This window comes from Pseudarthrobacter sp. PS3-L1 (assembly GCF_030063285.1).
Lineage (GTDB): Bacteria > Actinomycetota > Actinomycetes > Actinomycetales > Micrococcaceae > Arthrobacter.
This window is the reverse complement of the sequence record NZ_JASISU010000004.1, coordinates 461,374-576,716: the sequence shown is the minus strand read 5'-3', so window position 1 is coordinate 576,716 and position 115,343 is coordinate 461,374. Positions and strand designations below refer to the sequence as shown.

Here is a 115,343-nt window from a genome sequence, read left to right as displayed (position 1 = left end):
TACTGTGCGTTCCATGGGACTCCGGGATGGCAGCTGATGAAGGTCCCACCGTCACCGGGAGAAAGGCCGGTCGGCGGGATCTGGAAGGGTCTTCGGCGTGGATCCACAGCCCGTAATCTCCCCATCAGGTGACCAGCTGACGATGACCAGAGAGGGATCCGGGAGTGATCTCACAGAGAGACTAGCATCACCGCAGAAGCGGCTAAGGTTGAAGCCATGGCTCATCAGCATGACAGCACCACCGAAGACACCTTGAATTCTATGACACCCCTCGACATTGCCGACTGGCGACTCCGGACTTTCAACCTCTACGAGACAGTCCGGCACGTGGCAGCCGAGAATCCTGCCGAGGCCCACTCACTCTGGCGGCATGAACGCGACAGGATGTTCGCCACCCATCCCGCGTCAGCCCTTTCCGCGGAGGACAAGATGAGCTTCGCTGGACTCAAAACAGCTGACTATGACCCCATCTACCGTTTCCACGTCCCGCTGACCCTTGAGGGAGCCGGGCGGACCATGAGCATGGAGACCGGTACCGACGGGACAGTTGACTTCCTCCGGCTCGGCACCTTTGACCTTCCCGAGCTCGGACAGCTGGCCGTCTGGAAGATCCAGGGGTACGGGGGCGGTATCTTTGTCCCCTTCCGGGATGCCACAGCTGGACAAACAGGTGGCTCCTACGGAGCTGGCCGCTACCTGATCGACACCATAAAGGGCGCATTCCACGGCACCCGCGGGAGCAATGCCGAGATCACCTACGTTCTGGACTTCAACTTTGCGTATAACCCATCGTGCGCCTACAACGAGGCCTGGGCATGCCCTCTGCCGGGACCGTCTAACCGCATGGCAGTTGAGATCCCCGTCGGCGAATTGTACTGACCAGCGCCTTTAACCCCTTCGCCCAGTTTCCTCCGGGAGGGCCTGTCTGCAATTTCACAGCCCAAAAATTTCGAACAGTGCGTCCTGATGTGAAAAAGTGATGGGATGGACTCTACGGCGGCTACCAGCGCGCCGCCGCCCTCACCGGAGCTGCGGCGCGAACCAAGCACCCGCCACTACCGAGGGCCCCTGCGAAAACCAGCCGTCCGCCAACTACTCCGGTTCACGGGCGTGGGCATTGTCTGTACCGCTGCGTCGCTGGCCCTGTACGCGCTTCTTCGTCCCGTCCTCGGAGCCCAGCCAGCCAACGCCGTAGCCCTGATTGCCACATCCTTGCTCAATACCGCCCTGAACCGGCGGCTGACGTTCAAAATCAGCGGACAGCAGCGAATTTTCAGGGATCACCTCAAAGGCTTGCTGGTCATCCTCATGGCACTGATCATCACTGGTGGAAGCCTGGGTATCCTGCACTGGGTTCATCCGGCAGCTACCGTGGCAGAGGAACTCTGGACCACCACGCTCTCTGGATTTGTCGCCACAGCCCTTCGGTTCACGCTGCTGCGACACTGGATCTTCCGCCGGGCCCGCAACCGCTGAGTTTCTGCCGACGAAGCACAGGGGAGCCTCGGTTGGAATCGTGAGCGGTGCCCCCGTCGGATGTCATCCCGGACGTACTGCAGTGCCCGTTCCACGCACGCGGGCGACGGCGGCACCCACAGCCTGTGCCGCCGTCGTCAGTTCTGCGCTGCTGATCGCAGCCGTAAAACTGAACCGTACGGCTGTTTGGGCTACTGCGGGGTCAAGTCCAAGGGCAAGAAGGACTGCTGATGGTTCGTCAGATCCGGCCGCGCATGCTGAACCCGAGGAACATATAACGCCGGTGCGTTCGAGTTCAAGCAGGACAGCTTCCCCGCTGGTCCCTGGGAAACAGAACGATGCCAGAGTCGGTAGCCGCTGGGAGGGGTGGCCTGTCAGCACAGCATTTGGAACCGCCGCCGTAACGGCACGAATAAAAGCGTCCCGGAGCGCCGCAACCTCCGTAGCCTGTTGTGGCGCCTCCCCGCGCGTGCGGGACAGCGCCGCTGCAAGGCCAACAGCACCGGCCACGTTCTCCGTTCCGGAGCGCCTGCCCCGCTCCTGTCCCCCGCCGTGAACCGTTGGCTCCATGGCTAGTCGGCCAGAAGCGACCAGCACGCCTGACCCTTTGGGCGCGCCCAATTTGTGCCCGGAAAAAGTAAGGGCGTCCACCCCCAGATCCTTGAGGTTCAGGGGAAGGTATGCGGCGGCCTGCACTGCGTCCGTGTGGAACGGAATGTGGTTCTTGCGGGCCACTGCAGACAGCTCGCGGATGGGCTGGATGGTTCCCACCTCGTTGTTGGCGTACATGACACTGACCAGGGCCGTCTCCGGCCGTATCGCTGCGGCGAGAGCTGCCGGGGTGACCATTCCATCAGGGTCCACCCCCAGGACATCCACGACGAACCCATGCCGATGCGCCAGGTAGCGGGCGGATTCCAGGACTGCCGGGTGCTCGAGTGCACTGATTAGTATCCGGTGGTGGGTGGGGTTGGCGGCCTGGCGGGCTAGGGCAATCCCCTTGACCGCCAGGTTCGCCGCTTCCGTTCCGCCGGACGTGAAAGTGATGTCGCCCGCACGGCACCCGAAGACTTTGGCTACCGATGCCCTGGCGGCAGCAAGTGCCTGCGCAGCTGTCTCGCCCAGCTGGTGGTGGCTGGACGGGTTTCCGAACTCACCCGTCAGATACGGCCACATTGCCTCAAGCACGTCCCGCCGCACCGGCGTGGTGGCGGCCGCATCAAGGTAGATCACTGCTGCGCTTCCCCCGGGGTCAGTTCAATGTCCAGCCCCAGATCCAGGGCTGCAACCGAATGGGTCAGGGCGCCAATGGAAATGATGTCAACGCCCGTCCCGGCGACATCCGCTACCGTGTCCAGGTTCACGTTGCCACTGGCTTCCACCAGTGCACGGCCAGCGACCTGCCGGACTCCTGCAGCCAGCGCGGCAACACTGAAGTTGTCCAACATGATGGTGTCCACCCCAGCGGCCAGGACCGGCTCGATCTGGTCAGCCCTGTCCACCTCGACTTCAAAGTGCACCGTGTGGCCCAGCTGGGCTTTTGCGGCTGCCAGGAGTGCTGTGAGCCGTGTGGGATCTCCCGCCGTCATCACGGCAAGGTGGTTGTCTTTTGCCATCACAGCATCGGAGAGCCCGGACCTGTGATTGGTTCCACCGCCGCACCTGACGGCGTGGCGCTCCAGGATGCGCAAGCCCGGGGTGGTCTTGCGGGTATCGGTGATCCTGGCCCTGGTCCCTGCCGCCAAGCGCACGTATTCTGCCGTCTGCGTGGCAATTGCAGACATCCGCTGGGTGAGGTTCAGGGCTACCCGTTCGGCCAGCAGGACAGCACGTGCGTTGCCTGTCACACGCGCCAGCGGCGTACCGGGGTCGAACCTGCCGCCGTCAGGGACCAACAGGACCACGACGGCGGACGGATCAGCGAACTGCATCGCGTCCCGGAAGACGGAGCCGCCGCTGAAAACACCCGCCGCCCGTGCGCATAGCACCGCGGTGGCTGTGGCGCCGGAAGGAATTAGCAGTTGCGAGGTGATGTCGCCACCAGGCGCATCCTCGGCAAAAGCGCGGCTCAGAATGTCGTGGACCTGCGCCGCGGGGAGGGTGAACATGCTCATCTCAGGAGGCTCGCTTTCCGTCTTTTGCTCCCATAGTGAGAAGCCTGGGCCGTTCGGTCGTCTACTTGCTCAACTTGCTCAACCTGCTCAACCTGCTCAACCTGCTCAACCTGCTCAACCTGCTCAACCTGCTCAACCTGCTCAACCTGCTCAACACGATGGTGTGCCCCGAGGGAAGCTGAACGGCCCAGTGCCGCATCGACCAACAACGCTGCAGCATGGCGCAGATTATTGTCCTCGTGGACTTCGGGATCCGTGGAACTGGCGACAGTGTCGGCGCTGCGTTGACTCGACCAGGTTGCCAATGTTGCTGCGGCCCGCATAAGTCCCGTGCGGGAGCGAACAATGCCAGCGTTTGTCGTCATGAGCCGCTGCAGCCCCAGCCGCGTGAAATCTTCGGTACTCACTGCATCATCGGCAGCAGTTTTTTTCGAAACGCTGTGGTGGCCACGCAGGGTCACCGGCGAGCGCCGCGAGGCAGGGTTTCCCGCCATCCAGTCACTCACCACACTGCTGCGGCCCCCGTCTGCCGCAGCAAGAAAGTCCGCCACCGCACGGCGTCCAAAAACCAGTCCTTCAAGCAGGGAATTACTGGCCAGCCGATTTGCTCCCTGGACACCCGTGCACGCGACCTCGCCTGCGGCGTACAGGCCAGGAACGCTCGTGCGGCCGGACAGGTCGGTGGCCACACCTCCCATCCAGTAGTGGGCGGCAGGAGCGACAGGCAGGGGTTCCACGGTCCAGTCGAATCCATGGTCGCGGGTCATTCGGCTGAGTGTGGGGAACCTCCTGCCCAGAAAACCGGGGCCACGCCGTCGTTCCACCACTGTGGCGTCAAGGTAGACAGCACCGGCGGGATCGCCGGTAGCCGCCAGGTGTGCTGCGATACTCCGGGCCACCACATCCCGCGGAGCCAGTTCTGCATCGGGGTGGTAGGCAGGCATGAAGCGTGATCCCTTGGCATCCAGCAGATACGCACCTTCACCTCGTACGGCTTCGGATATCAGGAGCGGTACACCGTCCGTCCCAGGGGTTGTGCCCGCAGGTAACGCCAGGCACGTCGGGTGGAACTGGAAAAATTCCAGGTCCGCCAGGTCTGCCCCAGCCCGACCTGCCAGCCCTATTCCGTCCGCCGTCGCGCCAGCGGGGTTGGTGGTGCGCGCAAAGAGCCCACCGGCACCCCCGGTTGCCAGCAGAACGGCGTCGGCACTCAGGTCCGCAAACGCTCCATCCAACAGGTACCTCACCCCGGTCACCCGCCCGTTCTCCTGGAGGAGGGCCGTTGCGTAACTGGAGGTGAGGAGCGTGATCCGGCCCTGTGCCACAGCATCCTGCAGTGACTGCCAGAGGGAATGCACAATTCCTGCGCCGGTAGCATCTCCCCCGGCGTGCAAGATGCGTGGCGCAGAGTGGGCAGCTTCGAGCCCCAGCGCTGGGCCGCCGTCGGCGTCCGTGTCGAAGTGGAGCCCGAAGCGCCGGAGTCCGGAGATATCAAGGCGCGCCTCAGTGCAGAGGATCCGGACAGCTTCTTCATTGCAGTGCCCCGCCCCTGCGGCAAGGGTGTCAGCAATATGCGCGGCAATCGTATCCCCGGCTGCGGGTCGATCCAGGACAGCAGCGATACCACCCTGTGCGTAGAACGTATTGCTGTCGGCCCGTTCCCCCTTGCTCAGGACAGTGACAGTGACCCCGGCCTCTGCGGCCAGGAGCGCAGCGTAGAGTCCGGCAACACCGGTCCCCACAACGGCCAGCCGGGATGCGCTGTCTGGCGACAGCGACGGAATCACCGGGGGCCTGGCTTTGCGGCGAGCATACGCTCCAGGGCGATTTTGGCACTGTCCTGGACTGCCGGGTCCACGCTAATCCGGTTCATGATCCGTCCGGCCACCAGTTCTTCCAGGACCCAGGCAAGGTAGCCGGGGTGGATTCGGTACATGGTCGAGCAGGGACAGATCACGGGATCCAGGCAGAAGATGGTGTGCTGGGGGAATTCAGCAGCCAGCCTGTTGACCATGTTGATCTCAGTGCCGATGGCAAAGGTGGTGGGCTCCGAGGCTGCCTCGATTGCCTTTCGGATGAAGTCCGTGGACCCTGCGGAATCTGCCGCATCCACCACCTCCATGGGGCACTCGGGGTGGACAATGACCTCCACTCCGGGGAAATCGACGCGGGCCTGCTCTATCTGCGCAACGCTGAAGCGCTTGTGGACGGAGCAGAAGCCATGCCAGAGGATCACTCGGGAGTCGAGCAGCACCTGCTCGCTGTTACCTCCACGATCCTGGCGGGGATTCCACATGGGCATCTGCTCCAGCGGGACCCCCATGGCCTTTGCCGTATTCCGGCCCAGGTGCTGGTCTGGGAAGAACAGCACCCGCTGTCCGCGCTCAAAAGCCCATTCAAGGACAGTGGTGGCGTTCGAGGACGTGCACACGATCCCACCGTGCCTGCCGCAGAAGGCCTTGAGTGCGGCGGAGGAATTCATGTACGTCACGGGAATCACCGGAGCCAGGCCCTGGGCATTGGTCTTTGTTCCGAAGGTCTCTTCGAGCTGCTCCCAGCACTCCTCCACTGAGTCGATGTCCGCCATGTCCGCCATGGAACAGCCAGCAGCAAGGTTTGGGAGGATAACTGCCTGATCCGCGGTAGAAAGAATGTCGGCTGTTTCGGCCATGAAGTGGACGCCGCAGAAGATGATTGCCTCGGCATCCGGCCTGGTCAGGGCCGCATTCGCCAGTTGGAACGAGTCCCCCACGAAGTCGGCATGCGCAATGACCTCGTCGCGCTGATAGAAGTGGCCGAGGATCACGGCACGGTCCCCCAGCGTCGCTTTGGCAGCCCGGACACGGTCGGCCAGTTCGTCGTCGTCAGCGTCGGTGTATTCCTTCGGTAGCTGGCCCTGTCGAGGGGTCGACGGCGGCGCGACGTCGTCGCTGGATGCCCCAGGTCCGTACGCCGGAATTCCTGCGGCCGCTTCGGCGAGGTCGAAGTCCCACGGACCCTTTGCAAGGGCAGAACCGCACGTGGATATCGCAGCGGATCTGGCGGTGAGTGCCTGGTCCCGGGTGATCAGCTGGATGGCGGTATTAACGCTGCTCATGGGGTACTCCTGTTGTCGGGGTCGAGGCCTGGGAGGCCAGTGAAGCGATAGAGGCGCGGCGGGCGATGCTTACCGCCCTGGAGGTATTTGTCGGTTTCAACGATTTCCGGACTGGCCTTGAGCTCGCGCCGGAAATTTGCCGGGTCGAGTTCGCGGTCCAGGACAGCCTCGTAGACTTCCCGCACCTGCGCCAGGGTGAAGTATTCGCCCAGAAGGTGGTAGGCAACTGATCCGTAGGCAACTTTGTTACGCAGCCTGCCCAGGGCGTAGTCAATAATGTGCTGGTGGTCAAAGGCAAGATCCCCCAGGCGGTCAGCCCGGAACCACTTCACGTTTTCCGATTCGGCAGCCATCGCAGCTTCCGTGGGTTGGACCAGGGCCCAATAAACGATGGAGACCACCCGCTGGCCGGGTGAACGGTGCAGGCCGCCAAAAGCGTAGAGCTGTTCCAGGTATTCCGGGGCCAATCCGGTAGTTTCCGCAAGGTTCCGCGATGCTGCGTCCTGAAGGGATTCGACGGCGCTGGGTGGGCCTCCGGGGAGCGCCCAGAGGCCCAAAAATGGTTCACGGATCCGGCGAACCAGCGGAATCCACAGCGTAGGCCGGCCCGATGATTCGCTGGGCCGCAGGGCAAATATCACAGTGGAAATGGCCAGCGGCGGCGGGGCGGCCTGCCGTTCAGAAATGTTTGCCGAACTGGCGTACATGGCGCGTCTACCCTTCCGCTCGATGAGTGTCCCTGTGCTGCTTCTCGGGTGCAGTCCTAGTTAGAGTCACTGTGACTATAACTGATTCTACGCTTTCCCTGTGACACAGCACAATATGGCACCACGCCGTGACGCAGGCGCTGAACCCGAAAAGACCACCAAGGTCCAGCGCCCGGTCAGTTCGCGACTAGGGGATGGTGCTCTTTGCAGCATCCTTCTGGAGGTCTCGGGCGTCATAGTCGGTAAGGAAGCCCTGGCGCTCCAGGGACCGCGCACTGTCCTTGACGGCCGTCACGTACTTTCCGTGACTTCGGTACAGGCTCTTCAGCGCATCCTGCGTGAACGGCTTTTCGTAGCCTGCGATAAAGCAAAAGGAGGCGCCAGTGGCAGACCCGTACCAGGTGCTTGTTGGCACATCGAGGAACGGCGAACGAATCCCACCCTGCACATTGCCGAACTTATCAAGGACCGGAGCACCATTGCGCACCAGGATCGGCTCGGCGTGCGGAGGCGCAACGCCAGCCCTGACCCATTGATCCAGGTTTCGGAGCGCAGCATCAAAGAAGATGGAACTGGGGAACCGGCTCCGTGGTCCCTCATTGCAGGATGCCGGCGGCACAGCCCGACCAGCAGCCACAATATCGGCGGACGACGCTGAATACGCCAGCTCATCCGGCGTTGCATGCCCGGCGCCAGCCATTTCGTAGTGGCGGTACTGGTCACCTGGGGCGTCGCTGTCAGCGCGGCGGGATCCAATGCCGCGTAGATAGTCCGACTGGGACATCATCCGCATGATCGGCACGCCCACGTTCGTGAACTGGCGGCGGGCATCGTCGGCAGGCGGAGCCGGTTCGCACTGGTTCATCGGATATGCACCCGCAAAGGCACCACCTGCCACGGCAACAATGTAGGCATCGTAGATCGGCTTGCCATCCGTCTCGACCACCCGCGGGTGGACACCGTTGATGTAGTTGACCAGGAAACCACCCGTCTGGGAATAGCCAAAGCCGTACGCGTACTCAACGCGGGTATCTGCCGAGCCGTAGCGCAGCGGGTTGGTGGTGTCACTGCTCTTCAGCCAGGCGCCAACCTGCGAGTAGATATCCCAGATGAGGCCGTTCTCAGAAGTCCGTGAGGAATCGGCGTCCACGGTGGCGCAGTTGGCGCGGTCACGCAGTGGGAGTGGATTCGCGAAGGACAGCGACGCGTACCGTTTTGCGTCGAAGTTCTTCAAAGCGTCGACGGCGACCGGTTTGGCAGTAACTCCTACCCACGCGTCGCCGTTGGCCACAATCTGCTTCTGGGCCAAGGCCCAGCCGATGTTGAGGTCAAACAGGTTGCTCGGATTAAGCATCTCCACCACAACATTGCCGCTGAACTTCTGGCCTTTGGCGGGCTTACGGACCAACACGCGGGTGGTGTATGGCGCATCTGCGGTGCGGATCTGGGCGGGACCGGGTGCCGGCCACGAATACACGTTGGAGGTGCCACTGACCAGATACTCCTCCTCCACGAAGCCAAGCTTGCCGAGGTCCTGCGGAACCTCCTGGTGGTTGGCGGCCCCGAAAGGATAGGACTGGGCCGTGACAGCAAGTGGACCCTCAACCCTCGGAAGGGGGGTCACTCCGTCGGGTTCGGACGGCTGGAACGGCGTTGCCGGTGACATTGCCAAAGCCGGGGATGCACCGAGGCTGAGACCGGCAAGCGCCATGGAAAGTATCAGCAGTATCGATGTTCGGGAACGGGTGCTCATCAAGGCTCCTTCTCGACTCCGGGCAGCACTGTCCGGATCACTTCACCGCGCACCAGCGTCTTTGCTGTGCGCTCGTACCACTCCGTCAACGGCCAGGTAGTCAACCGGGGAGTTGGGGATTCAAGCACTCCACATGCTAGGAACGGGGTCCACCAGGGTCAACGTTGCTGCACAAACGTGCAACCTGCACTCCCGCTGCATTCACCAGGGTGAGCGGGAGGGCACTCTGCGCCCGCGGCCTAGTCACGGGACCCAGCAGGCACTCACACCTGCGCCGCAGATTCGAGCAGGTCCAGCGTCCGGTTTTGAAAGTGGGTATCGAGCACAATCACTGAGGAAGCACGCTGGACAGTGCGGGTCGCGATCATGGCGTCAATGACACGCTGCAGGTCAGGGTTGGACCGGGCAGCCACGCGGACCAAGACATCCGAGTTCCCTGAGACCGTGTGCACCTCTATGAGTTCCGGAATTCCAGCGAGCGCTTCTGCTACTGCGTTGTGCCCAACATCCTGGTTGATCGTCAGGGAGCAGAACGCCATGACCGGATAACCAAAACGTGCCGGATCAGGCTGCGGCACCCACGCGGCAATCACACCAGATTCGATCATTTTGTCCAAGCGCGCCTGGACGGTGGCCCGGGCAATCCCAAGGCTGCGGGAAGCTTCCAGGACGGAGGCTCGCGGAGTGTCGGTGAAGAATCTGACAATTCGGGCATCCAAGGCGTCAATTTTCACGGCGTCGTTGCCCTCTTCCTGATTTGGTTCGGACAGATCGTTGCAATTCGTCCGTTTCCATTGCCCATACTGTACGGCAGCCTGCCACCGCCAGGGCCCTGCCGTGACAGGCATCGGACCGCAACAGGGTAGATTCGGATGGTCCTCTTTGGACCCGGCACCACAGAAGAAGGATCTACCGCATGACACCGCTGTCCAGCGTCCAGCGCTCTCCCCTGGGTCATTCAATGAAACCCCGCCAGTTGACCATGATGGGTCTCGGTAGTGCCATTGGCGCAGGGCTCTTCCTCGGTTCCGGTGCTGGCATCCAGGCTGCTGGCCCGGCCGTCTTGATCTCCTACCTGGTCGCTGGCACCCTGATCATTCTGGTCATGTGGGCCCTCGGCGAAATGGCAGCAGCCAACCCCACAAGCGGAGCCTTTTCCGTCTATGCCGAACGTGCCATGGGCCCAACAGCGGGGGCAACCATCGGCTGGCTCTGGTGGCTGCAGTTGGTCGTTGTCATCGCAGCTGAGGCCCTTGGCGCAGCTGGCCTGATCGCCAGCCTGTGGCCTGCCCTTCCAGTCTGGGCATTGTCGCTGGTCTTCATGATTATTTTCACGGCCATCAACCTGACCGGCGTCCGCAATTTCGGGGAATTCGAATTTTGGTTCGCCATCCTCAAGATTGTGGCCATTGTGGGATTCCTGCTGGTGGGCGCCGCTCTCCTGCTGGGACTGCTGCCCGACGTCGAATCTCCCGGCTTTGCCAACCTCACCACGGACTTCGCTCCCTCGGGCATGGCAGGAATCGCCACAGCGCTGTTTGTTGTCATTTTCGCCTTCGGTGGAACAGAAATCGTGGCAGTTGCCGCTGCGGAAACGGAGTCTCCTGAACGAAGCGTCGGGAGGGCAATCCGCACTGTCGTCTGGCGCATCCTGCTCTTCTACATCGGCTCGGTGTTTGTGATCGCGGCAGTCCTTCCGGCAACGTCCGACGCTCTGGCCTCACCATTTGCGGGCGTCCTCGATGCCGCACGCATTCCCGGAGCCAGTACGGCGATCACCATCGTGGCCGCCGTTGCCCTGCTCTCGGCCCTGAACGCAAACCTGTACGGAGCCTCACGCATGGCATTTTCCCTCGCCCAGCGCGGCGAGGCGCCACGCATCCTCAGCCGGGTTTCCCGGGCAGGGGTGCCACGGATCGCCGTGGGAATCTCCGTCGCCTTTGGTTTTGTTGCTACGGTCCTGGAGTTGTTGTTTCCCGAGCGGATCCTGCCAGCGCTTTTCCAGTTGGTGGGTTCCACCTGCCTGGTTGTGTGGGGTTCGGCGCTTGTCTCCCAACTGATCCTCCGCCGCCGGGCAGATCGGGATGGAACTGAACTTCCACTGCGGATGCACGCTTTTCCCTTTCTCACCCTCGCCGGACTGGCTATTTTGGCAGCGATCTTCGCCGTTGGATTCAGTGCGGAGGCAAGTAGGATCCAGCTCATCAGCACCCTGGTTCTTATCGCTGCCATTGCGCTGTTCTGTTGGCTAGGCGCCAGGGCTGCAGCCCGAGGCAGGTCAGGAGAAGCTCCCACTGAGCAGCCTGGATAACGACTTTCTTCCGGAGTTTGCAAACTGCACAGTCATTCCAGGGCCTGGAGGCAGTTACCGCGCAGTTTGTGGCCTCGGCGAGGATGCGTTTGCCCTTGCCCCAGAGCGTGACTAGGGTCACAGCCATGACTGTCACCCCTACGCGCTCAACGGCGGCGCCCCCACCCCGATCAGCACCTGGGCCTGGCTCACTTGCGCAGTGCCCTCCTGTGGAGCCATTGCCGGCTGAGGAGCTGCTGGGACTGTATGCCCTCATGACAGAGGTTCGCCACCTTGACCGGGCCGCTGTTGCCTGGCAGCGGCAAGGGATTATTCCCGGCTATGCGCCTCTTTTGGGGCAGGAGGCAGCGCAGGTTGGCAGCGGATTTGCCATGGATCGAACACTCGATTTTGCGTTCCCAACGTACCGGGAAATGGGAGTTGCCAGAGCCCTCGATGTGGACATGACCGGCTACATGGCAACACATAAGGCCAGCTGGCACGGAGGACTCTACAATCCGGTGACATCCCGCCTGGCCCCCATCCAGGCAGTGGTGGCAGGCTCGGTCCTGCACGCTGTGGGGTGGGCCCACGGCCAGACCCTTGCCGGCGAATCCGGCGCCGCCCTCAGCTACTTCGGCGATGGCGCCTCATCCCAGGGCGATGTCCACGAGGCCATGAACTTTGCGGCGATCCTTCGGGCCCCTGTGGTGTTTTTTGTCCAGAACAATGGTTGGGCCATTTCCGTACCAACGGAAAAACAGGTAGCGGGCGGTTCCGTCGCAGCGCGAGGAGCGGGTTATGGAATACCAGGGGTAACCATCGACGGCAATGACATTGAAGCGGTAGTCCACACAACCCGCTGGGCATTGGAGCGCGCAAGAAGTGGCCAGGGACCGGTGCTCATTGAAGCTTTGACATATCGGCGGGGGCCACACTCCACGGCCGACGATCCCGGACGGTACCGAACCCTCGACGAGGAACGCGAAAGTGCCGGACCAGATCCGATGGAGCGCCTGCGTGACCGAATCCTGGGAGCCGGAATAGCCGATATGGAGGCTCTGGCCGGCATGGAACGGGAGGCAGCAGCGGCTGTAGATCAGGTCCGCATCAAGTTGACGGGGCTAGGTACACAGCCCGGCGCTGAAATGTTCAACTTCGTTTTCCAGGAATCAACGGATTCCCTCAATCAGCAGGCAGAGCAGTGGCGTAAGGAATCAGATCATGACTGAAACAACATATGCCCAGTCAGCGACAGGCGCAGAAGTCCACACCACGCATATCCAGGAGCCTCGCGTCCTGTCCATGCAGCAGGCCTTGAACACTGCGCTGGATGAAATCCTGGCGAGCAACACCAAAGCGCTGGTTTTCGGTGAGGACGTTGGCCACCTCGGTGGCGTATTCCGTGTCACGGACGGGCTTCAGGCGAAACACGGAAGCTCAAGGGTCTTCGATACACCCCTTGCAGAATCGGGAATCCTGGGCCTGGCAGCGGGCCTGGCCATGGCTGGCTTCACTCCCCTGCCTGAGGTCCAGTTCGATGGCTTCGCCTATCCGGCGATCAACCAGATTGTCTGTCAGATAGCCCGGCTGAACTATCGCAGCCGCGGCACCATGCCGATGCCGATCACACTGCGCGTTCCCAGCTTTGGCGGTATCAGGGCACCTGAACACCATGGCGAAAGCCTTGAGGCACTTTTTGCCCATGTCCCTGGGCTCAAGGTGGTTTCCCCAGCCGATCCACATCAGGCCTACCACCTGCTGCGGTACGCTGCGGCGAGTCCCGATCCGGTAATCTTCATGGAGCCCAAGGCCCGTTACTGGCAGAAGGCCCCTGTCGAAGCTGCGCCCGGTGATGATCTGGCGGGAGCGCGGATTGCCCGGCACGGCAGGCACCTCACGCTGGTTGCCTGGGGTGCCATGGTGGCGCGATGCCTGCAGGTAGCTGAACTTGCCGCGGAAGATGGAATCGACGTCGAGGTACTGGACCTTCGGTGGCTCTCGCCGATCGACGGCGTCACGCTGGCTGAATCCGTTGGACGGACGCGGCGCGCTGTTGTCGTCCATGAAGCACCTTTGACGTCTGGCCTGGGGGCTGAGGTGGCTCAACTGATCACCGCTTCCTGCTTTGATACGCTGCGGTCCCCCGTGGAACGAGTCACCGGATTCGATGTTCCCTACCCGTCAGGCGATCTCGAGGACGAATATGTCCCCAACGTGGACCGCATTCTCTATGGCATTCAACGTGTATTGGAGTACAAGCGTGGCTGAACTGACTTTTCCGCTGCCAGATCTGGGCGAGGGCCTGATCGAGGCGACAGTGCTTGAATGGCTCGTGGCCCCCGGGGACCAGGTGGAACGCAATCAACCGCTGGTTGAGGTGGAAACCAGCAAGTCCGCCGTCGAACTTCCCAGCCCCCAGGCTGGCAAGGTGCTCCGCATCCACGGCGAGCCCGGTCAGAGCATCAGCGTGGGACAGCCCCTGATTGTCTTTGACGTACCCGACGATTCCGCCGGTATTGTGGGAACTGTTCCGAAAGATGAGGCACCGAAGCGCCGGGTCCGCCTGAGCGCCGTACTTGACGAGGACTGAGGGCCATGAGCGGCAGACATAGCGGAGAAGCACCTACCCACACCGTGGAAGGAACGGACCCCCGGCTGTTTGTCCAGGTCCATGAACCACAGGATGCTGCCATTGGGAACCGCCCCGTTCTCCTGATCCACGGATTTTCCTCGTCATCTGCCCTGAACTGGGAAGCCACGGGCTGGGTTGCCGCTCTGCTGGGTGCTGGCCGCCGGGTCATCACGGTGGACCTTCCCGGACACGGCCGCAGCGCAGCCCCAGATGACTGCGACTCGTATTCCCCAAGCAGAATCCGCGCCGACCTCCTCCAGATTGTCACCGACGCCGGAGCACGTCCCCTGATGAGCGGCGATTCAAGCAGTGGCCTCGACGTGATCGGGTATTCGCTGGGGTCCCGGCTCGCATGGGAGTTTGGCGCAACCCAACCGGAGCTCGTCCATCGGCTTGTTCTGGGCGGTCCCAACAGCGCCGATCCGCTGGCAGATTTTGACCTTTCAGCGGCCCAGCAGCACCTCGCTGACGGGACTCCCATCCAGGATGTGTCCACCGCAGGGCTGTTGCGGATGGCGCAGCTCCTGCCGAGCAACAATATTTTCGCCCTGCTGTCCCTGGTCGAGGCCATCAAGTCCGAGCCCTTCGATGCCGCGGAGGCTGTCCCGCACATGCCCATGCTCCTGGTGGCAGGCGATCAGGACGAGCGCGCAGTTACGCTGCCAGTATTGGCCTCGATAGCCACGGCTGCCGGCACGGCAGTGAAGGAACTGCTGATTCCGGGCAGGAACCACACAAACGTATTGACCAACAGGGCTTTCAAACAGGCAGCTATCGAGTTTCTTGCGCCCTGACCTGCTCCGACGTTGGGAGTACGCTGGAGGAGTGCATCGTCAGGCATTTCTTTCATGAGTTTCCTGTTCAAGGATCGTACCGACGCCGGGGAGCGACTATCCGAACTCCTACCGCACTACCGGGCCCGGCCCAGAACTGTGGTGGTCGGTCTGTCGCGCGGCGGGGTTCCTGTGGCGGCGGCCCTGTCCCGGTCACTGGAACTCCCGTTGGACGCACTGCCGGTCCGGAAGCTGGGAATCCCAGGATTCGACCAGACAGCATTTGGTGCTGTGGCGTGGATCGGCGGAAAGTGCGTTCGGCTGCTGAACAAGCCCCTGCACGCACGAGTCCAGGCCCACGGGGTTACGCGGACGAGCCTGGCGGCCATCGAGGTCCAGGAGAGATCCGAAGTGGCCAGGCGGGCAGCGCTGTACGGTGCGGCTCAGCGTAGCGTCACCGATGCAACAGTCCTCCTCGTGGACGACGGAATGGCCACCGGAGCAACCATGCGTGCCGCCGTGGAGGCAGTCCGCGCCAGCGGTGCCGGAAGCGTTGTGGTGCTGGCGCCGGTCGCTTCTGCCGTGGCCGCCGCCGCGTTGGACCGGGTCAGCGACGCCGTGCTGTACCTGCACCTGCCCGGAAAATTCCACGCGGTGGGGTCTTTTTATACAGAGTTTGAGAAGGTGACGGACGACGACGTCGTCTGTCACCTTCTCGCCCAGCAACCCACGGGTCCGGTATCACGCGGGTAAGGCCACGGGACACTGGCAGTTGCGCGGCCGTCCCTGCATGATGTGCAGGCTCAGGATTCGACTCCCAACGGCCGGCCACGGGTTTCCTTGGCAAGGATGACCCCGATCGAGGAAATGACGCACAACACCATGATGTAGATGCCTACGGAACCGGACCATTTTGTGGCCTGGAGCAGTGCCTCGGCAATGGTCGCCGCAAAGGCGCCACCGAGGATAGCCCCCAGGGCGTAGCCGATCGAAATGCCGGAGTACCGGACCTGGGCCGGGAACATCTCGGCATACATCGCGGACATGGGGCCGTAGGAGAGACCGAGGCCGATGGTAAGGACAAACAGCGCAAGTCCGTACAACCAGATGTTGGCAGTATCGATGAGTGCAAACATGGGAATCATCCAGACAAAGATGATGCCGTAGCCCATCAGGAATGTCCTAACCCGCCCAATCCGGTCCGACACCCACCCGCCCAGCATGGTAAAGATAAGCCAACCAAACGAGGCAAGGGTGGTGGCAAGAAGAATCTGCGGTGTGGGCATCAGCAGGGTTTTGGTTGCATAGGAGATGAAGAACGCGATCAGCAGGTACCCGGCAGCGTTATTGCCGATGAAGATCATTGCGGAGAGGACAACTTCCTTGGTGTTGTTGCGAAACAGTTCGCCCAAGGGAGCCTTGCTCTCCGTTTTGCGCAGCGCCAACTCCTTGAAAACGGGGCTTTCATCAACTTTGCGCCGGATCAGGAATCCGACCACAATCAGCACCACCGAGAGCAGGAACGGGATACGCCAACCCCAAGCTGCGAAGTCTTCCTTGGCCATGGACGTATTCAGGAAGAACAGGAGTCCGGTAGCAAGGATCATGCCAACCGGTACGCCGATCTGCGGGTAGGCACCGAAGAGGCCACGTTTGTTCAGGGGAGCGTGCTCAACGGCCATCAGTGCGGCCCCACCCCATTCGCCACCTGCGGAGAAGCCCTGGATCACGCGGAGCGTGATCAGCAGGATGGGGGCCCAGATTCCGATGCTGCTGTAGGTGGGCAGGACACCAATCAGTGCCGTGGCCGCTCCCATCATCACCAGGGTGAAGACCAGCATAGACTTTCGGCCAAGCCGGTCGCCGAGGTGTCCCGCCACAATGGCGCCGAGTGGGCGGAACAGGAAACTGATGCCAATAAGGGCGAAGGAGAGGATCTGTGCCACGCCCGGCGCGGACTCCTGCAGTGGTGTCAGGAACAGCGGCGATAGCAGCGTGGCTGTCAGCTGGGCAAAAATGAAAAAGTCGTACCACTCGATAGTGGTACCCACCAGGGTTCCTGCCAAAACCTTGCGCTCTTCCCTTCGGGTGCTTGGCCCCGCTTCTGAATCCACGCTCGATACAGTCATCTAAACTCCATTGTTCAGGGCAGCAGGTGCAGCCTCGGGGACACTTTCTGAATTACTGACAGAACGGTCAGTTGGCTAACCCTACAACAGAACTGTGATTCATGACACGGATATGGGAAGTTCCTTGACCCGACTCCGCTCGTGGCGGCCCGCCGCAAACTAGCGCCGACCGACCCTAGGATGGATCAATGATCCCGATGCCAGGCCCCCACAGCGACCATGCCGACGATCTGGCCTCCGCCGGGGCGAAGGGTGGAAACGTGCGCCGGGACGGTCCAGCCCCCTCCCCTGCCCAGACCCTCTCCCGCGGAATACGCGCCCTCGAGATCCTGGCCGAAGCGGCAGTCCCGCTCAGCATCGGCGAACTGACCGCTGCCCTGGGAGTCCACCGATCAGTGGCATACCGGATCCTGCGGACCCTGGAGGACCATTCACTGGTGGTTCGCGACGATGCCGGCCGGGTCCTGCCAGGATCTGGGCTGGCTGTTCTGGCCCGTGGTGTCTCGCGGACCTTGCAGTCGGCGGCCCTGCCTGAGCTCTCGCTCCTCGCTAATTCGCTGACCATGACCGCTTTTGTGGCAATCTGGGACCATCAGGACTGTGTCACTTTGGTTGCAGTGGAACCCCGGCAGTCAGGAGCCGCCCTGGCTCAGGCACCTGGCACCAGGCACCCGCTCACTCGGGGCGCGCCCGGGATCGCGATCCAATCCGCTTTCACGGAAACCCAATGGAACGTGATGGCCACTGGTCTTCCATACCGCCCGGAGGCACGTGCAGCACGAGAACAAGGGTATGCAGCCAGCCACGACGAAGTAATAGCGGGTGTTTCCTCACTGGCCTCGCCCATCAGGATTCCGTCGGGAAAGCCAGCCGCGCTGGCAGTGGTCTACATACGCGCTGCGCACGACCCTGCTGGCATCGGCCAGGACCTCGCAGCCAGTGCCGCCAGGATCGAGGAGCAGCTCCGCTGAGGAACCAGCACGTATCCGCATGCCGAGCAAGCCGTCGACATGGGATGTGCTGACCACCCAGGTCTATACGGTCTTGTCCCGGTCCTTGAGGACAAGAGCCGTCGCACATCCGAGGAGGAACAGGCCTGTGGCAGCGCCCACCGGAACAAGGAATGCTGCAGTGGAATCCAGCTGCTGCGCCAACTGGCCGGCGACAGCCGCGCCCAGCGCCGTACCTGCAACGATGCCGCTGGCCAGCGCCGTCATGACAGTGCCGAGGCTTCCAGGAGGTGCGAGCTTCCCGCCGATGGCGAATACCGTCACCATGACCGGCCCCACGGGCAGCCCCAGGATGAACAGGGTCAGGACCATGGAGCCGGCTCCAGTGGGCAGCAGGAGCAGGAGCGACAGCCCTGCCATCACGGCCGCACAGAGCGGCCAGCGCAGACGCACAGCCACTGACGCTGGCCAGTAGGCCACGGACAAAGCGGCCGCTGCTGAACTGAGGCCCATGACGGAATAGAGAAGTCCTGCGATGTCGGAGGTTGCAAAGCCAGCGGCGAAGGAACTCAGAGCAGTCTGCGTACCACCGAAAAATGTCCCCATGAACACCATGGCAAGAACAGGCAATACCACTGTGGCTGCGGGCCGACGTCGCGGAGTGACGGTAGAGTCCGCCGCCGCGCCATGTCCGGCTGATGGGTTGCCTGAGGCCTCGTTGGGTGGAATTTCAACCTTGCGCCGCTTGGGTACAGCCCGCTCGGTAGGATGCACTGCGAACAGTGGGACCAGCGTAATGGTCAGTGCTGCCGCAATGGCGAGTGGCAACCACGGTGCCACAAGGCTCGCCAGGATTCCCACTAGAGCGGGTCCCATCACGAATGTCAGCTCATCAGCGGTGCTTTCATATGACAGGGCTGTATCCAGGTCGCGCGCGGATCCGTGAGGTCCGGGCCGGGCCGAGGTGAGCGCCATCCACCGCACTCTCGCGAGTGGGCCGACCTGCGGACATGTCGCCCCGGCAACAAGCGCCGCTAACAGGACGGGGAGCGCACTGGTGTAGGAACTTTCCGGTGACAGACCGTAAGCGACCAGAATCAGCACCACAACAGCGACGGTGTTGAGGATGGCTGCGGTCAGCAGGACAGGGCGTTGACCTTTGCGATCCGCCAAGGCGCCCAACAGTGGCGCCCCAAGCGCAGAACCGATACCCACTGCACCTGCGGCTGCACCACCGAGCGCATAGGAGGAGGTTACGGAGGTGGCGAGGGTCAGGGTCCCGACTGTGAGCATGGCCAGCGGCAGCCTGGCAAAGAGACCCAGGGGGATAAATCCAGTGCCGGCCAGCACACCCAACTGAGCGAAGCGACCCGTGCCAGGAGAAGACCTTTGCACAGGCTGGACAGCATCGGTGTCCTGCGGGCTTTCCACGATCTGAGGATCCACTGGAACGCTGGGGTCGGACTCGCGACTGCCGGAGTCGGGCGTGGGATTAAGTGAGGTTGAGAATGTCAACTTTCGGGCTCGTTCTATGCGAGCGCGTCGTCCCTGCCTCCCGATGCGCGAAACCCGGTTACCGTCCCATTATACGTGGTCAGCGACCCCGTGATCCAACCTCCGGACCACGCGTAAATCAGCACTGCAGGGCTTGCCTAGGAGACAAGATTCTCCGAGATTTCGAGAGTGGAACCGTGCCTGCCCTTAATGACCTGCAGCTGGGTACCAATCCGTTGTTTCATTTCTGCGACGTGGCTGACCAGCCCCACCACCCGTCCGCCGTCGCGCAGGTTCTCCAGTGCATCCATGACCTGTTCCAGCGCCTGCTCATCAAGGCTGCCGAATCCCTCGTCAACAAACAGGGTCTCAATTTCCACTCCGCCTGCCTCCTGCTGGACAACATCCGCAAGGCCAAGCGCGAGTGACAGTGCCGCCATGAACGACTCGCCGCCAGAGAGGGTTGAGGTATCGCGCTGGTGGCCAGTCCACTGGTCCACAACCTGCAGCCCCAACCCAGACTTTGCTCCTCGCGCCGCCTTGGCATCTGTGTGTTGCAGCAGATAACGTCCATCGCTCATGGCCACCAGCCGCTCAGAGGCTGCCGTGGCGACCTGCTCCAGGCGAGCAGCAAGAACGTAGCTGTTCAGGCTCATACGAAACGAATTCTCGCCCCTCCCGGCGGCTGCTTCCGCTACTCCGGTGAGCATCTCCGCGTGACGCCTCGGAGCTCCTGCGCTATCGAGAGCCAGCGCCATGTCACGGGCCACGGACTGCAGGACCTCACATCTGCGCACCGCAAGTCCCGCGCCGAGGCTGGCCGCAGAATTTTCCCTAGCAGCCTCAGCGGCCTGGAACCGGGCAAGCTCTATGTCGTGCACAGAGACGTGCAGGCCTTGTTCCTGTTCCGCTACGGCCAGCTGGATGTCGGCACTCTCCCACAGTTCAGCCAGTCGTGCCTGTTCATCGTGGCCTCGCCGGAGGATGTCCTGAAGATCAGCTGGCTCAGGATCGGCAAGCAAAGCCACCCTGGCATCATCCGCATGGGTAAAGCCGCTATCGGGCAAGGCCTGGGTGAGGCGCTCCAGGGCGTGAACGGATTGCGCGGTTGCCTTTTCGGCTTGCATGGTTGCTGTGTGGGCGGCCTCGAGGCTGGTCAGCGAGGAGTTGATGGCACGTATCCTGTGCTCGAGACTGGCATGCCCTGCACGCAGTGGTGCCAACGACTCAACAAGCGCCTGCTGCTGGGTCGTGACCGACATCAGGGACGTCTGAGCCGTCAGGTAATCATCACCATGCGCGGCTAGTGTTGCCTCCGCAGCCTCAAGCTCTTCGCTGAGGCGCTCCTGGTGGTTATCCAGCAGGCCGAGCTCCTGGGCTGCTGCCTGGGCCCCATCAGCTGCTACTTTGGCAGCGGCGGCAGCGGATTCCGCTTCTGCTGGGTCCGCCGTGCCCCCCTGACCGGCGAGGGCGGCACGGTTCTGCTGTGCTTCGGACAGCTCGGCTCCGACGGTTGCCACGATCTTCTCAGCACGTTCCGATGCATCCTGAGCATCCTGTTCCTGCTGCGCGAGATCCAGAACCAGGAAAGCGGAGGTCGGCGGATCGGGATGTTCCAGGCTTCCACACACCGCGCATGCTTGGCCATCCACGAGCTGCCCAGCCAATTCCGCGGCAGCGTTCTGCAGACGCTCCTCGCGCAGGTCAAGCCACCTGGTGCGCGCGCCTAGATAGGTGTCGGTGGCTTGCCGGTGACGCTCCTGGATCTCTTCCGTCAGCACGTTTGCCGCGCGGTACTGACCCACGACCCTCACCAGGTCAGCGGCAGCCGTTGCTTCCTTCAGACGCAATGCGAGATCGGCGGCGGCATCGCGCAACTCCCCGCTTCGGACCGTCACCGCCGCAAGCTCTAGCCGCAGCCGGGCAACAGACGTCTCAAAAGTCACGCGTTTCTCGCTGAGCAATGTCAGCTGAACCCGGTGGGCTTGCTCCTCGCTGCCCAGCGCCACCAAACGATCCTCATCAGGAATCCGCGCTTCGACAACTGCGAGCGTTGAACGGAGCCGTGAGCGTTCAGCAGGAATATCGACATCGCCGGACGAGCTGGCAGCCTCCGCCAATTCTGCGTCGTCCTGAACAGCCATTCGAAGGAGACCCAAAGCGTCGGCCCGATCATCAGCCGCCCGTTCGGCCGCGACCTGCGCGGCATCCACTGCCGAGAGTTCTCCGCTGAGCCGTGCCGCCCTGTGGTGCGCAGCCATCCGCTCTGCTGCCGTGACGAGCATTTCCGCCTGAGCGTCAGCAGCTAACTGACGCTCCCGTAGTGCGAGGAGGTTGTCGTCCCGGGCAGCACGAGCTGTGAGGCGCTCCACCTGGGACTGGAGGTCGCGGTTCCGTTGCTCAGCCATCGTAGAAGCTGCTGCACTCTTGGTCTCCTGCGCATGGGCAGTTGCCAGCAGGAAATCGACCTGCTCGGAAGGATCATCGGGCAACTGGACGTCATCGGTGAGGAGGGATTCACTCTCGGTCCTGGCGCGTGCGCCCAGAAGATCAATCTGGGCGTTGATCCTCTCTACGGCCTGGCGCGCTGCACCTGCGCGCTCAGCGAGTTCGCGTTCCACTGATTCGAAACGCTGGGTGCCGAAGAGTTTCTGCAGAAGGTCTGTGCGTTCAGTGGCCTTGGACCTCAGGAAAGCGGCAAAGTCGCCCTGTGGGAGCATGACCACGCGGGTGAACTGTTCCCGGTCCATCGACAGCAGACCTGTGATCTCGGCCCCGGCTTCGTCATTCCGGCCGGACTTCTCTTCCCAGGAGCCATCAACACGTTCCCGCAGCAGGGTCTTGGCCTGCTGTGTGGTGAAGCCGTTCTTTCCCCTGGCGCTGGGTTTGTCCCAGGCAGGTGACCGAGAGACTTCAAAATAGCGACCCTGGGCCGAAAATTCGCAGGTAACCGACGGTTCCTGACCTGGGTCAGCATGATCGCTGCGAAGCCTCTTGCCGTCCTGCCGGGCACCTGGGACGGAGCCGTAGAGCGCAAAGCAGATGGCATCCAGCACACTGGTTTTACCCGCTCCGGTGGCGCCGTTGAGCAGAAAGAGCCCGTGGCTGCCGAGCCTGTCGAAGTCAACGTCTTCCGTGCCAGCAAACGGACCAAAGGCTGACATCCTCAGGCGATGGATTCTCATAGGGAGCCCTCCTTTAGACGAACGGTATCCAGGGCTTCGGCAAGTGCGGTGCGCTCCACGTCATCCGGCCCCCAGCCGCGGACGTGGTCAAGGAAACCGCTGCAAACAGCGAGCTCATCTGGCGCTTGGGCGATCCGGCTGCTGTAGCTTTGCTGCGCGGACGTGGTTCCGCCCGTGGGATCAAAAGCCAGGACAAGGGTGTCTGGAAACCTGCTGCGCACACGTTCCATGGCCTGGGTGGGCCGGCGCGAGTCAGTCAGTGTCACCTGACACAACGCCCCCTCGGCTTCGACATGGGCGGGATCGGCAAGCAGATCCTCCAGCGTGCCCCGCAGGACTGCCAAATTCCGGGGCGGCGTCCAGTCGATTCCCGTAACGCCTACCACACCTGCTGGCTGGACGTCCACCAGCCAGGCCCCTTTGCGGTGTCCGGCCTCGGAGAACGAGTAGGCCAGCGGTGAGCCGGAATAACGGACAGTCTCCGAAAGCATCTGGCGGCCGTGGAGGTGACCCAGCGCTGCATAGTCGAAGCCGTCAAAGAGATCCAGTGGCACGGCCCCCACTCCCCCGATGCTGAGGTCACGTTCGCTGTCAGAGCTGATGCCTCCGCTGGCGAAGGTGTGCGCCAGAACTACCGAGTGGACAATTCGCTCTGCAGAGCGCGCGGCTAGGTCCTCGCGGACTCGATCCGTGGCCGCTTTGGTGACGTCGAAGTGGCTAGCCGCTGGGGCTGCCAGCTGGTCGGCCACAAGCCGTGGCTCCAACCAGGGAATGCCGTAGATGGCGAGAAGAGGACTGTCCTCGGCGTCGTCAAGGGGAAGCAGGAGCGGGTCCGCCAGAGCATCCAGCGTTGTCCGGATAGAGACTCCACCGTTTTCCAGTAGTCGCGAGCCAAATCCCAGCCTGATGGCAGAGTCGTGGTTGCCGCTTGTAAGGACCACTCGGGCGCCGGCGGCTGTGATAGCCGCCAAGGCATCATCAAGGAGGCGTACAACGTCAACTGCGGGCAGAGCCCTGTCATAAACATCACCGGCAATCAGCACAACATCCACGCTGCGCTCCTGCACGGTACGGACCAGCTGCTGAACGAAATCACGCTGGGCAGCAAGCATCCCGACACCGTGGAAGGAACGGCCAAGGTGCCAGTCTGACGTGTGCAATAACAACATGCCTCAACGCTAGTGGCTGGCACAGACACTGGCGTAACCCGGCACAACTGCCTGGCTGAACGTCTCCCCTGGCACTTCATCTCGTTTACTGCACCTCGTTTAACGGCAGATGCCACCGAAACAACAGTTCCGGTGGCATCCTCGCAGGGCAACGTCAGCGGTTTTTGCCGTCAAAGAAATCGCGGGCATCATCGGTGGCCGACGCTGCCGGAACGGCAGGGGAACTTGCATCAGGCCCGGATGTCGGGGCGCGCTTGCCGGCACCCCTGTCCGTGACAGTGTCCTGGGAGTCTTCCGCTACGGTGCCCTCGGCAGGCTCATCCCCAGCGTCGAACGCCTCCAGGGCGTCGGCGTCGTCCGTTTCCCGAAGGGCGTCCCGTGCTGCTGCCGAGGCACCATAACTTCCCGCGATAAGGCGGGAGATCAGGCCCGCAACAACGGCACCGACCACGGGTGCAGCCCAGAATACCCACAATTCGGCAACTGCCCAGCTTGAGCCGAAAAGCGATGATGCTGTTGCCCTGGCCGGGTTGAACGGTGCGTTACCGGTGGCCTGGCCCAGCTGGAGCAGCGCTGCCATGGTGAACCCCACGGCCAGCGGTGCGAGGAGGCGGTGTCTGTTGTCCCTGGCAGTGGCGGCCAGGAACACGGCAACCAGAATGGCGCTGCCGAGGACCTCCACCAGGAGGACGCCCTCCCATGACATCTGGCTGACGGCGTGTTCACCGTAGCCGGCAGTGACAGTATCAAAGGCTGCGCGCGTGTCCTGAATGCTGGGGACAGTGCGCAGGATTCCGAAAAGGGCGACGGCGGCCAGCACTGAGCCAACCACCTGCGCCACCACATACCCGGCGGCATCCGCAAGACGTATCCGCCCAGCAACAAGGTGCCCCACTGTCACTGCCGGGTTGAAGTGACCCCCGGAAACGTACGCGAAGGCCAGCATGACGGCACTGATCGTCAGGCCGGTGGCCAGCGCCGACGACAGCGGGCTCAGCTGCGGGAGGATGAACAGCGGCAGGCCCAGCCCCAGCAGAACAACAATAAAACTGCCAAAACCCTCGGCGCCAAGCCTGCCCAAGAGGCCAGCGGAATACTGTTCCGTCTGCGTGGCCTTCCCAGCAGGGCCAGTGGGGGCTCCGGATCCAACGGGCGCAGGCCCGGGCAGGGTACTGCTTCCAGTGGTGGGCGCGGGAGTTTTCATGGTGGGCATCCTCTGGTGGTGAGTAGCGTCCGGCACGTTGTTGCCAGGTGAACCGTTTGCCCCGGCTGCGGGGCATGTCTGAACAGAAGTCTGGCAGTTGTGGCTGGATGGTTCCTGAGAGTGCGCTGGATCCGGCCACCGCCACTCCCAACACCACACCCTGTCCCTTCCACCCACGTGGCCAGCCTCCTCCCCGAGCGGCAGGATCTTGGCGGTTCCGGGCGTCCTGGCCGTGGGGCCTGGGCGCAAACGGTAGGTTAGGTGCAATGAGCAACAGTGCCGCCGGCCCAGCCCCTTCCCATTCGTCCCGAATCTATGGATGCCTGCTCGGTGGAGCTCTAGGCGACGCCCTCGGATATCCGGTCGAACAGCGTTCCCTGGCCGATATCAGGCAGCTCTTCGGGGTGGATGGCCTCGCAACCTTGAACGATCTGGCTGTTGACGGTGGCACACCCGGGTTCTCCGATGACACCCAGTTGACGCTCTACACAGTGGATGGCCTGGTGGAGGCGCTTGAGTGGGCCAACGACGGAATCGGCGCAGACGTCAACGCATGCCTGTGGTTGGCGTACCTGCGATGGCTGGCTACCCAGGGTGAGCCAGCACCGGTGCATGCCCCGCACCCGCAGCCTCGCTGGATTGATGGGCAGGCCGTACTGCGCCAGCGTCGGGGTCCCGGCCGTGCCTGCATCAGCGGGCTGGCAACCGGTGAAATGGGAACCGCCTCGCGGCCGGTCAATCCGCAGGCGAAAGGCTGCGGGACGGTCATGCGGTCTGCACCGTTTGGGCTGATCCCCCATATCGACGCCAGCACAGCTGCACGCCTGAGCTCGGATGCCGCTTCCCTCACGCATGGCCACCCGGCGGCACGCCAGGCATCAGCGGCCTTCAGCAACCTGATCCACCAGCTGGCAGCCGGTAACAGCCTTGCGGAGGCTGCCGGGACCGCCGTCGACTACTCCCGTTCGGTGGAAGCTCCGGCACCTGAGGTAGCGGAACGCCTCGAGGCTGCCTTCCGCCTGGCAGCGACCGGGCATCGCGGGCCAGAGGCCATGACAGAGGAACTGGGGTTGGGCTATGTAGCCGAAGAGGCACTGGCGATCGCACTGTACGCGGCCCTGGTCACGGCCAGCGGTCCCGCGGGCCAGCTCGCTCCCGCCGACCACTTTGCAGCAGCGGTGCGCCTCGCAGTTAACCACGACGGCGATAGTGACTCCACCGGGTCACTCACCGGCAACATCCTCGGAGCCCTCTATGGAACGGAGTGCCTGCCAGAGCAGTGGCTGGCCGTCCTGGACGGCCAGGACACAATCCGCGGCGTGGCCCGTCAGCTCGTGTCCGTGACAGTCGGACCGGAACGGAATGAGCCCGAAACTCCCTAGCCCCCACACGAGCTGCGGCTCACCCCCATGCCCACTCAGCCTACGGAGACGCCAGCCACCATCTGCAGGAATTCACCCTCCGAGACAACCTCGATCTGCTGGCCCTTTTCGTGCAGCTCCAGGACACGCCTGGCCTTGCCAGTCAGCCGGCCGGATCTGAGGTCACCGGCATCGAAGCCATCGCCCACCACAAGCACGGTGGTCCGACCCGTGACACGGCTTTCCGGCGTAGCACCAAGACCAGCGGAGAGTTCTTTTGCCTCCGGCCTGCGCATGCTCATTTCGCCGGTAAAGACCACTGTCTGTCCAAAGAGCGGGTGGCCGGGTTCGGCATCCAGGTTGGGGGCAGGATTGGCGCCCTCCTCTGGCCAGCCACTCATGTACGCACGCACTGTGGTTGGCGTATCCAGGGCCGCCAATGCTGTCAGTGTCGCTTTGGAGAGGACATCCCGGCCAGGATCAAAGGCGGGCTGGTGCGGCATTGTCAGGCCCAGGGAGAGGTAAAGTTCCCCAATGCTGTTGGCTCCGTTGCGTGCAGCAATGTCGACAAGAATCCCAGCGCAGGCGCGGGCGTCCTCCGCTGCGTCATGGTGGTTGACGAGGGGCACCCCCGCCTCCCGGGCAGCGAAAGGCAGGGAGTTCGAGACAAGCGAATAACACCTGCGTGAAAGGACCACTGTGCAGACGTAGTCGTACGCCGGGCCTGGAAGCCCGGAAACTTCCAGGGCGGATCTAATCACGCCAAGGTCAAAGGCTGCGTTGTGCGCGGCGAGGATATCGGAACCGATGAACGCGCCAATTTCGGGGAACAGCTCCCCAAACCGGGGGCTGCCAGCAACGCTGGCGGGTGTAATGCCGTGGATCCGGACATTGTGATGGTCAAAACGGTCGTGCCGTTCCGGCGGCATCATCAGCCAGGACGCTTCTTCGACCACAACACCATTGCGGACCTTACTCAATCCAACGGAACAGGGAGATCCACGGAAACCGTTCGCCGTCTCAAAATCGATCGCAGTAAAGTCCAAAGCCACGGTCCAACTTTACCGCCACCGGGATCGCCCCTCTGGACACCGTGCCGTGGCCAAGGGGTCAAGTACCCTTGGAGGGTGAACTCTCCCCTATTGACTGACGTTGCCGTAGCCATGTTCGGAGGTGCCGGTCCAGTAAGCCCACAGCTTGCCTCGTTCCTGCCCGATTGGCTGAATCCCGATGTATTCCTTCGCGATTCACCCTTGGGGCCGTGGGTTGTGCTGGTGGTCTGCGGCATCGTGTTCGCCGAAACGGGCCTCCTGTTCGGCTTCTTCTTGCCGGGCGACTCCATGTTGTTCACCGCTGGCCTCCTGGTCTCCACCGGCGCCATCGAATTCAACCTTTGGGCCATGTGCGCGCTGATTGTTGTTGCTGCCATTCTGGGTAACCAAACCGGGTACCTCATCGGGTCTAAGGCCGGACCCGCAATCTTCAATAAACCGAACTCCAAACTCTTCAAACGCGAGAACGTTGAGAGTGCCCACGCGTTTTTCGAAAAGCACGGTGGCAAAGCTCTGATCCTGGCACGTTTTGTCCCCATCATCCGCACGTTCGTCCCGGTCATTGTGGGAGTTGCGCAGATGGACAAGCGCAAGTTCTTCCTTTTCAACGTCATTGGCGCTGTTCTCTGGGGCGGCGGGGTCACGCTCCTGGGAGCATGGCTAGGCCAGTTCAGCTGGGTGGGCAACAACATTGACATCATCTTCATTGCCATTGTGGTGATCTCGGTGCTTCCCGTGGCGATCGAGGTCCTGCGCGGCATGTCTGCCAAGCGCCAGGCCAAGACCTATGGCACTGAACCCGTGGATGAGTTCATCGAAGAACACCTTCCCAGCGATCAGCACAAGACACCCCGCGATACCACGGGCCACCAGGGCTGAGTCTGCCCATCCCAGCCCTGGGGTATCCTCCCGAACAGACACAACCGCCTGGCAGGTCCTCCTGCCGGGCGGTTGTGTCTGTGGAACCATGGACGTGCCAGGTCCGGGAACTGCCAGGTCCACAACGGGCCAGGTCCACGTCCCGGAGCATCGCTCATGCGTCACATGCGCCGGTACTCACCCTGCGCAATGTGGATATGGAGCGGAAGGGAAAGCTGGATGGGCGCTGTGCCCAGGGATTCGTCCAGGAGATCGCTGATGGACGTCTGTCCCTCCACACCGCGGCCGTCTTCACTTTCCACGTCTGGCCTTTCACTGTCGCTTGGATTGTGTGCTCTGCGCCTGCGGGAAGGACACTCCCGTCAATCTTGGGCCAGGGCCTCCACTATGGCTGGCAGCAATGCCCGGAAAGCCTGTCCTCGGTGGCTGATGGCATTCTTTTCTGCCGCACTTAATTCTGCACAACTGCGCGTTTCGCCTGTGGGTTGCAGGATCGGATCGTAACCGAACCCACCGGCTCCGCGAGGCTCCCTCAACAGTGTTCCAGCCAACTGCCCATACTGGACAACCGTGGGAGTCTCGGCACCATGGCCAGGTTGCGCCAACGCTGCCGCACAGACAAATGCCGCACCACGGTGAGCGTCTGGAATATCACTGAGCTGGGCCAGGAGGAGATCCAGGTTGGCCTGGTCATCGCCATGCCCGCCTGACCACCGGGCAGAGAAAATTCCCGGCGCTCCACCCAGGACATCCACTGCCAGCCCGGAATCGTCAGCGATAGCCACCAGGCCCGTTGCCTGCGCCACGGCACGGGCTTTGAGCAGGGAGTTCTCGGCAAACGTGACGCCGGTTTCAGCAACGTCGGGGCCACCCACGGCGGCTGCGTCCACCACCTGGGTATCAACATCCAGCCCTGGTACCTGATCCCTCAAAAGCTCACGCAACTCCCGCAGCTTTCCCGCGTTGTGAGTTGCAAGAACCAGGCGCGGTCCGGCAGCCTGGGTTGGGCTCACAGGGTGTCCGCCAGGGTTTCGCGTTGGATGGCGGCGAGCTGGGTTGTTCCCAGCAGTGCAAGGTCCAGGAGCTTGTTCAGCTCGTCTCGGTCAAAGGGTGCACCCTCGGCTGTGCCTTGGACCTCAACAAACTTACCCGTTCCCGTGACAACCACATTCATGTCGGTCTCGGCCCGGACATCTTCCACATAAGGCAGGTCGAGCATAGGCACACCGTCTATGATTCCCACCGAAATCGCTGCGATGGTGTCGGTGAGCGGCTGCGCGTTTTTTGCTATCAGCTTGTTGTCGCGCGCAAAGCGGATGGCGTCCGCGAGCGCCACGTAGGCACCGGTAATGGCTGCGGTGCGCGTACCGCCGTCGGCCTGGAGCACATCGCAGTCCAGCACGATCGTATTCTCACCCAACGCCTTGGTATCAATAATGGAACGCAGCGACCGACCAATCAGGCGGGAGATTTCGTGGGTCCGGCCGCCGATCTTACCCTTGACGGATTCACGGTCGGAGCGGGTATTTGTTGCCCGGGGAAGCATCGCATATTCGGCTGTCACCCAGCCGCGGCCCTCGCCCTTGAGCCACCGGGGCACGCCTGGCGTCAGGGAAGCGGTGCAGAGCACCCTGGTGTTGCCGAATTCGATCAGTGCCGAACCTTCGGCCTGCTTGGACCAGCCGCGGGTGATGCTGATGGGACGGAGCTGGTCTGGGGTGCGGCCATCTGCGCGAACCACTGGTGCTGCTGAATCTGTTGTCATGTTTCCAGCTTATCCACTGGCGGACCCACGCCGTGGACCTGCCCCAGCGCGGCGACAGCGTGCTCAGATCGTGTAGTGCACGCCTGCGACAGCCACTGCCACTCCCCCGGAGAACACTGGCTTGGCTTCTGCAAGCACTGTGGTTTGCGAGGTCCAGACGGGAAGGTGCGTCAGCAGGAGGCGCTTTGCTCCGGCCGCTTCGGCAGCCTCGCCTGCGCGTTTACCTGTCAGGTGAACGTCCTTGACGGCGTCGTCGCGCCCTTCTTCGAAAGCGGCCTCACAGAGAAAGAGGTCTGCATCCCTGGCGGCATCTTCTAGCCCGGAACAGGAGTCCGTGTCCCCGGAATACGTGAGGATTCGACGGACAGCATTGCCGTCGTCGCCAGGCTCAGTGACCTCGACCCGTAGGGCGTAGGCTTCCTCGACTGGATGGTTTACGGCGTAGGGGGTCACTGTGTAGGGCCCCACGGTCACCGCTGACCGCTCTGTCCAGTTCGCGAAGTCAAATTCTTCGTGCATGCCCGGATCCAGTTCCAGGCCATAGGCCGTAGCCATGCGGTCCGCTGTAGCGGCTGGCCCCCACACCGGGATGCGGTCCCGGTTCCAACCACCGGGCTTCCACCGGACAGCAACGTGCAGCCCGCAAAGATCCATGCAGTGATCTGGGTGCAGGTGGGTCAGGAAGATCGCATCAATGTCCTCCAGGTCGGTGTACCGCTGGATCGCACCAAGGGCGCCACTGCCCAGGTCAAGGACAATTTTCCAGGTGCGGTCGCCGTCACTGGCAGTCAGCAGATAGCACGACGCCGGGGAGCCAGGCCCCGGAAATGACCCGGTACAACCCACTATTGTCAGTTTCACGGCCGACGACCCCTTGAACTGCCTCCGGCGTTGCCCACAAAATGGGAGATCCGGGGACGGTCCGACGCAGCCTGTGCAGCAGCGATCATCTCTGGCGTGATCCTGGCCAGGCTCCCCGTGGGATACCGCGCAGCAACGTGGTCAACGTGCCGCACCGACAGGACCTCCGGTCCCAGGAAACGCCGTGCCAGCGTCTCAAACTGCGCGGCATCACCGGTGGCAATGAAGTGGTGTTCCGGGCGCAGTCCGGCAGTGCGCTGGAGATCGTGGCTGACAAGCGCCCGATAAACGTCCTTTGCCGTCTCCTCTGCGCTGGAGACGAGCGTCACGCCGTCGCCCATCACATAGGAGATGACGCCCGTCAGGAGTGGATAGTGCGTACAGCCCAGCACCACTGTGTCAACGTCCGCCGCTTTCAGGGGCGCCAGATATTCCTGGGCAATGGCCAGCAGCTCCGGTCCGGTGGTGATCCCGGCCTCCACATAGGACACGAATTCAGGGCAGGCAGCCGACGTGACTGTCAAATCGGGCGCGGCCGCGAAGGTATCCTCGTAGGCCCGTGACCCTACCGTGGCGGAGGTACCAATGACGCCGATACGCCCCGTCCGGGTGGCAGCCACGGCACGCCGTACCGCTGGCTGGATAACTTCAATCACCGGAATGCCATAACGGGCTGTGTAGCGCTCGCGCGCGTCCCGAAGAACAGCAGCCGACGCCGAATTGCAGGCGATGGTGAGAAGTTTCACGCCGGAATCCACCAGTTCGTCCATAACCCCCAGGGCGTTGGCCCGGACTTCGGCGATGGGCAGGGGACCATACGGCCCATGGGCCGTATCCCCGACGTAGAGGATCGACTCGTTCGGAAGCTGATCAATGATGGACCGGGCAACTGTCAGGCCACCCACGCCGGAATCAAAAACACCGATGGGCCGCAGCGAGGGCTCAGCGTCCATGCCGCTGTCAGGAGCCAAAGCGAGACTCGCCACGTCGCCCACCAGGGCGTCCCCCAACGGCTGCTCCGTCATGGCCGCTCCAGGGTTTCAAGCATGGCCTGCATGAGCGATTCCTGGAGCCAGGTGGTGAAGTTGTACACAAGTGCCAAGTAGCTCTCCACGTCCTCGGCCTGGGACCAGTCCTGCATCTGATGGACGTGGTTAGCGTCTTCCTCGTCCTGGATGTCGAGCCGTTCAGCGAGCACCAGACGGACATCGTTCAGGGCCATGGACCAGTGGCCCGCCCCGGCCTCAGTCAGGACGAGTTCATCCCGGTCCAGGTCGAGGGCGGCCGCGCGCAGCGCCCCAATTTTGGTTTCCCGCAGGGAACGTTCGGTGAGTTGGCGGAACTCCAGTGACGCATCGCCGTCGTCCTTCATGACGTTGGGGAGCAGTCGTTTCAGCGCCCTGTCACCTGGCTCGGTGACGTTCAGGTCCAACCCGATCAGTGCCGCCAAGGGGTCCTCATTGGCCTGCTCGGCAGGTTCCAGCATCGAAATCACGTCATCCAAAAGCCCCCGCAGGAGCTCACGCTCAGCTGGCTCAAGGTGGCCGGTGATCCCTTTGAGACCGTTCCTGAAAGCCTTAGCCACGCTTGCCCCTTCCCCGGCCAGTCCCGTCGCCGGAACCACCCTTGCCGCCATCGGATTTTTCTACAGTCGCCCACAGCCCGAAGCCATGCATGGCGACAGCGTGGCGCTCAACTTGCTCGCGGCTGCCATGGGCAATAATCGAACGGCCCTTCTTGTGGACTTCGAGCATGTGCTTGTTCGCTTTGGACTCCGAATACCCGAAGTAACTCTGGAAGACATAGCTGACATAGCTCATGAGATTCACGGGATCGTTCCAGATCACGAGGTTCCAGGGCACGTCCGGGGCATTCAGGACGTCGGTGGTCGTCTCTGTTCCGGTCCGGGTGCTCTCCTGGGTGTCAGGGCCGAGCGCAACACTTAAGGTCATCTGTCCATTCTATGGGGATGCGCACTAGAGTGAATTTTGTGAGCACATCAGCTGGCTGGGAGCGCCCCCGCACGTCTTTGCATACCGACCACTACGAGCTGACCATGTTGCAGGCCGCACTGCACTCCGGGGCCGCCCACCGGAAATCGGTCTTCGAGGCCTTCGCCCGTCGCCTTCCCGACGGCAGGCGTTACGGGGTTGTCGCAGGGACCGGCCGGATCCTCGAGGGCCTGGCCGACTTCCGGTTCGGCCCGGCCGAGCTGGAGTTCCTTGAACGCACGGGAGTAGTGGACAGCCTGACGCTGGACTACCTGGAAAACTTCTCGTTTAGCGGCGATATCTGGGGGTATCAGGAGGGTGAAACGTACTTCCCCAACTCGCCCCTGCTGATTGTCGAATCCACGTTTGCGGAGGCCTGCATCCTGGAGACGTACATCCTTTCGGTCCTGAACCATGACAGCGCGATCGCCTCAGCTGCCTCCCGGATGGTCAGTGCAGCGGGCAGCCGGCCCTGCATTGAGATGGGTTCGCGCCGGACACACGAGGAAGCAGCAGTTGGCGCAGCCCGCTCCGCGGTCATTGCCGGGTTCAACAGCACCTCAAATCTGGAGGCGGGACTCCGCTACGGGCTGAAAACCGTGGGAACAGCAGCCCACTCCTTCACACTGCTCCACGACTCCGAACGCGAGGCCTTCGCCGCGCAGATTGCCGCCCTGGGTCCGGGTACCTCGCTACTGGTGGACACCTACGACGTCGAAACGGGCGTCCGGACAGCCGTAGACCTCGCCGGGGACGCACTTGGTGCAGTGCGGCTCGACTCCGGTGATCTTGTGGCACAGGCGCAGTGGGTCCGCAGGCTCCTTGATGACCTGGGAAACGTCAACACAAAAATCGTGGTTACCTCAGACCTGGACGAGTTTGCCATCGCTGCGCTCCAATCGGCACCGGTGGACTCCTATGGGGTTGGCACCTCACTGGTCACCGGCTCCGGCGCCCCAACAGCAAGCATGGTCTACAAGCTTGTGAGCCGGCAGGACAAGGACGGCACCTTCATTCCCGTTGCTAAGGCGGCCAAGAACAAGACCAGCATGGGCGGCCGCAAGTACGCACTGCGCAAACTAAACGAGCGCGGTATCGCCACGCACGAGCTGGTGGGTATTGGCCACCGGCCAGAAGATGACGGCAATGACCGCCAGTTGCTGCATCACTTCGTCAAGAACGGGGAGGTACTGCCCGGCTGGACAGGACCGGAAGCCGTCGAGAAGGCACGACGTCGGCACCGGGCCTCGCTGGCTGAGCTTCCCGGGGTCGTCAAGCGCATGCAGCGCGGCGAACCCGCCATCCCCACCGTCTACGAGGAGATCTGATGTCCCGGGCCCTGATCATTGTCGATGTCCAGAATGATTTCTGCGAGGGCGGGAGCCTGGCCGTTGCCGGCGGTTCTGCAGTTGCCGGCGCCATCAGCGAGTACCTCGATGCGCACAGCGGAGAGTTTGATCACGTGGTGGCCACGCAGGACTGGCACATCGATCCCGGCGCGCACTTCTCCGATACTCCAGACTTTGTGGACAGCTGGCCCCGCCACTGCGTAGCGGCTACCTCCGGCGCGGAGCTGCACCACGACCTCGACACCGAGTACATCAATGCTTATTTCCGCAAGGGAGCGTACGCTGCCGCCTACTCCGGCTTCGAGGGATTGCTGGCACCGGAAGACTCCGTCCCCACCGGGGACAGGCAACCGGGCGCCATCCCCATGGCGGATGCGGACGAAGACGAGGCAGATCCCGTGGGGCTGGACGACTGGCTGCAGGAGCACGACGTCGATGAGGTGGTCATTGCTGGGATCGCCACCGACTACTGCGTTCGGGCCACCGCACTGGACGCGGTCCAGGCCGGCTACTCCGTCACAGTCCTCAGGGCCCTGACTGCAGGCATTGCAGAGGACCCCGAGGACGTGTTCGCCGAGCTGGAACTTGGCGGCGTCGATTTAGCCTAGATAGGCGATCTGGCCTAGGCCGGAAATCTGGCGGACCTAGATGACGCCCTGCGCCAGCATCGCATCCGCAACCTTCACAAAGCCGCAGATATTGGCGCCCAAGACATAGTTTCCGGGATCTCCGTACGATTCAGCTGTTGCCGCGCATCGATCATGAATGTCCACCATGATGGTCGCGAGACGCTGTTCGGTGTGGGCAAAAGACCATGAGTCTCGACTGGCGTTCTGCTGCATCTCCAGGGCCGAGGTGGCCACACCGCCCGCATTGGCTGCCTTACCGGGCCCAAACAGGATCCCCGCCTCCTGGAATACGGTGACAGCACGCCTGGTAGACGGCATGTTCGCACCCTCGCCTACGGCAAGAAGACCGTTACGTACCAGGCGCGCCGCGGCGTCGCCATCGAGTTCATTCTGTGTGGCACATGGCAGTGCCACAGTTGCATCCACATCCCATACCGAACCGCCCTGGACGTAGGAGACACGTGCACGCTGGGCCTCATATTCCTTGAGTCGGCCCCGCTCCACTTCCTTGATCTGACGCAACAGGGCCACATCAATTCCGGCTTCGTCAACCACGTACCCCTCAGAGTCGGAACAGGCCACCACCAACGCACCCAGCGCCTGGGCTTTTTCAATGGCATTGATGGCAACGTTGCCGGATCCTGAAACCACCACGCGCTGGCCTTCGATGGATTTTCCCTGGGTCTTGAGCATCTGCTCCGTAAAGATCACCGTGCCGTATCCCGTTGCTTCGGGCCGGACCAGAGAGCCTCCCCAAGAAATGCCCTTCCCAGTGAGGACGCCCGACTCATAACGGTTGGTAATGCGCTTGTACTGCCCAAACAGGTAACCGATTTCGCGGCCTCCCACTCCAATGTCACCAGCAGGCACGTCCGTGTACTCGCCTATATGCCTGTAGAGCTCCGTCATGAAGGACTGGCAGAATCGCATGACCTCTCCGTCGGAACGATCGCGGGGATCAAAATCTGATCCGCCTTTGCCACCCCCCAGTGGCATTCCCGTCAGCGAATTCTTGAAGATCTGCTCGAACCCGAGGAACTTTACGATCCCCAGGTTCACCGACGGGTGGAACCGCAGGCCGCCCTTGAACGGTCCCAGGGCAGAGTTGAACTCCACCCGGAAGCCCCTGTTGATCTGGATGCGGCCCGCGTCGTCCACCCAGGGAACACGGAAGATGATCTGGCGCTCAGGTTCGCAGAGCCGTTCCAGGACAGCAGCATCGAGGAATTCAGGGTGCCTGCGATGGACTGGAGCAAGACTCTGAAAGACCTCATCGACCGCCTGGTGAAACTCCAGCTCGCCAGGGCTCCGGGCGAGCACAGCCTCCTTGATCGCATCAAGGCGTGAATCCATGGCAACTCCCTAACAGTGGTACCCAATCGGCGCATCAATCTGGCAGTGCCATCATTGCACTGGGCTGTCCGGATTTCGCGATGGTGCGCAGTCCTGACGGCTTATGACTGATGCGCGTCAGGACTCTGGGGATGGCGGGCTCCGGCCCTGGCTCTAGGCGCCCAGGGGAGTTTCAAAGAGGTCCCCAGCCAGCGTGAGGAGGCGTGCAGGCACGTCGGTATCCTGGCCATCGCGCCCATGTCCAATAAACACGGCAGTTCCAGCCACTGCCCGATTGCACACCAGACCCATTTCTCGAAGAAGGATTTCAGCACGCATATTTGCAGGTAGCGGAATAACATCAGCTTCGTCATTGAGGAAAACGTGCCAGTCACCGAAACTCAGAGCATCAAAAGTTCCACCCACCAGAATATGCAGCCCGGCAGGAGAGGCTTCGATTCCTTCAAGACTAATTCGCACATTAAGGCACGCAGGAATGATGAGCGCCGTATTCTTTTGACGCATAAACAGTCCTTTCTTTGTATGCATTTACCAGCTTTTCTGTTGGGGCATCGGGCAGCACATCCTGCACTGCCGGAGAAGTTCCAACCAGCAGGAATCCCTACCCCTGCTTCTGAGGGGTAAACGAACCGCCAGAGCCTCCCTGGCTGCCTGAAAGCCCAGAAATTAGCCCACTGTGCGCCTGGGACCGGAGGACCGGTGGCAGCGTTCGGCTATATACCGCAGCCCGGTGGCCGTGGGACGGGGCAACTGCCCCGTGCCACGGCCACGGGTCCGGATCAGCGCTGGTTCTTTCGCGGCTTTACAAAAAGGGTGCTTGACGTATCTGCCCTAGCCCGCTTTTCAGCTCTTTTTTCGAGAAGTGTTTTTCCCGATTTTTTCGAAACATCATTCCTGGGTGATTTTCCTGACACTTTAATTCGTACCTTTCTTCAGTCTCCGTGGCACCAACCATACCTACTTATATTTTTTATGCCAGTCGAATTGAAGAATCCGAGGAAATTCCCACACCCACGGCTGTATTCCGTATTACGTGGGGATGATTGTGCGCTCCGCGTGGACCGGAGCCCCACCAGGCCCCTTTCGGATGATGGCACGAGCGGACACCGACTGGCCGAACCAGGCGTGACTGCAGTCTCCGCCATGCCATGATCCGGACCGCACTTTTTCGCCCAGTCCGGAGCGGGATATAATCGAACATATATTCTAGTATCCGGAGTTCCTCCTCCTCCCTGCAGCGACCACACCTCCAGCGGAACACTGCGCCACCTGGACAAGCTGCGCCACCTGAACGAAAGGGACAGCTCATGGATTTCCTGGCTGACCGAATCCCCCGCGCTCCACACGGCGCCGAGTCCTCCCCTCCCCTTGAATCATTTTTGCCACGTGGTTTCGCATCACCGGCCCAGGACTACTTTTCCGGTCGGATAGACCTCAACAAGCACCTGATCAAGGACATCACCAGCACCTACATCGTTCGGGTCCAGGGCGATGGAATGATGAATGCTGGAATCTGCGATGGCGACGAGCTGATCGTGGACAGATCTCTTGAAGCACGCAGCGGATCAGTGGTGATAGCAGTTCTTGACGGTGAGCTCATGGTCCGCAGGATTCGTCGCTCGGGCACCGAAACGGCACTCGTGGCAGACCACCCAGATTATGCGGACATCAGCATCTCGGCCGACGTCGACATGAGCGTCTGGGGTGTTGTCACAAGGTGCCTGCATCGTGTCTGAACAGGCAGATTACAGCGCGACACCCCCAGCAGGCTCCTGCTTTGCACTGGTGGATGTTAACAACTTCTACGTCTCCGCGGAGCGCGCGTTTGATCCTTCCCTGGAAAACCAGCCTGTGGTGATTCTCTCCAACAACGACGGCTGCGTGATTACGCGCAGTGCCGAAGCCAAAAACCTGGGAATCCCCATGGGTTCACCCTGGTTCAAGATTTCTGCGCAGGCAGAACAGTGGGGCCTGATTGGCCTGTCCAGCAACTACGAGCTCTACGGCGATCTCAGCGCGCGCGTCATGGAGTACCTGAGCCGTCATGGCAAGGCCACGGAGGTCTACAGCATTGATGAGGCCTTCGTCGCGCTGGCTGGAACAACCAGAGAGCAGCTCGCCCAAGGACGCGCCATCCGTGTCGGAGTCCGACAGAACATCGGATTGCCCGTCTGCGTAGGGCTTGCACCCACCAAAACGTTGGCAAAACTTGCCAACCAGTGGGCCAAGAACAACCAGCATTTCCAGGGCGTCTGCCACTGGGACAGCATCAGCGATGCGGATCAGGAGCGTCTCCTGCGAAGGCTACCCGTGCAGAAGGTCTGGGGTGTTGGCCAGCGCAACAGCGCCAAACTCAATGGAATGGGAATCGAGACGGCGTGGGATTTGCAGTGTGCCGATCCTTTGCTGATCCGCAAGCGTTTCTCGGTGGTCCTCATGCGCACCGCGCTGGAACTGCGGGGTACTCCCTGCATAGTCCTGGACGAGACGCGGGGCAACAGCCAGATTCTCTTCTCCCGGTCGTTGACAACGCCGGCAGCCACCGTCCGCGAGGTAGGCCAGGTCCTGAGTGTCTACGCGCAGGGCGCCGCGGCCCGCCTGGCAAGGAAAAAACTCGTCACGGGCAGCCTGCACGCGTTTGCCCGCACGTCGTCTTTCAGCGGCGAGCCCACGGCCCACTCCGTTGATGTGACGTTTCCCTCCCCCACGTCCGACCCACTTGAACTCATTCGCGCAGCGCAGCAGCTTCTGCCGCACATCACCGAGGGCACCCCCTACATGCGCGTGGGAGTAACCGTTCGGGACCTGGTCCCTGCAGGAAACCAGGAGACCCTGATGGACTTCCTGGACACCCCAGACCGGCTCCTCGGCCCCATCATGGATGGGATTGCTGACCGGTTCGGACGGAACACGATCGGCCTGGGCCACGGTGGACTCAAATCAGGTTCCCAATGGGCTACCAAACGCGGAAAACTGACACCGCGTTACACCACAGAGTGGGACGATCTCCCTGTTGTCAAAGCCCGGTAGGTGCCTTCTGCGCTCACATCGTGCTGGATTTTCTTCCTTGTCGCGGGCTACGCCTAGCGTCTGCGGCTTGTGTCCGGACGGCGGCAGTCCGGGCGCCCCGTCGCTTCGAATCACTGGCAAGCCAAAGAAAGGTGCAGTGTCTCTGTGGACAGCGCGTCAGGATCTCCACACGGTCTACCCCAGCCCCTGGTACGCCGTGTTGTGGCAACAAGTCTGGGCCCCTGCGCCGTCAGGACCCAGCCTGGTACGGGCACCGGCCGCGAAGCCACGGAGACGGCAGACCTCTACCTCCATGGCGCCGCCGGCTCATGGACCACTTTTATCGGCATGATTGATAGGCCCCATCGCAGGGATCGTGTTGTGATTGACCTGCCCGGCTGGGGCGAATCCGCTCTGGAGATCCCCATGGAGGACTACAGCATCGAGAAGATGGCCCAGGCGGTGGTGGAAGTCATGGACGCCCTGGGCCATTCGCGCTGGAACGCAGTTGGCCACTCCATGGGCGGGGTCCTGGCCCTTCACCTTGCGGCCAGGTGGCCGGAACGGACAGTGAGCGCAGCGGCTCTTTCGGCCACAACGTTCGGTGTGTCCCGGGCAGCCAAAAAACCGCTGCGCAACCTGACCAAGATTCCGTGGCTTGTTGGAATGATGGTCATCATGCGTTCGCTGGCTGGCCTCGGTGTTGCCGGGGACAAACTGATGCGCGCCATGGCACCCCTGCGCTTGATGCGCGCTGTGGTTGCCCCGGTTTTTGCCAGCGATGCTGTCATTTCGAATGCGGTGAGCCGAGGACTTGGTACTGACGCGCGGCCGGCGTCCTTCACCGCAGCGGTGCGTGAGGTGGGCCGCTACAGCTTCGGGCAATGGGAAGCGATCCTGTGCCCAGTGCTCGCATTGCGCGGAGACCAGGATGCGTTTACTCCGGAGAACGACCTGCGTGAGCTCAAAGCTATTGTCAGCCATGCTCGTCTTGTCACGCTCACCCACTGCGGACACTTCGCCCCCGTGGAACACCCGGCCGAGGTCAATGCGCTGCTGGCGAGCCTGTGGTCAGAGGACGTGGCAGCTACTTCCGGCCGATGAACCAATCCTGAAGTTTCCGCAGGCGCTTCTGCAACTGTTCCTCGTTGGCCTGGGCTACCGGCGGACCTCCGCAGACAGTCCGGAGCTTGGTATGGACAACGCCATGCGGTGTGCCAGTCCGCGCGGACCACGCCGCAACGTTCTTGGCCAGTTCATTCCGGAGGTCCATCAGCATCCGGTGGTCAGGGAGCGCTGGCACAGCAGTCTCTGGCGCAGTCTGCCGGTTCCGCCGGTTCAGCTGATCGTGCTGGCGTTGCCGCAGCAGTGTTCCCACCTGTTCGGCATCAAGCAGCCCGGGGATACCTAGGAAATCGAGCTCGTCCTCCGAGCCCACCTCGCCACCTGTTCCAAACTCGCCACCATCAAAGAGGACTCGATCAAAAGACGCCTGGGAGTCAAGGGCCTCAAACTTGCCCTTCGTCAACGAGTCTGAAGCCTTTTCCTCGCGGTTCGCCTCGTCCATGAGTGGATCGTCCTCAGCGAACAGCCCGTCATCGTCCTTGTCCGGACGGTCCAGTGCATGGTCGCGTTCGGCTTCCATGGAGTTGGCGAGCGCCATCAGCGCCGGAACCGATGGAAGGAAGATGGACGCTGTCTCGCCGCGTTTCCGAGCGCGGACAAAACGTCCAATTGCCTGGGCAAAAAACAGGGGGGTGGAGGTTGACGTGGCATATACGCCCACGGAGAGCCGAGGAACGTCAACGCCTTCGGAAACCATCCGGACAGCAACCATCCACCTCTTGTCACTTGCCGTGAACTCCTCGATCTTGCTTGAGGCTTTGGCATCGTCGGAGAGGATAACGGTGGGAGATTCGCCGGTGATCTGCTTCAGTTGGCCCGCATAGGCCCTGGCGTCGTCGTGATCAGTGGCAATCACCAGTCCACCGGCGTCGGGCACTGTACGGCGCACTTCGCTGAGCCGTTTGTCGGCACCTGCCAGCACTGCAGGAATCCAGGCTCCAGTGGGATTCAGGGCAGTCCGCCACGCCTGCGAGGTAATGTCCTTTGTCACCGCAGCCTCTCCCAGGGACGCAGCCATTTCCTCGCCGCCGCTGGTTCGCCAGCGCATCTGCCCGGAGTACGCCATGAACATCACGGGGCGCACCACGTGGTCACGCAGCGCATTGCCGTAGCCGTAGGTGTAATCCGCTTTGGAGCGGCGGATCCCGTCCTTGTCCTGGACATAGTCCACGAAAGGGATCGGTGAGGTATCGGACCGGAAAGGCGTCCCGGTCAGGGCCAGCCGCCGGGCGGCCGGTTCAAACGCCTCACGGAGGCCGTCGCCCCAGGACAGGGCTTCCCCACCGTGGTGGATCTCATCAAGGATCACCAGGGTGCGGGCGGCCTCCGTCTTTGCACGGTGCAGCATGGGCTTACTGGCTACCTGTGCATAGGTCACGGCTACGCCAATGAAGCCGCGGCCGTGCTGGCCGTCGGAATTCTTGAAGTTGGGATCAATGGCGATCCCCACCTTCGCAGCAGCGTCAGCCCACTGCCGCTTGAGATGATCGGTGGGTGCAACGATCGTCACCCGGTTAACTACCCCGGCCTCAATGAGCATGGATGCAACGCGTAGCGCAAATGTTGTTTTACCGGCACCGGGCGTTGCGACGGCGAGGTAATCCCTGGGGTTCCTGCCGAAGTAGGAATCCAGGGCCTCTTGCTGCCAGGCGCGCAGCTTGGGCGCGGTTCCCCACGCTGCGCGTTCCGGGTACGCCGGAGGAAGAACAGGACCGCCAAAAAGGGTTTCAGTCACTTGTTGCTGTTGCCCGAATCGCCGCCGCCGTCTTTGCCCGGCCGGAGTCCGTCATAGACTTCCTTGCACTCGGGGCAGACCGGGAACTTCTTGGGATCCCTGCCTGGTGTCCACACTTTGCCGCAGAGTGCAATCACGGGATCGCCGCTGAACGCGGACTCCATGATCTTTTCCTTGCGCACATAGTGCGAGAAGCGATCCCTGTCACCGGGCTCAACCTCCTGGCGAAGTTCCTCGCGCTCAATGGTGGCAGTAGACGTTCCGGATCCGGAAAGTTCGCGCATCGGATCATTTTCGAGGGGTTCGGTCGTCATGCTGATCATGCCTTCCATCCTAACTGCTTGTCCCCTACCGCGTCAGCGGTTCACCCCCAGTTGAGCCAGCATCTCGGGTCCCCGGGCGTCCAGCCACCGTCCGCCGAGGCGGACGCCAACACTAAAGAGCACACCACCCAGGATGGCTCCGACAGCGAGGGCGAGCCATCCAAAGAGCACCTGTCCGGTCACAGACTGGGCAATCAACAGGGCAATTTCGGGGATGACCAGCAACAGGAGAACCCCCATGCCAGCGAACTGCACCAGGAGAGTCTGGGCGGTGTTTCCCGGGGGCTTCTTGAAAGGGCTGTCACCCGGAAGCGGCACGGCCACGTTATAGCGGGCCGACACCACGGACGAGAGCCCCAGGCCGGACAGCAGGACCCCGGTTGAGAGGCCAAGGACCATAGGCAGCCACTCCCAGGAGCCGGTAAAGAAGAATGGCCCCACGGCAAAGATGACGACCACGGGCGCTGAGAGGATCAGGCAGGCCCATGCCCGGCCCAGCCGGTCGGCGCGCCCACTGACGCCTGTGGACAGGTGCAGGGCGAATGCGGTGTTGTCGTAGGAAATATCAGCGGAAATGGACCAGGCCATGAGGAATGCCGTCAGTGGTCCAAGAATGGCGAGAATCTCAAAGTTTCCGCTCTGGCTTGCCTGGAAAACCAGGAGGACGGCCAGCAGCGGAATGACCACAAGGGAACCGCCGTAACGGGGGTCACGGAACCAGTAGGTCAGTGCACGCGCAGCAACAGCACCGGTAGGTGTTCCCGGGAACACCCCAAACAAGCCTAGCTTTTTGCTGCTCTTGCTGGAACCACCGCTATACGCCGGCGTCACTAAGGCCCTGGCCAACAGGACCTTCCACGCCCAGGTAAGGAGCGCCAGCGTGGCAAGGGCAACCACAAGCTTGACGACGGCGGCACCTACGTTTCCGGCGGCAAGGTCACCACCAACGGACCAGGTGGCTCCCAAGGGGGTCCAGGAAAGAATCCTCGCAAAATCGGGCAGGAACGCAGCGGAGTCCTGAAGGCCCTGGCTGACGAAAAAGAAGATGGGGCCCAGGAGCATGAGTGGAATGAAGGCGATAATACCGCTGGCGTCCTTGAACTTCCGTGACGAAGACAGGCTGACAGTCGCCGAAGTAACAACTTTGGAAAGGACAATGCAGGTGAAAACTGCAATGCTGGCGCCAAGCAGTGCCCCGAGGGCTGAGAGTACTGTCTGCGACCACGTAGCCACTGTTGCAAGGGCAGCTATGGCCGTGGCTGCGCCTGGGATTCCCAACAAACCGCCAATAGCCAGGCCGGTCAGCAGCTGCGGCATGGGAATCGCCGAAGTGGTAAACCGTGCCGGGTCAAGAGTCAGATCGGCAGCCGAAAGAACGATGGGCAGAATGGCCCAGCCGATCAGGGCAGCCACGCCGCCAAGCACAATGATGGTCTGTGCCAGCTCGGCCTCAGCACCCCGCAGGGCAATCAGGCCAGCAACAAGAAAACCTAGGATTCCCAGGGCATACAGGCCGCCAAAAATGAGCCCAACCAGCTGCCACGGGCTCCGTTTGAGGCCGTTGCGCAGGAGGGTGAGTTTGAGCCTTACGAGGTGCGCAACCATTCCAGCCCCTCCGTTTCGTTGCGGCCGCCGACGAGCTCCACGAACTTGTCTTCGAGGGACATTGCACCCCGGACCTCATCAACCGTTCCGGCGGCCAGCAGCCTGCCACCGGAAACAACTGCAACGTGGTCACACATTCGCTGGACGAGGTCCATGACGTGGCTGGAAACAATGACCGTGCCCCCGGAAGCCACATAGCTGTCCAGGATGGAGCGGATATTTGCTGCCGACACTGGATCGACTGATTCAAACGGTTCGTCAAGGATCAGCACTTTGGGTGCATGGATGAGGGCCGAGGCCAGGGCGATCTTTTTTGTCATGCCAGCCGAGTAGTCCACCACCAGCGTCCCGGTGTCCTTTCCGAGGTCAAGGGCGCGGAGGAGGTCTCCCACGCGGGATGCCACCACATCCCTGTCCATCCCACGAAGCAGGCCGGCATAGGTGACCAACTGTTCACCGGTGAGCCTGTCGAACAGCCGGACGCCATCAGGGAGGATCCCCATCATTTTTTTGGCCTCAAGCGGGTTGGCCCACACGTCCACGCCATGGACCAGGGCCGTCCCGAAATCCGGGCGCAACAGGCCGGTGGCCATGGACAGCGTGGTGGTTTTACCGGCACCGTTGGGCCCTACCATCCCGTAAAACGATCCCGCCGGGACATCCAGGGAAATGCCGTCGACGGCGATCTTGCCACCGAAGGCTTTCGCTAGCCCCTGGATGGACAGGGCCGGGTGGTCGCCAGCTGACGGCACAGGCACCACGGGAAGCCGCGTAGGCGCTTGATCAGCCAAAACACCGTCCAACGGCGTGGTTGTGGGGTACCTCCCGTCGTCGTGAACGGTTGCGGGCAGGTCCTGATCGGGGCGCTCGGCTGTCATGGTCCCACCCTAGTCACCGACCGGCTCCCGGGGGATCGTCCGGAAGGAGTAACCACACAGGACTAGAACCGGTGAGAGGACTTTCCGCGCTGGTACTGCGGCGTCCAAGCAAGATCATGTCCCAGGTCAGCGGCGGCTCGCAGCCACCAGTGCGGGTCACGAAGCGCAGCACGGGCAATCAGGACAGCGTCAGCCTGGCCGGAGACGAGGACATGATCGGCCTGGACAGACGTGGAAATCATTCCTACGGCGGCGGTCGGCACCTGCACCTGCTCCCGGATTTCCTGCGCGAACCGGGTCTGGTAGCCAGGACCCACCGTAATGTCCTGATGCGCCACTGCCCCACCACTTGAAACATCCACCAGGTCAACACCACGGCGAGTTGCCTCGGTACAAAGCCGCACCGATTCTGCAATGTCGACACCGCCCTCGGCCCAGTCAGAAGCCGAGATCCTCAACAGGAGGGGCATGTCCACGGGAATCATCGCACGGACGGCGTCCACTACCTCAAGGATCAGTCGGTGTCGCCCAGCTTCGCTGCCACCCCAGGAATCCGTTCGGTGGTTGACCAGCGCGCTTTGGAACTGGTGCAGCAGGTAACCGTGGGCTGCATGGATCTCGACCGTATCGAACCCCGCACGCACGGCACGTTGCGCGGCTGCTGCAAAGTCGTCAATGACTCCCCTGATCTCAGCTTCGGTCATTTCGCGAGGCGCAGCGTAGCCAGCAAATGCGCCGGTGGAAGGGCCGGCAGTCGCCCACCCGCCGTCGGACGCCGGAACGCTACCCTGGTGGCTCGCAAACGGCCAGTAGGTAGAAGCCTTGCGCCCTGCGTGACCAAGCTGGACGCCAATTTTGGCGTCTGCGGCACCATGCTCATGCACAAATGAAATGATGCGTTTCCAACCCTCAACCTGTGCCTCGTTATAAAGGCCAGCATCACGCGGACTGATCCTGCCATCCGCACTGACGGCAGCGGCTTCGGTGATGATGAGAGCTGCGCCACCTGTGGCAAAGGCACCAAGGTGTGCCAGGTGCCACTCTGTGGGGACGCCTTCGCCAGGGCCATCCGGTGCACAACTGTACTGGCACATGGGCGAGACCCAGCCGCGGTGGCTCAGGTGCAGGGAACGCAACTCCAGGGGCCTGAACAGTGCCGGGACGCTCATCAGAACAGCACCCGGGCCAGTCCCTGACGGGCTTTGGCCACCCGATCGTCAGTTACCCCCACCACATCAAAAAGCTCAAGGAGGCGGAGGCGCGCTGTCTCCCGTTCAGGGCCGAAGTTGCGGCCAATGAAGGCCACAAGCCTGTTGAGGGCATCCTCGACATGTCCGCCAGAAACGTCGAGGTCGGCCACGGAGAGCTGAACGTCGAGGTTGTCAGGCTCATCGGCTCCCTGCTGCCGCAGAGCCTCAGTATCTTGGGCAGTCAGCGGCTGCACTCGTGCCATCAGGCCAACTTGGGCAAGGCCTTCTTTGGCCAACGTGTCGGCTGGAGCTTCCAGCAGGGCCTGACGATACGCCGCCGCGGCAGCCTCATAATCGCCTGTTTCGATCGCGTCATAGGCTGCCTGGTGAAGTGGCGGCAGCGGAGCTTCCTCCTGGGAGTCATCCTGGCTTGCGCCGCCAACAGCGCCCGTGACGCCATTCGCTGCCGCGACCTTCAGGAGCTCATCAAGCAGGGGGGGAAGCTGGTTTTCATCTGCACCACCCTGGAAAAGAGGAACCGGCTGCCCTTTGACAACAGCCACAGCTGTTGGCACAGCCTCAACCTGGAATGCCTGCGCGAGCTGTGGGAAAGCCTCCACATCTGCTGTGCCGAGGACCAGGCGGCCGCCGTAGCCGTTGATAACGCGCTCTAGGACCTCTAGCATGGCAGCGGATTCGGGCGAGTAGCCGGCCCAGAGGGCAAAGACCACCGGGACCTGGGCTGAGAGCTCAACAAGTTCCTGGAAGTTCTTCTCCGTCACCTCCACACGCAGTGAAGGGTTTGCTGCCGCATCGGTGCCCTGGTGGGCTGGGACAGAACCTGGCGGACCTGCGGTCGCACCCGCAGGAGGACCCGGTCGCTGTTTGAATGCGGAAAGATCGACAGCGCCGCGCAGATTAAGCGCGCTGGCGCCGACGGGAGGGACAGGGCGGGAAGCAGGCAAACTCATGCCTGCCACTCTATCCATTCCACGCGCCGTCGGCGCCATTGGCGGCTTACTTGAAGCTGGCTCCCACCAGGCCGCGGGTTGCCGCAACCACCTTCACGGGATCAGTGGACCCCGCAGGCGGGATAAAAACTGCAACGGTTTCCGCAGAGGTCAGCACCATGCCAGTGGTGGTTTCCTTGCCACCGGCAAGAACAGCTGCATCGTCGCCGATGGTGAGTTTGTCACCCGGCTCCTTGGGAGTGCCATCAAGGGTAAAGTCCAAGCGACCCAGCGCCAGCGCGCCGCCGTCGGCCGTCCTGAAGACCTGCACGGTCTCAGTCTTCAATGCGTGGCTGAAAACGTAGGTTGCCTGAGCGCCCGTGGTGACGGTATCCGCCTGGTAGGACAGGGTGTCCGCAATGTACGGCGAGGAGCCGCCCTCCACGACTTTGTCCTTGAGCGTTGAATCAGGATTGGACAGCCTGTCACTGAGTGCATTCAGCGCATCTTTTGCACTGTACGCAAGGCCTGATGAATCGTCAGCGGCCTGTGTTCCCACCCCATCCGTTCCCAGAGTTGGCAACGTGCTTCCTGGCTGGAGGAGCGTTGTGGCCATCAGCATGTAGTTGTCGCGAGGCGATTCCTGAACAAAAGTCAACAGCTGCGGAACAACATTCCCCTCACCCTTGCTGACAGCCATGACCGAACGCGGCCAGGTTGGGTCGGTGGTGACGGCTGTGGTCAGCAATTCCTCGGCACGAACCGGGACCCGGGCCTCGTAGGTGCCCACCTGCGAGCGAATTTTGTAGTTCTGCGTGCGGACCTCAAGCTCGGTACCAGCAACACGTGGCGTGAGCTTGCTGGCATCCTTGGCCGCATCGCCTGCTTCGGTGGCACTGGCAACCTGCTCAAGGATGCGTCGGAACTGCGCGTCCAAGAGCACTGGAGCTTCCGCCTGGGCAGCCGGCTCTGCTGACGGCGAATCGGTGGGAGCAGGAGTAGCGGCGTAGGCAGCAGTTCCGGAACCCACAACAACCAGTGCCGCCAGTGTCGCAACAGCCATTGTCAGGCGGGGGGCAGTACCGGACCCAGTTTCTGTTTGCGCATCGGTTGCCGCATCTCCGGGTGCCGTGGACGCGTCACTGCCGGCCGGACGTCGGCGGGCACCGTGACGACCAAGGACCATAAGGACAACTCCTATCAGCACCACCACTGCTCCCAGGATCATGAGTGGAACTGCCCACGGCGTGCTCATGTCGTTGGGGAAGGTCATCGATAGTGAACCGGGGGCAGGCTGGGTTCCGTCGCTGGCCAGGAGCAGCGACCACTCACCATCCGCAGGCGGCGTCCATGTGTACTCGAGTGAGCCGCTTGCCTTTTCCGTGGACGTCCACAGATCGGAACCCGCGGGACTCGGCGCCGTAGCTTCACCGTCAACTGTCTGGACCTGCAATGACGTCCCATCCTCGGAAACACCATCGATGACGTTGTGCCGCGTTTGCCCAACCCATGCCGCAACGTCGCCTGGACGGCCCACCGCCAACAAGAAGTTGCCGTCTCCAGCAACATCGATCTTCACAGTTCCACCGTGCAGAGTCCGCAACTTTTGGTCAATGACCGTCAGGGGCGCCGTGGCCGCGTCGGACGGGACGGAGGCAGTGAATGTCTCCGACGGCGCCCAGATGGTTTTCTGGCCAATACCGGCGAGAAGTGTGAGGAGGCCGAGCAGCACAAGCGCCACTCCAGTCTTGAAACGCAAAGGGTTCACCAATCATCAGTGGGGGTTTGGGATCAATAGTATCCGTTCCGTTACCATTCGGGCATGCTGGGCCATGGAATGACACGGGACGTGGCGGTGTGGAGGCACCCTCCGGGCGGACGCGACAATCCGGCTGGTAGTCTTTGCGATGATCATCAGCCCTGGCCCGGTTCCTCCGTGCCACCTACGGACAGGCCCCAAAGCGAGTGACTGAAGAGACAAACTCCTCCGGAAACCAACCCGGGAAAACATCTTCGGCAGACCGTTCCCCGGATGATTCTCGACGTACATCCGCAAAGGCCAACGTCCCGGCAACGTGGTTTGGTTCCCTGCTCTCACGCCTTCGCCGGCCTATTCCTGGCGCCCAGCCCCGCATTCGCTTTGAAATGCCGCCTGAGGAACAAGAGGAAAACACCAGGGCAGAGGACAGTGGCCTGGGCAGTGGGCCGGGCAATTCAAAGTTTGGTTACCCTGGGCCACGGATCTCCACCCAGCACCCCATTTACACAGGATTCATGGCGACGGTCGGCATTGGGATTGCGCTGGGCGTGTACTGGATTGGGTCCAATGTCACCCAGCTCCTGCTGTGGATCGTCACGGCCCTGTTCATCTCCCTCGGACTCGACCCGGTAGTACGGTGGCTGGAAAAGCGGAAAGTACCCCGGATCGCGGGCATTCTCATTTCCTTGGCCATTCTGTGTTCCGCTGTGGCAGGTTTTTTCGCCACGCTGATCCCCACCATCGTGGTCCAGGTGACGCAGATTGTGAACCAGGCTCCACGGTGGACCCAGGACTTCCTCGATTCCGACTTCTTCAAAAGCATCGATGACCAGTTCGGCATCCGGGACCGCATCAACGAGGAACTCCAGAAATTCGTTAACAATCCGGAGATCATGGGCGGCATTGCAGGCGGCGTCGTCGGCTTTGGAACGTTCCTGGGCAACAGTCTCTTCGGGACCCTGGTGGTCCTTGTCCTGAGCCTCTACTTCCTTGCTGCGCTTCCAGCCATGAAGAAGTGGGGCTACCGGTTGGCACCCCGCTCGCGGCGCCACCGCGTGGAGGCCCTGTCGGAGGAAATAACCCGTTCAGTTGGCAACTACGTCATTGGTCAAGTATGCGTAGCCCTTCTCAACGCGGCATTTGCCTTCATCATGATGTCAATCCTCGGGGTGCCCTTCGCCGTCCTCTTGACGTTCGTCGTGGCGCTCTTGGCGTTCGTTCCCCTGGTGGGGGGCGTGGTTGCGGCGTTCGCCGTGATCCTTATCTCCCTGACTGTGGGCTGGCAAACAAGCGTCATCTACGCCATCTTCTACTTCGCCTACCTCCAGTTCGAGGCGTATTTCATCTCCCCGCGGATCATGCAGAAGGCTGTTGCAGTTCCTGGTGCCGTGGCGGTCATCTCGGTGATTGCCGGCGGCAGCCTGCTTGGCGTCCTGGGTGCCTTGATTGCCATCCCAACGGCAGCGGCGGTCCTGCTCATCATGAAGGAAGTCTTCATAGTCCGGCAGGACAAGCGGTAACCACAGGCAGGACAAGCGGTAACCACAGGCAGGGCTGGCCGGACGATAGCGCCGCAGCACCGGCCCACTAAAGGGTCAGGTTCCCGCTGCTGCAGTGGGCCCGGCAAAGGCCTGCGGAAGCGCAGTACCAGGTGATCCCGTCACAATTCCGGTCACCTCGTTTAACGCCCGTGATGCGTATTTTTCGCCTACCCAGAGGTGCTTGGCTCCGTCCACTCCCACCACATGGGCCTGGGGAACGCGGCTAAACCGCTTTATGGCCTCCGCCGGTTGCAGGAAGTCGTCATGCTCGGGGACCAGCACTGCTAAGGGTTTGCCAGCTTCCGCCCATGTGTCGAGGTCGGCATCGTCTGCGCGGTGCAGTGGCGGTGAAAGAAGGACAGCACCTGCTATGGATGAGCGTACCGGCTCACGTGCACCGTATTTGAGCGCAAGTTCCGTGCCAAAGGACCAGCCCACCAACCACCGGTTTGGCAGCCCCCGCTCTACGGCAAAAGCAACTGCAGCCTCCACGTCATACCGTTCGCTGATGCCTTCGCCAAAAGCACCGTCACTGGTGCCACGGGCAGATGAGGTGCCGCGGGTATTGAACCGCAGAACCGCAATGTCGGCCAACGCAGGAAGCCGATAGGAAGCTTTCCGGTAGACGTGCGAGTCCATGAATCCCCCGTGTGTGGGCAACGGGTGCAGCGTAATCAACGTCGCAGCGATATGTCCGGACTCCGGCAGGGCTAGCTCACCTACCAGCGTCAGGCCATCTTCTGTCTGGATCTCGATATTCTCCCGGCATGCCGGGAGTACTGTGGTGGCGCGGATTGCGGCAGGCTCGGCGCCCTGGCTAAAAACGTACGACGACGGGTCAAAAGTCATGCGTTCCAGCTTAGCCAGTGGATCCGGGTCCCGTGCTACCGGGGCGTCAGCGGTAGCGGTACGTCCGGCCACGCCAGCAGTTGGTGTGCCAGTGCCGGCGTTCTGCGAGTCCCACAGCCGACCCGAAGAGATGGTCGTCCTGCCAGACCACAAGGTGTGCCGTGCCGGGCTCCACCGGGCGCCGGCATCCTGGGCAGACGTAGGCCTTCTCGGCATTGCGGGCGGTCATGCTGCGCACTATCCATTCGCCATCGGGAGCACTCTCCCGTCGGGCGATTCCAGCCCGTGCCCTTTCGAGATCGTTGTCAGGGGGGCCGAGACCACCGGAGAACCCACCGGTGGGGCCAGAGGTGGCCCGGCGGCGGGGGCGATTGGAACGCGGCATAACCCTATTCTGCCTCAGCCGGGTACCCCGTTTCATATGCCTGCGGGAGAAGGACCTGACCGCTGCTGCCACAGCCGGTAGGGTGGGTGGGTGCGTTTAGTAATAGCTCGTTGTTCAGTTGATTACGTCGGCCGCCTCAAGGCCCACCTCCCGCTTGCTACCCGCTTGCTGCTGGTCAAAGCCGACGGTTCCGTTCTGGTCCATTCAGATGGCGGCTCCTACAAACCCCTTAACTGGATGAGCCCGCCTGCCACCCTTCGCGTCGCGAGCCCTGCCGATCTTGAGCTTGAGACAGGTGTGATCGAACAGTGGACGGTCCAGTCAGCAAAGGCGGATGACCGTCTGATCATTAATATCCACGAGCAGCTGCACGACTCGGCCCATGACCTGGGAGTTGATCCCGGTCTCATCAAGGACGGTGTGGAGGCTGACCTGCAACGCCTCCTCGCTGAACAGATCGAGACGCTTGGGACAGGTTTTTCCCTGATCCGTCGGGAATATTTCACGGCCATTGGCCCTGTCGACATCCTCGCCCGTGATGCAATGGGCGCCACAGTAGCGATCGAGCTTAAGCGCAGGGGCGACATTGATGGTGTGGAACAACTCACCCGGTACCTTGAGCTGCTGAACCGAGATCCTCTGCTGGCCCCCGTCCGCGGTATCTTCGCCGCACAGCAGATCAAGCCACAGGCACGTGTGCTAGCCACAGATCGGGGCATTGACTGCGTCACGCTCGACTACGATGCCATGCGTGGCGTGGACGATGTCGAGTCCCGGCTCTTCTGAGCAGGCATGACAGTGATCGTTACCTTGATTTAATGCAAAATTTATCATTTTCAGCCCCGCACCCGTTGACCTCTACCAGTGCTCGTGAAAGTCTTTGATCAGTCTTTGTGTAGGTGTTATTCATGCTCGCAAGACATGTTGCGAGCGTGGGGCTCCTGCAATTCGGATTGTTAAAATCCAGCATTCAGGATTCTCCCCGTGGAGTGACCAGGTGCAGTGCGGAGTGTACTGAACCTGAACTGTTTCCATAATGAGGAGAAATAAATGGCACAGGGAACTGTGAAATGGTTCAACGCGGAAAAGGGCTTCGGCTTCATTACTCCGGACGACTCTGATGGTGATGTCTTTGTGCACTACTCTGAAATCCAGACTGGTGGTTTCAAGACCCTCGAAGAGAACGCCCGCGTTCAGTTCGAGATTGGCCAGGGCGCCAAGGGCCCCCAGGCTACCGGCGTGACGCTGGTCTGATCCCCAGAAGTTGAGGATCACCCTTGTTGATCCTCAAAGAATGGCCTCCGGCTTGGCCGGGGGCCATTCGTCGTTTTCGCCATCTAATATGGCAATCCAGCAGCCAGAAAATGCATCGGCTAATTGACCAGGTGGCCCAGGAGTTTTGCGCTCTGCGCCAGTGAGAGACCAGGAAGATACGCGCGCGTCAGCGCTCCGGCAATCGCCGCAAGTTGCAGCGGGTCCTGGTAGTAGAGGTACAGCGTGCGGTACTCGGGCTGGAACCGTGATTTGAAGGCGGCAAGGGAACGGAACCCATAGAGGGGCTCCAACGCGTGCCCCACCACATCCAAGATGGCCACAAGGGCGCCCGCGCCACTCGATGACAGTGGATCGGCTTCATTCTCGGGTATGGACCTCGACAGCGGAGATCCGGAGAGCGAGATAATATCCACGCTGGCCCGCAGTTCCTGCACCGCTGACGCGATCAGGAATTCCATGACGCCAGGAAAACCAGCACCTCGACGTCGCATGACATCCAATGTCCTGCTGACCAACACTCCGTCTTCGTAGACGGGCAGCCAGCTCGTCACACCCTGTACCTGCCCCTGCGGATCAACAGCGAGGCACGTCAGGACGTCATCATCCATGAGATCGTCGATTCCACCGAGGGTGAACCCCATCTCCGGCACAGCCTTGCCGGCAGCCCAGTCCTCGGAGAGCTCACTGAGCTGGCTGCGCAACGACGCGGAAAAGTCTCGGTATGTTCCCCATACGGCTGTAACGCCACTCTTGCGGGCTCGGTTGATTGCTGTCCGGACGTTCTGCCACTCCTTTCCCTTGAACTCAAGCTCCTTGATGGCCAGTCTGGTCTCCTGCGCAACGCTGACCCGGTGGTAGCCACGCGTTTGCAGCAGGGGCCACAGTGCGTCGTCACAGGAATAGAACGCCGGCACAAGTGCCTGGCTGGAGCAGAAATCAAGGAATCCCGCTGCAGCACGGTCCATACCTGCAGCCTCTCCAAACGGTCCGGCCAATGTCAGCGCTACCTGTCCATGTTGCTGGAAGGCCACGGCGCCGGTCCGATCCGAAGTAAACCAATATCTGTTCGGCTCCCAGAGTGCCATCCAAGACAGCGACTGCCCACCTTTTCGAAGCAGCGTCCGCGCCTCGTCGCGATCCTTCGCCGCGGCATCGACTAGCGGCCTTCTTCCCAGGAGGACAATCCACACGGCCGTCAGTGCGACAGTCCAGAAGATGATGCCGGAATACGAAAAAAGCCAGTATTCGACGGCAAACCGATTCGCAAAAATAGTCCTGTAGTAATGCGGGATGGGAAGAGGCAGGTACTGCCGTGCCAGTTCAGAAACGAGGCCCAGCAAGCCACCGTCACGATCCACGCCGCCCGCAATGAACCACAGGACCGTATAGGTTCCGGCAAGGAGGGCCAGGGTGCCGCCTACCGTACGCAGAAGCAGGCGTCGCGCCGTCGGATCCGGGTCGACTCTAAACTGGCGCCTGTTGCCCCAGAGAAGGCCGGCCAGAACCAGCGGAACAATCACCAGCGGCAGAACGTGAACAAACCCCGAACCCAAAGCCGCCGCGTGCAGGTGTAACGGGTGCTGCGGCATGATGGCAAACAGCGCAAGGTAGACGGATGCCAGTGCAGCAACCATCAACTGGACCAGGACGGCTATGTGCAGTGCCATTCTGCGACCACGGCGGATACCGTCCGCGCAAATCAACAGAAGAACGACAGGTACTACTGCGAGGAAGATGGCGAGTGGCCCGGCAAGGCCCTTGTTGCCAGCCTCCAGGCATGCCTGGCCAACAGTAGATCCGCAGTCTGCCTCCAACTGTCCCAGCGTGGGCAACGGATTCAGGATCACGTCACGCAGCAGAGCAAGCGGCCCGGTTGGTGTCCGCGTAACGGCAGCCAGGATAGGCCCGAGGGCAAAGATCGCCGTGATCACAGCCAGGAGGTTCCGACGCTCCCGTCCCGTGGACCGGTGACGGGCTGACCGCCCATCCACTGTGTCCTGCCATGCTGAGGCCACTAGGCCCACCACAGCCCCCAACAGGCCGATCACCGATTCGGGATGGCCCACGTAAAGAACAAGGAGCAATGCCAGTGCAAGCACGGCTGTACGAAGCCGTCGACGCCACAGGAGCGAGAGTTGCCCGCTTGCAGCAAGGGAGACCCCGAGGATTGCCCCGTAGGGACCGATCAATTTCTGGTCCGTCATTGAACCGAGCCAGGTGTCGCCCACATAGGCGGCCAATTGGGTGATCAGCAGGAAGAGGGTGACGGCCGCGAACTGGGAACCAGCGAAGAAAATCAACGTTCGTAGACTGCCAAACGTACGCTCAGCCATGCCCATCAGAAACACCAGCATGAGCGCCGCGGTGAGGAACGCCACGGGATTGGTCGTGAAGAACATGGACGTGAAAAGGGCCCACCACTGACCGCTGCGCAACGTCGCTTCGCTGACACTTGCTATCCCAAGGATCTCCTCCGGGGGCCCTGCTGCAAAGCTACCCGTCGCGATAGCCAGGACCACCAGGATGGCAAGGATAAGGAGACTGAGCGGGATGCTCGCAAGGTACGCGGGAAGACGCGCGATACCGGGGCGCACCAGACTTGTCCAGATGCGGCTGCCCAGGCCATCAGCGGCTACAGAACTACTCATTGGGTCCAGCCCCATTGCTGGGAGAGCATAGCTAACGCGTTGGGCATTCCCACGTTCAGTTCATCCCACGAATGGCCAACACCCGCAACGACGTCGGATCTCACGCTGAAGCCGGCAGACTGGGCAGCTGCAACCAACTCATTCAAGGACGCCACAAATTGCGGGTCTTCGGCTCCTGCAGCGAAGTACGCAGCTTGTCCCGGGAAGGTCCTTGTCGACATGACAGTCAGCGGTACCAGGGCATCAAAGGCAGCTGTGTCACCTCCGAAGGCTGCATCTACGGTTTTCTGCCGTTCCTTGGCCAGCGCGGGTTCGCGCTCACTGGAGAAAGCGATCATGTCTGCATAAACTTCCGGGTGCCGGGTGACCATTTGCAAGGCGCACGTGGCACCGTAGGAAAATCCACCCACAGCCCACCGTGCGTGGTCCAGATCGACGTCCAAAGTGCTTGAGATCCAGGCTGGGACGTCACGGGCAAGATAGGTATCAGCACGCGCAATACTGCTGTCCATGCAGAGATTGTTGCCCTGTTGGCTTCCCGTGGAGTCAACCACCACAACCACCGGAGCCGCTCCCCCGTGCTGGGCGGCAAAGCTGTCCATGCGTGGGCGCAGCGATCCTCCCGTGAGCCAGTCGGCCGGACCTCCTGGTTGGCCTGCCATCAGCACCAACACCGGCAATGCTGGCCGGTTTGCCGCGAAGTAGGCCGGGGGGAAGTAAATGTATGCGTTACGCGTTGCCAGTCCCGACTCCGTCCCGGGAATCTGGGCGGTGCGGAGTCCGCCGTCGGCCGGAATATCACCTGCGGGCTTCCATCCCGTGAGTGGTACCGGATCTTTCCCAGGCTGGTGGGTCATCCCGCTTTCCAGAGCCATAATCTCCGATACCGCAACGCCCGTCAGGTCAGCAACCGTCCGATTAGGTCCAAAATATGCATTGACCTGGACCGCTGAGAGTGCCGCAACCAGGACGACAGGCAGCAGCTTCAGAAGCCTGGCACGCCACGTTGCGTGCCGAAACGCTGTCAGCCAAAGCAGGAGCGCAAGCACCGGGGGGACAATCCATACAAGAACCGCCACAGGGACTTCGTCCGGGAAAAAGGATATGACGTAAACAAGGAGCCAATGGGTACCGACAACCAGGCCGATGGAGAAAGCTACCGCCACAAGGCAAAACACCAACCAGCGGACAAACCTCATTCCACCTGGCTTCCGGAACAGGAAGATCATTGCCAGCACCCCCGCAATCCAGGCGACCCACAGGACCGGACCATCAACCAGCCTGATATTTGAGATCAACTGCACAGGTTCATCGCCAAGTGCCCACGCCGATAACCGGGCCGGCCTCAATCCAAGAGGACAACCCTGTGTACGCGTCAAAATTCATCGCTAGGCGAATATCACGGCCTTCGTACTGCAACTCTACGATCACCACGTCAGGCTGCACCCGAACAGCCTCAACTTCCGATGGCGCCCGACGGCCAAGAAGCTCCAATGAACTTCGCTTGAACGTGTGCTTTGGACCCACACTGAGCGAAATCAGGCGGAACCACTCGAGGTCCTTGTCCTGATAACGACAAACCCCCATCTGCCAGCTGTTTCCAGTAAGGCAGATGGAGGCGTCCACTGTGCCCAAGGCACGCCGCAACCTGATGCGGCGTACCCCGGAAAAACCCAGTGCAATGATAAGCAGTCCCAACAGGACTGCGATCACGATGAACGAAATAACGGGCGCGTCCATCAAGGTCGTGCTAGCGGATCCCTGCAGCAGCCGAATCGCCCAATTGGGCGTTATCAGCAACAATCACCACACGGTTGTCATCGACGGAGAAGAATCCTCCGTCAACCGCCACGACTATACGGTCACCAGAAACCGGCTCAATGGCCAGCTCGCCTTCGGCCAGGATCGCCAGCAGAGGCGAGTGGCCCGGAAGGACGCCGATCTCACCGTCACTGGTACGGGCCTTGACCATGGTGGCCGCACCGGACCACACAAAGTGGTCCGCTGCGACAATCTCAACCTCAAGCTCAGCCATATTACTTGGTCTGTTCCTGGATTTTTGCCCACTGACGCTCAACATCATCGAGGCCACCGACGTTGAAGAACGCCTGCTCCGCAATGTGGTCGAGGTCGCCGTCGCAGATGGCCGTAAAGCCTTCAATGGTGTCCTTGATGGCTACGGTTGAGCCTTCGACGCCGGTGAACTGCTTGGCAGTGTAGGTGTTCTGGGACAAGAACTGCTGGATACGGCGTGCACGGGACACGACGATCTTGTCCTCTTCCGAGAGTTCGTCAACGCCAAGGATGGCGATGATGTCCTGGAGTTCCTTGTTCTTCTGCAGGATCTGCTTTACACGGACAGCCGTGTTGTAGTGGTCCCTGCCGATGTACTGGGGATCCAGGATTCGGGATGTCGACGTCAACGGGTCAACGGCCGGGTACAGACCACGCGAAGCAATTTCGCGGGACAGTTCAGTGGTTGCGTCGAGGTGCGCGAAGGTCGTGGCAGGGGCCGGGTCCGTGTAGTCATCCGCGGGCACGTAGATAGCCTGCATGGACGTGATGGAGTGACCCTTGGTGGAGGTAATGCGCTCCTGGAGCAGACCCATCTCATCAGCAAGGTTGGGCTGGTAGCCCACGGCCGAAGGCATACGACCCAGAAGGGTCGAGACCTCGGAACCGGCCTGCGTGAAGCGGAAGATGTTGTCGATGAACAACAGCACGTCCTGGTTCTGGACGTCACGGAAGTACTCCGCCATGGTCAGCGCGGAGAGTGCAACGCGAAGGCGCGTTCCCGGTGGCTCATCCATCTGGCCGAAAACAAGGGCGGTGTCCTTGAGGACGTTAGCCTCTTCCATTTCGACCCAGAGGTCATTACCCTCACGCGTACGCTCGCCAACACCAGCGAACACTGAAGTTCCACCGAAGTTACGTGCCACACGGGTGATCATTTCCTGGATCAGCACCGTCTTACCCACTCCAGCACCACCGAAGAGGCCGATCTTCCCACCCTTGATGTACGGGGTGAGAAGGTCAATCACCTTGATGCCGGTTTCAAGCATCTCGGTGGAGCCCTCAAGCGTCGCGAAGGCGGGCGCCTTGCGGTGGATAGGCCAACGCTCAGTGGTCGTCAACTCTGCTTCGGTGACATCGAGGGGCTCACCCAGGACGTTGAAGATGTGACCCTTGACGCCGTCACCAACGGGAACGGAGATAGGGGCACCGGTGTCGTTCACTGACGTACCGCGGACCAGTCCGTCGGTTGCCTGCAGCGAAATGGCGCGTACGAGGTTGTCACCCAGGTGCTGGGAGGTCTCGAACGTAATGGTCTTGGTCTCACCGTTGAGAGTTATCTCGGTGGTGAGGGCGTTGTAGATCGACGGGATTGCGTCAGCCGGGAATTCGACGTCGACAACCGGGCCGATAACACGTGCAATACGACCGGTGGCACCGGACGTGGCGGCTACGTGCTCGGTAGCAGTGGCAGTCATCTCTCTCACTTCACTCAGTAGATGGCGTGGGGTTAAGTCTAGCTTTTGGTGCAGGTATTACGGCCGAGAAGCAAAGGATTAGGACGCTAGGGCGTCCGCACCCGCCACAATCTCGGAGAGCTCCTGCGTAATCTCAGCCTGGCGGGCAGTGTTGCGCAGACGCGTGTATTTCTTGATGAGGTCTGTGGCATTGTCCCCAGCGGACTTCATGGCACGCTGGCGGGCTGCAAGCTCGGAAGCTGCCGCCTGCAACATCGCTGCGAAAAGCCTGGACTCGATGTAACGCGGCAACAGGGCATCAAGTACCTGCTCTGTCTCCGGCTCGAACTCATACAGCGGCAACAGATCAGTCTCGGCTGCTGCCTGCTCCTCGACAACCTCAAGAGGAAGCAGTCGAATGACTGTGGGCTCCTGGGTCACCATGGACTTGAAGCGGGTGTAGACGACATGGATTTCGTCCACGCCACCATCTTCGTAGTCTTTCGCAAATTCGGCGAGCAGTGCTTTGCCGATCTCACGGGCAGTGGAGAATTCCGGAGCATCTGTTCCGCCGGTCCACACCTGTTCGTACTGGCGGCTGCGGAAATCGTAGTAGGCCTGCGCCTTCCGCCCCACGAGGTAGGTCTTGACTTCCTTGCCTTCGGCCTGGAGCAGCTCATTGAGACCTTCCGCCTGCTTGAGCACACTGGCAGAGTATGATCCGGCGAGGCCACGGTCCGAGGTAATTACCAGGACTGCGGCACGGCGGATCTGCTCGGGCTCAGTGGTCAAAGGGTGGTCGATCTCGCTCTGGCTGGCCACAGCAGAAACGGCGCGCGTGATGGCGTTCGCGTAAGGCAGTGAAGCTGACACCCGTGCACGGGCCTTGCCGATGCGCGAGGTGGCGATCAGTTCCATCGCCTTGAAGATCTTGCGCATCGACGTGGTCGAGCTGATCTTCTGGCGGTAGACCCGAATCTGGGCTCCCATACTTATCCTTTCCTATGATCCCGGTGACAGGGTCCGCGGGAACCCGAAAGCTCCCACGGACCCGTCAACGAAACTAGCGCTTCTGCTTGACGATCTTTTCCTGGTCAACGTCGCCTTCGGAGATCGCGTGATGCGCCTCGTGGCCGGCTCCTACCAGGTGGCTGTCGCCGTCGCCGAAGAAACCCTTCTTGAAGTCGATGATGCTGGACTTCAGGGCTGCGGCGGTGTCATCATCCATCACGTTGGTCTGCGCCAAGGTGGTGAGGATGGACGACTTGTGCTTGAGGTGTTCGAGGAATTCTGTCTCGAACCGGCTCACGTCTTCCACGGGAACGTCATCAAGGTAACCCTTTGTACCGGCCCAGATTGAGACAACCTGGTCCTCGATGGGGAACGGTGAATATTGTCCCTGCTTGAGGAGTTCCATGAGGCGTGCACCACGGGTCAGCTGCTGGCGGGATGCCGCATCCAGGTCCGAGGCAAACATGGCAAATGCCTGCATGTCGCGGTACTGGGCAAGCTCCAGCTTCAACGTACCGGAAACCTTCTTCATGGCCTTGACCTGGGCTGCGCCACCCACGCGGGAGACAGAGACACCCACGTCGACAGCTGGACGCTGGTTGGCGTTGAAGAGGTCCGACTGCAGGAAGATCTGGCCATCGGTGATGGAAATGACGTTTGTCGGGATGTAGGCAGAAACATCGTTCGCCTTGGTCTCGATCAACGGCAGGCCCGTCATGGAACCCGCACCGAGCTCATCAGAGAGCTTGGCACAACGCTCCAGAAGACGGGAGTGCAAGTAGAAGACGTCACCGGGGTAGGCTTCGCGTCCTGGCGGACGGCGAAGCAGCAGTGAAACAGCGCGGTATGCCTCAGCCTGCTTTGAGAGGTCATCAAACACGATGAGGACGTGCTTGCCACCGTACATCCAGTGCTGGCCGATAGCCGAGCCAGCATACGGAGCAAGGTACTTGAAGCCTGCGGGGTCTGATGCGGGAGAGGCCACGATGGTGGTGTACTCCAGCGCGCCATTGTCCTCGAGAGTCTGGCGAACGGCCGCAATGGTCGATGCCTTCTGCCCGATCGCAACATAAATGCAGCGCACCTGCTTGGTCACATCGCCTGAAGCCCAGTTGGCCTTCTGGTTGATGATGGTGTCGATTGCAATGGCGGACTTGCCGGTCTGGCGGTCACCAATGATGAGCTGACGCTGGCCGCGGCCAATCGGGATCATGGCGTCAATAGCCTTGAGCCCGGTCTGCATCGGTTCGTGCACAGACTTACGCTGCGTCACGCCCGGAGCCTGGAGCTCCAGCGCACGGGTGGTCTCGGCCTTGATCTCGCCCAGGTCATCAATGGGGACGCCCAAGGGGTCCACAACGCGTCCAAGGAAAGCGTCACCGACGGGGACAGAAAGAACCTGTCCGGTGCGGTGGACTTCCTGGCCTTCTTCAATGCCGGTGAAGTCACCAAGCACGATTACGCCGATCTCGCGGACGTCAAGGTTCTGGGCGAGGCCCAGGGTTCCGTCCTCGAAACGCAGCAGTTCGTTCGCCATGACCGAGGGAAGGCCCTCAACACGGGCGATGCCGTCACTTGCGGCGGTTACGCGGCCGACCTCTACGCGCTCTGCGTTTCCGGGTTCGTAGGACGCCGCGAACTCGTTTAGCGCATTACGGACGTCGTCGGCGTTGATGGTCAATTCGGCCATCTGCAGTCCCTGCTCTCCTGTTTTCGTGATCATCGTTGTTCACGATGACCGGGGTTTAATTCGTTGGGTTGTGCTTGTCCGGCTAGCCAGCCAGCTGGCGGTTGAGATCACCGAGGCGGGAAACCACTGAGGCATCCAACACCTCGTCGCCAACCTGTACACGGATGCCACCAATCAAAGCCGACTCTACGCTGACGTTGATCTTTAGTTCCCGTCCATACAAAGCGTCCAGAGCAGACTGCAACCTGTTGATCTGGTGATCCGTCAATGGACGGGTCACCGAAACAGTTGCGATCCAGCGCTGTTGGCGCTTGGCAGCAAGTTCAGCAAAGCGGTTCACGAGCTTGCTGGGCTTCAGTCCGCGAGGCTGTGTAACAGCCTGTGAGATCAAGAGCTTTGCCTCATCGCTGGCCGCAGGTGAAAGCCTGTGTGCCAGATTGGTCTTGGCAGACTCGCTCGCCTGGGGTTCAGACAGTGCACGCTGGGCTTCATGGCTGGAAGCAACTACCTGGTTGAAGGCGAACAGATCGTTCTCCAGTTCCTCCAGGCCGGTGATACCAGAAGCGGAAGCTGCCGATTTGTTCTCTGCGACGGAAATGACAACCGTTGCAGCGAGCGTCTCGAGTGCATCGCCGATGTCACGCGCAGCTGCCCAGCGAAGACCGGCCAGCTCGGCAGCGATATCGGCGGCATCAGCAGATACTTTTCCGCCGACCAACTGCCTGACCAGAGCTGACTTTTCAATACCGCTGCGGGAAGGGTCAGTCAACGCCCGGCGAAGGCCAGCGGAACTGTCCACAGTCTGCAGGATTCCGAAGAGTTCCCTGGCCAACTGCAGCGACGCGGCGGGAAGTTTTGCCTCCAGTGCCGCCATCGCTACTGTCAACGACTGGCTCGATACACCTGCCATTATTTACCTGCACCCGCGTTCTGGTTCTCCAGATCCGCCAGGAAGCGATCAACTACGCGGGCTGAACGCTCGTCATCGTTGAGTGCTTCGCCGACAATCCGGCCAGCAAGCGTTGTTGCCAGAGTGCCAACTTCTGCGCGAAGTGAAACCACTGCCGCCTGGCGCTCTGAATCGATCTGCGCATGAGCCTGGGCGGTGATGCGGGCTGCTTCAGCGCCCGCCTTCTCCTTGAGCTCAGCCAGGATCTGTGCGCCCTCGCCGCGAGCTTCCTCACGGATACGGTTGGCCTCGGCACGGGCGTCGGTCAGCTGCTGCTTGTACTCTTCGAGTGCCGCAGAGGCCTCTGCCTGGGCCTTCTCAGCCTTGGCAATGCCGCCTTCAATAGCTTCGGAGCGTTCAGCAAAGGTCTTCTCGAACATCGGGACAACAAACTTAACCACAATGAACATGAGAAGGGCAAAGCCAACAGCGACAACCAGCATTTCCCAGAGATCGGGAACCAGGGGGTTGACCTTTTCGCCTTCAGTGGCGGCTGAGATGATCAGCTGATTCATATTTCACCCGTCCTTATCTACTCGGTTCTGAAAATTCGCTTCGTTTCTCAGGAGAGAACGAAGGCGAAGACCAGGCCGAGGATGGCGAGGGCTTCAGTCAGCGCAAGGCCGAGGAATGCGATGGGCTGCAGGACACGCTGTGCCTCCGGCTGGCGCGCCACACCGTTGATGTAGGCCGCGAACACGAGTCCAACACCGATACCGCCGCCGATTGCGGAGAGTCCGTAACCTACGAGGTTGATTGAGCCGTTAATGGTGCCGTCCATTTTTCTTCCTTTCAAGATGCCACCCGTGTGGCAGGTTGTTTGGGTTGCTGCATCCCCGCAATGGGGAAGTGTGAGGGAGCCTAGTGGCTGTCGGCGTTCAGGGCGCCTTCAATATAGATCGCAGTCAGCAGCGTAAAGACATACGCCTGCAGCACCATGATCAAAGCTTCAAGCATGTACATTGCAATAGCGCCGGCCAGAACCAGGATGGAAGTTCCCTGCAGGAAGATGTTCTCCTGCGAGATGAGGAACTCAATGCCGTATCCAGCAATCATCACGATCAAGTGTCCGGCCAGCATGGTGGCAAACAGACGGAGACTGTGCGTCACCGGGCGGACAACAAAGTTGGAGATGATCTCAATCGGTACAACGATTGGCAGGATGTAGAGCGGCACGCCGGAGGGAACCGTGGCCAGCTTCAGGTAGCGGATGCCGTTCTTCTTGAGGCCGATAACAATCCATGTGAAGTAGACGATTCCCGCAAGAACGTATGCGCCACCAACATGGGAGAACGTGGGCAACTGGAACAGCGGGATGGCGCCGTAAATGTTGTTGACCAGGATAAAGAAGAACAGGCTGAACAGCAGCGGAACATACTTGATGAAGTCCTTGCCGCCAATGATGTCCTTGGCAATGCCATTGCGGACGAATCCGTAGGCTGCCTCGCCAGCAAACTGCAGTTTTCCGGGAACCAGCTGGCGCTTCCGTGCAGCAAGCATGAAAAAAGCGGAAATAATAACGACAGAGAGCAGGACAAGCAGCATCTGCTTGGAGAATCCGTACTCAGCACCCCACGGCAAAATTGCCGGCAAATGCATTTCATTGATACCAGGAGGAGTGAAATCTCCTGAATTTTGGGCCGGGAGCGCAAGCGCGATCAACGCGTTTCCTCTCTGCAGTGTCCGTCATTGGGCGTTGGAAAGGGTTCCGCAGAGTAAGTAGCTGCTGTTCCCTGAATGAAATTATTTGTCATGTGTACGTCCGTACTGGGACGATCCGCTGGCAGCGTCTCCACCCGCCGATGTGTCTTGGCTGGTGAGGCCATGCATGTGGGAAAGATAAAAACCCCCGGTTGCCCCGAGGAGCGCACCTGCAAGCACAATCCAGCGGGTTCCCCACAGATTATCCAGGCCCCAGCCTATCAAACTCCAGACAATGATTCCGCCAACGATGTAACTGAATACAGCAATTCCAGCGTTATATCCGCCGTTGCTGTCGTCTTTGGAAACACCCGGCGCCGAGCGCCTGGCAGGAGCTGCGGAGCTTCTCCTTGAGCTGGACTTTTTTGATTCACGCATGCGTGCGACCGTCCTTGTCAGGATCGTTGTACAGCTGAAGGCGAGCCTTGGAGAACCCGAAGAGTTCCGCGGCTTGCCACAAAACAACTGCAGTTACTGCTCCAACCAGGAACCACTGGTCATTCAGCCATTCCGGGGCTCCGACGAAGAAAAGCACTGCGCCGAACCCCACAACCTTAATAAAGTAGGTGCCCACAAATGCACCCACTGCGCCGGAGGGATTGTTGCGCCCCACGTAGTGGCCTACCAACAGGCTGATGCCAAAAAAGACCATCACGATAAGCCCGGCAAAAGCGGCAGAGAGGGCTCCGGCTCCCCCGTCGAAGATCCATGCGAGCAGGCAGCATAGGATCAACCCGGCACCGGATCCGAGGGAACTGATTCGGAGGAGATGGAGCCACAGCGAGGGCGTGGGTCCGGAGACGCCAACGGGTCCGTTGCCAGCCTTGCGGCGGGAATCGGCGTTGGAGGTCATAAGATCCCAATCGTCGGGTTAAAAACGTCTATTTCTGGAGGAGTGGCTTGGAGCCACCCTAGGATTCTACATGACATAGAACGGCACGCACTCGGTATCCCCTGCCAGCTAGCAAGGCCCTGGTATCAGGTCCTGCGAAAATCCGTGCGGCGCTTGAGGACGTAGGGCCATGCGGAGACGACCACCATGATCAGCACAGCTGCCGCATCCACTGCCATAACGATCTGCCACGGGAAGATAGCAAAAGCCAATCCGCCAAATGCTAGAACGCAGGTCCAGAGATAGATCAGGATGACCGCTCCGCGGTGCGTGTAGCCGATGTCCAAAAGTTTGTGGTGCAGGTGTCCCTGGTCCGCAGACCAGGGTGAGCGGCCCTTGGCGGTGCGTCGGAGGACAGCAAGGCCAAGGTCCAGGAGCGGAACAAAAAGGATGGCGAACGGCAGGATGATCGGAATGACAGTCGAGATACCGTTGGCCCGGTCATAAAGCCCGCTGGTGATCTGACCCGTAGACACCACACCGGCAGATGCCATGAGCAACCCCAACAGCATGGCACCGGCATCGCCCATGAAGATTTTCGAAGGGAACCAGTTGTGCGGCAGGAAACCGATGCAGCTTCCCACAAGAACCGCAGTGAGTAGGGTGGCAAGATCCGATTTGTCTAGGACATCTGAATTCCTGTGGACCCAGTACGCAGTGAAGAAGAACGCCGTTCCACCAATTATTGCAACACCTGCTGCAAGGCCATCAAGCCCGTCAATAAAATTGAAGGCGTTCATGGTTGTCACTATGAGGCCGGCGGTGAGCACAATCCGAAGGAGTTCACTTTCAAGGACTATCGGCTCGGGAATGAACGGGATGATGGTCATCTGCACTCCCCAGATCGCCACCACCAGGGCAGCAATCATCTGGCCAATGAGCTTGATCCACCACCGCAGATCCACGATGTCATCCAGCGCACCCACGAGCACAATGACGGCAGCGCCAGCCAGGACCCCCCACGGGGCTCCGTTGTTGCGGAAGATGTCCATCACAAAAAACGATTGGCTTGCTACTACCAGCCCCACCGCGACACCCAGGAAGATTCCAACTCCCCCTAGCCTGGACATTGGCACGGAGTGCATGTCCCGGGTCCGGATCGGCATAAAGAGGTTCAGCCGGTTTCCGACAAAGCGCGCACCCCATGTTGCGGCGTAGGACACGACGGCGGCGCACAGCCCCATCAGCAGGTACATGATCATGGGTAGGTCCTCATCCGAGTCCTGTCACCGGTCGCCACGGGAGGCTTCCCTTGCCTGACCGCCAGGGGCTGCAGGAACAGGGAAACCGGGGTGAACTCCGGAACAGGTGTGGATAAAAGAATGAAACTTCTCCGTCGCCGGGCGCGTAGCAGGCAGTGCGAGGTGCCAAACAGGGCTGTATTACAGTGGACTCTAGTCAAGATACTAGCGTGATCGGCTCTTATGCCCTGCGCCACACGGCCGGACGTTCATTCGCCTCCGGCCTCTTCGAAGGGAATCCTATGCCGAACTCGGTTGCCGTTGCAGCTGTCACCTTCGACCGACCCCACGATCTCGGCACACTCCTGAACGCCCTTTCGGCGCAGACGGCCGAGATCAAGAGCATTTGCCTGGTGGATAGCGGGAACACCCCGGCCAAGGACGTTGCCGATGGTTTCTCAAACGTTGATTACATTCGCTCCGAGGCGAACCTTGGTGGCGCCGGAGGGTTTTCCCTCGCGGCACTTAAGGCCGTGGCCAGCGGCGCCCGCTGGGTATGGTTGATGGACGACGACGCCGAACCCGCCGACGCCGACTGCCTCGAAACGCTGCTGCGCGAAGCGGAGGAACGTGATCTGGAAGCGGTCCTCCCCCTGGTGGTCTCCCCCGGGGATCCAGAAAAACTCTCCTTCTTCTTTCGCATCGACGGGAAGGTTACCCACAGCAGGGCCGCCGTCGAACGCCTGGGTTTTTTGGCTGGCGACGGGCATTTCTTCAACGGAGCCCTGATTCGCTCGGATGTTTTCTTCAAGGTGGGAATGCCGGATATGCGGCTTTTCATCCGCGGCGACGAGGTCGATTTCACCCTCAGGCTTCGCAGGGCCGGAATCCGTTTCGGTACCGTGACAACAGCCGCTGTCACGCACCCTGCGGCACTTGACGAAACCCAGCACGTGTTTGGTGCCCGCTGGCACGTGATTGTTCCGGGTTCAGCCTTCAAGCGCTACTACTACTACCGCAACCGCGGCTATATGATCAGGCGCTATTTCCGCGTGAAGTCGCTTGTTGCCGATGTTGGCGGCTATCTGGGGTACTTCCTGCGACGTGGCGACCTCCGCGGACTCGCCAGCTGGTTCAGCGCCTTTTCCCAGGGCCTGCGCGGTAAGGGTTTTGGACCCCTCGAAGACCAAACGTTCTAGCGACCTGGGCGGCTTCCAGCCCTGTCTTCCCTCAGGCCCGGAAGCCGATCCTGCGGCGGATCAGTAGCCCAACAAGTTGCCACGGTTCAATAAAGACTCGATACGCCACGCGAGTCGGGTGCAGAAGCAGCCGCCAGGCCCATTCGAGTCCCAGCCGTCCCAACCACCGCGGCGCAAGTCGCTGTACGCCCGCTACCTGCTCGATTGCCCCGCCCACGGAACAATAGATGGCAGCTGGCAGCTGGGAACGACGACGCTGCAGCACCTGCTCCTGGAGTGGCATTCCGAGCCCAATGAGGACCAGCTGAGGTTTGAAATCGTTCAGCCAAACAAGTGCGGCTTCTTCGGTGCTGGCGTTCCACCCCTGGCCAGGCATCCCCTTGACTTCAGCATCAGGAAGGAACCCTGCGAGCTTCGCAACGGCGCCGTCGTTGGCTTCCTGGCCTGCGCCCAGGACCGCCACCCGGTGCAGTTCGCTCAGCCTGCCCAGCGCCGGGATCCAGTCGGTTGAACCGAGCCGGTAGTTCATGGGTGAACCCTCAACCTGGGCCGTCCTGTTCCACAGCCACACCACTGGCGCACCATCAAGGAGGACCACGTCGCACTGGTCGTAGAACTCGCGGAAGCTCCGGTCACGATGGCAAAGTGTCACGCTGTGCAGGTTGTGCCCAGCGACCATATGCAGTGAACGGCCGTCAATGAATCCCTGCAGGGTGGACACCAGCCCGTCAACCGTGAGTGGTGTGGCATCAACGTCCAGGACTGGGACCGCGTCGCGGTGCAGTGTCACGCCACTGGACCCGATGACCGGGGGGAAGGCTCCACCGACAGGTCTCCTTGTTCTTCAGCAGCACGGCTTTCGGGCGCTACAGCGCCAGGGGTTTCGCTGTTCATCTCCGGCACGGAAGGGACTGTCTCCGAATCGGCACCCACGCCAGCATCTCCCTGGTCCCGCGCTGCGTCTCCATTGACGTCGAGAATACCGGGCACAACCTCTCGGAGGCGTTCAAGCGACACTGCGCCGGCCCGCACCACCCGCAAGGGGACCGACGTTGCGTCAACAATTGTCGAGGGAAGCGGCTCCGCCCCCGCCGCCGGGCGTTCGCCGCCCTCAAGATAGACCTCTACAGACTCGGCCAGCTGCTCGAATGCACCTGCCGCAGTGGTTGCCGCAGGGTGGCCGGTTCGGTTTGCCGAGGACACGGCAAGGGGGCCTGTCAAGGTCAGGAGATCCATGGCGGTGTCATCAGCAGGCATGCGTAGCGCAACAGTTCCCTTGGTCTCACCCAAGTCCCAGTCCAGGGACGGCTGCGCATGAAAAATCAGGGTCAGCCCGCCTGGCCAGAAGTTCTGGGCCAACAGGCGGGCCTCTGCAGAAACCTCGGTGGCCAGACCATCCAAGGCATTGAGCCGTGGGATTAGCACTGGGGGTGGCATCTGCCGGCTGCGTCCCTTGGAAACGAGCAGCATCGTCACGGCCTGGGCTGAAAAGGCATCAGCCGCAATGCCGTACACAGTATCGGTCGGCAACACCACGCATTTGCCGGAGCTGATGGCACGTTGTGCATGCTCCAGTCCTTTGGCGCGCTGTTCATCTGAGGTGCAGTCGTAGCTTGTGGTCACCCCACCATTCTGTCATTACTGGGACGGCCGAGTCGCCGCACGCACCGCACTCGTGGCACGATCTTTGCCGTTGAGGTCCTGATGGGTGGTGATCTGCAGCCAGTCCCCGGTGCGCTCCAGCAGGGCCGCAATCCACCCTGCCTGTATCTCGGCATGCTCCATCACGAAGAACCCGCCGCCTTTCAGCAGTCGTGCAGCTGAGGCTGCAGCCGCCGTCGGGAGTTCCATCCCGTCGTCGCCTCCTCCGTAGAGCGCCTCCGGCGGGTCGTGCAGTGCGACCTCGGGCTCGTTCGGGATCGCGGCAGCCGGAATGTATGGCGGGTTGGACACCACGACGTCGGCCGTTCCGTCATATTCGGGCAGTGCGTCCCGGAGGTCCCCCTGGACCAGCTGGACACCCAGAGGTGCCAGGTTGCGTTCTGCCCAGGCGTGGGCGAGGGTACTAAATTCAACGGCGTGAACCTCGGCCTGGGGCACTTCCTGGGCCACGGCTCCTGCAATAGCGCCGGAGCCGGTCCCAAGATCAACAACCCGCGGATGTGGCAGCGACAAGGCGCGGTCAATCACAAGCTGCGCCACGGATTCAGTCTCAGGCCGGGGAATGAAAACCCCTGGTCCCACCTTGAGCTCGAGATACCGGAAGTACGCTATGCCGGTAATGTGCTGGAGCGGTATGCGTCGGGCACGTTCAGCAACGAGTTCACCATAGCCTTCCGGCGTTGGGGCGTCGGTCAGCATGAGTGCCCGCAAACGCCCCAGCCCACCACCTACAAGATGCTCAGCGAGCAATTCGGCGTCAGTCCTGGGGCTGGGCACGCCAGCATCTGCAAGGATTTCTGCTGCACGGCTGACGGCGGCACCCAGGGTTCCTGGGATCTCAGGAGTCATCGGCTGCGTGAGTCAGTCGCCGAGGGCGTCAAGCCTGGACTGTTCGTCCAGCTCAATGGCGGACTGGATCACTGCCTCAAGGTCACCGTTCATCACCTGGTCAAGGTTGTAGGCTTTATAGCCCGTCCGGTGGTCGGCAATACGGTTCTCGGGGTAGTTATAGGTGCGGATGCGCTCGGAACGATCCATCGTTCGGATTTGCGACTTGCGCTGCGCGGAGTTCTCAGCGTCGATGATTGCCTGCTGGTGTGCCAGGATGCGCGCACGGAGCACGCGCATGCCAGCTTCGCGGTTCTGTAGCTGGGACTTTTCATTTTGCATGGCCACCACAATGCCCGTAGGAAGGTGCGTAATGCGGACGGCGGAGTCGGTGGTGTTCACTGACTGTCCACCCGGACCGGATGACCTGTAGACGTCAATCTTGAGCTCGTTCTGGTTGATTTCCAGTTCACCCGGTTCATCAACTTCAGGAAGTACCAGCACGCCCGCGGCAGACGTATGGATGCGGCCCTGGGATTCGGTTACGGGCACGCGCTGGACGCGGTGCACTCCGCCTTCGAACTTCAGGCGTGCGTAGACACCTTCCGCAGGATCGTTCGAGTTTCCCTTGACGGCCATCTGCACATCTTTGTAGCCGCCGAGATCCGATTCCGTGGCGGAGATAATTTCCGTTTTCCAGCCTCGGGTGTCCGCGTATCTGGTGTACATCCGAAGCAGGTCGCCAGCAAAAAGTGCCGCTTCGTCGCCGCCCTCGCCGCCTTTGACTTCAAGGATCACATTGCGCGAATCGTCCGGATCGCGCGGAATCAGGAGCCGGTGCAACTTCTCCTGGGCAGCTTGGAGCTGGGCTTCCAACTGAGGAACCTCTGCAGCAAATTCGGCGTCCTCGGCAGCCATCTCCTGGGCGGCAGCAAGGTCTTCCTGCAGACCGCCCCAGCGATGATAGGTCTCCACAATGCCATTGAGCTCAGCGGAACGGCGGCCCAGCTTGCGCGCTAGGGACTGGTCGCCGTAGACCTCAGGGTCGCCCAGTTGCGCCTGGATGGCGTTGTGTTCATCAAGGAGACCCTGTACTGACTCAAACATGTTCAAACCTCTTTCGACTTGGTACCAAGCCTCGTTGTGCCACTTTGACTATACGACCATCGACTTAACGACAAACCGCTCAAAATATGCTGGCGTAGAGCCATCATATTTTGAGCGGTAAGCGCAGCTACTTGTCGTTATCTGACTTTGCACCAAGCGTTGTCTTCTGGACCTGCATGAGGAACTCGACGTTGCTCTGGGTCTCCCGGATCTTGTTGGTCAACAGTTCCAGGCTCTGCTGGGTCTCAAGACCCGACAGGACGCGGCGCAGCTTCCACATGATCTTCACTTCCTCCGGCGAGAGCAGGTTCTCCTCGCGTCGGGTGCCGGAAGCATTCACATCCACAGCCGGGAAGATCCGCTTGTCAGCCAGTTGGCGGGACAAGCGCAGTTCCATGTTGCCGGTGCCCTTGAACTCTTCGAAGATGACCTCGTCCATTTTGGACCCGGTCTCCACAAGAGCCGTAGCCAGAATAGTCAGAGAGCCACCGTTTTCGATGTTACGAGCTGCACCAAAGAAACGCTTCGGCGGGTACAGCGCAGCCGAGTCCACGCCGCCGGACAGGATACGGCCGGAGGCTGGCGCAGCCAAGTTGTAGGCGCGGCCCAGTCGGGTCATGGAGTCCAGCAGTACCACTACGTCCATGCCCATTTCCACGAGGCGCTTGGCGCGTTCGATGGAGAGTTCGGCAACAGTTGTGTGATCATCGGCGGGCCTGTCGAAGGTGGAGGCAATGACCTCACCCTTGACTGTGCGCTGCATGTCGGTGACTTCTTCAGGACGTTCATCAACCAGCACCATCATGAGGTGGACCTCAGGGTTGTTGGTGGTGATTGCGTTTGCGATGGACTGCAGGATCAGTGTCTTGCCGGCTTTGGGCGGCGAGACAATCAGGCCGCGCTGGCCCTTGCCGATCGGAGCAACAAGGTCGATCACTCGGGGACCGATCTTCTTGGGATCGGTCTCCAGGCGCAGGCGCTCGGACGGGTAAAGCGGAACCAGCTTGGCGAACTCCACGCGGTCCGTAAGTTCCTCAGGGTTCTTGCCATTGACCGAGGTGATCCGGACCAGAGCGTTGAACTTCTGGCGTGCAGACTGCTGCTGGCTGCGATCCTCGCCATCGCGGGGAGCACGGATGGCGCCTACTACAGCGTCACCCTTGCGGAGGTTGTATTTCTTTACCTGCGCGAGGGAGACATAGACGTCACTGGGGCCCGGGAGATAACCTGACGTCCGAATGAACGCGTAGTTCTCCAGGACGTCCAGGATGCCCGCGACGGGCAACAGGATATCATCATCCGTGACCTCGACGTCATCAACATCAGGTCCCTGATTGCGCCCACGGCGGCGTTCGTTGCGGTCGCGGAAGCGATCGTTGCGCGAGTTGTCCTGGCCCCCGGAACGGTCATTCCGATCGTTGCGGTCATTACGATCGTTGCGGTCATTCCGATCGCGGCGGTTCCTGCGGTTACGACGACTGCCACCATCGGCGTCGTCCAGGTCGCGAGAGCCGTTGTTATCGCGGGACCCGTTGTTATCGCGAGAGCCGTTGTTATCGCGGGACCCGTTGTTATCGCGAGAGCCGTTGTTATCGCGGTTATTGCTGCTGTCGCGGTTACCGCTGCCAGCGTTGTCGCTGCTGCTTGCGTTGGCTGCAGTGTCGTTGCCAGAGTTGCGCGTGCGGTTTCGGTTGTTCTCGCGACGGTCACCACGCTGGGTTGATTCCTGATCCGAAGACTGCTCGGTGGAACGCGGGTCAGCACCCTGTTCGGCCGGAGCGTCTGAGACAGATGACTGGCCCGCCGGTGCCTGGCTGTCAGCTTCTCCAGCAGATGCCGCCTCATTACGGCGGCGATTGCGGGTACGTGGCGGCCTGCGTTCCGCGACGGGCTCGCCAGCAACTGCTGAAGACGCAGCTTCGGAAGAACCACTGACAGTTTGCTCCGCAGCCGCGGGGGCAACGGGAGCGTCGGTGGTTGTCGTGGGCGTGGTGATGACACCATCACTGCCAGCGCGACGGCTACGCCCACGCGTCCGGCTGCGGCTCGCGTCAGCAGCAGGGGCCTCGGCGGGCGCCGACTGTGCCGGTGCATCCGCCTGCTTGGCTGCGACAGGTTCGGCAGCCTTGGCAGGAGCCTTGCTAGCGGCCGGAGCACCTGACCGGTGCGCAGAAATGGCAGATACGAGATCGCCCTTACGCATGCGGGACCCGCCCGAAATACCAAGCTGGCTGGCCAAAGCCTGCAGCTGGGCGAGCTTCAGGCCGGCCAGGCCACTGCTCTTGGTTGCTGGTACAGACTCGGAGCCTGCAGCAGAAGATGAAGATGTTTCCACAGCTGGAGACAGCTCAGTGGTTTCGGTCACGAAGGATCCTTCCCCCTCGACGGCGTCCAGACTACGAGCCGGACGCGATGATTTGATCTGGCCGCAGTTCAGATCTGCGGCCGAAGGTTGCTCCTGCCGGACAAAATGAGGGCCGGCAGGTTCAGATTGTGAAACACCCGGACAGCGCCAGGAAATGGCGAAAGACAGGACTGATGATTAGCGGGCAGAGGAAATGACTGCGAGTTTCTGCATCAGTCCGGGGCAGGTGGCACCAGCTGGATTTTTCCGCAAGAGAGGATGTTCCGGGCATCATGGCCCACATCCAAAGCGATACGCGTGGCCAACATGGTCCGTGTATCCAGTGCGGTATTACCGCCGGTGCACTCCCACTTTAGCACCCTCGACGTCCACTGCCAGCTTTCGGACCAACCAGGTGACTTCGGGCGTGTTCTCGGTAGTAAACCTGCTGATGAATTCCACGGCGGAGTCAGCTGCGGCGTCCCCGTCCGCAAGTACCATAACCGTAGGGCCCGCTCCCGAGACCACTGCCGCATGGCCGGCTGCGCGAAGGGACCTTATGAGGGCGGCACTGGGCCGCATGGCCTGGGCACGATAGCTCTGGTGCAGGTAGTCCTCAGTTCCAGCCAGCAACAGTGTGGGGTCACTGGTGAGTGCATGGACAAGCAACGCCGCGCGGCCTGCATTCATCGCAGCCGCATGGTGACCCACGGAGGCTGGAAGGAGCGCACGGGCAGCCTCTGTGGAGAGCTCGAAGTCTGGGACAGCCACCACCGGGACCACAGAGGGGGAAACTCTAGCGGTGGTGGTCCTGAACAGTTCACCGTTCTGCCACGAAAGAGCCAGTCCGCCAAAGATGGCTGGAGCCACATTGTCGGGATGCCCTTCCATCTCACTTGTCACCTGCAGGACCCAGTCACGTCCCCGCTGCGCCGACGCAGGCACCAGGGCATTTGCGGCAGATACTGCAGCCACAACTGCCGAGGCTGAGGAGCCCAGTCCGCGCCCGTGCGGGTTGACGTTCTCCGCAATGATCCGAAGCCCAGAATGCCGGAAGCCGAGCTTTTCGAACGCAGTTTCCATGGCCCGGACCACCAGGTGGCTGGCATCCCTGGGCAAGGTTTCTGCACCCTCGCCCCGAAGGTCAAATTCAAGCCCCTCAGAGTGCAAGGTCTCCACCGTCAGGGTGTCGTAGAGGCTGAGCGCCAGGCCCAGGCTGTCATAACCAGGGCCCAGGTTGGCGCTTGTGCCAGGGACCCTGACAACAACTTTCTGCTGCGCCGCAATCACGGGAACGGCCGCTGTGGTGTGCAATGCGCTGTCCACGCTTCCTAATTCTCCAGGCCCAGTTCAGCTGCGACAGTGACAACGTCATTGGACACCTTGACCGGCTGGACAGAACTGCCATCCTCGGCCTTGAGCGCCCAGTCCGGATCCTTGAGTCCGTGCCCCGTGACAGTGATGACGATTATTTTTCCGCTAGGGACCTCTCCGGCGGCGTGTTTCTTCAACAGTCCAGCCACGCCAGCAGCTGAACCAGGCTCGACAAAGACCCCTTCGCGAGCGGACAACCACCTGTGTGCAGCCAGGATTTCTTCATCGGTGACAGCTTCGATCAGCCCACCTGACTCATCGCGGGCGTTGATTGCACCGTCCCACGACGCCGGGTTGCCAATCCGGATGGCCGTGGCAATCGTGTCCGGATCGGTGATGGGATGTCCGGCCACGAAGGGAGCCGCACCGGCAGCCTGAAAGCCCCACATGGCAGGTGTTCGTGTGGAGACCGCGGGGATTGTTCCCGCAGTCTCTGACTCGAAGGGCGCGGAATATTCCTTGTAGCCCTTCCAGTACGCGGTGATGTTACCGGCGTTGCCCACGGGGAGGACATGGATATCGGGGGCATCACCAAGCGAGTCTACGACTTCGAAGGCCCCCGTCTTCTGGCCCTGGATACGCGCTGGGTTCACTGAATTGACCAAGAAGACCGGATAGGACTCCCCCAGCTTCCGGGCAATATCGAGGCAGTTGTCGAAGTTTCCATCCACCTGCAGCAGTGTGGCACCGTGGGCGACGGCCTGGCTGAGCTTACCCATGGAGATCTTGCCCTCCGGAACCAGGACAGCGCAGGTGAGTCCCGCTGCTGTGGCGTACGCTGCAGCCGATGCTGAGGTATTACCCGTCGATGCACAGACCACGGCCTTGGCACCAGCAGCCACCGCAGCAGTCATCGCCATGGTCATGCCACGGTCCTTGAAGGAGCCCGTGGGGTTCATCCCCTCAACTTTAAGGTACACGGTGGACCCGGTCAGCGCAGAGAGTTTTTGGGCGTGAACCAGGGGCGTTCCACCCTCCCCCAACGTGATGATCTTTGTGGATTCCGTGACTGGCAGTCGGTCGGCATATTCGCGGACAACGCCGCGCCATTGGTGAGCCACTTAGACTCCTTCTACCCGAAGAACGGATGTTACTGAGTTGATGACGTCCAGGCCTTTCACGGCCTCGACGGTGGCCGCGAGTGCGGCCTCGGTTGCCCGGTGGGTCACGATCCGAAGCTCGGCGGACTCCGCCGAACCGTTGTGCACGCTCTGGCGCATAATTTCGATCGAGACGCCGTGCTCGGCAAAAAGCTGTGCAATGCGCGCCAGGACGCCGGGCTGGTCAGCCACATCCAGACCGATGTAGTAACTGGTGGTCACGGCGTCAATGCCAAGAACGTCCACCTGCGAGGTAGGCGTCTCCGTGCGTCCCGGCCCACCCAGGACCAACCTGCGCGCGGCGGAGACCAGGTCTCCCATGACAGCGGAAGCAGTGGGAGCTCCACCGGCGCCCTGACCGTAGAACATCAGCTCGCCAGCATTCTCGGCCTCGACAAAAACGGCATTAAAGGCACCTCGGACCGCACCCAGGGGATGATCGCGCGGAAGCAGGGTCGGGTGAACACGGACGGAGACCCCGCCACCGCCATCAGCAGAGTCGATTTTCTCGGCAATAGCAAGCAGCTTGATGACAAACCCAGCGTCCTTGGCAGCGGCAATATCGGCGGCACTCACCTCGGAGATTCCCTGGCAGTGCACGTTTTCAAGGGCAAAGCGGGTGTGGAACGCCAAGGACGCCAAAATGGCAGCCTTGGACGCTGCATCATGGCCTTCAACATCGGCTGTGGGGTCCGCTTCCGCAAAGCCAAGGCTCTGGGCCTCGGCAAGCGCATCAGAAAACTGGGCCCCCGTTGAGTCCATCTGGTCAAGGATGAAGTTGGTGGTGCCATTAACGATCCCAAGGACGCGAGTGATCCGGTCGCCAGCCAGGCTGTCCCGGATGGGACGGATAATGGGGATGGCCCCGGCTACAGCAGCCTCATAGGAAAGCTGGACACCAGCCTGGTCTGCCGCTGCGTACAGTGTTGGACCGTCCTGGGCCAGCAGTGCCTTGTTACCCGTTACAACAGAGGCCCCGTTCTGCAGTGCCGAGAGGATCAGCGACCGTGCCGGCTCGATTCCGCCGATCAGTTCGATCACGAGGTCCGCGTCCTTGACGAGGGCTTCGGCGTCCGTGGTGAACAGGTGCTGGGGAAGTTCGACGTCGCGGGGAGCGTCTAGGGTCCGCACGGCTATGCCAGCAAGCTCCAGACGGGCACCCGTGCGGGAAGCGAGGATGTCGGCGTCGTCAAGGAGGATGCGCGCCACCTGTGCTCCCACGTTGCCGCAGCCCAGCAGGGCCACCTTCAGGGTCTTCATCTCAGGCACTAGCCACTCCCATGTCGCGATTGAGCAAATCTTCTTCGGTTTCCCCGCGGACAATCAGCCGGGCAGCACCGTCACGGACCGCCACAACACCGGGCCGGGCCAGATAGTTGTAGTTGCTGGACAGGGCCCAGCAATAGGCGCCTGTCCCGGGGACAGCAAGCAGATCACCGGCTGCCACGTCCTCGGGCAGATATACATCTCTAACAACTATGTCGCCGCTCTCGCAATGTTTGCCCACCACGCGGGACAGCGCAGGTGCAGCAGGCGAGGTCCTGGAAGCAAGGACAGCCGAATAGTCGGCGTCGTAAAGCACCGGCCGGGCGTTGTCGCTCATGCCGCCGTCCACTGAGACATAGCGGCGTGGGTGAGTAACACTGGCCGGACCGTCGGTGGCCTCTTCCTGCACGCCGGGACCATCAACGCGGACGGTCTTGAGCGTTCCCACTTCGTAGAGGGTGAATGTACTCGTGCCCACAATTGCCCGCCCTGGCTCAATGGAGATGCGCGGCGCAGAAATGCCCAGTTCCCTGCAGGTAGAACGCACGACGTCGGCCATCGCCTGGGCAATTTCCGCGGGAGGTCGCGGGGTGTCAACGGGCGTGTAGGCGATGCCGTACCCGCCACCGAGGTCCAGTTCTGGCAGGACTATGCCGTAGCTGGACTGGACGGCTGCCTGGAAAGTCAGCAGTTTTTTTGCCGCCAGGGCAAACCCGTCAGGCTCAAAGATCTGGGAGCCGATGTGACAATGGAGCCCAAGAAGGTCAATTCCTGGATGGGCGCTCGCCGCGGCGACAGCTTCTTCTGCAGCGGAAAGGCCCGTCCTGTCCGTTGAATCAGCAGCCATGGACAGGCCAAACTTCTGGTCCTCATGGGCGGTGGCAATGAATTCATGGGTGTGGGCATGCACGCCCGGAGTCAGACGGAGCATCACCTTGGCGACAGCGTTTCGCGCAGCAGCGATTGTACCCACCCGGTCAAGTTCAGCCAGGCTATCCACCACAATCCGGCCCAGGCCCATATCCAGTGCCCGGTTGATCTCGGAATCGGACTTGTTGTTCCCATGCAGCGCCACGCGGGCACCAGCAATTCCTCCGCGTGCGGCTACGGCCAGCTCACCGCCTGAAGCGGTATCAAGGCGCAATCCTTCCTCATCGACCCAGCGCACCACTGCCGTGCAGAGGAACGACTTTCCCGCATAATAAACATCAACTCCGCCACAGATATCGGCGAAGGCTTCGTCAAAGGAGTCCTTGAAGGCTCGTGCCCGGCTACGGAAATCCGTTTCACTCATGACAAACAGGGGGGTTCCAAACTCCTCCTTGAGCGCGGACACAGGCATGCCGTCAATACTCAGCTCACCGGCAGCGTTACGTTCCACTCCGGCAGCCCACATGGGCTCATGCAGGTGGTTCAGGTCATCGGGTACGCCAAGCCATTGCGGAGCCAGCGGCGACCCGGCTGTTTGCGGATCAGTCGCTGGTGCCACTGTGCGGGGAGTCTGGGCAGTCATGCTCACATCCGTTCCGGCGCCGAAACGCCCAGGAGATCGAGTCCGTTAGCCAGGACCTGGCTAGTTGCATCGTTGAGCCAAAGCCTGGTGCGGTTCAGGTCGGTGATGGGATCGTCGCCCTGAGGAGTGACCCGGCAGGCGTCGTACCAGCGGTGGTATGCCCCTGCCACGGTTTCCAGGTGGCGTGCAATGCGGTGGGGTTCACGCAGTTCGGCGGCTTTCGCCACGATGGAAGGGTAGAGGCCCAGGCAGGAAAGTAGGTCGTTCTCGGTGCCGTGGGAAAGAAGTGCGGCCTCAAAAACCGTTCGTTCCACGCCTGCAGCAAGGGCGTTGCGGGCGGCTCCGCGCGAGCGCGCGTGGGCGTACTGGACATAAAAAACGGGGTTCTCGTTGCTGTGCTTCTTCAGGAGTTCCGGGTCCAGGGTCAGCGGCGAATCTGCCGGGAACCTCGCCAGGGAATACCGCACGGCATCCTTGCCCAGCCAGGAGATCAGATCCTTGAGTTCAATGATGTTCCCGGCTCGTTTGGAGAGTTTTGCGCCGTTGACCGACACGAGCTGCCCAATCAGCACCTCGATATTGATCTGGGGATCGTCCCCTGCGCAGGCCGCAATCGCCTTGAGTCGGTTGATGTACCCGTGGTGGTCCGCCCCCAGCAGATAGATCTTTTCCACAAAACCGCGGTCCTTCTTGGACAGGTAGTAGGCGGCATCGGCGGCGAAGTATGTCGGTTCACCGTTGGCGCGAATCATCACGCGGTCCTTGTCATCACCAAAGTCGGTGGTGCGCAGCCACACCGCACCGCCGTCGTCGAACACGTGGCCCTGTTCGCGGAGTCGTGCCACAGCGGAATCAATGGCACCGGCGTCGTGCAGTTCGCGTTCTGAGAAGTACACATCAAAAGCCACGCCAAACTCGGCAAGGGTGCGTTTGATCTCCACCAGCTGAGCCTCGTAGGCGGCCGTGCGGACTACTGGAAGCGCTGCCGCATCGGTGAGGTCCCGGACATCAGGGTGCGCTGCCAGGACAGAGTGTCCCAGATCGGCAATGTACTCCCCCGGGTAGCCACCCTCCGGGATGTCACGCCCGTGGAGCCGTGCCAGGACGGAACCGGCAAAAACATTCATCTGCGAGCCCGCGTCGTTGATGTAGTACTCGGCCGTCACGTCCGCTCCCGAAGCGCGGAGTACCCTGGCAATCGAGTCACCAAGGGCGGCCCATCGAGTGTGTCCAATGTGCAGCGGCCCCGTGGGATTGGCAGAGACAAATTCCATATTGATGACATGGCCAGCCAGTGCCGTGTTGGTACCAAACGCTGGACCAGACTCAACAATCACGCGTGCGAGTGCACCTGCAGCCGCAGCATCCACTGTGATGTTGAGGAATCCGGGGCCAGCAATATCGACAGCACTCACGCCGGGGATGTCCCTGAGCCTTGTGGCCAGGAGGTCCGCGAGCGCCCGGGGGTTGGTTGCCGCCGGCTTGGCGAGCTGCAGGGCAATGTTGGTGGCCCAGTCGCCGTGGTCCCTGTTTTTGGGCCGGTCAACCCGGACCTCTGTTGGCCGGTGGTCAGCTGGAACGGCGATTTCACCAGCCTCGGCTGCAGCTTTTAGACAGGCGGAGATGGCCAGGGAGAGTTCTTCGGGAGTCACTGTCCAAGACTACCGGGGGCCCACCACGTCGCTGAATTTGCCCACGACCCGCCGAAATATGTCAGGGCTGCGTCATTGACAGGACCTCCCCAGTAACGGCAGCTAAAGTCACCTCAGCGTTCCTGCGAACCATTGTGGATATTCCTTCGTTGTGGTTGTCAGAACGATTCCCTTTCCCTAGACGAAACGAGCCAGCCCATGAGAGCTTCCATCCGCAAGACTGTCTTCGCCGGAATTGCCGGCCTGTCCCTCGCCGGTACAGTTGCTGGCTGCGCCCCGTCAGCCAGCACAGATACCGCTGAAACCCCTGCACCTGCAGCAAGTTCCGCCGCGGCAGCGGCACCGTCGGCCGCCTCCAGCGCCGCACCTGGCGGGGCTGCAACGACCACCTACAAGGATGGAACCTACAGCGCGGACGGAAACTACAACTCACCCAATGGGCAGGAAGTGGTAGGGGTGGAGTTGACCCTCGCCGCTGACGTCGTCACAGCAGTCAATATCACGCAGCATCCTTCCAATCCCAACACCAAGAAGTACCAGGGTGAATTTGCGGACGGTATTGCGGCCCAGGTCGTGGGGAAAAACGTCGATGAGATAAAGGTCTCAAAAGTCGCTGGTTCCTCACTGACCAGCGGGGGGTTCAACAGCGCCGTGGACACCATCAAGTCTGAGGCAAGCTAACTCCCATGCCCTACCTCGACTGGGCTGATTTCAGCTTCGCGGGAATCGGCACATCGTGGGAAATCAGCACGCCGCAGCCGTTGCCGCACGCACTCCAGGAGCAGGTACTGGAGTGCGTGGAGAATTTCGACGCCGCGTGGTCCCGTTTCCGGCCTGATTCCCAGGTCACCACCATGTCCACCCGGCCCGGGACGTATTCGTTTCCGCCGGAAGCCGCCGCCCTTGGGGTGTTGTACCGGACGCTGTACCGCATTTCCGAAGGTGCCATGACGCCGCTGATCGGTGCCAGCCTCGAGCAGCTTGGGTACGACGCCGGATACTCCCTGCAGCCTGCAGGCCCGCCCATGGCGCCACCCGCGTGGGACGACGCACTGTCATGGGAGGGAAGTACCCTGACGACCTCCCGCACCGTCACCCTTGACGTGGGAGCCGCTGGAAAAGGACTGCTCGTGGACCTGGTGGGCGAACTGCTCCGCGATGCAGGCCAGGCCGACTTCCTGATCGATGCCTCCGGAGATCTCCTGGCTGCAGGTACGGGGCCTGCCACCATAGGGCTCGAGCATCCGTACAACCCCCGGCAGGCCATCGGCACAGTGCCACTGCATAAGGGCGCCCTGTGCGCTTCCGCGTCCAACAGACGCGTGTGGGGCGATGGTTTCCACCATGTCCTGGACGGTTCCACCGGAGCCCCGGTACGCACGGTCGTGGCTGCTTGGGCGCTGGCGCCGACGGCCATGCTGGCCGACGCCTTGGCAACAGCCCTCTTCCTTGTCCCCGCTGCCGCGCTTGAGGCGGAGTTCGACTTCACCTGGGTTACTGTCTTGGCAGATGGAACAGCCATCCGTTCGCCTGGTTTTGAAGGGATACTTTTCACATGAGCTCCGTTGCCGCAACCGGCGCACTTCCATCACCCTCCCTGCTCTCCAGGCTTGATACAGTGCTGGGCAAGGTCACGATGTACCGCCTGATCCTTCTGGTTCTCGGGGTGCTGGCGCTTTTCAGCATGGTCCTCAACATCCTGGGGTGGCTCACGTTCGGCCTGCCAGAGATGGTGGTCCACCTCGTTCTTTGCCTAGCACTGAGCTACGGTGCCAACCGTCTTCTGGCCCTCATGTTCAGCGTCCGTCCCCATTCGGAGTCCTCCCTGATCACTGGACTGCTGATCTACTTCCTGTTCTGGCCTTCCCTGGAAATACGGGACATGACCGGAACCGCGCTCGCCTGCGTGCTGGCTGTCGCCTCCAAATATGCCCTGGCCTGGAATGGCAGGCACATCTTCAATCCGGCCGCCCTGGGCATCTTTATTGTTGGGTTGACCGGCCTGAACATCGCAACCTGGTGGGCGGCGACACCTGCCATGCTGTGGCTGCTGGTTCCCGGGGTGCTGGTGGTTTTGTACAGGACCAGGAAGTGGCTCCTTGCCGGTGTGTTCCTTGTGGTGTCCACAGGCATCATCATGATCAACCTCGCGCAGGCGGGGATGGGACCCGGCGATTCACTCTGGCAAGCCCTCGCCCAGCGGCCCGGGTTGTTTCTGGTTGGCTTCATGCTGACCGAGCCGCTGACGCTCCCGCCCCGTCGTTGGCAGCAGCTCGGCGTGGCCGCAGTCGTCGGTGTTGCTTTCGCCGTTCCCTATAACTTCGGCTTCATTGCCAACACTCCGGAAGCCGCGCTGCTCCTGGGGAACGTGCTGGCGTTCATGGTGGGACAACGCCGGGGCATCCGCCTGAAGTTCGCAGGGTCCCGCGCCCTAACACCCAGCAATACCGAGTTCACTTTCACGCCACACCGTCCCGTCAGGTTTGCGCCGGGCCAGTACATGGAGCTGAATCTGCCACACGCAAAATCCGATGGAAAGGGCCGGCGTCGGGTGTTCAGCGTCAGCAGCGCCCCATCCTCGAGGCAGGTGACCTTCGGTGTCCAGACTGCCGCCCCTGTCTCAACAGCAAAACAGGCACTGCTGGCCTTGGAGCCCGGGGATGTCATTACCGCCACGGCAGTCGGTGGGGACTTTCTGCCACCAAAGGACACCACGCGGCCACGTCTGCTGATAGCAACGGGGATCGGGATCACACCCTTCATCTCGCACCTGCTCGCTGACAAGGCGGCAAGGAGCAATGACGTGGTCCTCTATCTGGCCCGCACCGCCGGGGAGCTCGGCTACGGAGAAGAACTCCGAAATACCGGCGCACGGATTATTGCCCTGACGACCGATCGCTCAACACCCCCGGAGTTCATGGAAGACGCCTCGTCGGTGGTGGGGCCTGCGGGTGCGCGGGTAACTTCGGACGTGCTGAAGACCTTGGTTCCAGACGTTTCCGAGCGGGCAGTTTTCGTCTCCGGATCCCCTGCCAGTGTGTCGGCACTGAAGGCTGCGGCCCGCCGCGCGGGCGCCAGAAAGGTCCATTCAGACGTTTTTTCGGGATACTAGCGGCACGTATTTTCCGTTGCACCCCCACTTCCTGCTAAGCTCTAGGACGTCCCGTCGGAAACGACAGGAACCCCGTCCGCCTTCGTAGCTCAGGGGATAGAGCGTCTGCCTCCGGAGCAGAAGGTCGTTGGTTCGATTCCAATCGAGGGCACCACCGAAAATCCCCGCCAGTTCAGAAGAACTGGCGGGGATTTTTTGTTTCCTGGAACCTGGGCAGGGATCCGGGCGTTGTTGGGGTATGGCAACGACGGGTAGCAGGAAGAAGTTCATTGTCGGAAGTGTCGCGGCATGCATCGCTGTTGCCCTGGCTGTCGGGCTTTTCCTGTTCCAGCCGTGGAGGGTCTTTACCAGTTCCACTGTCTCTGAAGCGTTGCCCACGTCAGCTGCAACCGTGCCATCAGCGTCTCCAATCGCGCCACCAGCTTCGGTACCATCCCAGGCACCCACCGGCGGCACCACCGCGCCACCGACGCAGCCCCCCGCTGCTGAAGCGGGCCCCCGTATTCTCTCCTCCGGGACTTTCATCAGCCATGAGCACCCCAGCAAGGGCGCGGTGCGCATCCTGGAACTCGCTGACGGCAGCAGGGTCTTGCGCCTTGAAGGCTTGGATACCTCCGATGGCCCCGACCTTCGGGTGTGGCTTAGTGATGCGCCAGTTCTTGAGGGGACCGCTGGCTGGGGCGTCTTCGATGACGGAGCATACGCGGATCTTGGGACACTCAAAGCGAATCGAGGCGACCAGAACTATCCCATCCCGCCTGGCCTCAACCTTGCGGACTTCTCCTCCGTAAGTATCTGGTGCGCCCGATTTGCTGTCTCCTTTGCGGCGGCTCCGCTCAGCCCCTAGGTTGCGGGCGACGCGTGAGGAGCGGAAATAATCGCGATTCAACGGACAGCAGCAATTCCGGCGCCTAGTCTGAAGATTGTCCGTCAGCCAGCAGGCAAGGAGTCCTCCTATGTATTGCTCCATCATTCCGCCATATCTTCTTCGACGACTCTCACGCGTGGAAGAACCCCGCATGGAAGCTGCCAGGCAGTCGGCCAAGGAGGCCCTGGGCCACCTCCGACGCGTCCAGGCCGGCAGGCTCACGTCAGCTGCGGGCGTTTCCCCGGTAGCGCAGCGGGCTCCGGCTACCACAGGAGCCGTTGCGCCGGCCCAGCGTTCCATTTTTGACGCCGCCGGTGCCGAAACGTTGCCCGGGGCACTGGTCCGGCAGGAAGGCGCACCAGCCGCCGGAGACCTATCGGTGGATGAGGCCTACACTGGCCTGGGCCATACCCATCGCCTCTATGGAGATGTCTACGGGCGCAATTCCATCGATGACGCCGCTCTGGCCCTGAACGCCACAGTCCACTTCGGCAGGCTCTATGACAATGCTTTCTGGGACGGTAGCCAGATGGTCTTCGGCGACGGCGACGGCGAGGTTTTCCAGCGATTCACGAAATCCCTGAGTGTCATCGGCCACGAGCTGGCCCACGGTGTGACGCAGTTCACGGCGGCACTTGCCTACCGCAACCAGGCAGGTGCCCTCAATGAATCCATGTCAGATGTTTTCGGCGCGTTGGTGGAGCAGTACAGCAGCGGGCAGTCCGCCGCTCAGGCCAGCTGGCTTATCGGCCAGGGACTCTTCACTGACCAGGTGCAGGGCGCAGCACTCCGATCCATGAGTGCCCCCGGCACCGCGTACGACGACGATGTCCTGGGAAAGGATCCACAGCCGGACTCCATGGACACTTACGTCAGGACAAGCGCAGACAACGGCGGAGTCCATATAAACTCAGGCATTCCCAACCGAGCCTTCTATCTTGTAGCCACAGCTGTTGGTGGCCACGCATGGGAAGCACCGGGCAGGATCTGGTACCACACCCTCACGGGTGGCTCACTTCCAGAGACGGCAACATTCAGTGTATTTGCCAGGGCTACGTCGGCTTCCGCGATAGCCCTCTATGGGGCAGACTCTACGGAGCATGACGCCGTCAAAAACGCATGGGACACTGTGAAGGTGAAGCTCTAAACCGGCCACGGGCCCTGTCACTGACCGGGCCAATAGGCACCGCGTCAGGAAACGTCCATGAAGATCACAGTCGAACGGCACGGTGGATTCGCCGCCATCACCAAGGTGTGGACCGTCACGGCCCGGACCACCACCGCCCGGAACCAGTGGGATCCCCTGGTAGAGGCCTGCCCGTGGGACGCCGTTCCGAACACCCTCCGCGATGCAGCCAAGAGCCGCGACAGCGGCCAGGCCGACCGCTTCATGTACGCCATCCGGGCCGGAGCGCACCGGGCCGCGCTCCCGGAACAGGACGTGACGGGGCCGTGGCGTGTACTGGTGGACTCCGCCAAGGAGGCAGCGGACGAAAGTCCCGGCACTCGCCGGGCGGATGAACGCCCCTGAACGAGCGGAGCCTCCGTGCGGGCGCTGACGACAATACCCGAACCGGATCTGGCAGCCTTTGTCCAGCACTCCGTCACCAGTTCGCCCTGCCGTTACCAGATGGTGGTCCGGCTGCATGCTTCCTTATCGGAAACAACCGTCACAACAGGTGCCCGTGGGGTCACCCTTGACGTCGAGGGCCGCACCAGCACTATCCTGCGCTACGGCTGGGACTGCTGGCACCAGGGCCGGCCCAGGTTCGCAGTAGACTGTCTATCAGCCATGACATTGCATATTTCGTATCCCGCAGAGCTTCCCGTCTCCGAGCGTCGCGAGGACCTGATGGCCGCTATCGCTGCCCACCAGGTCACCATCATTGCCGGCGAGACGGGTTCTGGAAAGACCACCCAGATCCCCAAGATGTGCCTGGAGCTGGGCCTCGCAGAGAAGGGCCTGATCGGCCATACCCAGCCCCGCCGTCTTGCAGCCAGAACTGTTGCAGAGCGGATTGCCTCGGAGTTGGGCGTGGACCTCGGCCAGGAAGTTGGCTACCAAGTCCGCTTTACTGGCGAGACGGGTCCCACCACACTGATCAAGCTGATGACCGACGGCATCCTCCTTGCTGAAATCCAGCGGGACAAACTCCTCCGCAAGTACAGCGTGATCATCATCGACGAGGCTCACGAACGAAGCCTGAACATCGACTTCATTCTGGGTTACCTCAAACGCATCCTGCCCCAGCGGCCGGATCTCAAGATCATTATTACCTCAGCAACCATCGATCCACAGCGTTTTGCCAACCACTTCGGTACCGTCGAGGAACCCGCACCAATTGTGGAGGTCTCCGGCAGGACATTCCCGGTGGAGATTCGCTACCGCCCGCTGTCTGCTCCCTCCGATGGCGGCGATGACGATTCCGCCTCCGACGATGCCCTGGAAGAAGAGCGCGATCCACTGGACGCCGTGTGCGACGCTGTGGACGAGCTCGCCAACGAGGCACCAGGCGACATCCTGGTCTTTTTCTCCGGCGAGCGAGAGATCCGTGACGCGGCCGAGGCCCTGAAACCGCGTATCCAGGCGAACCGCCGTCTCGCGGGCACGGAAATCCTGCCGCTCTTCGCCAGGCTGAGCCTGGCGGAACAGCACCAGGTCTTCAATCCTGGGTCCAGGCGCCGCATTGTGCTGGCAACCAATGTCGCAGAAACCTCCCTGACTGTCCCAGGGATCAAATACGTCATCGACACCGGAACAGCCCGCATCTCCAGGTATTCGCATCGCACCAAGGTCCAGCGGCTGCCGATCGAGCGTGTCTCGCAGGCGTCTGCCAGTCAGCGCTCCGGCCGTTGCGGCCGCGTGTCGGATGGTATTGCCATTCGGCTATACTCCGAAGAGGATTTTGCATCCCGGCCGCCCTTTACCGATCCGGAAATCCTGCGGACCAACCTGGCGGCCGTCATCCTGCAGATGACGGCCATGGGTGTTGCGCGCGGCCCCAAGGACGTCGAGAAGTTCCCGTTTGTGGAGCCGCCGGAATCACGGGCCATCAACGATGGCGTCACCCTCCTGCGCGAACTCGGCGCTCTGGCAGCACCATCTGAGAACGACGGTGAGCCGCAGGAGCCGTCAGCCCCATCGGACAGCGGTCGTCCGGGTAGCGGGAGTAGCGGCAGGGGCGCCCACCGCGGCCGTGGAAGAGGCAGCAGCGAGCGGTCCCCACGGGGACCGAAACCCGGCAGTGGCCTGACCGCCGTCGGGCATCAGCTGGCGCAACTGCCGGTGGATCCCCGACTTGGACGGATGATAGTAGAAGCCGGACAACGCGGCTGTGTCCGCGAAGTCATGGTCCTTGCAGCGGCCTTGACCATCCAGGACCCCCGTGAACGCCCCACCGGAGACAACGCGGGCAAGCAACAGCAGGCCGCTGAGAAACACGCCCGATTCAAGGACGAGAACTCCGATTTCACTGGCTTCCTGAACTTGTGGAACTACCTGCAGGAGAAACAGGAAGAGCTCTCCTCCACCCAGTTCCGCAGACTGTGCCGCAACGAGTTCATCAACTACCTTCGGGTACGGGAGTGGCAGGACCTCTACTCCCAACTGCGTCAGATCGCCCGGCCGCTCGGCTTCTCCTTGGACAACAGCCGCCGCGTCGATCCGGTGGGCAACCATGACGGCATCCATATCAGCCTGCTCTCCGGGCTCCTGAGCCACATCGGTATCCTGGATGAACGCAAACGTGAGTACGCTGGCGCACGGGGCAGCAGATTCGCCATCTTCCCGGGTTCCGCGCTGTTCAAGAAGTCACCCACGTTTGTAATGGCTGCCGAACTGGTGGAAACGAGCCGGCTCTGGGCACGCGTTGCAGCGAAGTTTGATCCCGTCTGGGCGGAACAGGTGGCGCCCGGGCTGGTCAAGCACACGTACAGCGAGCCGCATTGGTCCAGCCGCCAAGCAGCCGTCATGGCATACGAAAAAGTCACGCTCTACGGCGTTCCAATCATTGCCCAGCGCAGGATCAACTACTCCAGGGTGGACCCCGTCCTCGCCCGTGAGCTCTTCATCCGAAACGCGCTGGTGGAGGGTGACTGGAAAACCCACCACAAGTTCTTCCACCGCAACCGCAGCCTGCTCACCGAGGTTGAGGAACTTGAGGCCCGCATGCGTCGGCGTGACCTCATGGTTGATGACGAAACGCTCTTCGACTTCTACGATGCACGTATCAGCCCCGACGTGGTCAGCGGCAGGCACTTCGATTCCTGGTGGAAAGCTACCCGCCAGGAGCGCCCTGACCTGCTCGACTTTGATGCCTCCCTGCTTCTGAACGAAACCGCCAATGACCTCGACGACGCCGCGTATCCCAAGGTTTGGCTGCACAAGGGCTTCGAGCTGCCACTGAGCTATGAGTTCCACCCCGTCGCGCCCGGATCCCCGCCCAACCCCTCCGATGGCGTCACCGCAGAAGTGCCAGTTCTTTTCCTGAACCAGCTCGACGACGCAGCCTTCCGCTGGCTCATTCCCGGCCAGCGGGTAGAACTTGTCACTTCCCTGATCAAGTCACTGCCCAAGGCCATCCGTAAGAATTTTGTGCCCGCACCCGATGTCGCCCGCCAGGCTGTGCACCTTCTGGAGACCGATTTTGATCCAGGCACCGATGCCCTAGAGCCTTCGCTAGAACTTGCGCTGCGGCGCCTGCGTGGACAGGTCGTTCCACCAGGCTCGTGGAACTGGGAGGCAGTGCCCGCGCACCTTCGGGTCAGCTTCGCAGTAGTGGACACGGCCGGAAAAGTCCTTGAAGAAGGAAAGGACCTCGCCGCCCTGCAGGCAAACCTGGCACCGGCAACCCGGCGCGCCATCGCGGAATCCCTCGGAGCGACTCCCGCTACCACAGGGCCTTCCCGAATCAACGGTGGCAATGATCCGGCCAGAAAAAACCCGGCCGGAAAAACCACTTCCGGATCAACCACTGCCCCCCTGCCGTCAGGGCAGGCTGGCGGACCCAGCCTGCGGGCAGCAGGCTTTGCGGAGCAGAGTGGACTCACCGAATGGTCGTTCGGAACCCTGCAGCGGTCCGTAAGCAATCTGGTCGCCGGCCACACCGTGACGGGCCACCCCGCCCTGGTGGATGAAGGAACAAGCGTCGCGCTTCGCGTGTTTCAGTCCCCTGGCGAACAGCAGGAACACATGCGGGCTGGTGTCATCCGTCTTTTGGCCCTGAGGCTTCCTGCACCTGACAGATATGTCCTGGAGCACCTGAACAATACCGAAAAACTCACATTCAGCCAGAATCCCCATGGGCTGGTCACCGCGCTGATCGCTGACTGTTCCCTCGCTGCAGTGGACAAACTGACACCCACGGAACTGCCTTGGGACAAAGTTTCCTTTGATGCGCTCTACGACCAGGTCCGAGCGGAGCTCATCGACACCGTCTTTACCGTCACCGCCATCGTCGAAAAAGTCCTCTCCGCAACCCGAAGAATTGACCGGGCGCTCAAGGGCACGTCCAGCCTTGCCCTGATCAGTGCCGTGAACGACATCCGAAGCCAAATGGAGCAGCTTGTCTACCCCGGATTCGTGGCACGCACCGGATACCGGCAGCTGAGCCAGGTGCCGCGTTATCTCGCGGCCATTGAAAAACGGCTCGAAAAGCTCCCCACCAACGTCCAGCGGGATGCGCAAAACATGGCCATCATCCAACGTCTGGAAGACGACTATGACGACGCTACGGCAGCACTCCCGCCTGCCCGTCGCTCAGCAACGGGACTGCGCGATGTCAGGTGGATGATCGAGGAACTGCGGGTCAGTCTTTTCGCCGTTGAACTTGGTACGGCGTACTCCGTGTCGGAGAAGCGGATCCGGGCAGCGCTGCACAAGGCGTTGGCACCGGGCTGAGCCGCCACCAGAACACAAAACGCGGAGCTCGACGTTCACCCCCCGGCGGGTAGCCTGTCTGCCAATCAACCAAACGGGTTGGCTGGTTGGCAGACAGGCAGGGTGAAAGAACGGGACCAACAACCTGCGCCCGGTGTCGTTCCGTCCCAACCCCATCTGTGCCTCAGCCTGCTGGGACAAATTCACCATGCCCAGCCCTGCGGAGTCCGGCGCGCAACCGCTGCGCATTGGCGTCCAGGACTGCCGAATCGGGGTTCTGGTCAGCAGCCGCAAAATCAAAGTCCGCCATGGACATCGACGGCCATACATGGACATGGAGATGATTGATCTCGTACCCGGCAATAATCAGACCGGCACGCGACGCCGCAAAGACATCCACCTGGGCCTGGCCGATTCGCTGGGCCACTGATATGAGCCGTGCGAGTGTCTCCGGACTGGCGTCCGTCCACTTGTCCACCTCTTCTGTGGGGACCACCAGGGTGTGCCCGTCGGCCAGCGGTCCCGTTGTCAGGAATGCAGCTATGTCTGCTTCCCGCCACACAAAACGGCCGGGGATCTCCCCGTTGAGGATTTTTGTGAAAAGAGTGCTCACGTACTCGCCTTTCACCATGGCCGGGTCCGCCACAGAATGGTTGTTTACGGGTGTAATGCGCTGCCCATGGGGCGGCGGCGAAGGTCGTCCGGGTGTCATGTCTTCGACGCTACCGTGGTGTTGGCCCAGTAGCCACCAGACGCTCGGGATCACTTGACCAGGCGCTGAAGGAACCGGGAAACAGTGCTGCACTGATGCCTGCCACTTCAAGGGCTGCTATCTGATGGGCCGCAGTGACCCCAGAACCGCAGTAGACAGCCACCGAAGCCTCCTCGGTGATCCCCATCTCCGCAAACCGTTCACGCAACTCACTGGCGCTCAGGAATAGTCCATCCGGACCAATGTTCTCGGAGGTCGGTGCGCTGACTGCCCCGGGGATATGCCCGGCTCGCGGATCGAGGGGTTCAACCTCACCCCGATACCGCTCCCCCGCCCGGGCGTCCAACAGCATCCCCGACATCGAAAACCCAGCAGTAGCGTCGGCGTCAATCACTGGCATCAGGCCAGAGCCGAGGAGGATATCTCCAGGTTCGGCGAGCACTGTCCCCATTTCCAGCGGCAGTCCGGCCGCACGCCAGGCAGCCAGTCCGCCGTCGAGCAGGTGCACATGGACACCTGCATCACGAAGCATCCACCAGAGCCGTGCTGCCGCCAGGTTCCCTGAATCGTCGTAAGCGACCACACGATCACCGGTGCGGATGCCCCACCGGCGGGCGGCATCCTGGAAGGCACCAGCCGATGGAAGCGGGTGTCGGCCCTGCAATGGCTGATGCGGCCCGGCAAGATCGGCAGCAAGATCCACAAAAACGGCACCGGGGAGATGGCCCGCCTTAAAATGAACCAGGCCATGGGGATCGCCCAGGGACCAACGAACATCGAGGATGACCGTGCGCTTACCTGCCTGCAGTCGAGCCTGCAGGGTATGTGCATTGATAAGGGGTCCCACGCCGATTCCCTTCGAGACACTGCGGCCATTCTGGCCGATCACCTCCCACCTTAGCGGCCTGGACAACGCTCATGAAGGACACCGCCGGTAGGCTTGCCAGGTGATCATCGAGCCCGACGGCGGCAGCCGGACAAGTCAGCAGCGCCAGTGGGTCCAACGGGCCATTAGGACAGTCCAGGCGGAAAATAACAGGTCGGCTGACACCCATCTGTACTCTGTTCCGCTGCCTGAACAGTGGGGGGTCCAGCTCTACCTCAAAGATGAATCGACGCACCGTTCCGGCAGCCTTAAACATCGCCTTGCCCGGTCACTTTTCCTCTTCGGCCTGGTCAACGGCTGGATTCACGAGGGCACCACCGTCGTGGAGGCATCCAGCGGCAGCACGGCTGTGTCTGAGGCCTACTTCGCTCAGCTCCTGGGCCTGCCCTTCATTGCTGTCATGGCCAAGAGCACCAGCCCGGAAAAAATCGCCCTGATAGAGCAGTTCGGCGGTTCCTGCCTCCTGGTGGAGCATGCCTCGGATGTCTACGCGGCAGCGGAAGGCGCCGCGGCCAGCAGCGGAGGCCACTATATGGACCAGTTCACCTACGCAGAGCGCGCCACAGACTGGCGGGGAAACAACAATATTGCTGAATCGATCTTTGAGCAGTTGGCGCTTGAGGAACACCCTGTTCCCGAGTGGATCGTGGTGGGCGCGGGCACGGGCGGGACAAGCGCCACAATAGGCCGCTATCTCCGCTACAACTGCTACTCCACACGGTTGGCGGTAGTGGATCCGGAGAATTCAGCTTTCTATCCTGGCTGGCTCGATGGCGGGTCCATGGCCGCCACCGGGCAACCGTCACGGATCGAAGGGATCGGCCGGCCCAGGATGGAGCCCAGCTTTGTTCCCTCGGTCATCGACACCATGATCCAAGTACCTGACGCTGCCTCAATTGCGGCCATGCGCCATCTCTACACGCTCATGAACCTGCACGCGGGCCCGTCCACCGGAACCAATCTCTGGGGCGTCTGGCACCTTGTTGCGGACATGGTGGGCAAGGGCCAGCGCGGCAGCATTGTGTCCCTCATGTGCGACAGCGGAGACCGATACAAGGGCAGCTACTACAACGACGACTGGCTGTCTGAACGATCCCTGAATCCGCTCCCCTATGAGGCCCAGATTGCGGATTTCTTCAGCACGGGTACCTGGCGCTGACCTTAGATCTCGACGCTGTCCCCCGTGGCAAGGTGGGTATATTCGGTCCCATAGCGGGCACCCATGGATTTGAGGTGGCTTTCCACTACTGTGACGCCGACGTCGCTGAGGAGCGCATCATGGATCTGGAACGCTTTGGGAGCGCCGACGCTGATCATGAAATCAATGACGTCCGCTGACTTGCTCCACGGAGCGTGAATGGGAAGCAATAAGGCCTGGACCGTGACCCCGTCCGGAACAACAAAGCTGTCGCCAGGGTGGTAGAGCCTGCCGTCCACCAAATATCCAATGTTGGCCACCAGCGGAACCTGCGGATGAATGAGTGCGTGCTGGCCACCAAAACAACGAACGGCGAATCCCGCCGCCTCGAATGTGCTGCCGGGGGTGGCGTCAATGATCCTGGCTTCAGCGTCCGGCGCCTGACTGCGCAGGTTTACTGCAACTGCAGCTGGCGCATGCACGAACAGGGCAGGGTTGGCCATCAACGCAGCCACGACTGCCGGGATGTCCAAGTGGTCTGCATGTTCATGCGTGATGAGAACGGCGTCGGCCCCCGTCAGGGCCTTGCCCGCCTCGGAAAACGTACCCGGGTCAAGAACCAGGACTTTTCCATCACGCTCGAGGCGAACACAGGCGTGGGCGAATTTCGTCAGCTTCATCACACCAGCCTAGGCCGACTCTGATGGGGTGTCCACGCAGGCGCTGCTGGTAATCTTGGACCTTGCCATCCACCAGCAGGAAGCAGGTCAGTCCATGCCCCACGGCACGACGAATGACGGTTCCGCGATCACCGAACTTGCCCCGGCAGGAAAAGAACAGCGGGTGACCAAGCAGCGTCGTGCCGTCAGTGCAGCGCTGGACAGCCTCGATGATTTTGTGAGTACGCAGGAACTGTACCGGCTCCTGCAAAACCAGGGCACATCGGTTTCACTTGCCACTGCCTACCGCATTCTTCAGTCCATGGCGGATGACGGCCAGGTGGACGTGTTGCGAAATGGCGACGGTGAAGCCGTCTACAGGCGCTGCGCAGTCACTGGGCATCACCACCACCTCCTGTGCCGGAACTGCGGGAAGGCAGTTGAGGTCGAGGCTCCTGCTGTCGAAACGTGGGCATCGAGGATCGCCGCCGAACACGGATACACAGAGGTTGCACACACTGTTGAAATCTTTGGGCTCTGCCCGGAGTGTTCTGCCCTTCGAGCCGCCGGCAATCTCTAGTCTGAGACTCCCCAACCTCTTTGTTCAGGCCCCGACGCTCAGGATTTCACGGCTGTGGCATGGGCCCCAACGATCCGCCCATTGCCGCCTCGGCTGCGAACTCCGCCAATGATGCGGCACACCACGTAGATTAAGAATGACAGCGTGGTCACGTAGGGGCTGATGGGAATGCGGCCACCTAGAGCAAGCAGGATCCCGCCCACGGTTGCCGTCATGGCAAAAATAACGCTCAGGAGGACAACTGCCCACGGCGCTGAGGTAACGCGAAGCGCAGCGGCCGCAGGAGTAATGAGCAGCGCCAGGACAAGCAGGGCACCCACCACCTGGATGGACAGGGCGACGCTGACACCGAGCAGCACCATGAAGGCAATGGACAGTGCGCGCACGGGCACGCCCCTTGCTTCCGCCAACTCAGGATCGATACTGCCAAAGCTCAGGGGCCGCCAGATGGCCACAAGCGCCACCATGACCACCACGGCAGTGCCCGCAAGAGCCTGCAGCTGGACAGTATCAACGGAAACGATCTGGCCGGTCAGGAGGCCAAACTTATTGGCTGCGCGCCCCTCGTAAAGGGAAAGAAAAAGGATTCCAAGGCCCAGCCCAAAAGGCATGATCACGCCGATGATTGAATTTTTGTCTCGCGCCCGGACCCCCATGAGGCCCAACAGCAAGGCTGCAGCAACGGAGCCCACCAGGGAGCCAAACACAATATCCGCACCGATCAGCAGGGCAAAGGACGCCCCCGCGAAAGACAGCTCCGAAATGCCGTGTACGGCGAACGCCAGATCCCGTTTCATGACAAAAGTACCCACCAGCCCACCGAGTAGTCCCAGGACAGCTCCGGCCCAGATGGAGTTCTGGACCAACGCCAGGAGCTCGCCGTAGTTCTCGAAGCTGAAAATCGAGGAAAATACGTCACTGAAATTCATTCAGGGCACCTCGTCGGCATGGGGCTCTGGATGCTGATGGGTGGCGGCGTCGGGAAGCCCCACCACGACAATCCTGCCGTTGGCATGGATGACTTCAACCCTGGTTCCGTACAGGTCGGACAGGACTTCTGTGGTCATGACCTCCGCAGGGGTACCCACCCGGAAACGACCCCCGGCAAGGTAGAGCACACGGTCAACATAGTCCATGATGGGGTTGATCTCGTGGGTGACAAAAACAACTGCGCTGTCCCGCTCGCGACACTGGACGTTGATGAGGGAACTGACTTCCTGCTGGTGATGCAGGTCCAGGGACAGCAAGGGTTCATCACACAGCAAGACTTCCGGTGTGGTTGCCAGGGCCTGGGCCACACGTAGCCGTTGCTGCTCTCCACCGGAGAGCAGGCCCACGGGAACATCCGCATAGTCCGTGGCGCCAACTTCGGCGAGAAGTTCATCTACCTGGCGATTCACCGCTCGAGGATGAAGCCGGATCCCCCAGCGGTGACCATCAACCCCTAACGCCACCAGGTCCCGGGCACGCAGCGGAGTATCTGGCGAGAAGGACTTCTGCTGGGGAATATAGCCAATCCTGTTGCTACCCCGCCGTACGGCCTCCCCACCGAGCTGGGCAGTCCCGGTGGTGAGCTCCTGCAGGCCCAAAAGGACCTTCAGGAAGCTGGTCTTTCCACTCCCGTTCGGCCCTAGGACCGCGAAAAACTCTCCTGGAGCGATGTCGAGGTCCAGATCATCCCACAGTGTCCGGGCCCCGAACGAGAGGGATGCCCCGCGAAGACTCACCGCTGGCTGCACTTATTTGTTCTCCAAGACTGTCTTGACGCTGTTGACATTTTCACTCATCCAGCCGAGGTAGTCCTTGCCATCTGGCAGGGTTTCGCTGAAGTCGATAACGGGGACACCGGCCTGTTCTGCGGCCTGCTTGACGGCAAGGGTCTGCGGACCCTCCGTCTGCGTGTTGTACGCCAGGAAGGCAAGCGCTCCGGAGCTGGCAAGATCAGTGGTTTCCTTCAGGACAGCAGGAGAGACGTCCGTGCCTTCCTCTATCGCTGAACTGTAGTCCTGCGGTGTCCCGTTCTCCAGCCCTGCAGCCTCCAGCAGGTAGAGCGGCACAGGCTCGGTGATTGCCACCGCCGTGCCGGCCGAGGTCTCCGAGAGGTTTGTGAGTTCAGCTGAGAGCCCCTTGAGGCCTTCCTTGAAGGTCGCCGCGTTGGCGGTAAAGTCCGCCGCCGCATCAGGCTTCAGCCCGCCAAGCTTCAACGCGACAGCGTCGGCAAGTTTGCCCATGGCATCAAAGTTGTACCAGACATGTTCATTGAACCCTGCGTGATCGTGGTTGTGCTCCGTGTCCGCGGCAGAATCGTCAGCTACTGAACCGCTGGCGCCCTCGTGGGAGTCCCCTTCCTCCAGTCCGGACACCTCCACTGCACTCACGATCGAGTCTGGATCGACATTCGTGTCCTCAGCCATGGTGTCGAGGAAAACGTCGTAACCGCCGCCATTCTCGATGATCAACCCGGCTTTGGAGATGGCCAGCTTGTCCTGGGCAGTCGCCTCGTAGGAATGCGGATCCTGGCTGGGCTTGGTGATGATGGATGTGACGCTCACGTTGGCTCCACCAATTGCCTTCGCGATGTCACCGTAGACGTTCGTGGCCGTGACAACCTGCACTGTCCCATCGGAGGTGGTGCCTGCGGAATCAGCCGACGCAGCACATCCTGACAGAAGAAGTCCCACCCCTGCGATAGTCGATAGCGGAACAAGGGGAAGACGCATGAGCAGACCTCGAATCAGACGGGAATGGGGTTCCAGTATATCGCCAAATGGGAATGATTCCTATTTAGATCAATGCACCATGAGAAAATCCGCCCTTTGGACAGTGTCCAGGGGTCCTTACCCGCTCATGCCTGTTCGGGTTGGCCAAGCCGCCTGATTCCCGTTGCCTGGGTGGCATCCCTGATTTCACCGACCAGGAGCTCAATGACGTCCTCCAGGAACAGCACACCTCGCGTAGTCCCGTCGGGACCAATGACACGGGCAAGGTGGGATCCGGACCTTTGCATCACGGACATTGCTTTCTCGATTTCGTCATCAAGGGAAACGTTGGCCAGGGACCGGATACGGCTCTCCGCGACAGGATAGTGGTATGCCTCCTGCGGAATCGAGAGGACATCCTTGATGTGCAGGTATCCCGAAAGTAGGCCGTCTTCATCAAGCATGGGAAACCTGGAAAAGCCTGTCCGCCGCACGGCCTTTTCCAACCCCACAGGGGTGGTGGAGGCCTTGAGCATCACGAGCTTGTCCACCGGAACCATGATGCTCTCCGCAGTATGCTCGGAGAATTCCAGAGCACCCGTAATCAGTCCCGCGTCATCGTCAACCAGGCCGTGCCGCGTCGACTCCTGCACGATTGACTGCACCTCTTCCAAGGTGAACGAGGAGCTCACCTCATCCTTGGGCTCAATTTTCATCAGCTTGAGGATGTGGTTGGCAGACCAGTTCAGCGCAACGATGATCGGGTTGACTAGGCGTCCAATGAACATCAACGGCGGGGCCAGCAGGAGTGCCGCCTTGTCAGCCACGGACACAGAGATGTTCTTCGGCACCATCTCCCCGAACGTTACGTGCAGGAACGTCACCGCAAGGAGTGCGATCGCGAAAGCAACAACGTCGGCGATCTCGACAGGCATGCCAACAGCCTCAAGGGGCTCCGCGAGCAAGTGGTGGATAGCCGGTTCAGCGACCTGAAGAATCAGCAAAGAACAGACAGTGATTCCCAGCTGCGCGCACGCCAGCATGAGGGAAACATTCTCCATGGCGCGCAGGGTAGTCTGCGCCCGTTTTGAGCCCGCTTCTGCGAGTGGTTCGATCTGGCTGCGACGAGCAGACATGACGGCAAACTCCGCGCCAACGAAAAACGCGTTGCCCAAGAGCAGCACAACCAACCAGACAATTCCCGCCCAGTCGCTCACTGTGCGGTCCCTGCGCTGGTGGTATCGGTGGACAGCGGGGCGGCGGGGTGGAAGCTGATCCTGTCGATCCGTCTGCCATCCATCCGCGTCACACTGAGCGTGCCGCCTTCCACATCAACCCTGTCACCGACCGTAGCGATCCGGCCCAGTTCACTCATGACGTAACCACCCACGGTCTCGTAGGCTGACTCGTCCGGGACCACGAGGCCCGGCACCTGCTCACCCAGTTCGTCAGGGCGCAGCAAGCCCGGGAAATACCAGTCGCCAGAGGCACTCTGCAGGAGTCCGGGGCGGACCTTGTCATGTTCATCCGCCACTTCTCCAACAATTTCTTCGACAAGGTCCTCAAGTGTTGTGACTCCTGCAGTTCCGCCGTATTCATCCAGGACGACGGCGAGCTGCAGGTTTCCCTCGCGCAGTTCTGCCAGCAGGGCGTCCAGGTGAATGGTTTCCGGGACGCGCAGCACATCAGTCATGATGGCACCCGCTTCAAGCCCGGCACGTTTCTGCGCAGGGACAGCTATGGCCTTTTTTACGTGCACCACACCCCGGATGTCATCGGATGAATCGCCAATCACAGGGAAGCGTGAGTAACCTGTCCGCCTCGCTGCGGCGATGATGTCCGAGACCGGCTGGTCGGCGTCTATGGACTCCATGCGGATCCGCGGAGTCATCACATCCGCGGCCGTCCGACTGGAAAAGTTCAGGGTACGGGAAACGAAGTTGGCAGTGCCGACGTCGAGCGTTCCCATGGCCGCAGACCGACGTACCAGTGACGAGAGCTCCGCAGGTGTCCGGGCCCCGGAGATCTCCTCTTTGGCCTCAAGCCCAAAGACGTTCAGAACCTTGTTGGAAAAACCGTTGAGTACCAGGATGGCTGGTCTGAAAATGGCGGTAAAGACCAGTTGCGGTCGCGCCAGGGTCTTCCCCATCTGAAAAGACATGGCAATGGCCATGTTTTTCGGAACCAGCTCACCCATGAGCATGGAGAGAAGGGTTGCCAGTGCCATGGCGAGGACAAGCGAGATGGACGCTGCGGCCGCTGCGGGAAGCCCCACATTCAACAGCACCGGGGCCAGGAGCTTGCCAACCGAAGGTTCCATGACATACCCGGTGAGGAGGGTGGTCATGGTGATGCCAAGCTGGCAGCTCGAGAGTTGGGTGGAGAGCGATTTTAGGCACTTCAGCAGTGGAATCGCAGCCGTGTCGCCATTGTCGATGGCACGTTGGACAGTGGCCTGGTCGATGGCAATCAAGGAAAACTCCACCGCTACAAAAAAACCGGTCCCCGCAATGAGGAGCAGGCCGGCAAGCAGGAGGAACCACTCCATCAGCTGTTACCGCCCGGCAGTGGTCGCCGTGAGAGTGCGGCGGCGGGTGGAGGATGGTCGCCTGGCACCGCTTCCCGTTGCGATCTGCCCTCCGATGTTCTTTCCGGCGATTTCTCCGAGGGGATCTGGTCTTCCGCAGACTGCTGAAGATGATGGGCGCGTGGTCGGGGTTTGCCGGCTTTGTGGGCTGTGTGGGCTGGGGCGTGGGAACCCCGTTGCCAGAACCCAGGCCGGCACCTGGAATTACTGTCCATAAGGATTTGATTCTACAGGAGCAACAAGCCGCCCGGATGGCGGCCGGGGGCGACCATCCGAGTACTCGGGAGGGCCCAGCACCTCTGGGCGGCCGACGAGCTCGCGCCGCGGGGACCAGCGCCGTCCCATGATGTCCATCACCCTCATTGGCGGTTAACGCACGATGCTTACTACACTGGCAAGGTCTGGGTTCAGAGGACGCAGAGATTGGCAGCCCTGATGTGCAACGGCACCGGCGGCCAAGCAGAAATCAAACTCATGGAAGAGGCGTATTCCAAGTGCCAGAGCAGCCAAGCCACCGTCTACCAGAGGAATTTGGCGGAAACGAGTGGCTCGTTGACGAACTGTACGAGCAGTACCAGCAGGACAAGAACGCAGTGGACTCCAAGTGGTGGCCGCTCTTCGCGTCCTTCGACTCGGGCAGCGGCTCTTCGTCCAACGGGACTGCACCTGCGCCTGAAGCGCGCCCTTCCACGCGTGAGCTCCCTGTGGTAACCCAGAAAGTACAGGCACCAACAGCTCCGCAGCCCGCCAAGGCTGAAGCACCCCCAGCGCCGGTGAAGGCTCCCGCCACCCCTGCCTCACCGCCGTCGGCCCCTGCAGCAAAGAAGGCTCCCGCCACGGTAGCTCGGGACGGCTCAACAAAATCAGAACCCGGCACCGCCGCCCATCCCATTCCGGCGCAGTTGCCCAAGAACAACAAGGCACCCAGCGCACCGGAAGAGGATGTTGTCTCAGTCCTTCGTGGGCCGGCAAAGGCCATCGCCTCCAACATGGTCTCCAGCCTTGAAGTCCCCACGGCGACAAGCGTCAGGGCAATCCCGGCGAAACTGCTGATTGACAACCGCTTGGTGATCAACTCGAACTTGGCACGGGCACGCGGTGGCAAGGTCTCTTTCACCCACCTCATCGGCTACGCGGTCATCAGGGCCCTCGCCCAGTTCCCGTCCATGAACGTCTTCTACAGCGAAGTTGACGGCAAGCCTGTCGCTGTCCAGCCCGCGCACGTGAACTTCGGCATCGCCATTGATATGCCCAAGCCGGACGGCACGAGGCTGCTGATGGTTCCCAACATCAAAAAAGCCGAAACACTGAACTTCTCCGAGTTCTGGCACACCTACGAAGATCTGATCAAACGCGCCCGCGCTGGCAAGCTGACAGCCGACGACCACTCCGGAACCACCGTCTCCCTGACCAACCCGGGCGGCATTGGAACTGTTCACTCGGTTCCCCGTCTTTCCAAGGGGCAGGCAGCCATCATTGGCGTCGGCGCACTGGACTACCCGGCCGAGTTCCAGGGCACCAGCGAAAAGATCATCGCCCACAGCGCCATCAGTAAAGTACTGACGCTGACGTCCACCTATGACCACCGTGTCATTCAGGGTGCAGGCAGTGGCGAATTCCTCAAGTTGGTCCACCAGCTCCTGCTGGGCGCACAGAACTTCTACGACGAAATCTTCGAGTCGCTGCGCATCCCCTACGAACCTGTCCGGTGGAGCCCTGACCTCCAGGTGGATCCAGCTGACCAGGTCAACAAGGTCGCGCGCATCCAGCAGCTGATCCACTCCTACAGGGTCCGCGGTCACCTGATGGCTGACACTGATCCCCTCAAGTATGTCCAGCGCAAGCACCCCGACTTGGACGTCCTCACCTACGGCCTTACCCTGTGGGACCTCGACCGCGATTGGCCCACGGGTGGTTTCGGTGGCAAGCCGATGCTCGCATTCCGCGACATCCTCGGCGTTCTCCGCGATGCCTACTGCCGCACCACCGGCATTGAGTACATGCACATCCAGGAACCCGAGGAACGCAAGTGGTTCCAGGACCAGCTTGAGCACCCCTACTCGAAGCCCACCCGCGAAGAGCAGCTCCGTATTGTTTCCAAACTCAACGCGGCGGAGGCCTTCGAAACCTTCTTGCAAACAAAGTTTGTCGGCCAGAAGCGCTTCTCCCTTGAAGGCGGCGAGTCGCTGATCCCGCTGCTCGATTCCATCATGTCCGATGCAGCGGATGACGGCCTCGACGAGGTCGCAATCGGCATGGCCCACCGTGGCCGCCTGAACGTCCTCACGAACATCGCCGGCAAGACCTACGCCCAGGTCTTCCGCGAATTTGAGGGAACCCAGGATCCCCGCTCCGTCCAAGGTTCCGGCGATGTGAAATACCACCTTGGCACCGAGGGTACCTTCACCTCTGACTCAGGCAACGAGACAAAGGTCTACCTGGCGGCAAACCCCTCACACCTGGAAGCTGTCGACTCGGTCCTCGAAGGTATTGTCCGCGCCAAGCAGGACCGGTTGGATCAGGGCGAAGACTTCCCCGTTCTGCCCATCATGGTCCACGGCGATGCCGCATTCGCCGGTCAGGGCGTTGTGGCGGAGACACTGAACCTCTCGCAGCTGCGCGGCTACCGCACCGGTGGCACCATCCATGTGGTGGTGAACAACCAGGTTGGTTTCACCACCGCACCGTCCTCCTCAAGGTCCTCGACCTACTCGACCGACGTTGCCAAAATGATCCAGGCCCCCGTCTTCCATGTGAACGGTGACGACCCAGAGGCTGTTGTCCGCGTTGGACAGCTCGCCTACGAGTTCCGCCAGCGGTTCCACAAGGATGTTGTCATCGACATGGTCTGCTACCGCCGTCGCGGGCACAATGAGGGTGACGATCCCTCGATGACGCAGCCACTGATGTACAACCTCATCGAGGCCAAGCGTTCCGTTCGGAAGCTGTACACAGAGTCGCTCATTGGGCGAGGTGACATCACCGAGGAAGAAGCAGAACAGCTCCTGCGTGACTACCAGGAACGTCTAGAGCGCGTCTTTGCAGAAACTCACGCCGCACAGACGTCGCCCATCCCGATCATTACCTCCGACTCTGCTGCAGTGTCTGATATTGAACGGCCAAACGCCCAGCAGGCCGACTTCGGTATCAACTCGCCGTCGTCCACGGCAATCTCGTCAGAGATGCTGGCCCGGATCGGTACAGCACACATGGAAATCCCCGAGGGCTTCTCCGTGCACACAAAACTCAAGCAGCTCCTAGAAAAGCGCGAACAGATGTCCCGTGAAGGCGGCATCGACTGGGGCTTTGGCGAAATTGCCGCATTTGGTTCGCTGATCATGGAAGGAGTTCCCGTTCGGCTGGCCGGACAGGACTCACGCCGTGGAACCTTTGTGCAACGTCACGCAGTGTTCCACGATCGCGCAAACGGCCATGAGTGGCTGCCTCTGGAAAACCTCTCCACCGATCAGGCGAAGCTGTGGATCTACGATTCCCTGCTGTCCGAATACGCTGCCATGGGCTTCGAATACGGATACTCGGTGGAACGCCCCGATGCCCTGGTTCTCTGGGAGGCCCAGTTCGGTGACTTCGTCAACGGTGCGCAGACCATCATTGATGAATTCATTTCTTCAGCAGAGCAGAAGTGGGGTCAGCGCTCATCCTTGGTCCTCATGCTGCCGCACGGCTATGAGGGACAGGGCCCCGACCACTCTTCGGCCCGGATTGAACGTTTCCTTCTGATGTGCGCCGAGCAGAACATGATCGTGGCCAACCCCACGACGGCGGCTTCCCACTTCCACCTGCTCCGACGCCAGGCGTACAGCCGTCCGCGCAAACCGTTGATCATCTTCACGCCCAAACAGCTGCTTCGCCTGAAGGCTGCCGCGTCGGCCGTGGAGGACTTCACCACCGGTTCCTTCCGTCCGGTCATTGGCGAACATGAAAAACTCGCAGCGGATTCTGTCGATCGTGTTCTCTTGGTTTCGGGGCGGCTGTACTACGACCTGCTCTCGACGCGCCAGAAGACAGGCGATACCAGTACGGCAATCGTCCGGGTCGAACAGCTCTATCCACTCCCTGCAGAGGAGATTACGGCAGAACTGGCCAAGTACCCGAACGCTGAAGTCGTGTGGGCTCAGGACGAGCCAGCGAACCAAGGACCATGGCCCTTCATGGGCCTGAACCTGCCCGAGGCACTGGACCGCAAGGTGCGCCTGGTTTCACGTTCGGCATCAGCGTCAACTGCTGCCGGTTCCATGAAGAGGCACTCTGCTGAACAGGACACCCTCCTCAAGCAGGCTTTCACGCGCAAGTAGCGTCGAAAAGAAACCCCTGGCTGCCCGGCCGGTTGTCATGGAACCAGACACCGTCCGGGCAGTTGGCGGTTAAATGCAGACGCGTACCGTTTAATAGGAGAGGCAGCCACGGCTGCCGGAGAACCGGGACTCCCCCACCACCCTTCCGGAGACCGGCACGTGGCTGGACAGCACGACCAATCGAAGTAAAGAGGCGCTTGTGGAAGACAGGAAGCTGCGGATAGCGGCTGTTGGAGACGAACTGCTGGCTGGTTTGGGTGACCCCCGGGCTTTGGGCTGGCTCGGCCGGGTACTGGCCCGAACTCCACAGGACGACCTCTCGATTGAAAGCTACCCGCTGCCGTGTCCGGCAGAGGGCACCGAGGGACTCGCGGAGCGCTGGCTAACGGAAGCCGGCCGGCGGTTCAGTCCAACCCATGAGAACCGGCTTGTCATTGGGCTTTCGGGCCGCGATATTGAGTTTGGCCTCTCCACGGCGAGAAGTCGCTTGAACCTCGCGAACATCCTTGATTCAGCCACCCAGAATCGGATTGAGGTTTTTGTGGTGGGGCCACCGCCAACCCTGGATCCAGCCCAAAACAAGCGGCTCGGCGACCTCAACACTGCTTTTGCTGATGTCACCACACGCCGCAAACACCTGTACGTGGATACTTTTTCCCCGCTCCTAAATCACGAGCAATGGCGTCAGGACCTGGCTGCAAACAGCGGCACTCCAGGACAGGCAGGCTATGGCCTGATGGCATGGCTGGTCCTGCACCGCGGCTGGTTCCAGTGGTTGGGTATCGAAGCCGCCGAGTAGTTCACTGATCAGTCGCTAACCGGCATGCCGGTTAGCGACTGATCATCCAATGTGGGAGAATTGAGGGCAGCTCTTTTTGAGCACCGACAGTAAGGAGGCCAACTATGAGCAAGCGTGCACGTAAACGTCGTGACCGTAAGCGTGGCGGCGCGAACCACGGTAAGCGCCCCAACACCTAAGCCCCAGGCTTTGGGTAATAGATTTAAAGACAACACCCCGAAACCTCACGGTTTCGGGGTGTTGTCTTTAACTCTTCGTGGTCCCGGGCAGACACGGCGGCCGGAAACGCTTCTGGCTGGCTTAGGCCTCTACGGGCCGTCCCGCATGGATCCGGTCCAAGATCGCATTTTTCAGGCCAGCAGGAGCAGCTTCCGTGCAGGACCTCTTGACCATATTCCGGATCACGCATTCCAGGTCGTACTGTCCAGCGCATTCCGGACACGCATCCAGGTGTTCCTTGATTTCGCCGAGGTCCTCGACCGTCAACGCCCCATCAAGGTACTCCCAGATCCGTTGCATCCGCGTGTCATCGCAGTCGCCCAATCCTTGGCAGTCGCTCATTTTCCTGTCTCCTGTTTTTTGGGATCGTTCGTGGTAGCCAGAGTCTTTGTGCCAGCATCAGCTTCCTGGACCGCGGCTGCACCCTTGAACCCGCGCTCTGCCGCATAGTCCGCCAGCATGTCCCGCAGCATCTTTCGCCCGCGGTGCAGTCGGGACATGACGGTACCGATGGGAGTGTTCATGATGTCCGAGATCTCCTTGTAGGCAAACCCCTCAACATCAGCGAAGTAGACCGCAAGCCTGAACTCCTCCGGAATGGACTGCAGGGCCCTCTTGACGTCAGAGTCGGGAAGATGATCGAGCGCCTCGACTTCAGCCGAGCGCAGACCCGTCGACGTGTGTTGCCCGGCCCTCGCCAGCTGCCAGTCCTCGATCGTGTCCGAATTGGACTGCAGAGGCTCACGCTGACGCTTGCGGTAGAGATTGATGTAGGTGTTGGTCAGGATCCTGTACAGCCAGGCTTTGAGGTTGGTTCCCGGCTTGTACTGGTGGAATGCAGAAAACGCCTTGGTGTAGGCCTCTTGGACCAAATCCTCGGCATCTGCTGGATTCCGGGCCATTCGCATTGCGGCTGAATACAGCTGATCGATATACTGCATGGCGTCTCGCTCAAACCGAAGGCGGCGCTCCTGCGTGGTCTCACTGGAGACATCCACATCCGCACCCGATTCCAGCGCCGACGCAGGCTTCGGGGTCGCCACAGCGGTGCTGGCGGTGCTGTCGTCTTTTCCGGCAGCTTCGTACATGGCCGTTGCGGCCGGATCCATGGTGCTCATCGCGTTCAAGTCTACTGTCACGACGCCGCGCTCACGTGTTGAGGATCTTCGGCGTGACGATTCCAGTGCTCCGAGCCCCAAGGGCCCTGAAGTATCGGTAGTGGCCTTTAACAGTGTCAAAGCTCCGGCTCCGCTCCTCAGTGGTGGTGTTCTCAATGTCAGGTTCTTCCAGAATCCCTGGTGGGATGAGGACCCGTCCTGCAGTCCCCCTCTTTCGGATTCTGTTATGCATAACCGCGGGGTTCCGGCAAATATTCCGCAAAAGTGCAAGGATGGATCTGATCGCCCGCCACCAGGTGTGGTTCGACAAGCCAGGAGGAACAAGATGTCCTTTACCCGTTTTCTCGCCCGCCCCATGCTGGCTTCAAGTTTCGTCGTTGCAGGCGTGGACAAGCTGAAGAATGCTGACGACACGGCCACCCTGCTCTCCCCCCTGCTTCGTAGGGCCGCGGACTCCCTTCCCTTTGCCACCAACGACAAGGTAGTAGCCCGCGTCATTGGTGGTACCCAGATAGGTGCAGGCGTGTTGTTCGGACTGGGCAAGTTCGCCCGTCTTTCTGCCACTGTCCTGACGGTTGTCTCGGCACTGAACACGTTCGTGGAATGGCGCAGCGCTGACATCAGCACAAAAGAGGGCCGTAACGCCCGCCGTAACCAGCTCCTGAAGAACATTTCCCTCAGCGGTGGGATCCTGCTGGCGTCTGTTGACCGCGACGGGAAGCCGAGCCTGGCGTGGCGTGCGGAGCACCTTGCCGCGGATGCCAAAAAGTCCGCGACGCACCTGGGCCGCGATGTCAAGAAGTCCACGGAGAAGCAGCTTCGCAAGGCAGACAAGACTGTTCGCCACACTGTCGACCGCGCAGTGGGGGCATAAGCGAGCATGACCGGTTCCGCCGCCCACACCACCACCCCTGCTCCGTGGGCGGCCCCATTTGCCGCGCACCCCATCAACGCGACGGTCCAGGTACCGGGTTCCAAGTCCCTGACCAACAGGTTTCTGGTTCTGGCAGCCCTAGCTGATGGACCGTCCCGCCTGCGGGCCCCGCTGCATTCCCGAGACTCGGCCCTGATGGTACGTGCCCTGCGCAACGTGGGTGCCCGCGTGACTGAAGTTGCGGGCGACGGCGCCTTTGGTCCCGATCTGCTGATCGAGCCCATGGCGGCAGCAGACGAAGGCGGCCAGCGCGCCAGCGTCGACTGCGGGCTTGCTGGAACTGTTATGCGGTTTGTGCCAGCACTGGCAGCGCTGCGGCATGGCGCCACGGAATTCGATGGTGACCCGCATGCCCGGCTTCGCCCCATGGGAACCATCATCGAAGCCCTCACCGGGCTGGGAATCACTGTCACAAGCCCAACGGGCGGCACAGCGGCGTCACTGCCTTTTACTGTGCAGGGCACAGGGGCGGTTCCGGGTGGACACCTCGTCGTTGACGCCAGTGCCTCGTCGCAGTTCGTGTCGGCACTGCTTCTTGTGGGAGCAAAATTCAGCAACGGTCTGCACCTCGAACACGTTGGCGCACCTGTTCCCAGCCTTGATCACATTGCCATGACTGTTTCGGTGCTCCGCGGGGTAGGCGTCATAGTTGATGATTCAGTACCCAATCACTGGATAGTCTCGCCCGGCCCTATCGCCGCTTTTGACATTGCGATCGAGCAGGACCTTTCCAACGCGGGGCCCTTTCTGGCAGCGGCATTAGCGGCACGCGGAACTGTACGGGTCCCCCACTGGCCGGAGCACACGACCCAGGTAGGCGACAAATGGCGAACAATCCTCTGTGCCATGGGCGCAGAGGTCCAGCTACAGGACGGAACGCTCTCGGTTACCGGCGGGCCCAGCATCAAGGGCGGGCACTTCGCTGATACCTCCGAACTTGCGCCCACGATCGCGGCCCTCTGCGTCCTGGCAGAAAGCCCGTCGACGCTGTCCGGAATTGCACACCTACGCGGTCATGAGACCGACAGGCTGGCCGCGCTGGTCACTGAAATCAACCGCTTGGGCGGTCACGCTGAGGAGACCCCAGACGGCTTGACCATTCATCCCAGGCCTCTTCACGCAGGAGTTGTTCGCAGCTACGCTGACCACCGTATGGCGACGGCGGGTGCCATTTTGGGCCTGGCTGTGCACGGCGTGGAGGTAGAAGACATCGCTACCACCGCCAAGACCATGCCGGATTTTCCACACCTCTGGCATGACATGCTCGACCAGTCCCAGGAACCCGCCAGCACTGAAAGATCAGATTTTGGCTCGCAGCACTGACTCCTGGGACGAGTCGGACGTCAGGATCCGACCAAGCAAGAAAGGCTCACGCCCGCGAACCAAGGACCGGCCCAGCCATGATGATGCAGTCACCGGACGCATCATCACCGTGGACCGTGGCCGCTACACGGCAATCGTGGGTGAGGACTCGGGCACGGAACGCATAGTCATTGCCGCCCGCGCCCGCGAGCTCCGTCGCTCCCCCGTCGTGGCGGGGGATTTTGTGTCGCTCGTGGGCGATGTCAGCGGTGAACCAGACACCCTGGCACGCCTCGTAAAGATCCAGGACCGCGCCACCCTGCTGCGGCGCAGTGCCGATGATACAGATCCCATTGAGCGGGTTGTGGTTGCCAACGCTGACCAGCTGGTTATTGTGGTGGCGGCGGCCAACCCCGAGCCCCGGACAGGGTTCATCGACCGAGCTCTCGTGGCGGCCTACGACGCCGGGATCTGGCCTCTTCTGCTGATCACCAAGGCCGACGTGAAGGATCCAGAGGATCTTCTGGCGAACTACATTCACCTTGATCTCCCTGTCATCATCAGCAGGACTGCCGATTCTGGCGCGTCAGGGGTGGACGCGCGTTCCGACGATGGCCTTTCGGCGAAACTCGACGGGCACGCCGTCCGGGCTCTGAAGGAACACCTGGACGGGAAAGTTACCGTCATGCTCGGGCACTCCGGAGTCGGAAAATCCACAATGGTGAATGCGCTCACGGGCGCAGAGCGGGCCACCGGCGGAGTCAATGCCGTCACTGGCCGTGGGCGCCACACTTCATCCTCAGCCCTTGCCCTCCGGATCACTGCCGCACCCACGGGAAGCTGGATTATTGATACTCCAGGCATCCGATCATTCGGCCTTGCGCACGTGGATCCGGACCGAATCCTCAGGGCCTTCCCTGATCTGGAACCTGGTACGGACTACTGTGCCAAGGGTTGCCTGCATCGAAAGGAAGCCAGGGACTGCGGACTGGATCGCTGGGTCAACGAGGGCCAAGCGGGCCCTTCGGGTCCGGAACGGCTCTCTTCGCTGCGACGGCTGCTAGGTGCAGATCCCCGACTGGAGGGCCAGGACTCGAAAGAGTTGGGCTCGATGTCCTGACAAGATGACGGCTCCGGCACGAAACCAGCCTTGAGCAGCGCGGCTGTCCCGGAGCAGTGGCCCTTTGCCGGTAGCTTGGAGGTATGTTTCAACCCGCCTCGCACTACAACGATGACCTTCGCCTCGCCCACGTGCTTGCTGACTCCGTAGATGACCAGACCATGAGCCGATTTAAGGCCCTGGACCTGAAGGTCGAGACCAAACCTGACCTCACTCCGGTTACCGATGCCGACAAATCAGCTGAGGAAGCAATCCGCGGTCAGCTGTCCCGCGCGCGCCCTCGTGACGCTGTGATTGGGGAAGAGTTCGGCACCTCCGGTCATGGCGCCCGCAAGTGGATCATCGATCCCATTGACGGGACCAAGAATTTCGTCAGGGGCGTCCCCGTCTGGGCTACCTTGATTGCACTCGTTGACGAGGGCGAACCCGTGGTAGGCGTTGTCAGCGCGCCGGCCCTCGGCAAGCGGTGGTGGGCAGCCAAGGGTGCCGGCGCATACATGGGCCGCTCCCTTGCCTCCGCGACCCGGCTTCGCGTTTCAGATGTCTCTTCACTCTCCGATGCATCGTTGAGCTATTCGAGCCTTACTGGGTGGAAGGACCGCGGCAACTTTGATGAGTTCCTGGGGCTGACGGACGACGTCTGGCGAACCCGCGCCTACGGGGACTTCTGGTCCTACTGCATGGTTGCTGAGGGCTCGGTGGACATCGCCTGCGAGCCTGAACTGAACCTGTATGACATGGCGGCGCTGGTGCCGATTGTGGTCGAGGCCGGCGGACGTTTCTCCTCCCTCGAAGGAGAGGACGGTCCCTTTGGCGGCAATGCACTGGCCACCAACTCGATCCTTCATTCGGAGGTTCTCCGACGACTCAATCCCGGCCTGGACGACCTTCTCTAGGAATCGGCGCGCAGTAGGTACGCACTTCCTCTGGGAGGGCCAACCGGCGGCAGGCCCTCCCTCGGGCCCGCCGCCGGATCGTTAATGTGGAAAAGGCTGAACAGCCTGCCTGAGTATCGTCGCAGCCCTTGATACTGCGCCCCGATCTTTCGCGGGTCCCCGCCAACGACACACGCGACTATCCGCACTGGACACCAAATACACCTGGAACGGCTGGTGCAGCGCCCTGCACCAGCTTCTGAATAGCCAAGCCGTTCTGGTTGCGTCCCACCGACGCTGCCCCGTCCTGGAGTATTGCTGTAGATTCGATCCTGATCCGTCGATGGGACGACGCGTTCCAGAAAAAGCACACTAGGTAGGTGGTTATGGCTGCGGGACCCAAGCTGGCGGGCAACCGTCGCATTGCCCTGGCGAAAAGCTTCGAGGACGGCGGCCAGCATTACCATCAGGTGCGCCCCGGGTATCCAGCGGAGTCCGTGGACTGGCTGCTGCCGGAGGGAGCGCGGGACGCAGCCGACATCGGCGCCGGCACGGGAAAGTTCACCGGACTACTCCTCGACAGGGGCGTCAAGGTCACTGCCGTGGATCCCTCCACTGACATGCTGGCCCAGCTGCGCCTGGCACATCCGCGGGCAACCGCCATGGAAGGCACCGCTGAGGCGACAGGCCTTCCCGGGGCGGCGTTCGACGTCGTCAGTGTCGCCCAGGCCTGGCACTGGTGCGATCCTGTCCCAGCCAGCACCGAACTGGCAAGGATCCTGCAGCCCGGCGGCGTGCTTGGACTGGTCTGGAACCAGCTGGACACAAGTGTTCCCTGGGTCCACAGGCTCTCGCGGATCATGCATGCCGGTGATGTATACAGGCCCGAGACACGGCCTCCCGTAGGACCAGAATTTGGCGCTCTGGAATCCCATGTCAGTCGCTGGGTTGATCCACTGACGCCTGCGGACATCATTTCACTTGCACAGTCCCGCAGCTACTTCCTCCGTGCAGGCAAGGCGACCAGAGACACCGTCCTGACAAATTTAGGCTGGTATCTGCACGACCACCTGGGGCACTCTCCAGGCATGGAAATACAGCTGCCCTACCTTACGTTGACGTGGCGGGCCACAAAAAGGTAGTCGCCTGGACACAGGGGTAGGCTTGATGTCGTGAAGTCCAGCGCCCCCTCCTCCTCCATCGAGGACTACGTCAAGGTCATCTACTCGTTTACCGAGTGGCAGGAAAAACCCATCACGTCCTCCCAGCTCGCCCAGCGACTTGGGGTTGCCAATTCATCGGTTTCGGAAATGGTACGCAAACTCAAGGACCAAGGCCTGGTAGATCACCAGCCCTACAGCGCGATCCGGCTTACGGCACCCGGCACCACCCTTGCCCTGTCCATGGTCCGCCGGCACCGGCTGATCGAGACCTACCTGGTCCAGGAACTCGGATACAGCTGGGACGAGGTCCATGATGAGGCAGAACTGTTGGAACATGCGGTCTCAGACACCTTCATCAACCGCATGGAAGCCAAACTTGGCAACCCGCTGCGTGATCCCCATGGCGATCCCATCCCCAGTGCGGATGGAGTGGTCGACGTACCCGTGGCATCCGCCATGGAAGAGTTGGACCCAGGACACACCGGAAGGATCACACGGATCAGCGATGACAACCCCGACCTCCTTCGCTACCTTGCAGCAGAAAACATCAACCTGGACTCGGCGGTTGAAGTGATGGGCCGCAAACCATTTGGTGGAGCAATGGTTGTGCGAATCGGCAGCGGAGAGGACGTCCGCGACATCGACCTTGCAGATGAGATCACTGCGGCGCTGTGGGTGCACAGCGAAAAACCACACTCCGGGTGCATAGTGCGGAACGCCGGTTGACCAGCAGCAAGGGACCCTCGGCAGATAGTCGCCAGCGGCCACCGATCACGTGGCCAGCCCCCGGAATCTGGCTGGCGGTTGCTGGCGGGGCCCTCCTCGGGAGTGAACTCCGCTACATCGTCGGGCTGCTCTGGTCCGACCTGCCTGGACAGATTCCATGGGCAACACTGATGATCAACGTAACAGGCAGCTTCGTGCTCGCTGCCCTCACCACCTTCTGGATCGCCACGCCAACAGTCCCACTCTGGCTGCGGGCGGGAGTTGGTCCAGGTCTACTTGGATCCTTCACCACGTTCTCGGCAGTGGTCTATGCCGCGGATCAGCTGACACGGACAGGTAATTTCCTAGTGGCCGTGCTCTACCTGGCTGGATCGGTGATTCTGGGGCTCGCTGCAGCTGGCGCCGGCTGGACTCTGGGAAAGCGGTGGGGCACACGCCAGCGTTCTTCGGAGCGGGCGTGTTGACGGCGAGCCTTGTGGGCCTCTTCGGTGTTGCAGGGGCGCTGCTGCGTTTTAGCCTGGACACGTGGCTTGCCGGCCTCACCGCCACTACATCTGGTGCGACGACACCTCGCAGGCAGCTCCTTGATTGGCCCTGGGCTACGTTGGCAGTGAATGTGGTGGGCTCCCTGATTATTGGGCTCGCCATGGGCGGGGCCGCACAACTGCAGCTCGGACACGAATGGAGCACCGCGCTGGCAACAGGCCTGGCTGGTGGCCTGACAACCTTCAGCTCCTGGACCACTGGCACTGTGCGGCTGCTGTCGCAGTCACGGATTCTTGCAGCCACTGCTAACCTGGCCAGCAATCTTATTCTGGGCCTTGGTGCTGCTGCACTGGGTCTGTTCATCACCGCATAACAACAAGAAGGCGAGGAGCGCAGCAGATGGCCTGTCCACGCCATCCTCATCGCCGTAACGTGGTTCTCATTGCCACGTATCCCCTGCCTTGGCATGCGGCACCCCCACTCCCGTATCCTTGAGAGTGATGATGACCAGACGTGATGCAGCAATAGCCCTTGATGTCCCCTTGGAGATGGCCCATCGCCATGGCATCCCGCCGCGGATCAGCGAAGCGGACCTCGCTGCCATCCTTGATGCACCGCCACCGTGGCTGGTTCAGTCGAGAGCAAACCGCACCGGCAAGCGGCCCGTCTGGGTCCACCTTCAGTGCGCTGCCTGCGGGTACGCGGAGTCCATGCGGCCTAAGAAGTGGTGGCCAGACTTTACTTTCGTGGCATGTGAACACCATACAAAGGACGAAGTCCCCGAACTCCCCGCCGGAGCAGTACGCAGCGAGTTCGACGGCGTCGGGAACCGTTTTGTCGGCGTCGTGGATGCCATGGAAGAGCTGTAGCAGTAGTCCTACGTCGGCGAGGCCTGTCCGGCTTTGTCGACCGGCAGTGATGACCACGCCGGGAAGCACCATCCATGAACACACTCACTCTGGACGGCGGCGCGGTACAGCAGACAAAAAAGCCCCGGGATCCCATGGGATCCCGGGGCTTTCCGGTGGAGATGGGGGGAATTGAACCCCCGTCCGATGTCGTGTTGTCAGGGCTTCTCCGGGCGCAGTTCACGTCGGATTTTCTCGGCCCCAGCCGTCTTGTGAACAGGCAGCTGATCCAGGCCCAGTCATCTAAGAGTCCCACTTACCCCGATGACGGAGGTAAGTAGCAGTGGCTATCTAAATGACGCCAGGATCCGGGGCAATAGCAACCTCGGGCTGACGGACTGTCTTACTGCTTAGGCAGCGAGAGCGAAGTCAGTGCGTTTTGATTCGGCACTTATTGGTTTGCAGACAGCGTTTACGAGATAATTCTGCATCCTCGGCCCGCTTCACCTGTCGCGACTAACATCGTCGAAACCGATCATCCCCGTATTCTGTTACCAATCCCCACAGCCAGCTATCACTGAGGGATCTCATGCACCGGCGGAGTGAACCGCCGAAGTACCTACTATAGCCCATGACGGTCGCCGACGCTGCTAGCGACGGTTGCGCTCCCGCATATCCCGGAGAGCCTCACGGTTATCCTGCTGCTCACGGAGGGTCTGCCGCTTGTCGTACTCCCGCTTGCCTCGGGCTACGGCAATCTCGACTTTCGCCCGGCCATCAACGAAGTACAGCTGCAGCGGTACCACGGTGAACCCGGACTCACGGATCTTTTGGGAGATCTTCGTAAGCTCCTCACGGTGGAGCAGCAACTTACGACGTCGGCGGGCGGCGTGATTTGTCCAACTGCCCTGGTTGTACTCAGGGATGTGGATGGCTTCCATCCATAGTTCGTCATTGTAGAACGTGCAAAAGCCGTCCACCATGGACGCGTGCCCCTCTCGGAGGGACTTGACCTCGGTACCCATCAGCGCAATTCCGGCTTCATAGGTATCCAGAACCAGATAGTCATGCCGGGCCTTGCGGTTGGTGGCCACAACTTTCCGGCCACTTTCTTTAGGCACGGTAAAACTCCTCACTAGGGCATAGCACTGAATCCTTGCCAGATGGCGCAGAAGTTACCAGTCTACGACAGCTGGGGAGCGACCCTACAGCAGGCCCATGGGGTCCACGGGTGAACCATTGAGCCATGTTTCAAAGTGTGCGTGGCACCCGGTCGAGTTGCCGGTACTGCCGGAGTAGGCAATGAGCTGCCCTTGGGCAACCCGCTGGCCATTGGAAACGGCAATGCTGCTGTTGTGGTAGTAGACGGTTGTCAAGGAGTTGCCCTGCACCACACCGTGGGAGATCTTCACACGGTACCCACCGCCGTCGTTCCCGTTCCACCCAGATGAGAAGATTTCACCGGCAGCGGCAGCGTAGACGGGCGTACCGCAGGCTGCTCCGAAGTCGATTCCGGAGTGGAGGTAGCTTCCAGTGCCGTTGAAATCGATGGTACCCGCCGGTGTCGCGCGCCAGCCGAATCCGGACGTGATCGGTACACCGCTATCGAAGGGATGACGAAGCCCGAAGGCTGACGGTGATCCGCTCGGAGCCGGGACATAGGGGGCGGGAGCAGGTGGCGCCGGAGCAGGTGGCGGAGCGGCCTGTCCCTGTGCTGCGGCGGCGGCGGCTGCTGCGGCCTGGGCAGCCGCTGCAGCAGCTGCCTCTGCAGCGGCCCGCTCTGCAGCAACCTGGGCCAGGCGACGCTGTTCAGCTTCCCAGGCTTCCCGCAATTTACGGTCACGCTCCTGAATTTCTGCGGCAACAGCGTTCTGGCTGGTCTGGACTGAAG

110 protein-coding genes, 1 tRNA gene and 1 other RNA gene (2 of these 112 only partly in view) are annotated in these 115,343 nt (G+C 61.4%); 42 read left to right on the top strand and 70 right to left on the bottom strand.

Annotation, left to right across the window (positions count from 1 at the left end):
- A protein-coding gene (locus QMG79_RS13945) for a transglutaminase-like domain-containing protein (protein ID WP_283539180.1) crosses the window boundary here: on the bottom strand, window positions 1–15 show its start. It extends 792 nt beyond the left edge of the window; 15 of the gene's 807 nt are visible here — the first part of the coding sequence; it begins with the start codon at window positions 13–15; its stop codon lies beyond the left edge, outside the window.
- A 201-nt stretch (window positions 16–216) separates the two neighbouring features.
- Here QMG79_RS13945 and QMG79_RS13940 point away from each other — a divergent pair, with 201 nt between their 5' ends.
- Entirely contained in the window at window positions 217–879 is a 663-nt protein-coding gene (locus QMG79_RS13940) for a DUF1684 domain-containing protein (protein ID WP_283539179.1), read from the top strand.
- Window positions 880–984: 105 nt separating this feature from the next.
- Window positions 985–1,476: a GtrA family protein gene (locus QMG79_RS13935; RefSeq protein ID WP_283539178.1), complete on the top strand. Its 492-nt coding sequence runs from the start codon at window positions 985–987 to the stop codon at window positions 1,474–1,476.
- Between the two features lie 63 nt (window positions 1,477–1,539).
- On the opposite strand, the gene QMG79_RS13930 is transcribed toward QMG79_RS13935, so the two are convergent.
- The 8 genes from QMG79_RS13930 to QMG79_RS13895 all read right to left on the bottom strand — a co-directional run bounded on the left by QMG79_RS13930 (window position 1,540) and on the right by QMG79_RS13895 (window position 9,881).
- Window positions 1,540–2,709, bottom strand: coding sequence for a cysteine desulfurase family protein (locus QMG79_RS13930; protein WP_283539177.1), 1,170 nt, complete (start codon window positions 2,707–2,709; stop codon window positions 1,540–1,542).
- A complete protein-coding gene (nadC, locus tag QMG79_RS13925; protein WP_283539176.1) occupies window positions 2,706–3,590 on the bottom strand; it encodes a carboxylating nicotinate-nucleotide diphosphorylase in 885 nt (294 codons plus the stop codon). The genes QMG79_RS13930 and nadC overlap by 4 nt, the downstream gene beginning before the upstream one ends.
- The gene (gene nadB, locus QMG79_RS13920; protein WP_283539175.1) at window positions 3,587–5,377 is read right to left on the bottom strand and encodes an L-aspartate oxidase; all 1,791 of its coding nucleotides are present in this window, start codon (window positions 5,375–5,377) and stop codon (window positions 3,587–3,589) included. Before nadB ends, nadC begins: the two co-directional genes overlap by 4 nt.
- Window positions 5,374–6,687, bottom strand: coding sequence for a quinolinate synthase NadA (gene nadA / locus QMG79_RS13915; RefSeq protein WP_283539174.1), 1,314 nt, complete (start codon window positions 6,685–6,687; stop codon window positions 5,374–5,376). The genes nadB and nadA overlap by 4 nt, the downstream gene beginning before the upstream one ends.
- Window positions 6,684–7,394 carry an NUDIX hydrolase gene (locus tag QMG79_RS13910; RefSeq protein ID WP_283539173.1) on the bottom strand — a complete coding sequence of 237 codons (711 nt, stop codon included), beginning with the start codon at window positions 7,392–7,394 and terminating at the stop codon, window positions 6,684–6,686. The genes nadA and QMG79_RS13910 overlap by 4 nt, the downstream gene beginning before the upstream one ends.
- Before the next feature lie 187 nt (window positions 7,395–7,581).
- Complete coding sequence (locus QMG79_RS13905) at window positions 7,582–9,147, bottom strand: alpha/beta hydrolase domain-containing protein (RefSeq protein WP_283539172.1); 1,566 nt, start codon at window positions 9,145–9,147, stop codon at window positions 7,582–7,584.
- The gene (locus tag QMG79_RS13900; protein ID WP_283539171.1) at window positions 9,147–9,275 is read right to left on the bottom strand and encodes a hypothetical protein; all 129 of its coding nucleotides are present in this window, start codon (window positions 9,273–9,275) and stop codon (window positions 9,147–9,149) included. Before QMG79_RS13900 ends, QMG79_RS13905 begins: the two co-directional genes overlap by 1 nt.
- Window positions 9,276–9,410: 135 nt before the next feature.
- Entirely contained in the window at window positions 9,411–9,881 is a 471-nt protein-coding gene (locus QMG79_RS13895; protein WP_283539170.1) for an Lrp/AsnC family transcriptional regulator, read from the bottom strand.
- Between the two features lie 182 nt (window positions 9,882–10,063).
- Between QMG79_RS13895 and QMG79_RS13890 the strand changes: the two genes are divergently transcribed.
- The 6 genes from QMG79_RS13890 to QMG79_RS13865 all read left to right on the top strand — a co-directional run bounded on the left by QMG79_RS13890 (window position 10,064) and on the right by QMG79_RS13865 (window position 15,598).
- Complete coding sequence (locus QMG79_RS13890) at window positions 10,064–11,458, top strand: amino acid permease (protein WP_283539169.1); 1,395 nt, start codon at window positions 10,064–10,066, stop codon at window positions 11,456–11,458.
- Window positions 11,459–11,583: 125 nt separating this feature from the next.
- Window positions 11,584–12,669, top strand: coding sequence for a thiamine pyrophosphate-dependent enzyme (locus tag QMG79_RS13885; RefSeq protein WP_502934744.1), 1,086 nt, complete (start codon window positions 11,584–11,586; stop codon window positions 12,667–12,669).
- Window positions 12,662–13,708, top strand: a complete 1,047-nt coding sequence (locus QMG79_RS13880) for an alpha-ketoacid dehydrogenase subunit beta (RefSeq protein ID WP_502934743.1) — start codon at window positions 12,662–12,664, stop codon at window positions 13,706–13,708. Before QMG79_RS13885 ends, QMG79_RS13880 begins: the two co-directional genes overlap by 8 nt.
- Window positions 13,701–14,030 carry a biotin/lipoyl-containing protein gene (locus QMG79_RS13875; RefSeq protein WP_283539168.1) on the top strand — a complete coding sequence of 110 codons (330 nt, stop codon included), beginning with the start codon at window positions 13,701–13,703 and terminating at the stop codon, window positions 14,028–14,030. Before QMG79_RS13880 ends, QMG79_RS13875 begins: the two co-directional genes overlap by 8 nt.
- A gap of 5 nt (window positions 14,031–14,035) precedes the next feature.
- Window positions 14,036–14,866, top strand: a complete 831-nt coding sequence (locus QMG79_RS13870) for an alpha/beta fold hydrolase (protein ID WP_283539167.1) — start codon at window positions 14,036–14,038, stop codon at window positions 14,864–14,866.
- A 54-nt stretch (window positions 14,867–14,920) separates the two neighbouring features.
- Window positions 14,921–15,598 (top strand): phosphoribosyltransferase, encoded by a 678-nt coding sequence (locus QMG79_RS13865; protein ID WP_283539166.1) that lies wholly within the window; start codon window positions 14,921–14,923, stop codon window positions 15,596–15,598.
- Window positions 15,599–15,648: 50 nt separating this feature from the next.
- Here the strand turns inward: QMG79_RS13865 and QMG79_RS13860 are convergent, their stop codons facing one another.
- A complete protein-coding gene (locus QMG79_RS13860; protein ID WP_283539165.1) occupies window positions 15,649–16,974 on the bottom strand; it encodes an MFS transporter in 1,326 nt (441 codons plus the stop codon).
- 188 nt (window positions 16,975–17,162) lie between these two features.
- On the opposite strand from QMG79_RS13860, the gene QMG79_RS13855 reads away from it, so the two are divergent.
- Window positions 17,163–17,945: an IclR family transcriptional regulator gene (locus QMG79_RS13855; protein ID WP_283539164.1), complete on the top strand. Its 783-nt coding sequence runs from the start codon at window positions 17,163–17,165 to the stop codon at window positions 17,943–17,945.
- Window positions 17,946–18,008: 63 nt separating this feature from the next.
- Here the strand turns inward: QMG79_RS13855 and QMG79_RS13850 are convergent, their stop codons facing one another.
- The 4 genes from QMG79_RS13850 to QMG79_RS13835 all read right to left on the bottom strand — a co-directional run bounded on the left by QMG79_RS13850 (window position 18,009) and on the right by QMG79_RS13835 (window position 24,976).
- Window positions 18,009–19,355, bottom strand: coding sequence for an MFS transporter (locus QMG79_RS13850; protein ID WP_283539163.1), 1,347 nt, complete (start codon window positions 19,353–19,355; stop codon window positions 18,009–18,011).
- A 221-nt stretch (window positions 19,356–19,576) separates the two neighbouring features.
- A complete protein-coding gene (locus QMG79_RS13845; protein ID WP_283539162.1) occupies window positions 19,577–22,603 on the bottom strand; it encodes an AAA family ATPase in 3,027 nt (1,008 codons plus the stop codon).
- Window positions 22,600–23,772, bottom strand: a complete 1,173-nt coding sequence (locus tag QMG79_RS13840) for an exonuclease SbcCD subunit D (RefSeq protein WP_283539161.1) — start codon at window positions 23,770–23,772, stop codon at window positions 22,600–22,602. Before QMG79_RS13840 ends, QMG79_RS13845 begins: the two co-directional genes overlap by 4 nt.
- 154 nt (window positions 23,773–23,926) lie before the next feature.
- Window positions 23,927–24,976 (bottom strand): MIP/aquaporin family protein, encoded by a 1,050-nt coding sequence (locus tag QMG79_RS13835; RefSeq protein ID WP_283539160.1) that lies wholly within the window; start codon window positions 24,974–24,976, stop codon window positions 23,927–23,929.
- A 266-nt stretch (window positions 24,977–25,242) separates the two neighbouring features.
- Between QMG79_RS13835 and QMG79_RS13830 the strand changes: the two genes are divergently transcribed.
- Window positions 25,243–26,358 carry an ADP-ribosylglycohydrolase family protein gene (locus QMG79_RS13830; protein WP_283539159.1) on the top strand — a complete coding sequence of 372 codons (1,116 nt, stop codon included), beginning with the start codon at window positions 25,243–25,245 and terminating at the stop codon, window positions 26,356–26,358.
- A 35-nt stretch (window positions 26,359–26,393) separates the two neighbouring features.
- Here the strand turns inward: QMG79_RS13830 and QMG79_RS13825 are convergent, their stop codons facing one another.
- Window positions 26,394–27,389, bottom strand: a complete 996-nt coding sequence (locus QMG79_RS13825) for a 3'-5' exonuclease (protein WP_283539158.1) — start codon at window positions 27,387–27,389, stop codon at window positions 26,394–26,396.
- A 90-nt stretch (window positions 27,390–27,479) separates the two neighbouring features.
- Between QMG79_RS13825 and QMG79_RS13820 the strand changes: the two genes are divergently transcribed.
- Entirely contained in the window at window positions 27,480–28,268 is a 789-nt protein-coding gene (locus QMG79_RS13820) for a VTT domain-containing protein (RefSeq protein ID WP_283539277.1), read from the top strand.
- 161 nt (window positions 28,269–28,429) lie between these two features.
- On the opposite strand, the gene QMG79_RS13815 is transcribed toward QMG79_RS13820, so the two are convergent.
- The 7 genes from QMG79_RS13815 to clpS all read right to left on the bottom strand — a co-directional run bounded on the left by QMG79_RS13815 (window position 28,430) and on the right by clpS (window position 32,846).
- Entirely contained in the window at window positions 28,430–28,570 is a 141-nt protein-coding gene (locus tag QMG79_RS13815; RefSeq protein ID WP_283539157.1) for a hypothetical protein, read from the bottom strand.
- 60 nt (window positions 28,571–28,630) lie between these two features.
- Entirely contained in the window at window positions 28,631–29,281 is a 651-nt protein-coding gene (rdgB, locus tag QMG79_RS13810) for an RdgB/HAM1 family non-canonical purine NTP pyrophosphatase (protein ID WP_283539156.1), read from the bottom strand.
- Window positions 29,278–30,033 carry a ribonuclease PH gene (gene rph / locus QMG79_RS13805; RefSeq protein ID WP_283539155.1) on the bottom strand — a complete coding sequence of 252 codons (756 nt, stop codon included), beginning with the start codon at window positions 30,031–30,033 and terminating at the stop codon, window positions 29,278–29,280. The genes rdgB and rph overlap by 4 nt, the downstream gene beginning before the upstream one ends.
- Window positions 30,034–30,096: 63 nt before the next feature.
- On the bottom strand, window positions 30,097–30,894 hold the full coding sequence (locus QMG79_RS13800; RefSeq protein ID WP_283539154.1) for an MBL fold metallo-hydrolase: 798 nt from the start codon (window positions 30,892–30,894) through the stop codon (window positions 30,097–30,099).
- A complete protein-coding gene (gene murI / locus QMG79_RS13795; RefSeq protein WP_283539276.1) occupies window positions 30,891–31,847 on the bottom strand; it encodes a glutamate racemase in 957 nt (318 codons plus the stop codon). Before murI ends, QMG79_RS13800 begins: the two co-directional genes overlap by 4 nt.
- Window positions 31,848–31,915: 68 nt before the next feature.
- Window positions 31,916–32,479, bottom strand: a complete 564-nt coding sequence (locus QMG79_RS13790; protein WP_283539153.1) for a DUF2017 domain-containing protein — start codon at window positions 32,477–32,479, stop codon at window positions 31,916–31,918.
- Window positions 32,472–32,846, bottom strand: a complete 375-nt coding sequence (gene clpS, locus QMG79_RS13785; protein ID WP_283539152.1) for an ATP-dependent Clp protease adapter ClpS — start codon at window positions 32,844–32,846, stop codon at window positions 32,472–32,474. The genes QMG79_RS13790 and clpS overlap by 8 nt, the downstream gene beginning before the upstream one ends.
- Before the next feature lie 17 nt (window positions 32,847–32,863).
- On the opposite strand from clpS, the gene QMG79_RS13780 reads away from it, so the two are divergent.
- Complete coding sequence (locus QMG79_RS13780) at window positions 32,864–34,213, top strand: nicotinate phosphoribosyltransferase (RefSeq protein ID WP_502934742.1); 1,350 nt, start codon at window positions 32,864–32,866, stop codon at window positions 34,211–34,213.
- Window positions 34,213–34,842: an isochorismatase family protein gene (locus tag QMG79_RS13775; protein ID WP_283539150.1), complete on the top strand. Its 630-nt coding sequence runs from the start codon at window positions 34,213–34,215 to the stop codon at window positions 34,840–34,842. Before QMG79_RS13780 ends, QMG79_RS13775 begins: the two co-directional genes overlap by 1 nt.
- Window positions 34,843–34,878: 36 nt before the next feature.
- On the opposite strand, the gene gdhA is transcribed toward QMG79_RS13775, so the two are convergent.
- Window positions 34,879–36,216 (bottom strand): NADP-specific glutamate dehydrogenase, encoded by a 1,338-nt coding sequence (gene gdhA, locus QMG79_RS13770; protein WP_283539149.1) that lies wholly within the window; start codon window positions 36,214–36,216, stop codon window positions 34,879–34,881.
- A gap of 153 nt (window positions 36,217–36,369) precedes the next feature.
- Window positions 36,370–36,720, bottom strand: a complete 351-nt coding sequence (locus QMG79_RS13765; protein WP_283539148.1) for a DUF3846 domain-containing protein — start codon at window positions 36,718–36,720, stop codon at window positions 36,370–36,372.
- An 803-nt stretch (window positions 36,721–37,523) separates the two neighbouring features.
- Between QMG79_RS13765 and QMG79_RS13760 the strand changes: the two genes are divergently transcribed.
- The 3 genes from QMG79_RS13760 (at window position 37,524) to QMG79_RS13750 (ending at window position 40,329) form a co-directional block, all read left to right on the top strand.
- A complete protein-coding gene (locus tag QMG79_RS13760; RefSeq protein WP_283539147.1) occupies window positions 37,524–37,952 on the top strand; it encodes a LexA family protein in 429 nt (142 codons plus the stop codon).
- Window positions 37,945–39,246, top strand: a complete 1,302-nt coding sequence (locus tag QMG79_RS13755) for a Y-family DNA polymerase (RefSeq protein ID WP_283539146.1) — start codon at window positions 37,945–37,947, stop codon at window positions 39,244–39,246. The genes QMG79_RS13760 and QMG79_RS13755 overlap by 8 nt, the downstream gene beginning before the upstream one ends.
- A 201-nt stretch (window positions 39,247–39,447) precedes the next feature.
- Window positions 39,448–40,329, top strand: a complete 882-nt coding sequence (locus QMG79_RS13750) for an alpha/beta fold hydrolase (protein ID WP_283539145.1) — start codon at window positions 39,448–39,450, stop codon at window positions 40,327–40,329.
- Here QMG79_RS13750 and QMG79_RS13745 read toward each other — a convergent pair.
- The 7 genes from QMG79_RS13745 to QMG79_RS13715 form a co-directional block, all read right to left on the bottom strand.
- A complete protein-coding gene (locus QMG79_RS13745; protein WP_283539144.1) occupies window positions 40,313–42,085 on the bottom strand; it encodes a DEAD/DEAH box helicase in 1,773 nt (590 codons plus the stop codon). The two genes, QMG79_RS13750 and QMG79_RS13745, sit on opposite strands and share 17 nt — an antisense overlap.
- Complete coding sequence (locus QMG79_RS13740; RefSeq protein WP_283539143.1) at window positions 42,082–42,417, bottom strand: DUF3039 domain-containing protein; 336 nt, start codon at window positions 42,415–42,417, stop codon at window positions 42,082–42,084. The genes QMG79_RS13745 and QMG79_RS13740 overlap by 4 nt, the downstream gene beginning before the upstream one ends.
- Before the next feature lie 24 nt (window positions 42,418–42,441).
- Window positions 42,442–44,013 carry a transporter gene (locus QMG79_RS13735; protein ID WP_283539142.1) on the bottom strand — a complete coding sequence of 524 codons (1,572 nt, stop codon included), beginning with the start codon at window positions 44,011–44,013 and terminating at the stop codon, window positions 42,442–42,444.
- Window positions 43,995–44,891, bottom strand: coding sequence for an ABC transporter ATP-binding protein (locus tag QMG79_RS13730; protein WP_283539141.1), 897 nt, complete (start codon window positions 44,889–44,891; stop codon window positions 43,995–43,997). The genes QMG79_RS13735 and QMG79_RS13730 overlap by 19 nt, the downstream gene beginning before the upstream one ends.
- Before the next feature lie 62 nt (window positions 44,892–44,953).
- Entirely contained in the window at window positions 44,954–46,060 is a 1,107-nt protein-coding gene (locus QMG79_RS13725; RefSeq protein WP_283539140.1) for an NADH:flavin oxidoreductase/NADH oxidase, read from the bottom strand.
- Entirely contained in the window at window positions 46,060–47,052 is a 993-nt protein-coding gene (locus QMG79_RS13720; protein WP_283539139.1) for a tetratricopeptide repeat protein, read from the bottom strand. Before QMG79_RS13720 ends, QMG79_RS13725 begins: the two co-directional genes overlap by 1 nt.
- Before the next feature lie 46 nt (window positions 47,053–47,098).
- Window positions 47,099–48,790: a DUF8094 domain-containing protein gene (locus QMG79_RS13715; protein WP_283539138.1), complete on the bottom strand. Its 1,692-nt coding sequence runs from the start codon at window positions 48,788–48,790 to the stop codon at window positions 47,099–47,101.
- 206 nt (window positions 48,791–48,996) lie between these two features.
- Between QMG79_RS13715 and QMG79_RS13710 the strand changes: the two genes are divergently transcribed.
- The gene (locus QMG79_RS13710) at window positions 48,997–50,310 is read left to right on the top strand and encodes an AI-2E family transporter (RefSeq protein ID WP_502934741.1); all 1,314 of its coding nucleotides are present in this window, start codon (window positions 48,997–48,999) and stop codon (window positions 50,308–50,310) included.
- A gap of 75 nt (window positions 50,311–50,385) precedes the next feature.
- Here QMG79_RS13710 and QMG79_RS13705 read toward each other — a convergent pair whose 3' ends face one another.
- Window positions 50,386–51,180: an alpha/beta hydrolase gene (locus QMG79_RS13705; protein ID WP_283539274.1), complete on the bottom strand. Its 795-nt coding sequence runs from the start codon at window positions 51,178–51,180 to the stop codon at window positions 50,386–50,388.
- A 46-nt stretch (window positions 51,181–51,226) separates the two neighbouring features.
- Window positions 51,227–51,565: an Rv1322 family protein gene (locus tag QMG79_RS13700; RefSeq protein WP_283539137.1), complete on the bottom strand. Its 339-nt coding sequence runs from the start codon at window positions 51,563–51,565 to the stop codon at window positions 51,227–51,229.
- A gap of 90 nt (window positions 51,566–51,655) precedes the next feature.
- Here QMG79_RS13700 and nucS point away from each other — a divergent pair, with 90 nt between their 5' ends.
- Together nucS and QMG79_RS13690 are read left to right on the top strand one after the other, a co-directional pair.
- Window positions 51,656–52,351 carry an endonuclease NucS gene (gene nucS, locus QMG79_RS13695; protein WP_283539136.1) on the top strand — a complete coding sequence of 232 codons (696 nt, stop codon included), beginning with the start codon at window positions 51,656–51,658 and terminating at the stop codon, window positions 52,349–52,351.
- 264 nt (window positions 52,352–52,615) lie between these two features.
- Window positions 52,616–52,819 carry a cold-shock protein gene (locus QMG79_RS13690; protein ID WP_283539135.1) on the top strand — a complete coding sequence of 68 codons (204 nt, stop codon included), beginning with the start codon at window positions 52,616–52,618 and terminating at the stop codon, window positions 52,817–52,819.
- A 119-nt stretch (window positions 52,820–52,938) separates the two neighbouring features.
- Here the strand turns inward: QMG79_RS13690 and QMG79_RS13685 are convergent, their stop codons facing one another.
- From QMG79_RS13685 to QMG79_RS13620, 14 genes are all read right to left on the bottom strand, one after another.
- Window positions 52,939–55,488 (bottom strand): rhomboid family intramembrane serine protease, encoded by a 2,550-nt coding sequence (locus QMG79_RS13685; RefSeq protein ID WP_283539134.1) that lies wholly within the window; start codon window positions 55,486–55,488, stop codon window positions 52,939–52,941.
- Window positions 55,485–56,792, bottom strand: coding sequence for an alpha/beta hydrolase (locus tag QMG79_RS13680; protein WP_283539133.1), 1,308 nt, complete (start codon window positions 56,790–56,792; stop codon window positions 55,485–55,487). Before QMG79_RS13680 ends, QMG79_RS13685 begins: the two co-directional genes overlap by 4 nt.
- Before the next feature lie 4 nt (window positions 56,793–56,796).
- Window positions 56,797–57,228, bottom strand: coding sequence for a DUF2550 domain-containing protein (locus QMG79_RS13675; protein ID WP_283539132.1), 432 nt, complete (start codon window positions 57,226–57,228; stop codon window positions 56,797–56,799).
- Window positions 57,229–57,238: 10 nt separating this feature from the next.
- A complete protein-coding gene (locus QMG79_RS13670; RefSeq protein WP_283539131.1) occupies window positions 57,239–57,523 on the bottom strand; it encodes a F0F1 ATP synthase subunit epsilon in 285 nt (94 codons plus the stop codon).
- 1 nt (window position 57,524) lies between these two features.
- Complete coding sequence (gene atpD, locus QMG79_RS13665) at window positions 57,525–58,979, bottom strand: F0F1 ATP synthase subunit beta (RefSeq protein WP_283539130.1); 1,455 nt, start codon at window positions 58,977–58,979, stop codon at window positions 57,525–57,527.
- A 78-nt stretch (window positions 58,980–59,057) separates the two neighbouring features.
- Entirely contained in the window at window positions 59,058–59,948 is an 891-nt protein-coding gene (locus QMG79_RS13660) for a F0F1 ATP synthase subunit gamma (RefSeq protein ID WP_283539129.1), read from the bottom strand.
- Window positions 59,949–60,021: 73 nt separating this feature from the next.
- Window positions 60,022–61,659, bottom strand: coding sequence for a F0F1 ATP synthase subunit alpha (atpA, locus tag QMG79_RS13655; RefSeq protein ID WP_283539273.1), 1,638 nt, complete (start codon window positions 61,657–61,659; stop codon window positions 60,022–60,024).
- Between the two features lie 82 nt (window positions 61,660–61,741).
- Entirely contained in the window at window positions 61,742–62,569 is an 828-nt protein-coding gene (locus QMG79_RS13650) for a F0F1 ATP synthase subunit delta (protein WP_283539128.1), read from the bottom strand.
- Window positions 62,569–63,123, bottom strand: coding sequence for a F0F1 ATP synthase subunit B (locus QMG79_RS13645; RefSeq protein ID WP_283539127.1), 555 nt, complete (start codon window positions 63,121–63,123; stop codon window positions 62,569–62,571). Before QMG79_RS13645 ends, QMG79_RS13650 begins: the two co-directional genes overlap by 1 nt.
- A 47-nt stretch (window positions 63,124–63,170) precedes the next feature.
- Window positions 63,171–63,389 (bottom strand): ATP synthase F0 subunit C, encoded by a 219-nt coding sequence (gene atpE / locus QMG79_RS13640; protein WP_283539126.1) that lies wholly within the window; start codon window positions 63,387–63,389, stop codon window positions 63,171–63,173.
- 80 nt (window positions 63,390–63,469) lie between these two features.
- A complete protein-coding gene (gene atpB / locus QMG79_RS13635; protein WP_283539125.1) occupies window positions 63,470–64,270 on the bottom strand; it encodes a F0F1 ATP synthase subunit A in 801 nt (266 codons plus the stop codon).
- 81 nt (window positions 64,271–64,351) lie between these two features.
- Window positions 64,352–64,687, bottom strand: coding sequence for an AtpZ/AtpI family protein (locus QMG79_RS13630; RefSeq protein ID WP_283539124.1), 336 nt, complete (start codon window positions 64,685–64,687; stop codon window positions 64,352–64,354).
- Window positions 64,680–65,162, bottom strand: coding sequence for a Cg1360 family ATP-synthase-associated protein (locus tag QMG79_RS13625; protein ID WP_283539123.1), 483 nt, complete (start codon window positions 65,160–65,162; stop codon window positions 64,680–64,682). Before QMG79_RS13625 ends, QMG79_RS13630 begins: the two co-directional genes overlap by 8 nt.
- A gap of 125 nt (window positions 65,163–65,287) precedes the next feature.
- Entirely contained in the window at window positions 65,288–66,403 is a 1,116-nt protein-coding gene (locus QMG79_RS13620) for an MraY family glycosyltransferase (RefSeq protein ID WP_283539122.1), read from the bottom strand.
- A gap of 281 nt (window positions 66,404–66,684) precedes the next feature.
- Here QMG79_RS13620 and QMG79_RS13615 point away from each other — a divergent pair, with 281 nt between their 5' ends.
- Window positions 66,685–67,581 (top strand): glycosyltransferase, encoded by an 897-nt coding sequence (locus QMG79_RS13615; protein WP_283539121.1) that lies wholly within the window; start codon window positions 66,685–66,687, stop codon window positions 67,579–67,581.
- 31 nt (window positions 67,582–67,612) lie between these two features.
- Here the strand turns inward: QMG79_RS13615 and QMG79_RS13610 are convergent, their stop codons facing one another.
- The 10 genes from QMG79_RS13610 to argS all read right to left on the bottom strand — a co-directional run bounded on the left by QMG79_RS13610 (window position 67,613) and on the right by argS (window position 80,427).
- Window positions 67,613–68,371, bottom strand: coding sequence for a WecB/TagA/CpsF family glycosyltransferase (locus QMG79_RS13610; protein ID WP_283539120.1), 759 nt, complete (start codon window positions 68,369–68,371; stop codon window positions 67,613–67,615).
- Complete coding sequence (locus QMG79_RS13605) at window positions 68,368–69,204, bottom strand: L-threonylcarbamoyladenylate synthase (RefSeq protein WP_283539119.1); 837 nt, start codon at window positions 69,202–69,204, stop codon at window positions 68,368–68,370. The genes QMG79_RS13610 and QMG79_RS13605 overlap by 4 nt, the downstream gene beginning before the upstream one ends.
- 15 nt (window positions 69,205–69,219) lie before the next feature.
- On the bottom strand, window positions 69,220–70,092 hold the full coding sequence (gene prmC, locus QMG79_RS13600; protein ID WP_283539118.1) for a peptide chain release factor N(5)-glutamine methyltransferase: 873 nt from the start codon (window positions 70,090–70,092) through the stop codon (window positions 69,220–69,222).
- A gap of 12 nt (window positions 70,093–70,104) precedes the next feature.
- Window positions 70,105–71,178 carry a peptide chain release factor 1 gene (gene prfA / locus QMG79_RS13595; RefSeq protein WP_283539117.1) on the bottom strand — a complete coding sequence of 358 codons (1,074 nt, stop codon included), beginning with the start codon at window positions 71,176–71,178 and terminating at the stop codon, window positions 70,105–70,107.
- Window positions 71,179–71,305: 127 nt separating this feature from the next.
- The gene (gene rho / locus QMG79_RS13590; RefSeq protein WP_283539116.1) at window positions 71,306–73,543 is read right to left on the bottom strand and encodes a transcription termination factor Rho; all 2,238 of its coding nucleotides are present in this window, start codon (window positions 73,541–73,543) and stop codon (window positions 71,306–71,308) included.
- A gap of 330 nt (window positions 73,544–73,873) precedes the next feature.
- Window positions 73,874–74,848, bottom strand: a complete 975-nt coding sequence (thrB, locus tag QMG79_RS13585) for a homoserine kinase (RefSeq protein ID WP_283539115.1) — start codon at window positions 74,846–74,848, stop codon at window positions 73,874–73,876.
- 5 nt (window positions 74,849–74,853) lie between these two features.
- Entirely contained in the window at window positions 74,854–75,957 is a 1,104-nt protein-coding gene (gene thrC, locus QMG79_RS13580) for a threonine synthase (protein WP_283539114.1), read from the bottom strand.
- On the bottom strand, window positions 75,958–77,265 hold the full coding sequence (locus tag QMG79_RS13575; protein WP_283539113.1) for a homoserine dehydrogenase: 1,308 nt from the start codon (window positions 77,263–77,265) through the stop codon (window positions 75,958–75,960).
- Window positions 77,258–78,775: a diaminopimelate decarboxylase gene (gene lysA / locus QMG79_RS13570; protein ID WP_283539112.1), complete on the bottom strand. Its 1,518-nt coding sequence runs from the start codon at window positions 78,773–78,775 to the stop codon at window positions 77,258–77,260. Before lysA ends, QMG79_RS13575 begins: the two co-directional genes overlap by 8 nt.
- A 2-nt stretch (window positions 78,776–78,777) precedes the next feature.
- Window positions 78,778–80,427 (bottom strand): arginine--tRNA ligase, encoded by a 1,650-nt coding sequence (gene argS / locus QMG79_RS13565; protein WP_283539111.1) that lies wholly within the window; start codon window positions 80,425–80,427, stop codon window positions 78,778–78,780.
- A 198-nt stretch (window positions 80,428–80,625) separates the two neighbouring features.
- Here argS and QMG79_RS13560 point away from each other — a divergent pair, with 198 nt between their 5' ends.
- The 8 genes from QMG79_RS13560 to hrpA all read left to right on the top strand — a co-directional run bounded on the left by QMG79_RS13560 (window position 80,626) and on the right by hrpA (window position 90,306).
- Window positions 80,626–81,108, top strand: coding sequence for an FMN-binding protein (locus tag QMG79_RS13560; protein ID WP_283539110.1), 483 nt, complete (start codon window positions 80,626–80,628; stop codon window positions 81,106–81,108).
- 5 nt (window positions 81,109–81,113) lie between these two features.
- On the top strand, window positions 81,114–81,986 hold the full coding sequence (locus QMG79_RS13555; RefSeq protein ID WP_283539109.1) for an FAD:protein FMN transferase: 873 nt from the start codon (window positions 81,114–81,116) through the stop codon (window positions 81,984–81,986).
- Entirely contained in the window at window positions 81,983–83,539 is a 1,557-nt protein-coding gene (locus QMG79_RS13550) for an FAD-dependent oxidoreductase (protein WP_283539108.1), read from the top strand. The genes QMG79_RS13555 and QMG79_RS13550 overlap by 4 nt, the downstream gene beginning before the upstream one ends.
- Window positions 83,540–83,617: 78 nt before the next feature.
- A tRNA-Arg gene (locus QMG79_RS13545) sits at window positions 83,618–83,693 on the top strand.
- A gap of 84 nt (window positions 83,694–83,777) precedes the next feature.
- Entirely contained in the window at window positions 83,778–84,386 is a 609-nt protein-coding gene (locus QMG79_RS13540; protein WP_283539107.1) for a DM13 domain-containing protein, read from the top strand.
- A 109-nt stretch (window positions 84,387–84,495) separates the two neighbouring features.
- Entirely contained in the window at window positions 84,496–85,554 is a 1,059-nt protein-coding gene (locus QMG79_RS13535; protein WP_283539106.1) for a M4 family metallopeptidase, read from the top strand.
- Between the two features lie 57 nt (window positions 85,555–85,611).
- The gene (locus QMG79_RS13530; RefSeq protein WP_283539105.1) at window positions 85,612–85,938 is read left to right on the top strand and encodes a protealysin inhibitor emfourin; all 327 of its coding nucleotides are present in this window, start codon (window positions 85,612–85,614) and stop codon (window positions 85,936–85,938) included.
- A 261-nt stretch (window positions 85,939–86,199) separates the two neighbouring features.
- Window positions 86,200–90,306, top strand: a complete 4,107-nt coding sequence (hrpA, locus tag QMG79_RS13525; RefSeq protein WP_283539104.1) for an ATP-dependent RNA helicase HrpA — start codon at window positions 86,200–86,202, stop codon at window positions 90,304–90,306.
- A gap of 163 nt (window positions 90,307–90,469) precedes the next feature.
- Here hrpA and QMG79_RS13520 read toward each other — a convergent pair whose 3' ends face one another.
- On the bottom strand, window positions 90,470–90,898 hold the full coding sequence (locus QMG79_RS13520; protein WP_283539103.1) for an HIT family protein: 429 nt from the start codon (window positions 90,896–90,898) through the stop codon (window positions 90,470–90,472).
- Between the two features lie 109 nt (window positions 90,899–91,007).
- The gene (locus tag QMG79_RS13515; protein WP_283539272.1) at window positions 91,008–91,844 is read right to left on the bottom strand and encodes a sulfurtransferase; all 837 of its coding nucleotides are present in this window, start codon (window positions 91,842–91,844) and stop codon (window positions 91,008–91,010) included.
- A gap of 106 nt (window positions 91,845–91,950) precedes the next feature.
- Between QMG79_RS13515 and QMG79_RS13510 the strand changes: the two genes are divergently transcribed.
- Window positions 91,951–93,042 carry a PLP-dependent cysteine synthase family protein gene (locus QMG79_RS13510; RefSeq protein ID WP_283539271.1) on the top strand — a complete coding sequence of 364 codons (1,092 nt, stop codon included), beginning with the start codon at window positions 91,951–91,953 and terminating at the stop codon, window positions 93,040–93,042.
- A 2-nt stretch (window positions 93,043–93,044) separates the two neighbouring features.
- Here QMG79_RS13510 and QMG79_RS13505 read toward each other — a convergent pair whose 3' ends face one another.
- Entirely contained in the window at window positions 93,045–93,701 is a 657-nt protein-coding gene (locus QMG79_RS13505; protein WP_283539102.1) for an MBL fold metallo-hydrolase, read from the bottom strand.
- Window positions 93,702–93,795: 94 nt separating this feature from the next.
- Here QMG79_RS13505 and QMG79_RS13500 point away from each other — a divergent pair, with 94 nt between their 5' ends.
- Complete coding sequence (locus tag QMG79_RS13500; RefSeq protein WP_283539270.1) at window positions 93,796–94,260, top strand: Fur family transcriptional regulator; 465 nt, start codon at window positions 93,796–93,798, stop codon at window positions 94,258–94,260.
- A gap of 38 nt (window positions 94,261–94,298) precedes the next feature.
- Here the strand turns inward: QMG79_RS13500 and QMG79_RS13495 are convergent, their stop codons facing one another.
- The 5 genes from QMG79_RS13495 to QMG79_RS13475 all read right to left on the bottom strand — a co-directional run bounded on the left by QMG79_RS13495 (window position 94,299) and on the right by QMG79_RS13475 (window position 99,507).
- Window positions 94,299–95,189, bottom strand: coding sequence for a metal ABC transporter permease (locus tag QMG79_RS13495; RefSeq protein ID WP_283539101.1), 891 nt, complete (start codon window positions 95,187–95,189; stop codon window positions 94,299–94,301).
- Window positions 95,190–95,987, bottom strand: a complete 798-nt coding sequence (locus QMG79_RS13490; protein ID WP_283539100.1) for a metal ABC transporter ATP-binding protein — start codon at window positions 95,985–95,987, stop codon at window positions 95,190–95,192.
- A gap of 12 nt (window positions 95,988–95,999) precedes the next feature.
- Window positions 96,000–96,980 carry a metal ABC transporter solute-binding protein, Zn/Mn family gene (locus QMG79_RS13485; protein WP_283539099.1) on the bottom strand — a complete coding sequence of 327 codons (981 nt, stop codon included), beginning with the start codon at window positions 96,978–96,980 and terminating at the stop codon, window positions 96,000–96,002.
- Between the two features lie 125 nt (window positions 96,981–97,105).
- Window positions 97,106–98,176, bottom strand: coding sequence for a hemolysin family protein (locus QMG79_RS13480; protein WP_283539098.1), 1,071 nt, complete (start codon window positions 98,174–98,176; stop codon window positions 97,106–97,108).
- Complete coding sequence (locus tag QMG79_RS13475) at window positions 98,173–99,507, bottom strand: hemolysin family protein (RefSeq protein ID WP_283539096.1); 1,335 nt, start codon at window positions 99,505–99,507, stop codon at window positions 98,173–98,175. The genes QMG79_RS13480 and QMG79_RS13475 overlap by 4 nt, the downstream gene beginning before the upstream one ends.
- Before the next feature lie 533 nt (window positions 99,508–100,040).
- Between QMG79_RS13475 and QMG79_RS13470 the strand changes: the two genes are divergently transcribed.
- From QMG79_RS13470 to QMG79_RS16640, 3 genes are all read left to right on the top strand, one after another.
- Window positions 100,041–103,862 carry a multifunctional oxoglutarate decarboxylase/oxoglutarate dehydrogenase thiamine pyrophosphate-binding subunit/dihydrolipoyllysine-residue succinyltransferase subunit gene (locus QMG79_RS13470; protein WP_283539095.1) on the top strand — a complete coding sequence of 1,274 codons (3,822 nt, stop codon included), beginning with the start codon at window positions 100,041–100,043 and terminating at the stop codon, window positions 103,860–103,862.
- A 199-nt stretch (window positions 103,863–104,061) separates the two neighbouring features.
- Window positions 104,062–104,661: a GDSL-type esterase/lipase family protein gene (locus tag QMG79_RS13465; protein WP_283539094.1), complete on the top strand. Its 600-nt coding sequence runs from the start codon at window positions 104,062–104,064 to the stop codon at window positions 104,659–104,661.
- 104 nt (window positions 104,662–104,765) lie between these two features.
- Window positions 104,766–104,840: a 50S ribosomal protein bL37 gene (locus tag QMG79_RS16640; protein ID WP_369299106.1), complete on the top strand. Its 75-nt coding sequence runs from the start codon at window positions 104,766–104,768 to the stop codon at window positions 104,838–104,840.
- Between the two features lie 121 nt (window positions 104,841–104,961).
- On the opposite strand, the gene rsrA is transcribed toward QMG79_RS16640, so the two are convergent.
- Together rsrA and QMG79_RS13455 are read right to left on the bottom strand one after the other, a co-directional pair.
- A complete protein-coding gene (rsrA, locus tag QMG79_RS13460; RefSeq protein ID WP_283539093.1) occupies window positions 104,962–105,222 on the bottom strand; it encodes a mycothiol system anti-sigma-R factor in 261 nt (86 codons plus the stop codon).
- Complete coding sequence (locus QMG79_RS13455) at window positions 105,219–105,998, bottom strand: sigma-70 family RNA polymerase sigma factor (protein WP_502934740.1); 780 nt, start codon at window positions 105,996–105,998, stop codon at window positions 105,219–105,221. Before QMG79_RS13455 ends, rsrA begins: the two co-directional genes overlap by 4 nt.
- Before the next feature lie 325 nt (window positions 105,999–106,323).
- On the opposite strand from QMG79_RS13455, the gene QMG79_RS13450 reads away from it, so the two are divergent.
- The 9 genes from QMG79_RS13450 (at window position 106,324) to QMG79_RS13410 (ending at window position 113,473) form a co-directional block, all read left to right on the top strand.
- A complete protein-coding gene (locus QMG79_RS13450; RefSeq protein ID WP_283539092.1) occupies window positions 106,324–106,872 on the top strand; it encodes a DoxX family protein in 549 nt (182 codons plus the stop codon).
- A gap of 6 nt (window positions 106,873–106,878) precedes the next feature.
- A complete protein-coding gene (gene aroA, locus QMG79_RS13445) occupies window positions 106,879–108,255 on the top strand; it encodes a 3-phosphoshikimate 1-carboxyvinyltransferase (protein WP_283539091.1) in 1,377 nt (458 codons plus the stop codon).
- Entirely contained in the window at window positions 108,239–109,354 is a 1,116-nt protein-coding gene (gene rsgA, locus QMG79_RS13440) for a ribosome small subunit-dependent GTPase A (protein ID WP_283539090.1), read from the top strand. Before aroA ends, rsgA begins: the two co-directional genes overlap by 17 nt.
- 83 nt (window positions 109,355–109,437) lie before the next feature.
- Entirely contained in the window at window positions 109,438–110,250 is an 813-nt protein-coding gene (hisN, locus tag QMG79_RS13435) for a histidinol-phosphatase (protein WP_283539089.1), read from the top strand.
- 365 nt (window positions 110,251–110,615) lie between these two features.
- Window positions 110,616–111,371, top strand: coding sequence for a class I SAM-dependent methyltransferase (locus QMG79_RS13430; protein WP_283539088.1), 756 nt, complete (start codon window positions 110,616–110,618; stop codon window positions 111,369–111,371).
- A gap of 30 nt (window positions 111,372–111,401) precedes the next feature.
- The gene (locus tag QMG79_RS13425) at window positions 111,402–112,118 is read left to right on the top strand and encodes a metal-dependent transcriptional regulator (protein WP_283539087.1); all 717 of its coding nucleotides are present in this window, start codon (window positions 111,402–111,404) and stop codon (window positions 112,116–112,118) included.
- A complete protein-coding gene (locus QMG79_RS13420) occupies window positions 112,115–112,582 on the top strand; it encodes a fluoride efflux transporter FluC (RefSeq protein ID WP_283539086.1) in 468 nt (155 codons plus the stop codon). The genes QMG79_RS13425 and QMG79_RS13420 overlap by 4 nt, the downstream gene beginning before the upstream one ends.
- The gene (locus QMG79_RS13415) at window positions 112,576–112,977 is read left to right on the top strand and encodes a fluoride efflux transporter FluC (RefSeq protein ID WP_283539085.1); all 402 of its coding nucleotides are present in this window, start codon (window positions 112,576–112,578) and stop codon (window positions 112,975–112,977) included. Before QMG79_RS13420 ends, QMG79_RS13415 begins: the two co-directional genes overlap by 7 nt.
- A 127-nt stretch (window positions 112,978–113,104) precedes the next feature.
- Complete coding sequence (locus QMG79_RS13410; protein ID WP_283539084.1) at window positions 113,105–113,473, top strand: hypothetical protein; 369 nt, start codon at window positions 113,105–113,107, stop codon at window positions 113,471–113,473.
- 153 nt (window positions 113,474–113,626) lie between these two features.
- On the opposite strand, the gene ssrA is transcribed toward QMG79_RS13410, so the two are convergent.
- From ssrA to QMG79_RS13395, 3 genes are all read right to left on the bottom strand, one after another.
- Window positions 113,627–113,995: a transfer-messenger RNA gene (gene ssrA / locus QMG79_RS13405) on the bottom strand.
- A gap of 107 nt (window positions 113,996–114,102) precedes the next feature.
- Entirely contained in the window at window positions 114,103–114,573 is a 471-nt protein-coding gene (gene smpB, locus QMG79_RS13400; protein WP_283539083.1) for an SsrA-binding protein SmpB, read from the bottom strand.
- A gap of 84 nt (window positions 114,574–114,657) precedes the next feature.
- Window positions 114,658–115,343 carry the end of a M23 family metallopeptidase gene (locus QMG79_RS13395; RefSeq protein WP_283539082.1) on the bottom strand. The gene runs 814 nt beyond the window's last position, so the window shows 686 of its 1,500 coding nt (coding positions 815–1,500); its start codon lies beyond the right edge, outside the window; the stop codon is at window positions 114,658–114,660.

Bases quoted from the DNA above. Each gene is read 5' to 3' on its own strand.
- nadA (WP_283539174.1), bottom strand. From the start codon at position 6,687: ATGAGCAGCGTTAATACCGCCATCCAGCTGATCACCCGGGACCAGGCA.
- aroA (WP_283539091.1), top strand. From the start codon at position 106,879: ATGACCGGTTCCGCCGCCCACACCACCACCCCTGCTCCGTGGGCGGCC.
- nadC (WP_283539176.1), bottom strand. From the start codon at position 3,590: ATGAGCATGTTCACCCTCCCCGCGGCGCAGGTCCACGACATTCTGAGC.
- QMG79_RS13735 (WP_283539142.1), bottom strand. From the start codon at position 44,013: ATGGTTGCGCACCTCGTAAGGCTCAAACTCACCCTCCTGCGCAACGGC.
- hrpA (WP_283539104.1), top strand. From the start codon at position 86,200: ATGACATTGCATATTTCGTATCCCGCAGAGCTTCCCGTCTCCGAGCGT.
- QMG79_RS13550 (WP_283539108.1), top strand. From the start codon at position 81,983: ATGAGCTCCGTTGCCGCAACCGGCGCACTTCCATCACCCTCCCTGCTC.
- QMG79_RS13880 (WP_502934743.1), top strand. From the start codon at position 12,662: ATGACTGAAACAACATATGCCCAGTCAGCGACAGGCGCAGAAGTCCAC.
- QMG79_RS13540 (WP_283539107.1), top strand. From the start codon at position 83,778: ATGGCAACGACGGGTAGCAGGAAGAAGTTCATTGTCGGAAGTGTCGCG.
- QMG79_RS13630 (WP_283539124.1), bottom strand. From the start codon at position 64,687: ATGCGTGAATCAAAAAAGTCCAGCTCAAGGAGAAGCTCCGCAGCTCCT.
- QMG79_RS13860 (WP_283539165.1), bottom strand. From the start codon at position 16,974: ATGACTGTATCGAGCGTGGATTCAGAAGCGGGGCCAAGCACCCGAAGG.
- QMG79_RS13905 (WP_283539172.1), bottom strand. From the start codon at position 9,147: ATGAGCACCCGTTCCCGAACATCGATACTGCTGATACTTTCCATGGCG.
- QMG79_RS13780 (WP_502934742.1), top strand. From the start codon at position 32,864: ATGCGCACTAGAGTGAATTTTGTGAGCACATCAGCTGGCTGGGAGCGC.
- clpS (WP_283539152.1), bottom strand. From the start codon at position 32,846: ATGACCTTAAGTGTTGCGCTCGGCCCTGACACCCAGGAGAGCACCCGG.
- QMG79_RS13720 (WP_283539139.1), bottom strand. From the start codon at position 47,052: ATGAGTTTGCCTGCTTCCCGCCCTGTCCCTCCCGTCGGCGCCAGCGCG.
- QMG79_RS13650 (WP_283539128.1), bottom strand. From the start codon at position 62,569: ATGGCAGGTGTATCGAGCCAGTCGTTGACAGTAGCGATGGCGGCACTG.
- QMG79_RS13705 (WP_283539274.1), bottom strand. From the start codon at position 51,180: ATGACTTTTGACCCGTCGTCGTACGTTTTTAGCCAGGGCGCCGAGCCT.
- rph (WP_283539155.1), bottom strand. From the start codon at position 30,033: ATGACAACAGATTCAGCAGCACCAGTGGTTCGCGCAGATGGCCGCACC.
- QMG79_RS13840 (WP_283539161.1), bottom strand. From the start codon at position 23,772: ATGTTGTTATTGCACACGTCAGACTGGCACCTTGGCCGTTCCTTCCAC.
- rsrA (WP_283539093.1), bottom strand. From the start codon at position 105,222: ATGAGCGACTGCCAAGGATTGGGCGACTGCGATGACACGCGGATGCAA.
- lysA (WP_283539112.1), bottom strand. From the start codon at position 78,775: ATGACTGCCCAGACTCCCCGCACAGTGGCACCAGCGACTGATCCGCAA.
- QMG79_RS13845 (WP_283539162.1), bottom strand. From the start codon at position 22,603: ATGAGAATCCATCGCCTGAGGATGTCAGCCTTTGGTCCGTTTGCTGGC.
- QMG79_RS13910 (WP_283539173.1), bottom strand. From the start codon at position 7,394: ATGTACGCCAGTTCGGCAAACATTTCTGAACGGCAGGCCGCCCCGCCG.
- QMG79_RS13830 (WP_283539159.1), top strand. From the start codon at position 25,243: ATGAGCAACAGTGCCGCCGGCCCAGCCCCTTCCCATTCGTCCCGAATC.
- QMG79_RS13855 (WP_283539164.1), top strand. From the start codon at position 17,163: ATGATCCCGATGCCAGGCCCCCACAGCGACCATGCCGACGATCTGGCC.
- QMG79_RS13625 (WP_283539123.1), bottom strand. From the start codon at position 65,162: ATGACCTCCAACGCCGATTCCCGCCGCAAGGCTGGCAACGGACCCGTT.
- QMG79_RS13685 (WP_283539134.1), bottom strand. From the start codon at position 55,488: ATGAGTAGTTCTGTAGCCGCTGATGGCCTGGGCAGCCGCATCTGGACA.
- QMG79_RS13450 (WP_283539092.1), top strand. From the start codon at position 106,324: ATGTCCTTTACCCGTTTTCTCGCCCGCCCCATGCTGGCTTCAAGTTTC.
- QMG79_RS13485 (WP_283539099.1), bottom strand. From the start codon at position 96,980: ATGCGTCTTCCCCTTGTTCCGCTATCGACTATCGCAGGGGTGGGACTT.
- QMG79_RS13935 (WP_283539178.1), top strand. From the start codon at position 985: ATGGACTCTACGGCGGCTACCAGCGCGCCGCCGCCCTCACCGGAGCTG.
- atpE (WP_283539126.1), bottom strand. From the start codon at position 63,389: ATGGACGGCACCATTAACGGCTCAATCAACCTCGTAGGTTACGGACTC.
- QMG79_RS13535 (WP_283539106.1), top strand. From the start codon at position 84,496: ATGTATTGCTCCATCATTCCGCCATATCTTCTTCGACGACTCTCACGC.
- QMG79_RS13885 (WP_502934744.1), top strand. From the start codon at position 11,584: ATGACTGTCACCCCTACGCGCTCAACGGCGGCGCCCCCACCCCGATCA.
- QMG79_RS13430 (WP_283539088.1), top strand. From the start codon at position 110,616: ATGGCTGCGGGACCCAAGCTGGCGGGCAACCGTCGCATTGCCCTGGCG.
- QMG79_RS13675 (WP_283539132.1), bottom strand. From the start codon at position 57,228: ATGGACGCGCCCGTTATTTCGTTCATCGTGATCGCAGTCCTGTTGGGA.
- QMG79_RS13740 (WP_283539143.1), bottom strand. From the start codon at position 42,417: ATGGAAGGCATGATCAGCATGACGACCGAACCCCTCGAAAATGATCCG.
- prfA (WP_283539117.1), bottom strand. From the start codon at position 71,178: ATGTTTGAGTCAGTACAGGGTCTCCTTGATGAACACAACGCCATCCAG.
- QMG79_RS13645 (WP_283539127.1), bottom strand. From the start codon at position 63,123: ATGAATCAGCTGATCATCTCAGCCGCCACTGAAGGCGAAAAGGTCAAC.
- QMG79_RS13835 (WP_283539160.1), bottom strand. From the start codon at position 24,976: ATGAAAACTCCCGCGCCCACCACTGGAAGCAGTACCCTGCCCGGGCCT.
- QMG79_RS13505 (WP_283539102.1), bottom strand. From the start codon at position 93,701: ATGAAGCTGACGAAATTCGCCCACGCCTGTGTTCGCCTCGAGCGTGAT.
- QMG79_RS13455 (WP_502934740.1), bottom strand. From the start codon at position 105,998: ATGAGCACCATGGATCCGGCCGCAACGGCCATGTACGAAGCTGCCGGA.
- QMG79_RS13890 (WP_283539169.1), top strand. From the start codon at position 10,064: ATGACACCGCTGTCCAGCGTCCAGCGCTCTCCCCTGGGTCATTCAATG.
- QMG79_RS13615 (WP_283539121.1), top strand. From the start codon at position 66,685: ATGCCGAACTCGGTTGCCGTTGCAGCTGTCACCTTCGACCGACCCCAC.
- atpA (WP_283539273.1), bottom strand. From the start codon at position 61,659: ATGGCCGAATTGACCATCAACGCCGACGACGTCCGTAATGCGCTAAAC.
- hisN (WP_283539089.1), top strand. From the start codon at position 109,438: ATGTTTCAACCCGCCTCGCACTACAACGATGACCTTCGCCTCGCCCAC.
- QMG79_RS13660 (WP_283539129.1), bottom strand. From the start codon at position 59,948: ATGGGAGCCCAGATTCGGGTCTACCGCCAGAAGATCAGCTCGACCACG.
- QMG79_RS13560 (WP_283539110.1), top strand. From the start codon at position 80,626: ATGAGAGCTTCCATCCGCAAGACTGTCTTCGCCGGAATTGCCGGCCTG.
- gdhA (WP_283539149.1), bottom strand. From the start codon at position 36,216: ATGGATTCACGCCTTGATGCGATCAAGGAGGCTGTGCTCGCCCGGAGC.
- QMG79_RS13500 (WP_283539270.1), top strand. From the start codon at position 93,796: ATGCCCCACGGCACGACGAATGACGGTTCCGCGATCACCGAACTTGCC.
- murI (WP_283539276.1), bottom strand. From the start codon at position 31,847: ATGGACGCTGAGCCCTCGCTGCGGCCCATCGGTGTTTTTGATTCCGGC.
- QMG79_RS13775 (WP_283539150.1), top strand. From the start codon at position 34,213: ATGTCCCGGGCCCTGATCATTGTCGATGTCCAGAATGATTTCTGCGAG.
- QMG79_RS13555 (WP_283539109.1), top strand. From the start codon at position 81,114: ATGCCCTACCTCGACTGGGCTGATTTCAGCTTCGCGGGAATCGGCACA.
- QMG79_RS13410 (WP_283539084.1), top strand. From the start codon at position 113,105: ATGATGACCAGACGTGATGCAGCAATAGCCCTTGATGTCCCCTTGGAG.
- QMG79_RS13940 (WP_283539179.1), top strand. From the start codon at position 217: ATGGCTCATCAGCATGACAGCACCACCGAAGACACCTTGAATTCTATG.
- QMG79_RS13530 (WP_283539105.1), top strand. From the start codon at position 85,612: ATGAAGATCACAGTCGAACGGCACGGTGGATTCGCCGCCATCACCAAG.
- QMG79_RS13620 (WP_283539122.1), bottom strand. From the start codon at position 66,403: ATGATCATGTACCTGCTGATGGGGCTGTGCGCCGCCGTCGTGTCCTAC.
- QMG79_RS13725 (WP_283539140.1), bottom strand. From the start codon at position 46,060: ATGAGCGTCCCGGCACTGTTCAGGCCCCTGGAGTTGCGTTCCCTGCAC.
- atpD (WP_283539130.1), bottom strand. From the start codon at position 58,979: ATGACTGCCACTGCTACCGAGCACGTAGCCGCCACGTCCGGTGCCACC.
- prmC (WP_283539118.1), bottom strand. From the start codon at position 70,092: ATGACTCCTGAGATCCCAGGAACCCTGGGTGCCGCCGTCAGCCGTGCA.
- QMG79_RS13865 (WP_283539166.1), top strand. From the start codon at position 14,921: ATGAGTTTCCTGTTCAAGGATCGTACCGACGCCGGGGAGCGACTATCC.
- QMG79_RS13730 (WP_283539141.1), bottom strand. From the start codon at position 44,891: ATGACAGCCGAGCGCCCCGATCAGGACCTGCCCGCAACCGTTCACGAC.
- QMG79_RS13700 (WP_283539137.1), bottom strand. From the start codon at position 51,565: ATGCCGCGTTCCAATCGCCCCCGCCGCCGGGCCACCTCTGGCCCCACC.
- QMG79_RS13495 (WP_283539101.1), bottom strand. From the start codon at position 95,189: ATGAATTTCAGTGACGTATTTTCCTCGATTTTCAGCTTCGAGAACTAC.
- QMG79_RS13475 (WP_283539096.1), bottom strand. From the start codon at position 99,507: ATGGAGTGGTTCCTCCTGCTTGCCGGCCTGCTCCTCATTGCGGGGACC.
- QMG79_RS13765 (WP_283539148.1), bottom strand. From the start codon at position 36,720: ATGCGTCAAAAGAATACGGCGCTCATCATTCCTGCGTGCCTTAATGTG.
- QMG79_RS13870 (WP_283539167.1), top strand. From the start codon at position 14,036: ATGAGCGGCAGACATAGCGGAGAAGCACCTACCCACACCGTGGAAGGA.
- QMG79_RS13760 (WP_283539147.1), top strand. From the start codon at position 37,524: ATGGATTTCCTGGCTGACCGAATCCCCCGCGCTCCACACGGCGCCGAG.
- QMG79_RS13690 (WP_283539135.1), top strand. From the start codon at position 52,616: ATGGCACAGGGAACTGTGAAATGGTTCAACGCGGAAAAGGGCTTCGGC.
- QMG79_RS13670 (WP_283539131.1), bottom strand. From the start codon at position 57,523: ATGGCTGAGCTTGAGGTTGAGATTGTCGCAGCGGACCACTTTGTGTGG.